This is a genomic window from Paraburkholderia sp. (assembly GCF_050742655.1).
GTDB lineage: Bacteria > Pseudomonadota > Gammaproteobacteria > Burkholderiales > Burkholderiaceae > Paraburkholderia.
Window position 1 is genome coordinate 1 of sequence record NZ_JBOIGG010000020.1, and the last position, 115,063, is coordinate 115,063.

General features: G+C 65.1%; 95 protein-coding genes, 1 pseudogene and 1 riboswitch (1 of these 97 cut by a window edge). Of the genes and pseudogenes, 32 read left to right on the forward strand and 64 right to left on the reverse strand.

The annotated features are described in order from the left end of the window. Nucleotides 1-129 precede the first annotated feature (129 nt). Both ACREXZ_RS24600 and ACREXZ_RS24605 read left to right on the forward strand, forming a co-directional pair. Entirely contained in the window at nucleotides 130-1,878 is a 1,749-nt protein-coding gene (locus tag ACREXZ_RS24600) for an AMP-binding protein (RefSeq protein WP_431766729.1), read from the forward strand. 108 nt (nucleotides 1,879-1,986) lie between these two features. Continuing rightward, the gene (locus ACREXZ_RS24605) at nucleotides 1,987-2,916 is read left to right on the forward strand and encodes a DUF1571 domain-containing protein (RefSeq protein ID WP_431766730.1); all 930 of its coding nucleotides are present in this window, start codon (nucleotides 1,987-1,989) and stop codon (nucleotides 2,914-2,916) included. Between the two features lie 3 nt (nucleotides 2,917-2,919). Here the strand turns inward: ACREXZ_RS24605 and ACREXZ_RS24610 are convergent. Beyond that, nucleotides 2,920-3,027: pseudogene (locus tag ACREXZ_RS24610) on the reverse strand (IS5/IS1182 family transposase); the annotation flags it as partial. Nucleotides 3,028-3,238: 211 nt separating this feature from the next. On the opposite strand from ACREXZ_RS24610, the gene ACREXZ_RS24615 reads away from it, so the two are divergent. Continuing rightward, a complete protein-coding gene (locus tag ACREXZ_RS24615) occupies nucleotides 3,239-4,138 on the forward strand; it encodes a hypothetical protein (RefSeq protein WP_431766731.1) in 900 nt (299 codons plus the stop codon). A gap of 108 nt (nucleotides 4,139-4,246) precedes the next feature. Here ACREXZ_RS24615 and ACREXZ_RS24620 read toward each other — a convergent pair whose 3' ends face one another. The 5 genes from ACREXZ_RS24620 to ACREXZ_RS24640 all read right to left on the reverse strand — a co-directional run bounded on the left by ACREXZ_RS24620 (nucleotide 4,247) and on the right by ACREXZ_RS24640 (nucleotide 7,971). Further along, on the reverse strand, nucleotides 4,247-4,705 hold the full coding sequence (locus ACREXZ_RS24620; protein ID WP_431766732.1) for a hypothetical protein: 459 nt from the start codon (nucleotides 4,703-4,705) through the stop codon (nucleotides 4,247-4,249). 31 nt (nucleotides 4,706-4,736) lie between these two features. Further along, nucleotides 4,737-6,347, reverse strand: a complete 1,611-nt coding sequence (locus ACREXZ_RS24625) for an FAD-binding protein (RefSeq protein ID WP_431766733.1) — start codon at nucleotides 6,345-6,347, stop codon at nucleotides 4,737-4,739. A 76-nt stretch (nucleotides 6,348-6,423) separates the two neighbouring features. After that, a complete protein-coding gene (locus ACREXZ_RS24630) occupies nucleotides 6,424-7,224 on the reverse strand; it encodes an anti-sigma factor family protein (protein ID WP_431766734.1) in 801 nt (266 codons plus the stop codon). Next, nucleotides 7,221-7,751, reverse strand: a complete 531-nt coding sequence (locus ACREXZ_RS24635; protein WP_431766735.1) for a sigma-70 family RNA polymerase sigma factor — start codon at nucleotides 7,749-7,751, stop codon at nucleotides 7,221-7,223. The genes ACREXZ_RS24630 and ACREXZ_RS24635 overlap by 4 nt, the downstream gene beginning before the upstream one ends. 85 nt (nucleotides 7,752-7,836) lie before the next feature. Beyond that, on the reverse strand, nucleotides 7,837-7,971 hold the full coding sequence (locus ACREXZ_RS24640) for a hypothetical protein (RefSeq protein ID WP_431766736.1): 135 nt from the start codon (nucleotides 7,969-7,971) through the stop codon (nucleotides 7,837-7,839). A 387-nt stretch (nucleotides 7,972-8,358) separates the two neighbouring features. Here ACREXZ_RS24640 and hfq point away from each other — a divergent pair, with 387 nt between their 5' ends. After that, on the forward strand, nucleotides 8,359-8,847 hold the full coding sequence (gene hfq / locus ACREXZ_RS24645; RefSeq protein ID WP_431766737.1) for an RNA chaperone Hfq: 489 nt from the start codon (nucleotides 8,359-8,361) through the stop codon (nucleotides 8,845-8,847). A gap of 34 nt (nucleotides 8,848-8,881) precedes the next feature. Here hfq and ACREXZ_RS24650 read toward each other — a convergent pair whose 3' ends face one another. After that, entirely contained in the window at nucleotides 8,882-9,109 is a 228-nt protein-coding gene (locus ACREXZ_RS24650) for a hypothetical protein (protein WP_431766738.1), read from the reverse strand. A gap of 256 nt (nucleotides 9,110-9,365) precedes the next feature. On the opposite strand from ACREXZ_RS24650, the gene ACREXZ_RS24655 reads away from it, so the two are divergent. Then, complete coding sequence (locus ACREXZ_RS24655) at nucleotides 9,366-9,530, forward strand: hypothetical protein (protein ID WP_431766739.1); 165 nt, start codon at nucleotides 9,366-9,368, stop codon at nucleotides 9,528-9,530. 122 nt (nucleotides 9,531-9,652) lie between these two features. Here the strand turns inward: ACREXZ_RS24655 and ACREXZ_RS24660 are convergent, their stop codons facing one another. From ACREXZ_RS24660 to ACREXZ_RS24725, 14 genes are all read right to left on the reverse strand, one after another. Continuing rightward, complete coding sequence (locus tag ACREXZ_RS24660) at nucleotides 9,653-10,372, reverse strand: DUF2968 domain-containing protein (protein WP_431766740.1); 720 nt, start codon at nucleotides 10,370-10,372, stop codon at nucleotides 9,653-9,655. Between the two features lie 54 nt (nucleotides 10,373-10,426). Beyond that, a complete protein-coding gene (locus ACREXZ_RS24665) occupies nucleotides 10,427-11,818 on the reverse strand; it encodes a sigma 54-interacting transcriptional regulator (protein WP_431766741.1) in 1,392 nt (463 codons plus the stop codon). Nucleotides 11,819-11,828: 10 nt separating this feature from the next. Next, the gene (locus ACREXZ_RS24670; protein ID WP_431766742.1) at nucleotides 11,829-13,490 is read right to left on the reverse strand and encodes a TadG family pilus assembly protein; all 1,662 of its coding nucleotides are present in this window, start codon (nucleotides 13,488-13,490) and stop codon (nucleotides 11,829-11,831) included. A gap of 79 nt (nucleotides 13,491-13,569) precedes the next feature. Continuing rightward, entirely contained in the window at nucleotides 13,570-13,905 is a 336-nt protein-coding gene (locus tag ACREXZ_RS24675; RefSeq protein WP_431766743.1) for a DUF3613 domain-containing protein, read from the reverse strand. Between the two features lie 37 nt (nucleotides 13,906-13,942). Next, the gene (locus ACREXZ_RS24680) at nucleotides 13,943-14,785 is read right to left on the reverse strand and encodes a tetratricopeptide repeat protein (protein WP_431766744.1); all 843 of its coding nucleotides are present in this window, start codon (nucleotides 14,783-14,785) and stop codon (nucleotides 13,943-13,945) included. 10 nt (nucleotides 14,786-14,795) lie between these two features. After that, nucleotides 14,796-15,806 carry a type II secretion system F family protein gene (locus tag ACREXZ_RS24685; RefSeq protein WP_431766832.1) on the reverse strand — a complete coding sequence of 337 codons (1,011 nt, stop codon included), beginning with the start codon at nucleotides 15,804-15,806 and terminating at the stop codon, nucleotides 14,796-14,798. Between the two features lie 2 nt (nucleotides 15,807-15,808). Then, nucleotides 15,809-16,837, reverse strand: a complete 1,029-nt coding sequence (locus ACREXZ_RS24690) for a type II secretion system F family protein (protein ID WP_431766745.1) — start codon at nucleotides 16,835-16,837, stop codon at nucleotides 15,809-15,811. Beyond that, nucleotides 16,830-18,179 (reverse strand): CpaF family protein, encoded by a 1,350-nt coding sequence (locus tag ACREXZ_RS24695; RefSeq protein ID WP_431766746.1) that lies wholly within the window; start codon nucleotides 18,177-18,179, stop codon nucleotides 16,830-16,832. The genes ACREXZ_RS24690 and ACREXZ_RS24695 overlap by 8 nt, the downstream gene beginning before the upstream one ends. A 3-nt stretch (nucleotides 18,180-18,182) precedes the next feature. Continuing rightward, on the reverse strand, nucleotides 18,183-19,424 hold the full coding sequence (locus ACREXZ_RS24700; protein ID WP_431766747.1) for a fimbrial protein: 1,242 nt from the start codon (nucleotides 19,422-19,424) through the stop codon (nucleotides 18,183-18,185). A 111-nt stretch (nucleotides 19,425-19,535) separates the two neighbouring features. Further along, nucleotides 19,536-21,035, reverse strand: a complete 1,500-nt coding sequence (locus ACREXZ_RS24705; protein WP_431766748.1) for a type II and III secretion system protein family protein — start codon at nucleotides 21,033-21,035, stop codon at nucleotides 19,536-19,538. Nucleotides 21,036-21,074: 39 nt separating this feature from the next. Beyond that, nucleotides 21,075-22,025: a Flp pilus assembly protein CpaB gene (gene cpaB / locus ACREXZ_RS24710; protein WP_431766833.1), complete on the reverse strand. Its 951-nt coding sequence runs from the start codon at nucleotides 22,023-22,025 to the stop codon at nucleotides 21,075-21,077. Between the two features lie 88 nt (nucleotides 22,026-22,113). Beyond that, nucleotides 22,114-22,599, reverse strand: coding sequence for a TadE/TadG family type IV pilus assembly protein (locus ACREXZ_RS24715; protein ID WP_431766749.1), 486 nt, complete (start codon nucleotides 22,597-22,599; stop codon nucleotides 22,114-22,116). After that, nucleotides 22,599-23,096: an A24 family peptidase gene (locus ACREXZ_RS24720; RefSeq protein ID WP_431766750.1), complete on the reverse strand. Its 498-nt coding sequence runs from the start codon at nucleotides 23,094-23,096 to the stop codon at nucleotides 22,599-22,601. The genes ACREXZ_RS24715 and ACREXZ_RS24720 overlap by 1 nt, the downstream gene beginning before the upstream one ends. Before the next feature lie 132 nt (nucleotides 23,097-23,228). Next, entirely contained in the window at nucleotides 23,229-23,390 is a 162-nt protein-coding gene (locus tag ACREXZ_RS24725) for a Flp family type IVb pilin (RefSeq protein ID WP_431766751.1), read from the reverse strand. A 635-nt stretch (nucleotides 23,391-24,025) separates the two neighbouring features. On the opposite strand from ACREXZ_RS24725, the gene ACREXZ_RS24730 reads away from it, so the two are divergent. From ACREXZ_RS24730 to ACREXZ_RS24745, 4 genes are all read left to right on the forward strand, one after another. Further along, a complete protein-coding gene (locus ACREXZ_RS24730) occupies nucleotides 24,026-25,696 on the forward strand; it encodes a collagen-like triple helix repeat-containing protein (protein ID WP_431766752.1) in 1,671 nt (556 codons plus the stop codon). A 140-nt stretch (nucleotides 25,697-25,836) separates the two neighbouring features. Continuing rightward, a complete protein-coding gene (locus tag ACREXZ_RS24735; RefSeq protein WP_431766753.1) occupies nucleotides 25,837-27,408 on the forward strand; it encodes a collagen-like triple helix repeat-containing protein in 1,572 nt (523 codons plus the stop codon). Between the two features lie 162 nt (nucleotides 27,409-27,570). Further along, on the forward strand, nucleotides 27,571-29,271 hold the full coding sequence (locus ACREXZ_RS24740) for a ShlB/FhaC/HecB family hemolysin secretion/activation protein (RefSeq protein WP_431766754.1): 1,701 nt from the start codon (nucleotides 27,571-27,573) through the stop codon (nucleotides 29,269-29,271). A gap of 197 nt (nucleotides 29,272-29,468) precedes the next feature. Next, nucleotides 29,469-29,954 (forward strand): DUF2147 domain-containing protein, encoded by a 486-nt coding sequence (locus ACREXZ_RS24745; protein WP_431766834.1) that lies wholly within the window; start codon nucleotides 29,469-29,471, stop codon nucleotides 29,952-29,954. Between the two features lie 55 nt (nucleotides 29,955-30,009). On the opposite strand, the gene ACREXZ_RS24750 is transcribed toward ACREXZ_RS24745, so the two are convergent. From ACREXZ_RS24750 to typA, 6 genes are all read right to left on the reverse strand, one after another. After that, the gene (locus ACREXZ_RS24750; RefSeq protein WP_431766755.1) at nucleotides 30,010-30,471 is read right to left on the reverse strand and encodes a transposase; all 462 of its coding nucleotides are present in this window, start codon (nucleotides 30,469-30,471) and stop codon (nucleotides 30,010-30,012) included. 130 nt (nucleotides 30,472-30,601) lie between these two features. Further along, nucleotides 30,602-31,699, reverse strand: coding sequence for a cell division protein ZapE (gene zapE, locus ACREXZ_RS24755; RefSeq protein WP_431766756.1), 1,098 nt, complete (start codon nucleotides 31,697-31,699; stop codon nucleotides 30,602-30,604). Nucleotides 31,700-31,800: 101 nt separating this feature from the next. Continuing rightward, nucleotides 31,801-33,231 (reverse strand): dihydrolipoyl dehydrogenase, encoded by a 1,431-nt coding sequence (gene lpdA, locus ACREXZ_RS24760; protein ID WP_431766757.1) that lies wholly within the window; start codon nucleotides 33,229-33,231, stop codon nucleotides 31,801-31,803. An 87-nt stretch (nucleotides 33,232-33,318) separates the two neighbouring features. Then, entirely contained in the window at nucleotides 33,319-34,566 is a 1,248-nt protein-coding gene (gene odhB / locus ACREXZ_RS24765; RefSeq protein ID WP_431766758.1) for a 2-oxoglutarate dehydrogenase complex dihydrolipoyllysine-residue succinyltransferase, read from the reverse strand. 143 nt (nucleotides 34,567-34,709) lie between these two features. Beyond that, complete coding sequence (locus ACREXZ_RS24770) at nucleotides 34,710-37,571, reverse strand: 2-oxoglutarate dehydrogenase E1 component (RefSeq protein ID WP_431766759.1); 2,862 nt, start codon at nucleotides 37,569-37,571, stop codon at nucleotides 34,710-34,712. Between the two features lie 309 nt (nucleotides 37,572-37,880). Next, nucleotides 37,881-39,707 carry a translational GTPase TypA gene (gene typA / locus ACREXZ_RS24775; protein WP_431766760.1) on the reverse strand — a complete coding sequence of 609 codons (1,827 nt, stop codon included), beginning with the start codon at nucleotides 39,705-39,707 and terminating at the stop codon, nucleotides 37,881-37,883. 300 nt (nucleotides 39,708-40,007) lie between these two features. Here typA and ACREXZ_RS24780 point away from each other — a divergent pair, with 300 nt between their 5' ends. Genes ACREXZ_RS24780 through ACREXZ_RS24795 form a run of 4 tightly spaced genes read left to right on the forward strand, consistent with a single transcriptional unit; the run spans nucleotide 40,008 to nucleotide 44,981 of the window. After that, nucleotides 40,008-40,523, forward strand: coding sequence for a MarR family winged helix-turn-helix transcriptional regulator (locus ACREXZ_RS24780; RefSeq protein WP_431766761.1), 516 nt, complete (start codon nucleotides 40,008-40,010; stop codon nucleotides 40,521-40,523). A 55-nt stretch (nucleotides 40,524-40,578) separates the two neighbouring features. After that, complete coding sequence (locus ACREXZ_RS24785; RefSeq protein ID WP_431766762.1) at nucleotides 40,579-42,108, forward strand: efflux transporter outer membrane subunit; 1,530 nt, start codon at nucleotides 40,579-40,581, stop codon at nucleotides 42,106-42,108. Nucleotides 42,109-42,154: 46 nt separating this feature from the next. After that, on the forward strand, nucleotides 42,155-43,384 hold the full coding sequence (locus ACREXZ_RS24790; RefSeq protein ID WP_431766763.1) for an efflux RND transporter periplasmic adaptor subunit: 1,230 nt from the start codon (nucleotides 42,155-42,157) through the stop codon (nucleotides 43,382-43,384). A 31-nt stretch (nucleotides 43,385-43,415) separates the two neighbouring features. Then, on the forward strand, nucleotides 43,416-44,981 hold the full coding sequence (locus tag ACREXZ_RS24795; RefSeq protein WP_431766764.1) for a DHA2 family efflux MFS transporter permease subunit: 1,566 nt from the start codon (nucleotides 43,416-43,418) through the stop codon (nucleotides 44,979-44,981). 88 nt (nucleotides 44,982-45,069) lie between these two features. On the opposite strand, the gene truB is transcribed toward ACREXZ_RS24795, so the two are convergent. From truB to ACREXZ_RS24840, 9 genes are all read right to left on the reverse strand, one after another. After that, nucleotides 45,070-46,023: a tRNA pseudouridine(55) synthase TruB gene (gene truB, locus ACREXZ_RS24800; RefSeq protein WP_431766765.1), complete on the reverse strand. Its 954-nt coding sequence runs from the start codon at nucleotides 46,021-46,023 to the stop codon at nucleotides 45,070-45,072. 66 nt (nucleotides 46,024-46,089) lie between these two features. After that, nucleotides 46,090-46,455: a 30S ribosome-binding factor RbfA gene (rbfA, locus tag ACREXZ_RS24805; RefSeq protein WP_431766766.1), complete on the reverse strand. Its 366-nt coding sequence runs from the start codon at nucleotides 46,453-46,455 to the stop codon at nucleotides 46,090-46,092. Between the two features lie 120 nt (nucleotides 46,456-46,575). Further along, on the reverse strand, nucleotides 46,576-49,485 hold the full coding sequence (gene infB, locus ACREXZ_RS24810; RefSeq protein WP_431766767.1) for a translation initiation factor IF-2: 2,910 nt from the start codon (nucleotides 49,483-49,485) through the stop codon (nucleotides 46,576-46,578). 94 nt (nucleotides 49,486-49,579) lie between these two features. Continuing rightward, nucleotides 49,580-51,055, reverse strand: coding sequence for a transcription termination factor NusA (nusA, locus tag ACREXZ_RS24815; RefSeq protein ID WP_431766768.1), 1,476 nt, complete (start codon nucleotides 51,053-51,055; stop codon nucleotides 49,580-49,582). After that, nucleotides 51,052-51,510: a ribosome maturation factor RimP gene (rimP, locus tag ACREXZ_RS24820; RefSeq protein WP_431766835.1), complete on the reverse strand. Its 459-nt coding sequence runs from the start codon at nucleotides 51,508-51,510 to the stop codon at nucleotides 51,052-51,054. Before rimP ends, nusA begins: the two co-directional genes overlap by 4 nt. Before the next feature lie 441 nt (nucleotides 51,511-51,951). Beyond that, nucleotides 51,952-53,751, reverse strand: coding sequence for a 23S rRNA pseudouridine(2605) synthase RluB (gene rluB / locus ACREXZ_RS24825; protein WP_431766769.1), 1,800 nt, complete (start codon nucleotides 53,749-53,751; stop codon nucleotides 51,952-51,954). 61 nt (nucleotides 53,752-53,812) lie between these two features. Further along, nucleotides 53,813-54,865, reverse strand: coding sequence for an SMC-Scp complex subunit ScpB (gene scpB / locus ACREXZ_RS24830; RefSeq protein WP_431766770.1), 1,053 nt, complete (start codon nucleotides 54,863-54,865; stop codon nucleotides 53,813-53,815). A gap of 376 nt (nucleotides 54,866-55,241) precedes the next feature. After that, complete coding sequence (locus ACREXZ_RS24835) at nucleotides 55,242-56,441, reverse strand: pyridoxal phosphate-dependent aminotransferase (protein WP_431766771.1); 1,200 nt, start codon at nucleotides 56,439-56,441, stop codon at nucleotides 55,242-55,244. An 83-nt stretch (nucleotides 56,442-56,524) separates the two neighbouring features. Then, nucleotides 56,525-57,427, reverse strand: coding sequence for a LysR substrate-binding domain-containing protein (locus ACREXZ_RS24840; RefSeq protein WP_431766772.1), 903 nt, complete (start codon nucleotides 57,425-57,427; stop codon nucleotides 56,525-56,527). Nucleotides 57,428-57,835: 408 nt separating this feature from the next. Here ACREXZ_RS24840 and ACREXZ_RS24845 point away from each other — a divergent pair, with 408 nt between their 5' ends. Next, nucleotides 57,836-58,237: a transposase gene (locus ACREXZ_RS24845; RefSeq protein WP_091016060.1), complete on the forward strand. Its 402-nt coding sequence runs from the start codon at nucleotides 57,836-57,838 to the stop codon at nucleotides 58,235-58,237. 285 nt (nucleotides 58,238-58,522) lie between these two features. Then, nucleotides 58,523-58,804 carry a hypothetical protein gene (locus tag ACREXZ_RS24850; RefSeq protein WP_431766773.1) on the forward strand — a complete coding sequence of 94 codons (282 nt, stop codon included), beginning with the start codon at nucleotides 58,523-58,525 and terminating at the stop codon, nucleotides 58,802-58,804. A 204-nt stretch (nucleotides 58,805-59,008) separates the two neighbouring features. Here the strand turns inward: ACREXZ_RS24850 and ACREXZ_RS24855 are convergent, their stop codons facing one another. Continuing rightward, complete coding sequence (locus tag ACREXZ_RS24855) at nucleotides 59,009-59,323, reverse strand: hypothetical protein (RefSeq protein ID WP_431766774.1); 315 nt, start codon at nucleotides 59,321-59,323, stop codon at nucleotides 59,009-59,011. A gap of 264 nt (nucleotides 59,324-59,587) precedes the next feature. Here ACREXZ_RS24855 and ACREXZ_RS24860 point away from each other — a divergent pair, with 264 nt between their 5' ends. The 3 genes from ACREXZ_RS24860 to ACREXZ_RS24870 all read left to right on the forward strand — a co-directional run bounded on the left by ACREXZ_RS24860 (nucleotide 59,588) and on the right by ACREXZ_RS24870 (nucleotide 61,260). Beyond that, nucleotides 59,588-60,307: a YdcF family protein gene (locus ACREXZ_RS24860; protein WP_431766775.1), complete on the forward strand. Its 720-nt coding sequence runs from the start codon at nucleotides 59,588-59,590 to the stop codon at nucleotides 60,305-60,307. A gap of 259 nt (nucleotides 60,308-60,566) precedes the next feature. After that, complete coding sequence (locus ACREXZ_RS24865; RefSeq protein ID WP_431766776.1) at nucleotides 60,567-60,836, forward strand: hypothetical protein; 270 nt, start codon at nucleotides 60,567-60,569, stop codon at nucleotides 60,834-60,836. Nucleotides 60,837-61,002: 166 nt separating this feature from the next. Further along, nucleotides 61,003-61,260 carry a DNA-binding protein gene (locus ACREXZ_RS24870; RefSeq protein WP_431766777.1) on the forward strand — a complete coding sequence of 86 codons (258 nt, stop codon included), beginning with the start codon at nucleotides 61,003-61,005 and terminating at the stop codon, nucleotides 61,258-61,260. Between the two features lie 34 nt (nucleotides 61,261-61,294). On the opposite strand, the gene ACREXZ_RS24875 is transcribed toward ACREXZ_RS24870, so the two are convergent. Beyond that, entirely contained in the window at nucleotides 61,295-61,585 is a 291-nt protein-coding gene (locus tag ACREXZ_RS24875) for a putative quinol monooxygenase (RefSeq protein WP_431766778.1), read from the reverse strand. A 294-nt stretch (nucleotides 61,586-61,879) separates the two neighbouring features. On the opposite strand from ACREXZ_RS24875, the gene ACREXZ_RS24880 reads away from it, so the two are divergent. Next, nucleotides 61,880-63,160 (forward strand): sensor domain-containing phosphodiesterase, encoded by a 1,281-nt coding sequence (locus ACREXZ_RS24880; RefSeq protein WP_431766779.1) that lies wholly within the window; start codon nucleotides 61,880-61,882, stop codon nucleotides 63,158-63,160. A 12-nt stretch (nucleotides 63,161-63,172) separates the two neighbouring features. Here ACREXZ_RS24880 and arfB read toward each other — a convergent pair whose 3' ends face one another. From arfB to recC, 4 genes are all read right to left on the reverse strand, one after another. After that, on the reverse strand, nucleotides 63,173-63,577 hold the full coding sequence (arfB, locus tag ACREXZ_RS24885) for an alternative ribosome rescue aminoacyl-tRNA hydrolase ArfB (protein ID WP_431766780.1): 405 nt from the start codon (nucleotides 63,575-63,577) through the stop codon (nucleotides 63,173-63,175). An 81-nt stretch (nucleotides 63,578-63,658) separates the two neighbouring features. Beyond that, nucleotides 63,659-65,815, reverse strand: coding sequence for an AAA family ATPase (locus ACREXZ_RS24890; protein WP_431766781.1), 2,157 nt, complete (start codon nucleotides 65,813-65,815; stop codon nucleotides 63,659-63,661). Next, the gene (gene recB / locus ACREXZ_RS24895) at nucleotides 65,812-69,537 is read right to left on the reverse strand and encodes an exodeoxyribonuclease V subunit beta (RefSeq protein ID WP_431766782.1); all 3,726 of its coding nucleotides are present in this window, start codon (nucleotides 69,535-69,537) and stop codon (nucleotides 65,812-65,814) included. The genes ACREXZ_RS24890 and recB overlap by 4 nt, the downstream gene beginning before the upstream one ends. Further along, nucleotides 69,534-72,959 carry an exodeoxyribonuclease V subunit gamma gene (gene recC / locus ACREXZ_RS24900; protein ID WP_431766836.1) on the reverse strand — a complete coding sequence of 1,142 codons (3,426 nt, stop codon included), beginning with the start codon at nucleotides 72,957-72,959 and terminating at the stop codon, nucleotides 69,534-69,536. The genes recB and recC overlap by 4 nt, the downstream gene beginning before the upstream one ends. Nucleotides 72,960-73,101: 142 nt before the next feature. Here recC and ACREXZ_RS24905 point away from each other — a divergent pair, with 142 nt between their 5' ends. Continuing rightward, complete coding sequence (locus ACREXZ_RS24905; protein WP_431766783.1) at nucleotides 73,102-75,570, forward strand: FUSC family protein; 2,469 nt, start codon at nucleotides 73,102-73,104, stop codon at nucleotides 75,568-75,570. A 35-nt stretch (nucleotides 75,571-75,605) separates the two neighbouring features. Here the strand turns inward: ACREXZ_RS24905 and ACREXZ_RS24910 are convergent, their stop codons facing one another. Both ACREXZ_RS24910 and ACREXZ_RS24915 read right to left on the reverse strand, forming a co-directional pair. Next, nucleotides 75,606-75,797, reverse strand: coding sequence for a hypothetical protein (locus ACREXZ_RS24910; protein ID WP_431766784.1), 192 nt, complete (start codon nucleotides 75,795-75,797; stop codon nucleotides 75,606-75,608). 150 nt (nucleotides 75,798-75,947) lie between these two features. Further along, on the reverse strand, nucleotides 75,948-76,430 hold the full coding sequence (locus ACREXZ_RS24915; protein WP_431766785.1) for an Lrp/AsnC family transcriptional regulator: 483 nt from the start codon (nucleotides 76,428-76,430) through the stop codon (nucleotides 75,948-75,950). A gap of 130 nt (nucleotides 76,431-76,560) precedes the next feature. On the opposite strand from ACREXZ_RS24915, the gene ACREXZ_RS24920 reads away from it, so the two are divergent. Beyond that, nucleotides 76,561-77,193, forward strand: a complete 633-nt coding sequence (locus ACREXZ_RS24920; protein WP_431766786.1) for a cysteine dioxygenase — start codon at nucleotides 76,561-76,563, stop codon at nucleotides 77,191-77,193. Nucleotides 77,194-77,655: 462 nt separating this feature from the next. On the opposite strand, the gene ACREXZ_RS24925 is transcribed toward ACREXZ_RS24920, so the two are convergent. The 3 genes from ACREXZ_RS24925 to ACREXZ_RS24935 form a co-directional block, all read right to left on the reverse strand. Then, entirely contained in the window at nucleotides 77,656-78,303 is a 648-nt protein-coding gene (locus ACREXZ_RS24925) for an NAD(P)-dependent oxidoreductase (protein WP_431766787.1), read from the reverse strand. Nucleotides 78,304-78,424: 121 nt separating this feature from the next. After that, nucleotides 78,425-78,883 (reverse strand): Rrf2 family transcriptional regulator, encoded by a 459-nt coding sequence (locus ACREXZ_RS24930; protein WP_431766788.1) that lies wholly within the window; start codon nucleotides 78,881-78,883, stop codon nucleotides 78,425-78,427. A 101-nt stretch (nucleotides 78,884-78,984) separates the two neighbouring features. After that, complete coding sequence (locus tag ACREXZ_RS24935; protein ID WP_431766789.1) at nucleotides 78,985-79,440, reverse strand: hypothetical protein; 456 nt, start codon at nucleotides 79,438-79,440, stop codon at nucleotides 78,985-78,987. Between the two features lie 146 nt (nucleotides 79,441-79,586). Between ACREXZ_RS24935 and ACREXZ_RS24940 the strand changes: the two genes are divergently transcribed. Beyond that, nucleotides 79,587-80,168 (forward strand): DJ-1/PfpI family protein, encoded by a 582-nt coding sequence (locus tag ACREXZ_RS24940; protein ID WP_431766790.1) that lies wholly within the window; start codon nucleotides 79,587-79,589, stop codon nucleotides 80,166-80,168. Between the two features lie 79 nt (nucleotides 80,169-80,247). Here ACREXZ_RS24940 and ACREXZ_RS24945 read toward each other — a convergent pair whose 3' ends face one another. Continuing rightward, a complete protein-coding gene (locus tag ACREXZ_RS24945; RefSeq protein ID WP_431766791.1) occupies nucleotides 80,248-81,900 on the reverse strand; it encodes a sensor histidine kinase in 1,653 nt (550 codons plus the stop codon). A gap of 184 nt (nucleotides 81,901-82,084) precedes the next feature. Further along, nucleotides 82,085-82,414 carry a DUF190 domain-containing protein gene (locus ACREXZ_RS24950; protein WP_431766792.1) on the reverse strand — a complete coding sequence of 110 codons (330 nt, stop codon included), beginning with the start codon at nucleotides 82,412-82,414 and terminating at the stop codon, nucleotides 82,085-82,087. A 109-nt stretch (nucleotides 82,415-82,523) separates the two neighbouring features. Next, a riboswitch (Fluoride riboswitch) is annotated at nucleotides 82,524-82,585 on the forward strand. Nucleotides 82,586-82,657: 72 nt separating this feature from the next. Here ACREXZ_RS24950 and crcB point away from each other — a divergent pair. The 5 genes from crcB (at nucleotide 82,658) to ACREXZ_RS24975 (ending at nucleotide 92,704) form a co-directional block, all read left to right on the forward strand. Continuing rightward, complete coding sequence (crcB, locus tag ACREXZ_RS24955; protein ID WP_431766793.1) at nucleotides 82,658-83,038, forward strand: fluoride efflux transporter CrcB; 381 nt, start codon at nucleotides 82,658-82,660, stop codon at nucleotides 83,036-83,038. 517 nt (nucleotides 83,039-83,555) lie between these two features. Further along, nucleotides 83,556-84,392 carry an IclR family transcriptional regulator gene (locus ACREXZ_RS24960; RefSeq protein WP_431766794.1) on the forward strand — a complete coding sequence of 279 codons (837 nt, stop codon included), beginning with the start codon at nucleotides 83,556-83,558 and terminating at the stop codon, nucleotides 84,390-84,392. Between the two features lie 423 nt (nucleotides 84,393-84,815). Continuing rightward, a complete protein-coding gene (locus tag ACREXZ_RS24965; RefSeq protein WP_431766795.1) occupies nucleotides 84,816-86,258 on the forward strand; it encodes an MdtA/MuxA family multidrug efflux RND transporter periplasmic adaptor subunit in 1,443 nt (480 codons plus the stop codon). A gap of 20 nt (nucleotides 86,259-86,278) precedes the next feature. After that, a complete protein-coding gene (locus ACREXZ_RS24970; protein ID WP_431766796.1) occupies nucleotides 86,279-89,413 on the forward strand; it encodes an MdtB/MuxB family multidrug efflux RND transporter permease subunit in 3,135 nt (1,044 codons plus the stop codon). Between the two features lie 3 nt (nucleotides 89,414-89,416). Continuing rightward, nucleotides 89,417-92,704: an efflux RND transporter permease subunit gene (locus ACREXZ_RS24975; protein ID WP_431766797.1), complete on the forward strand. Its 3,288-nt coding sequence runs from the start codon at nucleotides 89,417-89,419 to the stop codon at nucleotides 92,702-92,704. Between the two features lie 34 nt (nucleotides 92,705-92,738). Here ACREXZ_RS24975 and ACREXZ_RS24980 read toward each other — a convergent pair whose 3' ends face one another. The 3 genes from ACREXZ_RS24980 to ACREXZ_RS24990 all read right to left on the reverse strand — a co-directional run bounded on the left by ACREXZ_RS24980 (nucleotide 92,739) and on the right by ACREXZ_RS24990 (nucleotide 95,479). Further along, nucleotides 92,739-93,206, reverse strand: coding sequence for a hypothetical protein (locus tag ACREXZ_RS24980; RefSeq protein ID WP_431766798.1), 468 nt, complete (start codon nucleotides 93,204-93,206; stop codon nucleotides 92,739-92,741). Between the two features lie 80 nt (nucleotides 93,207-93,286). Then, nucleotides 93,287-93,850 carry a peroxiredoxin gene (locus tag ACREXZ_RS24985; RefSeq protein ID WP_431766799.1) on the reverse strand — a complete coding sequence of 188 codons (564 nt, stop codon included), beginning with the start codon at nucleotides 93,848-93,850 and terminating at the stop codon, nucleotides 93,287-93,289. Between the two features lie 273 nt (nucleotides 93,851-94,123). Continuing rightward, nucleotides 94,124-95,479 (reverse strand): EAL and HDOD domain-containing protein, encoded by a 1,356-nt coding sequence (locus ACREXZ_RS24990; protein WP_431766800.1) that lies wholly within the window; start codon nucleotides 95,477-95,479, stop codon nucleotides 94,124-94,126. Nucleotides 95,480-95,956: 477 nt separating this feature from the next. Between ACREXZ_RS24990 and ACREXZ_RS24995 the strand changes: the two genes are divergently transcribed. Beyond that, a complete protein-coding gene (locus ACREXZ_RS24995) occupies nucleotides 95,957-97,783 on the forward strand; it encodes a putative bifunctional diguanylate cyclase/phosphodiesterase (protein WP_431766837.1) in 1,827 nt (608 codons plus the stop codon). Between the two features lie 88 nt (nucleotides 97,784-97,871). Continuing rightward, on the forward strand, nucleotides 97,872-99,341 hold the full coding sequence (locus ACREXZ_RS25000; protein ID WP_431766801.1) for an HDOD domain-containing protein: 1,470 nt from the start codon (nucleotides 97,872-97,874) through the stop codon (nucleotides 99,339-99,341). A gap of 75 nt (nucleotides 99,342-99,416) precedes the next feature. On the opposite strand, the gene ACREXZ_RS25005 is transcribed toward ACREXZ_RS25000, so the two are convergent. After that, nucleotides 99,417-100,334, reverse strand: coding sequence for a LysR family transcriptional regulator (locus ACREXZ_RS25005; protein WP_431766802.1), 918 nt, complete (start codon nucleotides 100,332-100,334; stop codon nucleotides 99,417-99,419). Between the two features lie 122 nt (nucleotides 100,335-100,456). On the opposite strand from ACREXZ_RS25005, the gene ACREXZ_RS25010 reads away from it, so the two are divergent. Together ACREXZ_RS25010 and ACREXZ_RS25015 are read left to right on the forward strand one after the other, a co-directional pair. Further along, a complete protein-coding gene (locus ACREXZ_RS25010) occupies nucleotides 100,457-101,065 on the forward strand; it encodes a Rid family hydrolase (protein WP_431766803.1) in 609 nt (202 codons plus the stop codon). Between the two features lie 20 nt (nucleotides 101,066-101,085). Further along, on the forward strand, nucleotides 101,086-101,712 hold the full coding sequence (locus ACREXZ_RS25015; RefSeq protein ID WP_431766804.1) for a hypothetical protein: 627 nt from the start codon (nucleotides 101,086-101,088) through the stop codon (nucleotides 101,710-101,712). A gap of 122 nt (nucleotides 101,713-101,834) precedes the next feature. On the opposite strand, the gene ACREXZ_RS25020 is transcribed toward ACREXZ_RS25015, so the two are convergent. The 3 genes from ACREXZ_RS25020 to ACREXZ_RS25030 form a co-directional block, all read right to left on the reverse strand. Further along, nucleotides 101,835-103,199: an EAL and HDOD domain-containing protein gene (locus ACREXZ_RS25020; protein ID WP_431766805.1), complete on the reverse strand. Its 1,365-nt coding sequence runs from the start codon at nucleotides 103,197-103,199 to the stop codon at nucleotides 101,835-101,837. Nucleotides 103,200-103,482: 283 nt separating this feature from the next. Beyond that, on the reverse strand, nucleotides 103,483-104,280 hold the full coding sequence (locus ACREXZ_RS25025) for an ABC transporter substrate-binding protein (protein ID WP_431766838.1): 798 nt from the start codon (nucleotides 104,278-104,280) through the stop codon (nucleotides 103,483-103,485). A 267-nt stretch (nucleotides 104,281-104,547) separates the two neighbouring features. Further along, nucleotides 104,548-105,462, reverse strand: coding sequence for a LysR family transcriptional regulator (locus tag ACREXZ_RS25030; protein WP_431766806.1), 915 nt, complete (start codon nucleotides 105,460-105,462; stop codon nucleotides 104,548-104,550). A 103-nt stretch (nucleotides 105,463-105,565) separates the two neighbouring features. Between ACREXZ_RS25030 and gstA the strand changes: the two genes are divergently transcribed. Continuing rightward, a complete protein-coding gene (gene gstA, locus ACREXZ_RS25035; RefSeq protein WP_431766807.1) occupies nucleotides 105,566-106,192 on the forward strand; it encodes a glutathione transferase GstA in 627 nt (208 codons plus the stop codon). Nucleotides 106,193-106,203: 11 nt separating this feature from the next. On the opposite strand, the gene astE is transcribed toward gstA, so the two are convergent. The 8 genes from astE to ACREXZ_RS25075 form a co-directional block, all read right to left on the reverse strand. Further along, entirely contained in the window at nucleotides 106,204-107,262 is a 1,059-nt protein-coding gene (gene astE, locus ACREXZ_RS25040) for a succinylglutamate desuccinylase (protein ID WP_431766808.1), read from the reverse strand. Continuing rightward, nucleotides 107,246-108,586 carry an N-succinylarginine dihydrolase gene (gene astB, locus ACREXZ_RS25045; RefSeq protein ID WP_431766809.1) on the reverse strand — a complete coding sequence of 447 codons (1,341 nt, stop codon included), beginning with the start codon at nucleotides 108,584-108,586 and terminating at the stop codon, nucleotides 107,246-107,248. The genes astE and astB overlap by 17 nt, the downstream gene beginning before the upstream one ends. Nucleotides 108,587-108,595: 9 nt before the next feature. Further along, complete coding sequence (gene astD, locus ACREXZ_RS25050; RefSeq protein ID WP_431766810.1) at nucleotides 108,596-110,059, reverse strand: succinylglutamate-semialdehyde dehydrogenase; 1,464 nt, start codon at nucleotides 110,057-110,059, stop codon at nucleotides 108,596-108,598. Between the two features lie 2 nt (nucleotides 110,060-110,061). Beyond that, nucleotides 110,062-111,096 carry an arginine N-succinyltransferase gene (astA, locus tag ACREXZ_RS25055; protein ID WP_431766811.1) on the reverse strand — a complete coding sequence of 345 codons (1,035 nt, stop codon included), beginning with the start codon at nucleotides 111,094-111,096 and terminating at the stop codon, nucleotides 110,062-110,064. Beyond that, nucleotides 111,093-112,160: an arginine/ornithine succinyltransferase subunit alpha gene (gene aruF / locus ACREXZ_RS25060; RefSeq protein WP_431766812.1), complete on the reverse strand. Its 1,068-nt coding sequence runs from the start codon at nucleotides 112,158-112,160 to the stop codon at nucleotides 111,093-111,095. Before aruF ends, astA begins: the two co-directional genes overlap by 4 nt. A 32-nt stretch (nucleotides 112,161-112,192) precedes the next feature. Continuing rightward, nucleotides 112,193-113,428, reverse strand: coding sequence for an aspartate aminotransferase family protein (locus tag ACREXZ_RS25065; RefSeq protein ID WP_431766813.1), 1,236 nt, complete (start codon nucleotides 113,426-113,428; stop codon nucleotides 112,193-112,195). Nucleotides 113,429-113,534: 106 nt separating this feature from the next. Then, nucleotides 113,535-114,581, reverse strand: a complete 1,047-nt coding sequence (locus ACREXZ_RS25070; RefSeq protein ID WP_431766814.1) for a GlxA family transcriptional regulator — start codon at nucleotides 114,579-114,581, stop codon at nucleotides 113,535-113,537. 26 nt (nucleotides 114,582-114,607) lie between these two features. Continuing rightward, nucleotides 114,608-115,063, reverse strand: partial view of an ABC transporter ATP-binding protein gene (locus ACREXZ_RS25075; protein WP_431766815.1) — the 3' portion only. It continues 336 nt past the right edge of the window; 456 of the gene's 792 nt are visible here — the last part of the coding sequence; the start codon falls outside the window, past its right edge — the gene reads right to left on this strand; it ends in the stop codon at nucleotides 114,608-114,610.

Sequence of the window (115,063 nt, forward strand, 5' to 3'; positions counted from 1 at the left end):
TGTCGACGGAGCTCGAAACTCGCAGGAGACACAAGCTGCGCCACGGCTGCCAACCGGCTTGGTGGCAAACCATTAATGGCTTGCTACCCACTGAATTCTGAATCAAAAGCAAGATATAAGGAGACAACCATGAACCAGCCTACGCAAGCGCAGCCCGACACGAAACCCGCACCGAACACCGACAGTATCTGGTACGCGTCCTACCCGCCCGACGTCCCGCGCGACATCGACGTCAACCAGTACGAATCGCTTCCGCAATTCTTCGACGAATGCGTCGAGCAGTTCCGCGAGCGCATCGCCTACGTGAGCGTCGGCTCGAACCTCACGTACGGCGAACTCGGCCGCAAGGCGACCGCGTTCGCTGCGTGGCTGCAGAAAATCGGTGTGAAGCCCGGCGACCGCGTCGCGATCATGCTGCCCAACACGTTCCAGTACCCGGTCGCGCTGTTCGGCACGCTGAAGGCGGGCGCGATCGTCGTCAACGTGAATCCGCTATACACGGTGCGCGAGCTTGCGCATCAGTTGAAGGACAGCGGCGCGCAGACGATCATCGTGTTCGAGAACTTCGCGAAGACCGTCGAGGACGCACTGCCCGGCACGCGTGTGCAAAACATCGTCGTCACGTCGCTCGGCGATCTGCTCGCCGATGGCCTGAACCTGAAGGGCAAGATGCTGAACTTCGTGCTGAAGCACGTGAAGAAGATGGTACCCGCGTACCACCTGCCGCAGGCGGTCAGGTTGCTCGATGCGCTCGCCGAAGGCTATAAACGGCAGCTCGTGCCAGTGCGTCCCATGCACGGCGACATCGCGTTCCTGCAATACACCGGCGGCACCACTGGCGTCGCGAAGGGTGCGATGCTCACGCACCGGAACATCATCGCGAACCTGCTGCAGGCGAAGGAGTGGTCGGCCGGCCAGCTCACCGATGAAATCGAAACGGTGCTCACGCCGCTGCCGCTGTATCACATCTTCTCGCTGACGGTGAACGCGCTGATCTTTCTCGGGCTCGGCGGCAAGAACATCCTGATCGCGAATCCACGCGACACGAAGCGCGTGATGATGATCATCCGCAAGGAGAAGTTCACCGGCATCACCGCGGTCAACACGCTGTACAACGCGTTCCTCGACAACGAGGAATTCAGGAAGCGCGACTTCTCGAACCTGAAGCTCGCGATGGCCGGCGGGATGGCGACGCAGAAAGCGGTGGCCGATCGCTTCAAGCAGGTCACCGGCAAGCCGATCGTCGAGGGCTACGGGCTTACTGAATGCTCGCCGATCGTGTCGATGAACCCGGTGGACCTGAAGAATATGCGCGACTTTGAAGGCTCGATCGGACTACCCGCGCCGTCCACACATGTGCGTTTCAAGAAGGACGACGGCAGCTGGGCGAACGTCGGCGAGCCGGGCGAACTGTGCGTGCGGGGTCCGCAGGTAATGAAGGGCTACTGGAATCGTCCGGAAGAAACCGCGAAGGTGTTCGACGACGAAGGCTGGCTCGCGACCGGCGACATCGGCGTGATGGATTCGCGCGGCTTCATCCGGTTGATCGACCGCAAGAAGGACATGATCCTGGTGTCGGGCTTCAACGTCTATCCGAACGAGATCGAAGATGTGATCGCGATGCATCCGGACGTGCGCGAGGTCGCGGCAATCGGTATTCCCGATGGCGCGCAGGGCGAGCGCATCAAGGTGTTCATCGTGTCGCGCAACCCGTCGTTGACCGCCGACGCGGTGATCCAGCATTGCCGCAAGCAGCTGACAGGCTACAAGGTGCCGAAGGTCGTCGAGTTCCGTGCGGAACTGCCGCAGACCAACGTCGGCAAGATCCTGCGACGCGCGCTGCGCGACGAGGAACTCGCGAAGCACGGCGCTGCCTGAAACGTTGTCGGCCTTTCATCTCCGGAGAAACGTGCAATGACGCACCACATGCTTTCGAGGTTTCGCCCTTCTGCGCTTTTGTTGGGTCCGCTGCGCCCGCGCGCGTCGATGACGCTTTGCGCCGCGGCCTGCGTGTTCGCGATTGCCGCTGGCCTCACGGCGCACCCTGCGTTTGCGCAGACCGCCGCGCCCGCATCCGATAGTGCTCCCACAACCACGGTGCCCGCGGACAGCACCGCGCCGGTCACACCGCCCACCACACCGCCCGCGCAGGTCGGCAAGCTGTCGCTCAACCAGCAGGTACGCTGGCTGCGTCGCGCGGCGCAAAGCGGCGCGCTCGAAAAGCTCGACGATGCGACGCTCGTGTCGCTGTTCGAATCGCTCGATCCGCTCGCGTTGCCGCGCTACATCCACGAAGGTCCGAACGATTACCCGTCGTACGAGTTCACGATGTCGCGCCAGGAGCGCATTCGCGGCGTGTGGCCCGACAAGCCCGATCACATGCTCGTGCGGCTCGCGCACGACCCGCTACGCATCTATGCGAAGTGGCTGCCCGACGGCGCGCACTCGGGCCAGGAAATCATCTACGACGAATCGAAACGCACCGACGAAATGTACGGCCATCTGGGCGGCCTGCTGAACATCATGCCGCTGTGGACGTCGATCACCGGCTCGCTTGCACGCGCACAGTCGAATCACATGGTGCGCGATCTCGGCACCGCTTTCGTCGTGAACCAGTATCTGACCGAGGGCGTGAAGTACGTCGAAGCGGGCATCGCGCGGCCGGCGCAGACCGAGGTAAAAACGGTCGACGGCGTGCGCGTCGTCGCGTTCACGTGGGATACGCCGACCGGCAAGCCCGCGTTCTACGCGAAGAAGGAGATTCTCGGGCTGGATCTGCGGCATCCGTGGTTCCGCACCGTCGAGTCCTACGACAACGACGGCCGCATCTTCGAGAAGATCGTCTTCGAATCGATCACGCCGAAAACGTTTGATGACGCGACGTTCGATCCGAAGAATCCGGCGTACAAGTTCTAGCGGGCGGATGCTGCCAACGGTCTTGCCCCGGCCGGAATGCTCCTCAATGCGCTTGCGAATCCGCTGGTTAATGCGGTAGCCCGTGTGCCTGGAGGTGCGCCCGTCGATTGCGATGACGTGCGCGGTCGAAGTTTGCGCTGAAGGGACGGACGCCAACGGTCCGTGTAACGGGCAAGGGGTTTGGCTGCAATGTGATCGCGACACAACCTGTGACAATACCTCCGCTTCGGATTTGCTGATGCTTCTTCGCGTCGTTGCCGACGGCGATGAATCGACGTTCGTATGATCGGGGTGCATTGCTCTGCCGACACTGAGGAGCGTCATGAATCATCCCGCAAGAATAGGTTACGCCCATGCCGATGGGGACACCTTTAAAGAGGTCGTTCTCAGGTCCGAGCCCGAGCACGTATCGCCGCAATGGTCCATTCACAAAAAGCAGTTTGATTTACCGCAGGCACCGAGGGCGCAGCCGTTGGCACGGAGGGGGTCGCCGGGCGCGCCGCTGGTGCCGGCGAAGCCGCGAAGGGGGTCACCAGGCGCGCCGCTGGTGCCAGAGAAGCCGTGGTTGAACCAGGATGCTTCGGGCGGCGAACAGCAGCCGCCGCTGGTGCCGGCACCGCCGGCTCAGCAATCTCTGCCGTATCAAAGTGAGGCATGGCATCCTTCGACGCGGCAGCAGACGGCGCTGCAAATGCGCTATCCCAACGCGGGTCAGTATGGCGGGGCGCTTGACAGGCTGCCCTCGGGGATACTGGCAGACCGTCAGGCCACGCCACCACCTCCTCCGTATGAACTTCAAGCGGGAGTGCATCCTTCGACGTGGCAGCAGCCGACACCGCAAAGGCAGACGTCCGGCCCCGACGCGTATCGGCATGACGGAGCGTTCAATGGGGCATCCCCGGAGATGCCGGCGGGCCACCAGGGCACGTCACCCCGGCCGTATCAAGCTCAGTCGATGGCCCCCCAGCCGCGGCTATCCACTGTAGAGCAGTACCCCGTGGACATCGATTTTCTCGAGCGGCAGGAACCGGAACCGGAACGGGACCTCGGGCCCGCGTTCTTGCCAAAAGGGCTCGAGGCCTTCCGTTATAACGATCCGCGCAGTGCTCCTCGGCCGCGATCGACGCTCCGAGGCGCCATGAGTTCTTTCAGGTCGAGCCTTAAGCAGATCTTCCTTCCCTTCGCGAGGAGGAATCCAGATCGTCTGAAAAAGTACGAGTGACCGCTCTCCTCCGCTTCTGGTACTTGGTTGCATCAAGAGGTTTACTCGTCTGAACACGGCTCCGATCATCATGACGGAGCGATTTTCAACAGCCCGCCAGGCATCGGGTCAGGTTTCGAACGGCGTCGCGGTCGGCCTCTGCTTTTTCATGCGTGGGTTCGCACGTTCGCTCGCCGCTTCCATCCACACCTCGACAGACCCGCATTGTCGCCCGGCCACGCGCTGCGCGACGCGGCACGCACCGCCCGCGAGCCGCGCAAGCACGAACGCATCCGATGCACGCACGACGCCGATGAACGACGCCCTCTCGCCTGCGAGCCGCGGACCGAGCGTGGTGTGCCACAGCATGCCGATATCGTCGCCAGTTTCGACGACCGGCATCCCTGCACGCGTGGCGAGACGTGCGAGTTCGCGGCTGCGTGCGAGATGCGGATCGACCAGTGCGAATGCGGTACCGCCAGACACGCCTGTCTCTTTCAAGCCTGCGCACACGCTCGCAGGCCACGCATAGTCGACAAGCCCCGCGAGCGGCACCCCCACGGCCACGACGAACGTCCGACGCTTCATCGCGCGAACCTCCCGCCGCGATACACGGCATTCATGTCGTGCCCCGCCGGTCGCGCCATGCGCGCGGCCAGATCCCCTGCTTGCCCGGCGACAGAATGCCTGTCGGGTCGAGCGCATCCTTGATCGTCTCCGACAGCCGCAACAACGAACCGTCGTTGAAATCGTACTGTGCAGCGGCTTCGTCCATGTACGCGAGATGCGTGCGGTACTGACCATAGCCCGCTGCCTGCGTGTCGCGCATCAACGCACGCAGCAGGTCGCCCGCGCGCTGCGTCTGACCGGCATCGTCACGATCGAAGATCGCCGCGAATATGTGATGCAGATGCCGCTCGCCCGCGGTGAAGCCGCCGTAGTAATCAAAGCCGTATTCGGCGGCACGCGCCTTCGTCATCGTGTACTGACGCATCGCATCGCGACCGGTCGCCGGACACACCGGCGAAAAATCGACATGCGCGCCCGCGCCGCCGCGCCAGTCGAGCATGCGAAACGCGGTCATCGCTGGAATGCCCGCGAGGTTGCGGTCGCCGCCGTCTTTCGGCAAGGCGTCGCCTTCGGCATCACCTCGATAGCGTCGCGCCGAAAACACGGCACCTGGCACGCGCGAAAATGCGCGCCGTACGCGGGCCTCGCAAACGTCGATCAGATCGTCGTCGCCGTACAGCGCGTAGTGGAGGTTCCAGCGTCCGACGTGCAGCGCAGCGAGCATTGTGTCGATAGCGGACTCGGGCATTGCACCGTCGCCGGCGTACCACTGTGTCCGCGTCGACAGACCTGCCGCGCGACGCAACCCGCCTTCGATCACCGCCTGGTTGCGGATCGTCCCGTCGAGCCGCAAGGGCCGCAGTGTGTCGACGATCGCCTCGAGATCGCGCTCGTCGCGAAACTGGATTTCGCCGAGCAGATACGCGGGCGGCGCGGGCATCAGCCACACGCCCATCTTCGTGACGATGCCGTAGTTCGACTGCATGAACATCGCGTCAAACGATGGGCCGAAGCCGCCCTTGAATAACGCCCACGCGGATGGAGCAGAGGCAGCATCGGTGCCGAGCGCGCCCATCCCGGTCCGCACGACGCTGCCGTCGGCGAGCACGACTTCCATCCCGCATTGATGCGCGGCGTGGTCGCCGTACGGCGTGTAGCCGAAGCCGCGCTCAAGCGTGTTGCCGATCACGCTGCCCCAGCCGGCCGCCGGCGGATCGACCCACAGCCGATAGCCCTGCTTGCGCAGATGCAGGTATAGATCGAAATAGCTGACGCCCGGTTCGACGATCGCGAACGCGAGCGTCTCGTCGACTTCGACGATGCGATTCATCCTCTGCAGATCGAGCACGACCGAACCGGCGAGCCGCGGCGCGGCACCGCCGTACGCGAGATTGCGGCCCGTCGATACGGTCCACAACGGAATGCGCTGTTCGCGCGCGATGCGCAGGACCGCGCGGATTTCGTCGACCGAGGTCGGCAATAGCGCGGCCGAGGCTGCCGACGAACCCGCCGACCTCGCGCCCGGCGCGAATGGATCACGGTAAGCCTGCAACGCTGCGTCGGAAACCAGTACGTTCGATGCGCCGATGTCGGACGTCCATTGCGCGAGCGCGCGATCGAAAGTCGCAGCGGAAACGCCGGGCGGCAGTACGCGGTTCACCGCGCGCGCTCCGATCGCAGCACCGGGGGTGACTCGACCGCACGCAAGGCGCACAGCCTTGTGCCGGACCCGGCGGCTATTGCCACGACTCGGGACGGCCGCCGAGCGCGTTGCAGACGTCGATCGCCATCGAACGCAGCTTGCCTTCCGGGACCGTTCCGGACAGCGCATAGCCCATCCGGTCGCTAACCCAGTAGAACGTGCGGCGATTGCCGTCGCGAAACAGACGGAACGCGGTCTCGTCCTTCGGAATGCTGGCCACGTACAGCGTCAGGCGCGCGCCCGCCTCGTTCTCGTACATGAACTGCGCGGCCGGCCCCACCTCGCCCGGCAGCAGCCGCCCACCGACGAGCGAATAGCCGTACTCCTGCAGCGACGGCACCGACAGCGGCCGGTTCAGCCGCTTCGACAGCCAGCTGATCAAATGCTCTTCCTGGCTCGCAGCGACTTCGACCGGATGGCGCTGCTCCGGCGAATAGACCGCGAACGCGATATCCGCGCGACGCGCGAGCGCCATCGTCTCGCCACTCGGACCGCCGACAAGGCGCGGCACCACCGTGCCGCATGCGAGGCCGAGACCCGCGCCGACCGCCACCCAGCACGCGGCGAGCGCGACGCGCCGCCAGCGCGATACGCGCGGACGCAACACGACGAACGGCCGCGCGTGCTCCGCCGGCTCGCCGCACAGCGCCTGCAACGCAGCCTTCTGTGCGCGCCATGATGCGACCTGCGCGGCGGCCTGCGGGTCGGTCGCCACGCGCTCGCGGAGCGCCGCGCGGTCCGTTTCCGGCAACTCGCCGTCGACGAATGCCGACAGCGCGCGCAGCGCGGCATCGGCTGCGGGATCGGAATCGTGATCGTGGTTGTCGTGGGTCATCGCGAAGTTCTCACTACTTTTAGCGCGGGCGATTTGCCGATCGGGCCTTCGTTGCCATCCGCGAGCAGGCCGCGCATGTGCTCGCGCGCGCGGGAGAGCCGCGACATCACCGTGCCGACCGGCACGCCAAGCGCACTCGACGCTTCCTGATACGTCAGTTCCTCCACACAGACGAGCAGCAGCACTTCGCGCTGCTCGACCGGCAAACAATATAACGCGCGCTGCACGTCGCGCAGAACCAGACCGTCGACCTCGCCACGCGGCGCCTCGAGCGTACGCCATGGCGCGGTTTCGTCGTCGACGGCAATTTCGCGGCGCACGCGCAACTGGTCGATATACAGATGACGCAGGATCGTCAGCAACCACGCGCGCAGATTGCTGCCCGGCCGGAACCCCGTCCAGCGCGACAGCGCACGCTCCGCGGTGTCCTGCACCAGATCGTCCGCCCACGCGGGATCGCCCGTCAGCGCGCGCGCATAGCGGCGCAGCTGCGGGAGCCACCCGATCACTTCCGCTTCGAAGCTCACCCGGCCGGCGCGCCGGCGCGCACGCGTCCGGCCGCGCCGATTACGCAGGGCCTGCGCGGCATGTTTCGCCGCATGCTCCGCATGTTTAGTACCCGCCGGCGCTGCCGCTCGAGCTGCTGCCACCGCCCGACGACATGTCGCCGCAGGCGCTGGTTGCAAGCGTCGACAATGCGAGCGCAAGGATCGTCAGTACGGTGGAAAGAAGGCGTTTCGTCTGCATGGTTCGTCTCCTGACAAAGGTGTCGCCGCGCTGCGACGGCGCGCGCGGCGCATGGGAATTCGGGATGACACGGCTGCGCGGACGGCCGCGCCGCACTGCCATGCTGAATGAACGGCCGCGCCAGCCCTTTTATTCCTTCTGATTCCCTCTTATTCCGACACCATGCGCTTTTTTGTCGACAGCGGCGAGTGGCGCCGGATTCATCCGCGGCGCGCCCGAATTCGCCTGAATTCAGCAGATTCGTAACTCAACGTTACATCGGGAAATTTTGAGATGCTTCTGCGTCGACAAGCCGTTATAGTGGTCGAAAGTTCGCCAGCAGACGCGCGCCTTGTCGACAAGGGGTAGAATCGCGGCGAACCCATGTCTCTCCAACCAGAATCGCCCATGCCTTCCGCAGAATCGCATCCGCAAAACGACTTCATGAACGCAGCGCGCAAAGAACGAAAGCGCGTCGAAATTTACCTCGTCAACGGGATCCGTCTGACCGGGTGCATTGAGTCGTTCGACCAGTACCTGGTGATGCTGCGCACGCCCGTCGGGCTGCAGGGCATCTACAAACGCGCCATCTCGACGATCCAGCTGGACACCGGCACCCGGCCGGGCCCGCGCACCGGGCGTCCTTCGCACGGCGAGCACACGACCCGCGGACCGCACGGTTCGCGTGAGCCGCGTGAACCGCGCGGGGACTTCAGGGACTCGCGTGGCGAGCCGAGAGAACCCCGTGAGCCGCGCGAATCATACGGCTCCCACTCGCCCACCGAACGCTCCGGCTCCGATGCGCCGGTTGTCGTCACGCGACGTCGGCGCCTGTTCGGTACGGGCGGCGGCGACAACAACAACGGCGGTGGCGGGAACGGCGGCAGCCAGGAATGACCTTCCGGGCCCGGAAAGCCTCGCGGCTTCCGGGCTAGCCCACCAGTTCGCCCAGCCGTTGCAGGATCCGTTCGATCCGCACACCTTGCTGCTGCGTCAGTTCGAACCCGCATTTCACCGCCAGCACCCGCTGACGCCAGTAACCAGCGTTCAGCGCGCGGATCATCGGTTGGCGCGTCGCCCACTCCAGGTGTTCCAGTTCCGTCTCCACCATGTGCAACGCATGCATGCGGCGCGTCTGTCCCGGCTTGTTCGTCTCCATGACCGTGAGATCCCGTTTGTGTGCCGCGCCGGCTGCCGGCTGATGCCGCCGTCGCCACGACACTCGAAAGACGAGAAACCCAGAACGCATTTTTAGGATATCCGTGGCGTCCTGTGGCAGGGTGTGGTGGCGCGGCGTGCTGGCGTAGACACCAGTCTGCAGGCGCTCCCTACATAGGCGGACCTGATGGACACCGGTCACGGCCCTGCCTGCGTTGCGCTATGCTGGACGCTGACACTTCCTGACGGAGAGCGACATGTCCACAGCCCAGCCCAGTGCGCCGAAGAAGCCGGCCGAATTGGCGGAAGACCGGCTCGACGAAGCGCTGGAAGAAACCTTTCCGGCGAGCGACCCGATCGCGGTCAGTCCCAGCGAGCCGGCCGCACCAACTCCCTCGCCCGAGCCGCGCAAGCCTGCGTAGCAGGACGGGCGCTACGGTTCGGCATCGACCTCGGCACGCAAAAAAGAAAACCCCGCACGGGCATCCCGTGCGGGGTTTCGTTCTTCCTATGTCCGCCGACGCAATGAGCGACGGCGATCGAATCAGTTCGGCGGCAATCCGTTTTCCAGCTGACGCTGCAGCTCGCGCACCTGACGCTGCGCGGCGCGCAGCTGTTCCTGCGCGGCGGCCCGTTGCTGCGACAGCGCGACGGTCTGCGCCTGATTCTGCTTCTGCTGGTCCGCGACGATCGACTGCTGCTGACGCGCGACGTTCAGGTCGGCCTGCAGCCGGTTCGCGCGATCCTGCGACAGCGCGACCATCCGTTCGGTGAATGCCTTCTGCGCTTCGAGCCGCGTGCGCCGGATCTCGATGTCGGACAGCTGCAGCGTCTGACGGACGAAGTCCTTGTAGATCAATTCGGCGCGCGTCTCGTCCGAGGTCTTGATGACCCGCCAGAAATTCTTCTGCTGGAAGAGCGCAACGTAGTAGGTCATCTCCTTGCCGTAGAACAGCAAGCTCGCGCCATAACTGCCGTTGTACGTCGTGCGGAGTTCGCTCAGATCCGCACCGCGGATCATCTGCTGCAACTCGGCGACATTGCCGGCGGCGGACTGCTGGGCTTCGGCGGGCGTTAGCGCGGCAGACGACGACTGCGCGGGCGCCGTCGACGGCAACGCCGTCGTGACGGACGGCTGTGAGACAACTGCACTGGCGGCGCTTGCTGCACTATCGGGAAGGGCCTGGGCCTGTGCACCCTGCACGCCAGTCAGCGCCACGAACGCTGCCAGCGCGAAATGTCGAATTGTCGACTTATGGTCCATGTGTGTCCTGCTTGAACAGTTTTTGTTTTATTACAACCTAGAGCCGGCCCATTATTACTCACTTTCGCGCGTTTCGGGCTCTTCATCAAAAATTTGGTATTTGCGCATTTTTTCCCACAGCACTTTGCGGCTGATGCCTAGATACTGCGCCGTATCCTGACGACGCCAGCCATTCGCGTCGAGTGCGGCCAGCACGCGGTTGCGCTCCGCCATGTCCCATTTGCTGCGATCGACCAGCACTTCCGCCGCACTCTCTGCCGGCACCGGTTGGGTGCTGCGCGCAAGCGCGAGCAGCCGCTGCAACCGCGCCGCATCCCATGCGCCGATCTGCCGGACCGTCACGCCAATACGCTCCGCGAGATTGCGCAGCTCGCGCACGTTGCCGGGGAAATACGTATCGGCGACCGCGTCTGCGAGCCAGTACGGAATATCGGGAAGCTGCGCGAGCCGGTCCACGCCTACGATCGACGCAATGAACGCCTTGAAGATCGCGATCTTGTCGACAGCACCACGCTCTTCCAGCGACGGAATTTTCAGTTCGATCACGGCGAGCCGGTAGTACAGATCGGCGCGGAACGTGCCGTCCTTGACGAGCTGCGGCAGATGCCGGTTGGTCGCCGCGACGAGCCGGAAGTCGAGCTTGATGGGCACCGCCGAACCGATGCGCGTCACCGCACTGTCCTCGAGCACGCGCAGCAGCTTGACCTGCTGGTACAGCGGCAGATCGCCGATTTCGTCGAGGAACAGTGTGCCGCCGTCCGCCTGTTCGAAGTAGCCCTTGTGTGCGACCACCGCACCCGTGAACGAGCCCTTCGAGTGGCCGAAGAACAGCGACTCGAACAGACCGTCGGGAATCGCGCCGCAGTTCACCGCGACGAACGGGCCTTGCCCGTAGCGCGAATGCTTTTCGTGCAGCAGTTGTGCGATGCGTTCCTTGCCGACACCGGTCTCGCCGTGCACGAGCACGCTCGTATCGCAGTCGGCGAACGTATCGACTTCGTGCAGCAGCGCCTGCATGCATTCCGAGTTCGCGACGAGCGCGCTCGACTCGAGCGTCTGCGCGCTGTGCGCGCGCAGTTGCAGCACGAGCTTCGAGATCATTCCGCGCAGTTCGGCGCAGGTGAAATCGAGCGGCAGGACGTGCGAATACTCGGCAGGGTACATCGCGGGATCGTGATCGCGCGGCGCGGCGCCGACCCACACGACCGGCATGCCATGCGCCGCCTGCCAGTCGCGCAGGATCAGCGCGCCGCTGTCGATCACCGACACGCTGATGATCGCGAGCGACGGACGCACCGCGGTCCGCTCGGGCGAGATCGCGATGTCGTCGGCGCGGATCACCTCGACGTCGAAGCTCGCCATGCAGCGCGCGACCCGATCGACGATGTCGGCCTTGCCCTCCCAGACGTAGAGGTCGAGTTCTTCGATTTTGGTGGAGGTTCTCATCGAGTGATTGCTAGTTGACCAGTTGTGACTGCCCGCAGGCAAGCCCGAGATCGTGGACGGTGCTCACGCCGATCTGCACGCCGAGGAGTTGCAGCAGCGGGACGAGGATCGCGTCGAGGGAATTCAGAATGGGGTTAAGCAGTGCGGCTACTCCCGTTAGCAGAAATTGCAGCGTGGCGTTGATCACGGCCCCGACATTGACACCACCCACCGTCAGATAGAGCGAGGGAAGCAGATTGGTGACGACTTGCGACAAAACGCTGCCCACTACGGAACCAACCGCATTCGAGTTCGCCGACTGATAGTCATCCGAATCGCCCGATATGCCATTGAACGTCATCGAAGTCGGGTCAGGTGGCTGCACATAGAGCTGAACGCCCTTCCCCGCACTACCTGCATAAATATCGATCAACGAAAATCCGAACACCGTTGCGCTCGTAATGTGAGCAGGCTGATTACAGGTAGCGGGTACCGTCACGTTAGCCAGATTATTCGCCGCATCATCACCGATACATATCGCCGCGATCCCCGGCTGCGCAGTGATGACGCTCTGACTGGTGGCCTTCGACGCTGAACATTGCGTGCTGCTCAGATAAGCGGTGCTCTGAGCCGCTTCGATATATATCGGGAGATGTATCGCGTTCACCGAGGCTATGCCGAGATTGAGACTCAGCAGATTGACCTGGAGATACAACCGCACCTTTGCCGAATGCGCGCTGGTGCGCCACGTGCCGTCCGCATTCTGGCCTGCCTCGCCCACGGCGATCACCGGCGGCTCGATGATCTTCGCCTGGGCCGAGATGTTCGCAATGGGACCGAGATTCAGCGCTGCCCCGAGGTCGATCGCATTTTGTCCGTTGGCCACTTCCGCTGCCACCATCAATGCGTCCAGCACATTCACGGTTGCCGTCGTGGCCGCCTGAGGATCGCCGAGTCCCACCGACAGCATCGAACCGATGCTTATCTTTGTTCCAGCCGGAATGGCTGCCACGATCGTTCCGAGCGCGCTCGACACCGACGCGCTCAAGGTGTTGCCCTGATTCGCTGCGACCTGCAACGCCGCAGCCAATTGACCGACCGTCACCTGCGTTGTAAGCAGTTGCGAGATCGTACCCGCGCCGAGCGCCACCGCCAGATCCCCCAATTTGACCTGGGCCGTGGCGAGCCCCTGATATGAAAGCACACTGAGATTCAGACTGGTGTGCAGCAGCCCGTTCAGCAAACCGTTGAGTGCACCGCCGGACAACGCAGCCACCGTGGTCGTCAGCGAAAACGACCGGATGTTTGTCGCCTGCGCCGTCGCCACCGCGCTCATCGGGAGCGGCGGACCAACGAGGAAGAAATACGGCACCGTACGGTTGACCGTCACCCGGGCGGCATTGAGCGGCGTCGTGGTCGTCGAGAAGTACGGACTCACCGAGTTGGCACTCGGGTCCCACCGTCCGCACACCACCTGCACCGTGCCGGTCGACGGCAACCCGTTGGCTGTCGCGCTCCCCTTCGCGGACGCGGTTGCGGCACCGCAGCCACCCGCGCTGCCGATCGTCTGAGCAGCGGCGGTAGCGGCAAGATCCGCTGCGCGTTGCAGATCGCGGCGCACGAAATAGAAGTGGCCGACGTCGAGCACGCCGAGCGCCGCGATTGCTATGCTGAACCAGATCGCGGCCAGCACCGCGATCGCTCCCTGCTGCCGGCGACGCGCGTGGCACGCATGCAGGGATCGACGGACGGGTGGTCGGAAGATAGACATGTCAGTTCGACGGCGACAGACCGCTTCCGCTAGTGCCACTGCCACCACTGCCCTGGTTGACCGCCGAGCCGTACAGATCCGGAATCTTCGACTTGAACGACTCCATGTAGCGGTGATACGCGAGACCCGCTTCTTCGCCGAGCATTGGCTGTGCAGGTGCGGCCGACACATTCGTCCGCTGCATTTCGAGCCACCCGTTCGTCGCGTGGCCGATTTCGCTGGCGCGCACCGTTCTGCCGGTCCGCGTGCTGGTCTGTGCGTGAGCCGGCATGGCTGCGATTGCACATGCCATCGCGACCCACGCGGCGATCGCGACTCCCTTTGTTCTGTAGTCCATCTCACTCCCCCATTACTTCATCGACATCATCGATCCGTCATTGCGTGAACCATTGCAGCAGACGCGGCGCTGTCTCCGTCGCACGCGGCACGCTCGCGACCGGTCCAGTTGTACGCACGCCCTGCGGCAGCGGCACATCGAGCGACCGCGCGCGTTTTGCCGCCGCCACCTTCACCGCATCGGCGCGGACCGCCGCACGGATCTCCGGTGTCATCTTCTGTTGTGTCATCAGTGCCTGCGCCTGGTCGGCACGCCCGTCGGCGAACAGATACAGCACGACGTTGCTGATGATCCTGCGATTGTTCTGATCGAGCTGCGCCGCTTTCATCAACGGCACGCGCGCGCTGTCGACGTCGCCCGCGCGCAGTTCCGCGTAACCGAGATCGGACAGCGTCGCGGCATCGGTCGGCACCAGCCCCGCCGCGATCTGCAGTTCCTGCACGGCCTGCCGGAAGTCCCCCGACTCGCCCGCGATCAGCCCGAGCCCACGATGCCCGCGCGCGGCAAGCGGCGTCTGCAGCAGTTGCCGGTAGTTCGCGGCGCTCGCGGCCGACTGATCGGTCATACGCAGCGCGTCGGCGCGCAGCACGATCGTGTCGGGTGAAACACCGTACTGCTTTTCGTACGCGTCGATATGCGCGAGCGACGCGAAGTACAGCCCCTGCGCCTGCATCTGGTCAATCAGGCCGAGGTACATGCCGGGCGTATCCGGCGGAGGCGGCTTGTCGGCCTGCTGCATCATCGCCTGGCGTTCGGCCTGCGGCCCGACGCCATAGCCCGACTGAATCGCCGCGCACGCGCCGAGCAGCGCGAGCGCGCACATGGCGGCAGTGCGGCCCGCGAGCCGCGCGACACGATCCGGAGCGAGGTCGAGGGTCATGTTCGTTTCCTTACTTGTGCATCGAATTCAGCGAATGCGTCACAGACAGCACGCCGGGTCCCGCTGTGACGATCATCAGCGCCGGCAGCAACGTCAGGATCATCACGCCGGTCATCTTCACGGTGAGGCGACCGATGCGCTCACGCAGCATCGAGCGGCGCGCCTCGCGTAGCCGGTCGCCGAACTGCTTCAGCGGCTCCTGTACCGCGCCGCCATGCCGGTCGACCTGGATCAGCAGCCGGACAATCGCGCGCAGGTCCTCGTTGTCGTAGCTCGACGCAAGCCGGCTCAGCGACTGTTCTCGCGTGCGGCCGGTCGCCAACTGCCGCTGTGCGATCTCCAGCTCGCCCGACAGGATCGGCAGCACGCCGCGAAAATCGTTGACGATCACCTGCAGGCTCTGGTCGATCGACAGGCCTACGCCCTGCAACAGGCGCAGCAGATCGACCAGCATCGGCAACTCGTCGACGACCGCGCGGCGGCGCCCGCCCGCGCGCTGCCGGATGTATAGCTTCGGCAGCATGAAGCCAATCACCAGCGCGACGATTAGATACAGCACGTAGCGCGCACCTTGGACGTACGCATGCGCGAACAGTCCGATCAGCGCGGGCAGCACAATCCCGCACGCGATCCGTGCCATCAGGAACAGCCCGCGCATGCGCGTGTCGACGAAGCCGCATTGCTCGAGCAGACGCCGGTCTTCGTCCGCGACGATCTGACGCCCGAACGGCGTGTCGAGCCAGCGCATGCCTGCCTGCCCGAGGCGTTCGAGCGCGGCAGCAAGACGCCGTCCGCCTGCGGCGTCTGGCGCGGCCTGGTCTGTCCGCGCCGCAGCTCCCACTGCGCCGGTTTGCGCACCTGCCGCCGCGGCCGCTTGCACGACGCGCCGGTCGAGCGCATGTGCGAGCGTGCGGTCGCTGCGCCGTTCCGCCGACAGCCGCACGATCAATAATGTGCCGAAGATCAGCAGCGCGAGCGCGAGCAGCACGAGTGCAATAGCAGCGAGGTGACGAGGTTCGATCGTCATTTGCGCAACCTCGCGAGCCGGTACAACAGCCAAGCTCCGAATGCCTGAAGGCCGAAAGCCAGATAGACCAGTTCACGGCCCACCGGGTCGTACCACATCGCGCCGAAGTACGCGGGGTTCGTCAGAATCAGGAAGCCACCGATCCCGATAGGCAGTATCGACAGCACGAACGACGACAGCTTGGTCTCGGCCGTCATCGCGACCAGTTCTCGCTCGGCCTGCTCGAGGTCGCGCATGAACGACGCCATCCGCTCGAGCATCACGTCCGCCCGTCCGCCGTATTTCACCGACAGGCGCAGTACCGCGCCGACCAGCTCGAGTTCGCGCGCCCGATAGATCTGCGCGACGTGGAACAGCGCGCGGTCGATCTCGACGCCCGTGCGCAGCATCCGCGACACGTGGTCGAGACATTCGCGCAGCGGCGCTTCGGTGGTTTGCAACGAGGCCTGGAACGCCGCGGGCACGCTATTGCCAAGCACGATCAACCGCACGATGCCGTCGAGAAATAACGGCAACTGACGCACGATCTTCTGGCGCCGCTTCGTCGTACGCCAGGAGATCACGAAATAGAGAACGAAGCCGCACACGCCGAGCATCATGCACGCCGCGAGCACGCCGCCCGTCTGTCCGGCCCACACGCACAACGCCAGCGTGACGAGTAGTGCCAGCAGCGCCGGTATGCGCGCGTTCGAAATGCCCGCGCGGCTCATCGTGGTGTCGAACGCGAACATCGCGCGCGCGACGAAGTGGCGCCACTTTGCTTGCCACGGTGAATCCGCGGCAAGTGCCTGCGGCGGCACAAGCGTTGCAGCGCCGGTATTCGCGGTGCGAGCGGCGGTCGATGCAGCGGCTGCGGGCCGTGCGAACCCAGGCGCCGTCTGCTGCGCGGTTGCCATCCGGCTGTCGATGAAACGCTGGGTAGTCACCTGCCCTTTGCGTTGCTCGCCGCGCCGCAGAACCAGCAGCGCACCCGCCGCGCACAACAGCGCGAGCGCGGCAAACAGCAACGCGGCAGCGCTAGACATTGAAGCCTCCGCCGAAACCACCGCCAAAGCCGCCCGATCCCGACCCCTGCCCGCCACCGAGCACCTGACGGAAGCGCGCGAGCTTCGGCGAATGCGGATGGATGCCGAGCGATTCCCACTGGTCGAGTTCTTCGCCTTCCGGCGTCGTCACCGGCTCGTAGCGATACAGCTCCTGCGTCGCGATGATGTTGTCCGAGAGGCCCGTCACTTCGGTGATCGACAGGATGCGGCGCCGGCCGTTCGACAGCCTACCGATCTGCACGATGAAGTCGATCGCGTTCGCGATCTGCCGGCGCAGACTCGACTCGGTGCCCTGGAAGCCCGCGAAGCCCGCCAGCATCTCGAGCCGGTACAGACATTCGCGCGGCGAACTCGCGTGCACCGTGCCCATCGATCCGTCGTGGCCCGTGTTCATCGCCTGCAGCATTTCGAGCACTTCGCCACCGCGCACTTCGCCGACGATGATCCGGTCAGGCCGCATCCGCAGCGTATTGCGCAACAGGTCGCGGATCGTCACGACGCCGGTGCCGTCGAAGCCACCTGGGCGGCTCTCGAGCCGCACCACGTGCGGATGATTCAGCGACAGCTCGGCGGTGTCCTCGATCGTCACGACACGCTCGACTTCGGGGATGTGAAACGCGAGTGCATTGAGCAGCGACGTCTTGCCCGAACTCGTGCCGCCCGACACCAGCACGTTGCAGCGCGCCTGCACGGCGGCTTCGAGCAACGCGCCGATCTCGGGGTTGTAAGTGCCGTTGCCGAGCAGATCGTCAGGCCGCAGCGGATCTTTGCGGAATTTGCGGATCGATACGATCGGGCCTTCAATCGACAGCGGCTCGATCACGACATTAACGCGCCCGCCGTCCGGCAGACGCGCGTCGACCATCGGGTTCGATTCGTCGAGCCGCCGGCCGATCGGCGCGAGAATGCGGCGCACGATCCGCAGTAGATGCGCGTTGTCGGCGAAGCGCACTGGAATCTTCGCGAGGATGCCGTGGCGCGACACGTACACGTCGTTATAGCCGTTGATGAGAATGTCTTCGACCGCCGGATCGTTCAGCAGGTCCTCGATCGGACCGAAGCCCGCGAGTTCCTTCGTCAGCGCCTCGGCGATCAGCCGCACCTCGCTCTCGTTGATCGGAATCCGGCGCAGCCGCACGAAGCTGTCCATTTCCATATCGACGAACTGGTTGATCGCATTACGCGACCAGCGGCCGAACTCCGCGCCGAGTTCCTCGATACGCGTGAGCAGATGTTCGTGCGCCGCGTTCTTGATGTCCTGGAACTGCTGGCTATGCGCGAACGCAGGCGCGTCGTCGGCAAATTCGATATCTTTTGCCATCGTCTATGACCGCTTGTGTGAGGTTGGAATGAAACGCCTGAGCGCGTCGAGCGCGGACCGGCGACGCGAGGACGCCGCGGCCTGCGCCGTGCCGCCCAGCCGTTCGACGAGCGGATCGAGCGCGCGAATGTACGGATCGCGCGCGGCCGCGTCGGCCAGCAATTGCCCCTGGTTCGCCGCCTGCCCGAGTGCGACGCGCCGCTCGGGCAGCATCGCGAGCAGCGGCACATCGAGCCGCTGCACGATCTGCGCGGCCGTCAGGCTGAATTCCGGTTCGTACTTGTTGACGATGAGCCGGACGTTGTCCATCTCGACCGATTCTTCGCGCAACCCGTCGAGCACCGCCGCCGCCGACACGATCGATGCGACGCCCTGATCGCAGACGAGCCACGTTTCGTCGGCGGCCTTCACGACCTGCGCGATGAACTCGCTGTTGGTGAAGCCGCCGAGGTCGATGATCTGCTGGTCGAAGAACGCGCGTAGCCGGTTCAGCAGGCTCACCGACGCGGAGTACGACACCTCGCGCATGTCCGCGAGATTCGGCGGCAGCGTGGTCAGCGCGAGACCGCTCGTGTGCCGCGACAGCGCGGTGTGCACGAAGGTCTGATCGAAGCGGCGCAGGTTGCGCACGGCTTCGACGAAGCTGAACTCGCTGCGGGTATTCAGCAGCAACGTGCCGTCACCTTGTGGCAACCCGAGGTCGAGCAGCGCGGCCTGCCGGCCTTGCGGCGCGTCGCGCCGCTGCAACAGCACCGCGAGATTCGCGGCGAGCGTGCTTACGCCCATGCCGACGCGCGCACCGAGCAGCACGACGACGCGGCCGTGGCGGCTAACCGGCTCGACGAGATTGTTGATCGCCTGACGCGTGATGCGCAGCGCGTCCTCCGCCGGCGCGGACAGATCGATGAAATCGAGCACGCCGGCACGCAGCGCGGCAAGCGCGCTCTCCGGTTCCGTCAGCGCACCGACGGCGACGATTTGCAAACCCGGATACGCGGTGCGTGCCGCGCTCGCGGCGACGCTCGCCGCGGCCGCACGGCCGCCCGAAAAATCGATGAACACCAGCGACGGATTCAGTGCGGCGATCCGCTGCGTGAGCTGCGCGGGATCGAGCGTCGCCGCCTCGACGGCGCCGACCGCGACAAGGGTTCCCGCGAGCCAACGCACGTGCTCGTCCGCGAGCGAGGCGAACACGAAATAGTCGGTGATCGCGCGGTCAGTCAACGAATACGTTCTCGCGTTCATGTTGAACTTCCTCCGACGGCAAGGGTTGCGTCGCCGTCACATCGCCGAACGGGCTGCACGCCGATATGGCAGCACAGCTCGTGCGATCCTGGTCCTGCTTCTCTTTCTGCTTCATTTCGAAAATCCCGGTGCGGCATCGCGCGAGAACACGCCGCCGATGAACGATCTCCACACGGGTCCGTCGCGCTGTTCGCTCTGTTCGCCGGGCGTCGTCGGCAGCGCGGCGCCCTTGGCGATCGGCGACACCAGATGCGGCGTCACGATAATTACGAGTTCCTTGTCGTTCTGCGAATAGCTCAGCTGCTTGAAGAATGCGCCGATGATCGGCAGGTCGCCGAGCAGCGGCACCTTGTTGACGCTCGAGATCGTCTCGCGATCGATCAAACCGCCAATCATGAAACTCTCGCCGTCGCCGAGTTCGACCGTGGTGTCGGCGCGGCGTGTCGTCAGTGCCGGTACTGTCACCCCGTTGATCGTCAGCGCGTTCGTGAAGTCGAGCTGGCTCGCTTCGGGTGCGACCTTCAGCGCGATGCGCTGCGGGCTCAGTACGGTCGGCGTCAACGTCAGGCCGATGCCATACGGTTTGAACTGAATCGACGTCGTGCCAAGCCCCTGCGGCACCGGTATCGGAATCTCACCACCCGCGAGGAAGCTCGCGCTCTGCCCGGACAGCGCGACGAGCGTCGGCTCCGCGAGAACCCGCGCAAGGTTGGTCCCTTCCATCAGGCTCAGGTCCGCCGCGATCGAGCCTGAATTGAACACGAGGTTGAATGCAGACGAGAGTGGCGACACAGACGTAATCGCCGAGGTCCCCGGTCCCGTCAGCGTTGACGTCGTAATCGACGACGGCGGCAATGTCCCCGACTGCGCCGTGCCGAACGTCGCCGAAGTCAGCGACGCCGGTCCAAACGAGCCGAACGTGAATCCACCGGCCTTCTTCAGGATGTTAAGGCCGGCCTGCTTCAACACCTGGCGACTGAATTCGACGACCCGCACGTCGACCTGCACGACTGAGCGCGTGGCGATCGTTGAAGTGTCGTAGACCGTGTCGCCTCCGCCACTCGCGCTGCCCCCACCAACGAGACTGCCGAGAGCGCCGAGACCACCGCCACCGGCCTTACCGCCACTCGAACCCGCATCGCCGCCCGACTTCGCACGCTGCGCCGCCTCGATCTTCGCGACAGCGACCGCGCGCTGATGCTGTTCCATCGACGATGCGGAGCCGGAAATCAACGCGGAGTCGCCGATCACCTTGACGTTCGGCGCATCCGGGCCGAGCAGCGCGCGCGAGCCGGCGGTCGTCACGTTCACGGTGTACGACAGCGGCGTGTCGGTGCCGCGCTCCCACAGCATCAGGTTCGTCGTGCCTGGAGACTTGCCGGTCACCAGCACGCCGTGCGTTTTGTCGCCGTTCAAGATCCGCACGTCGGCCACCGTCGGATCGCCGATCGCCACGCGACGCAACGTGAGACCTTTCGCGATCACCTGCTGCGAACCGACGACGATGTCGAGCGCCTGCGGCATGCCCGCGGCCTCGGCCGTCGCGCAGACGACGAGCGATGCTGCCCACACTGCCACCAGCGCGACGTACGCGGAAATCCGTTTTCTCATGTTCTTATCATGGCGTTCGACCGCCACTCCCTGAAGCTGCTATTGAGCGACCGTCTCGGAACGCCCACCCCGTATCACTTCGATCCCTCCTCCCGAACGCGCGGCCCGCGCGACCGGTGCGCCGACGTGCGTCGGCGCGGTGGGCACACGCACGTTGCCCGGTCCGCCCGAGAGCGCGTCCAGCGCGATGCCCGCAGCCGCGCGAGTCGAGTCGTTCGCTGCGTTGCTTGCCGCAGCACCCGCCTTGCCGCCCGGTACGTGTGCCGCGGTCTTCACCACTTCCGGCAGCGGCGGGAACGCGTTCGCGTCGATCACGTCGTCATCGCGCGGATTACGCAGCGCCAGCACGAGGCGCCCGGACGCTTCGGCTAGCGTCAGGCGGTCGATGTCCTCGACCGGCACCGCGAGCACTGCGGTACGCACGAGGCCGTTCGGATCGCCTGCGCTATCGTTGCCGGCAGTCGCGTTGCCGAATGCGAGCACGCGCACCTTCGAGATCAGCAGGCGTGCCTGGGTCTGCCCGATCTCGCCGGTGCCCGCCATCGCGTTATCGCGCTTCAACGTGAAGAACACATCGACGACATTCCCGGGCCGCAGCCGGTTGCCGACCGCGTTACCGTCGTCGACTCGCACGGCGAGCGCACGTTCGCCAGGCTGAATCTGCTCAGCCATCCCCGACGATAGTTGCACTTCGAGCACCGGTGAATCGGCACCAATGTCACCGGAAGGAATCCGCCCGACGAGCAGCGTCGGGTCCGTGAATGAGCCACCAGGATTGATCGGCAGCGATTGCACGCGCAAGTCTTCCGCGGTGATCGGTTTGCCCGCGGTCAGCGGATGCGCAGCGACCACGACAGGGAAGCTTGCCTGCGCGACAGTTCCAGCGGGCGCGGGTGCTGGCTTGCGCGACAGCATCCACGCGAAGATGCCGAGCAGCAACGCGAGCAGGATCAACACGCCTGCGAGGATCCGGGTCAATTTCGGCATGATGGCCCGCACGATGAAAAGGCTCGCGCCGACCGGCCGGCTGGCCGACGCGAACGAAGCAATAGCGGACAGTGGAAGGCGCGCGCGTCGGTCACAGTAGGGTCACAGGGTTGAGTTGAACGGTCGCGGTGCTGGTCAGTGTGGCTGGAAGCACCAGCCCGAAAAACGGTAAGGTCGGCACGAGCGGATTGGCCGCGTAGTTGTAGGTCAGCTTGACCGCGATGCATTGCATCGTCGCGTCGAACGAACAAGTGGTTGGCGTCGGCGTGCAGGTCGCAGTGCTGATCAGCCCCGTGATCATATTGGTCGCGGTCGTGCATGCCGCCGCCGCACGCAGACCGACCGCTGCGGCTACAGTGGTTGCCTTCTGGTAGTTCAGCGCGGCACGCGCGCCCTCCTCGCTCGCAAGCGTCAGGTTTTGCTGTGCGACGAAAATCACGCTGTACGTGATGATCGCGTACATCACCGTAAAGAACACTGGAAACACGATCGCGAACTCGACGGCCGTCGCGCCGTGCTGCCTGCGCCGCGATACGTGACGAGAGTGGCGCATCGGGATGCGGGCGGAGTCGTTCATCACAGACCTCCTCCGGTCGCATGGGTCACGAGCAGCATGATCGCCGGTACCGACAGACATGCTGCGTATGGCGTTGAGCGACGGCCCGCCACTTCGAACGTGCGTGCGCCCTGCTGCACCAGCGACGACACGCGCGTACGCGTCATCACGAGCAATACGATCGCATGCACTGCCGCGATCAGACTCGCGACGACCCACAGTGTGAGCAATGCGTGAACGCCGCACCACGCGCCGAGTACCGCGAAGACCTTGACGTCCGCGGCGCCCATCATGCCGAGCATATAGAACGGCAGCAGCGCGACGAAACCGACGACCGTACCGGTTATGGCCTGCATCGGCGTGAGGCCGAATGGACCATGAAATAGGAGTACGCCCGCGAGCGCGGCAACGAGGCCGGCAACGACAAGCGTGTTCGATACGCGCCGGTTGCGACAGTCGCTAACCGCGACCGCCACTATCCACGCGACGAACAAAAAATTGCTGATTGGCGCGTTCATGTCGAACTCGACGGGCAGGACAAAGCGTGCGAAGCGCCGTGGCGACTCGCACATTCCAGTAGTACCGGTTGTCTAAAACCCGGAGCACCGATGGATATCGTGCTCCGGGCCGTTCTGCCCAGTCAGCTGTGGCTAGATCGCTGCAGCAACAGTGGTGAACACGCCGATGAGTGCGGTCTGCACAGCCTGGACCGACAGCACGATAGCGGCGGCAATCAACCCCGCGATAAGGCCGTACTCGATGGCCGTAACCCCGTTGTTGTCTCTCAGGAACGTAGTGATGAACTTTTTCATTTTAGCCCTCGGAACTTCATATATTCATTGTGGTTTGCTGACTGCTTCCAGCGCCAGTGATAGCTCGGTGGTTCTCTCATCCACCGACCCGGTCCTCGCCTGACACGCCGTAGTTAGCGCAGTCTGCCGCTGCTATGCAAAAGAATTTTGGCCGTCTGTTCGATATCGCACCCCCCTCGTAACTTTTGATGCTCTCAGGTTTTATAGCGTATCAATCATTTTTAAGCAATTATCCGACGCCCTGAGGCGCGTCATTGTTAGCTGAATACGCATAACAAGGTTAACGCTTCGCCGTGCCGCACTGCACATAGGACTAACCATACGTTAGATTCGGCGCACTAATTAACCGTTTGAACCCGCCGTTTCAAGCATCGCGTCACCCTCGTTACGCAGCACGCCGTAACGCCGCATGCGGCCCGTTACGTTACGCCCCCTCCTCACACGTGTTCCCGAAGCGTTTTTCGACGCTTCGATTGCTTTAGCACGCACTCCACTCATCGACCGCAAACGCACGCCCCAATTCGTTTAGCGGGTTGCGTAATGCAATTGAATGTCGACGCCCGAATGAAATGGCATGGCTGTTGCAGAGAGAGGTGGGCGGTACCACCCAATTACACATGCGATGCGAGGGCGACATGAACATTCAAACGACTTATAACGGGTTACGGATAACGATCATTGCAGCAGCTGCTGCGGCCATGCTTTCTCTCAGCGCCTGCGGCGGCTCGGGGACGATCAGCCAGGGCACAGGCGGCAACGGCAGTGGCAGCGGTTCCGATGGCGGCACGCTCTCGACAGGTGGCGGCAGCGGCACGGGTTCCGGCGCGACCGCGGGCAACGGCAGCGGCTCGGGTACCGGAACGGGAACCGGCACTGGCACGGGAACGGGTACAGGTACCGGCACGGGAACAGGCACCACACCGGTTGCGAATGCACTCGGCACGGTGGTAGCGAACACAGGCAACGTCGTCACCGACGTCGGCTCGACGGTGTCGGGCCTCGGCAGCGTGATCGCTTCGCAGAACCTTCCGATCGTCAGCTCGCAAACCACGCAGGCTCTCGGCGGCGTCGTGCAGAACGCAGGGGCCGCTGTGTCGACGCTCGGCAACGGCGTCGCGCAAGGTCTCGGACAACTCGGCACAGGCGGCAACGCAGTGGGCACGACGGTGTCGAGCCTGGGCGGTGTCGTCAGCAATCTCGGCGGTGCGGTGAACAGCGCGGGCAACCTCGTCACGAGTCTCGGCACTGGCCCGCTCGCCCCGCTCTCCGCGCTGACCACGCCGCTCGGCGGCGTCGTCAACACGCTCGGCGGTGCAGTGACGAATGTCGGCGGCACGCTCACCAACGTCCTGTCGACTGGCCCTGTGCAACAGGTCACGCAGACGCTCACCACAGCCATCGTACCGATCACGTCGCTGGTCACCTCCACGACGCAGACGGTCGGCAACGTAACGGGCCTCGGCGCACCGCTCAACGGTCTGCTCGGTACGATCGGCGGCGGGCTCGGCACGGCCGGCAAGCTGCTGGCTTCGACGGGCGGCAATCCGGTCACGACGGGCCTCGGCAATGTCGTCACCGATACCGGCAAGATCGTTTCGTCGGCCGGCGGCCTGCTCACTGGCGGCAGCGGCACGAATCCGCTTGCGCCGATCACGGGCATCCTCGGCGGACTCGGCGGTCTGGCCGGCGGCTCCAGCAGCAGCAACCCGCTCGCACCGATCACGGGTCTGCTCGGCGGCCTCACCGGCGGCACTAGCAGCGGCAGCAATCCGCTCTCTCCGATCACGGGCCTCCTCGGTGGACTCACCGGTGGCACCAGCGGCAGCAACCCGCTCTCTCCGATCACCGGCCTCCTTGGCGGACTCACCGGTGGCTCCGGCGGCAGCAATCCGCTTGCTCCGGTTACCGGCCTCCTTGGCGGACTCACCGGCGGCTCCGGCGGCAGCAGCCCGCTTGCTCCGGTTACTGGCCTCCTTGGTGGACTCGCCGGCGGCACCAGTGGCGGCAGCAATCCGCTCGCTCCGGTCACGGGTCTGCTCTCGGGTGTGACCAGTGCACTGACGGGCGCCACGGGCGGCAGCAGTGGCCCGCTCGCTCCGGTGACCGGTCTGCTGTCGACCGTAACGAGCGCGCTCGGCGGCATCGCGGCAACGCCTGCGCCGGCCGCCACCGCATCGACGAACACCACGGCATCGACGGGATCGCTGTCGGCGACGAGCGGCAGCAGCAGCGGTGTATCCAGCCTGCTTTCGCCCGTGACCTCGCTGCTCGGCGGTGTGGTCAGCGCGCTCGGAGGCAAGAAGTAACGCAAGTCATCAGAGGCACAGCCGGGATGTAGCGCGCCACCCCCCGGCTGTTCCGTGTAACGCATCCCTTATCGGGTGCACCACGCAACGGCGCGCGGAGACCACCTCTTAACACACTCGAACAGACAGCGAGGAGCACCATGTCCAACCAACGGCACTCTATCTCTCACGCGGCCCGCGCGACGCTTGCGTCGTTGCGTCTGCCGCTCAGCGCCATCGCGGTGGCATGCGTGCTCGCCGCGTGCGGCGGCAGCAGCGTGAACGCACCGCCCAGCGCATCGTCCGGCGGCGGCAGCACGCCAGGCGGCAACACCAACCCGCCCCCCACGACCACCACCACCGGCACCGCCGGCGTCGTCACGACGGCGGCGAAGACGGTCAACGATCTCGGCAGCACGATCGGCTCGATCACCATCCCGGGTCTCAGCCCGCAAGTCACGCAAGGTCTCGGCAACAGCGTGTCGGCAACGAGCAACACGTTGACGTCGGTCGCCAACGACGTCGCCGGCGGGCTCGGTCAGATCGGCACGACGTCGAATCCGGTCGGCACGACGGTCGCTGGACTCGGCTCGGTCGTCAGTTCGACGAGCGGTGTCGTGCAAGGTCTGAGCACGGCAGTGGGCGGTCTCGGTCAGGGCAATCTCGCGCCGCTGTCGCCAGTGACGACGCCGCTTGCGGGCCTGCTCGGCACCGTGGCGAACGGCGTCAATGCGGGCGGCACGACGCTCGGCAACGTGCTCGGATCGGCCCCGATCCAGCAGATCACGCAGCCGATCAGCACCGCGATCACACCGATCGTGCAGACGGCCGGACTGATCACGCAGACGGTCGGCACGCAGACTGGCCTCGGCGCACCGGTAGGCGGTCTGCTTGCGCAGGTCGGTGGCGCGCTGAAATCGGCGGGTACCACGATCGGCGGCACGACGAGCAATCCGCTCGGCGCGGACGTCGGCAATCTCGTCGGCTCGCTCGGCAACACGGTCACCAACGCGGGCGGCCTCGTCAATCCGAACGGTCCGAACGGCGCGGCGCCGATCCCCGGTCTGATCACGAGTCTGGTCGGCAGCACGAGCGTAGTGGTCGCAAACGGGCCGCCGTCGAACAGCAATCCGTTGAGCCCGCTGCAAGGCGCGCTGACGAGTCTCGGACTGGGCAGCAACCCGCTCACTTCGATCACGTCTCTACTGGGCGGCACCTCGAGCAGCAATCCGCTGAGCCCGGTCACGTCGTTGCTCGGCGGGCTGACGGGCGGTCTGACATCGAGCTCCGGCGGCAGCCCGCTGAGCCCGTTGACCTCGCTGCTCGGCGGTGCCACGTCGGGTTCCGGCGGCAACCTGCTGAGCCCGTTGACGTCGCTGCTCGGTGGTGCCACGTCGGGTTCCGGCGGCAGCCCGCTGAGCCCGTTGACGTCGCTGCTCGGTGGCGTAACGTCGGGTTCGGGCGGCAATCTGCTGAGCCCGGTGACGTCGTTGCTCGGTGGCGTGACGTCGGGTACGGGTAGCAGCAGCGGTTCGAACCCGCTCGGCGCTGTGACCGGCCTGCTGGGTGGCGTCACGGGAGGCTCGTCGGGCAGTTCGTCGGCAAGCGGTCTGCTGGCGCCCGTCACGTCGCTCGTCAGCTCGCTGACCGGCGCGCTCGGTACAACGACGGGCTCGACCTCGACCGGCGGCTCGGGCTTGCTGGGCGGTCTGCTTCCCGTAGCACACAAGTAACTTGAGAGAACCTGAGAGGTCGCCGCGTGCTCCATCGCTCTACGGAGTACGCGGCGGATTTGCATTGCCATGCAGTACGAATCGATCAACAGATAAACGTTCGCGATCCAGCCGCAGAGACGGCATACTCGCATCACAAGAACGGCCAACGAGGAAAATCCGATGAAACTCGGGTACAAAAAATGGACGCTATTGCTGGCAGCCGTCGCCGCGGGGGCGGTGCATGCGCAAAGCAGGCCGGCATTGACCGGCGCCCCGGCAGGCGGCAATCCGATGGATTCGCTGCCGCAGATCAAGGCGCCTGACAAAGGACCCAGCGTGACTGTGCAGGTGCAGCCGCAGGCACCGCAATTGCAGGAGTTGCTCGCCCGTCATCTGACGCCCACGAAGGTTCAGATCGAGGGCGTGAAATCGATTTCGTTCGACGATGTCGCGAAGCGCTTCACGCCGCTGGTCGGCAAGGACATCACGATCGGCGATCTGATCGAAGTCGCCAACGGCGTGACGAAGATGTACCAGGACCGCGGCTACGCGCTGTCGTTCGCCTTCATTCCGGCACAGACCTTCGACGACGGCGTCGTACGCGTGACGATCGTCGAAGGCTACGTGGCCCTCGTGAAGATCACCGGCAAGCCGGGCGCGACCGAAGACCGCATCCGCTCATTCGCCGCGCACATCCAGGATGACCGGCCGCTGCGGCGCGCAACGTTCGAACGCTACATCCAGGCGCTCGGGCTGCTGCCCGGCGTGAAGGTCGCGGCGAACGTGCCGCCTCCGACGACCACCGACGGCGCAGCGACGCTCGAGCTGAACGTCACGCGCAAGCCGTTCGATGTCGGCATGGGCATCGACTTCAATCACCCCGGTGTGCAAGGTCTGCTGACCGCGACCGAGAACGGCCTCACGTCGCTCGGCGAACAGCTGAGCGTGTCCGCGCTGCTGCCGAAGGGTCGCGACAACCAGACCTACCTCGCCGTGCACGGCGCGGTGCCGATCGGCAGCAACGGTCTGATCGCGAAGGTCGACGCGACGCACTATCGCGGCAACCCCGTCGACAACCCCGGCCTGCCGTCGTACGTGCAACGCACGGTGGTCAACGACAAGGTTAGCGGTTCGCTCGCGTACCCGCTGATCCTCAGCAATTCGCGGTCGCTGCTGGGTACGGCGACGGCCTATGCGTCGCGCGATCAGGACGGCTACAACAACCCGACCAACGGCCTGAACTTCGGTTTGCGCTCGCAGGTTCGCGTGCTGCAGCTGCAGGCCGACTACGCAGAAGTACAGACGGGTCAGGTCCGCAAGGCGAGCCTCAACGTCGCGAAGGCGTTCGATGTACTCGGCGCGTCGAAATCGTTCGACAGCAACATCCCCGGTCTGGCCGGCCAGAACCCGGTCTCGCTGAATTTCGTGCGCACCGGCGCGAGCTTCTCGCAAAGCAACGAATGGCCGGTCAAGATCGGCACGGTCGTCTCGCTGATCGGCCAGTACAGCCCCAACTCGCTGCCGACTTCCGAACAGATTGCGTTCGGCGCTCAACGCTTCGCGAATGGCTACGAGCCCGGCGAAGCCTCGGGCGATTCGGGCTGGGGCGCATCGTTCGAAGTCAACCGGCCGATCCCGCTCAGCTTCACGTATCTGCACACGTTCACGCCCTACGTGTCGTTCGATATGGCGCGCATCTATCTGCACTCGGGTACGCCGTCGCCGTCGCGGCTGTCGTCGGTGTCGATCGGCTTTCGCGTGACCGATGCGAAGTACTACAGCCTCGATCTGTCGGTGGCCAAACCGATTGGCGACGCGCCAGTGGAAAGCGCATCGCGCAGCCCACGGATCAACGCGGCGTTCTCCTACCAGTTGAACTGAATCTGCGTGGCTGCGGCACGGCGCTGCATGGCGATCCGTGCCTGCTGACTAGAGGTTTTACTATCAAACTGCCGGCGCAGTTTCACGCGAGTTTCACGTATTCTGCCCGGACAGCTTGAAGACAAGGCATGGCGTCGCCCGAGACGACACGACGCCGCGCGATCCCGGTCGCGACGATTTTCTACAAGGAGGAAGACATGATGCATTTCACCCAGCGCGCCCGTTCGATGGTGCTCGGCACGGCAAGACATGCGGCCGTCGCGGGCGCCCTGCTCGTCTGTGCGGTCGCAGCGATGGCGCAGACCGATACGCCCATCGGCACGTGGCAGACCATCGACGATCACACCGGCCAGCCGAAGGCCCTCGTGCAGATCACCCAGGACGCGGACGGGTCGCTCGCCGGCAAGGTCATCAAGGGTCTCGGCCCGAGCGATCAGCCCGACCGCCGCTGCACCGCCTGCACCGACGCGCGCAAGGACCAGCTGATTCTCGGCATGACGATCATCGACGGGATGAAGAAGGACGGCGACGGCTGGGACGGCGGCCAGATCCTCGACCCGGAGAACGGCAAGGTCTACAAGTGCAAGATGCACCTCGACGAGAACGGCCAGAAGCTGGTCGTGCGCGGGTACATCGGCATATCGCTGCTTGGCCGTTCGCAGACGTGGAATCGCCAGCCGTAGCCGCCCTGAACGTTCGGCGTGCGGCGCGTGCGCGGCACGCGTGACGTGCGCGACGTCACATCGCCGGAAACACGCTCGTCCCGGGCAGCGTAACGGGTGACGACGCGGACACCACGGCCGGTACCGGCAGCGAAAGAGCGGGCATACCGCGAGCCACCCCGGCACCGGCTGGCCGCTCGCTCCTTGCGCCTTGCCGTACCGTGCGCCGGCGCGTACGCGCGACGACCGTGTGCAGCAACGTATGGCTCGCCACGCCGAACAGCGCCTCCAGCACCCGCTGCAGCGCGCCCGACTGCAGCCACAGCTTGAAGCGCCGGTGACATGTCTGGTACGGCGGATAGCGGCGCGGCATCGACGACCACGTCGCGCTGCTGTAGATCACCCACAGCACGCCATTGAGCACCGCGCGCGTATTCGCGAGCGGTCTGCCGCGCATGTCGCGTCGCGGCTCCAACTCGGGAATCAGCGGCGCCACGCGTTGCCATTCTTCGTCGGTCACATCTCGATGCGGACTCATGCTGCTCTCCTTTGTCGGAACGATGACAACGAAGATAGCGAGACATCCGCACGTGGGACATCAGAACAATCCGAATCTCGAAATGGATTTGTGAGTATTACGTGCGTCGCGTGCGTCGCGATACAGCGCTCTACGTCAGCGACGTATCGACGAGACGCCGTGGCGCATCCAGATATTCCTTGGACTGCATCTCGACGATGCGCGAAACGGTCCGGGTGAATTCGTTCGCCATCGGACCTTCGACGTAGAGTTGCTCGGGCGGCACCGCCGCCGACATCAGCAGCTTGACCTTGTGGTCGTAGAACACGTCGACGAGCCACGTGAAGCGGCGCGCTTCCGACTGCAGCCGCGGCGTCATCTGCGGCACGCCCGACAGGATCACCGCGTGGAAGCGGCTCGCCAGTTCGAGATAGTCGTTCTGCGAGCGCGGTCCGCCGCACAGCGTCGCGAAGTCGAACCAGACCACGCCGTCGGCACGCCGCAGCGCCTTCAGTTCGCGCTTCTCGATACGCAGCAGCGGACTCTCGTCGGGTACCGCAGCGAGCCGCGCGAACGCGTCGCGCAGCGCCTTGTCCGCGACCGCGCCGAGCGGTGTGTGATAGATCTCGACCTGCGCGAGCGTGAGCTGCCGGTAGTCGACGCCCGCATCGACGTTGATCACGTCGAGCTTCGCCTTGATCAGCTCGATCGCCGGCAGCAGGCGGTCGCGATGCAGGCCGTCCGGATACAGCGTGTCGGGATCGTAGTTGGACGTCATGATGAACTGCACGCCGTTCAGGAAGAGCCTGTCGAGCAATCGGTACAGGATCATCGCGTCCGCGATGTCGGACACGTGGAATTCGTCGAAGCAGATCAGCCGGTAGCGCTTCGCGACCCGGCGCGCGAGTTCGTCGAGCGGATCGGCCTGCCCTTTCAGCTCTTCGAGTTCGCGGTGTACCTCGCGCATGAACTCGTGAAAGTGCAGGCGCGTCTTGCGCTGGATCGGCACGACCGTGAAGAAGCTGTCCATCAGGAAGCTTTTGCCGCGTCCGACACCGCCCCACATGTAGACGCCGCGCGGCAGGTCCGGATGAATGATCAGCTTCTTGAACGCATTCGAGCGGCGCGCCTTGTACTCGCTCCATTCGTCGTAGCACCGCTGCAGACGGTCGACCGCCGCGCGCTGCGCCGGATCCGACTGGTAACCCCGTGTCTGCAGTTCGTTTTCGTAGTATTCGGTGACGTTCATCGTGCGACCGGAAAAAAAGCAGGCGGGTGGGATCGAACCCACCCGCCTGCGTCGTGATGCCGGACGTGACCGGATGCAGTTAGATGCAACCGGCCGCCGGATTACATGTTCAGCGCGCGCTTGTCGACGGCCAGTGCGGCTTCGCGCATCACTTCGGACAGCGACGGGTGCGGGTGGCAGATCCGGCCAATGTCTTCAGACGCCGCCTTGAACTCCATCGCGACCACTGCTTCGGCGATCAGATCCGACGCGTTCGCCGAGATGATGTGCACGCCGAGCAGTTCGTCGGTCTTCGCGTCCGCGATCATCTTGACGAAGCCGTCCGCCTTGTTGATGCCGAGTGCACGGCCGTTCGCCATGAACGGGAACTGGCCCGTCTTCACTTCGCGGCCTTCGGCCTTCAGCTGCTGTTCGGTCTTGCCGACCCACGCGATTTCCGGTTCGGTGTAGATCACCCACGGAATGCAGTTGTAGTCGATGTGCGGCTTCTGACCGTCGATGATCTCAGCGACCAGCACGCCTTCGTCTTCCGCCTTGTGCGCGAGCATCGGGCCGCGCACCACGTCGCCGATCGCGTACACGTTCGGCACGCTCGTCGCGCAGTGGTCGTCGACGTCGATGAAGCCGCGCTCATTGGCCTTCAGGCCGATTGCTTCGAGGCCGAGGTTATCGGTGTTCGGCACGCGGCCGATCGACACGATCAGGCGGTCGGCGTCGAGCGTCTGCGCGTTGCCGTCCTTGTCCGTGTAGGCGATCGACACGCTGCTATCGGTCGTCTTCACTTCGCCGACCTTCACGCCGACGTGGATGTCGAGGCCCTGCTTCTTGAACTGCTTCGCGGCTTCCTTCGCGAGCGACTGGTCGGCAGCACCGAGAAATTCCGGCAACGCTTCGAGTACGGTCACGTCGGCGCCGAGACGGCGCCACACCGAGCCAAGCTCGAGGCCGATCACGCCCGCGCCGATCACGGCGAGCTTCTTCGGCGTCGACTCGAAGCTCAACGCGCCTTCGTTGTCGGCGACGATCTTGTTGTCGACCGGGACGTTCGGCAGATGGCGCGCCTTCGAGCCTGTCGCGATGATCACGTTCTTCGCGGTGACGACTTCGGTTTCGCCCTCGCCGCTCACCTCGATCTGCACACCGGCGTCGGTGCGGCCGGTAAACTTGCCGTGACCCTTCAGCCACGTGATCTTGTTCTTGCGGAACAGGAACTCGATGCCCTTCGTCATCTTCTCGACGATGCCTTCCTTGCGGGCCTGCATCTTCGCGATGTCGACCTGCACGTTCTCCACGCTGATGCCGTGGTCGATCAGGTGGTGCGATGCGTTCTCGAACTCTTCCGACGAAGCGAGCAGTGCCTTCGACGGAATGCAGCCGACGTTCAGGCAGGTGCCGCCGAGCTTCAGCGTACCGGCCGGGTTCTTCCATTTTTCGATACACGCGACGCTCTTGCCGAGCTGAGCCGCGCGAATCGCCGCGATGTAGCCGCCGGGGCCGGCGCCGATCACGACGACGTCAAATTCTTTGGACATGACAATCCTTTCGATGACGGAGCCGCGCGCGGCCGTGCTACGTGGCGCGCGCCGCTCCGGTTCAAGCCGATGCGGGAAACAGGAACGTTACAGATCGAGCAGCAGACGCGCCGGATCTTCGAGCGCATCCTTCATCGCGACGAGCGACAGCACCGCTTCGCGGCCGTCGATGATCCGGTGGTCGTACGACAGCGCCAGATAGTTCATCGGACGGATCACGATCTGGCCGTTCTCGACCACCGCACGTTCCTTCGTCGCATGCACGCCGAGGATCGCGGATTGCGGCGGGTTGATGATCGGCGTCGACAGCATCGAGCCAAACACACCGCCGTTCGAGATCGAGAACGTACCGCCGGTCATTTCGTCGATCGACAGCTTGCCGTCCTTCGCCTTCTGGCCGAATTCGGCGATCTTCTTTTCGATGTCGGCGAGGCTCATCTGATCGGCGTTGCGCAGGATCGGCACGACGAGGCCACGCGGCGAACCGACGGCGATGCCGATGTCGAAGTAGCCGTGATAGACGATGTCGTTACCATCGATCGACGCGTTGACCAGCGGGAATTTCTTCAACGCGTGCACGGCAGCCTTCACGAAGAACGACATGAAGCCGAGCTTCACGCCGTGTTCCTTCTCGAAGCGATCCTTGTACTTGTTGCGCAGATCCATCACCGGCGCCATGTTCACTTCGTTGAACGTGGTGAGGATGGCATTGGTCTGCTGCGACTCGAGCAGACGCTCGGCGATCCGTGCGCGCAGACGCGACATCGGCACGCGTTGCTCGGGGCGGTTGTTCAGCCACGTGTCGGCCGAAGCGGGTGCCTTGACGTCCGGCAGCGCCGGCTTCGCGGCCTTCGGTGCGGCCTTAGCGGCCGGTGCCTGACCTGCGCTGAGCACGTCGCCCTTCGTGATGCGGCCGTCGCGGCCGGTGCCTGCCACGTCGCCTGCCGACAGGTTCTGCTCGGCCATCAGCTTCGTCGCTGCCGGCGAAGCCGCCGTGCTCGCGCCCGCAGCGGCAGCGGCTTGCGCTGCCGGATGCTGAGTCGCGGCCGGGGCGGGCTTCACTTCGGCCTCGACAGCCGCTGCGCCTGCCTTGCCTTCCGTGTCGATCTTCGCGATCACTTCTTCGGCGACGACCGTATCGCCGTCGTTCCGGACGATCTGCGCGAGCACGCCCGCCGACGGTGCTGGCACTTCGAGCACGACCTTGTCGGTTTCGAGTTCGATGAGGATTTCGTCCTGGGCAACCGCTTCGCCCGGCTTCTTCTTCCACGTCAGCATCGTGGCTTCCGAAACCGATTCGGAAAGCTGCGGGACTTTGACTTCAACAATAGCCATGTGATTTTCCTGAATACGTATCTGGTGACAACGAACCGTGAGCGGGCCGCCGGCCGTTCAATGCGCTCGCGACGAAAGGTCGGCGCGCATCCCGGATGCGGCGCGGGAAAGCGCGCTGCGCTTTCCCGCTTCGGTTGTCGTGTTTATTTCGCGATTGCCGCGCTCTTCATACGTCCGAATGCCCCTTCGATCAGCGCCTTCTGCTGCTCGTAGTGCTTCGCGTAGTAGCCGACCGCCGGCGAGGCCGATGCCGGACGGCCGCTGTACGCCAGCTTCTGCCCGTCCTTCATGCCTTCCTTCAGGTGGTGCTCGACGTAGAACCACGGGCCCTGATTCTGCGGCTCGTCCTGCACCCAGACCACTTCGGTCGCGTTGTCGTACTTCTTCATTTCCGCTTCGAACTGCTTGTGCGCGAACGGATAGAGCTGCTCGATACGCACGATCGCGACGTCGGTCGCCTTCGCTTCGCGGCGATGCGCGACGAGGTCGTAGTACACGCGGCCCGAACACGCGACCACGCGCTTCACCTTCTTCGCGTCGATCGCTTCGTCGACCTCACCGAGCACCGGCTGGAACGACCCCTTCGCGAGTTCCGACAGGTCCGATACCGCTTCCTTGTGACGCAGCAGCGATTTCGGCGTGAAGACGATCAGCGGCTTGCGGAACAGGCGGATCATCTGGCGACGCAGCAGGTGGAAGATCTGCGCCGGAGTCGTGGGTTGCACGACCTGCATGTTGTGATCGGCACACAGCTGCAGGAAGCGCTCGATACGTGCTGACGAGTGCTCCGGACCCTGACCTTCATAGCCGTGCGGCAGCAGCATCGTAAGGCCCGACACGCGGCCCCACTTCACTTCGCCCGACGAGATGAACTGGTCGATCACGACCTGCGCGCCGTTCACGAAGTCGCCGAACTGCGCTTCCCATGCGACAAACGTATTCGGTTCGGCGGTCGAGTAACCATACTCGAAACCGAGCACCGCTTCTTCGGACAGCACCGAGTCGATCACCGTGAACTTCGCCTGGCCTTCCGCGATGTTCTGCAGCGGCACGTACGTGCCGTCGTTCCAGCGCTCGCGGTTCTGGTCGTGCAGCACCGAGTGACGGTGCGTGAACGTGCCGCGGCCCGAGTCCTGGCCGGTCAGCCGTACCGCGTAGCCGGATGCGACCAGCGATCCGAGCGCGAGATGCTCGCCCATGCCCCAGTCGAGCTTCGCTTCGCCGCGACCCATCGCGCGACGGTCGTTGATCACGCGCTCGACGAGCGGGTGCACCTTGAAGTTCTCGGGGATTGTCGTGATGCGTTCGGCGATGCGCTTCAGTTCCGCGAGCGGCACGGCCGTATCGGCGGCGTCGGTCCACTTGCGGTTCAGGAACGGTACCCAGTCGACTGCGTACTTGCTCTTGTAGTTCGACAGGACCGGATCGACCGTGTGGTGACCTTCGTCCATCGCGCGGCGATACGCTTTCACGTATTCGTCAGCGTCTTCCGCGGTGATCACGCCTTGCTGCACGAGCTTTTCTGCGTACAGCCCGCGGGTACCCGGGTGCTTCGCGATGGTCTTGTACATCAGCGGCTGCGTGACCGCCGGCGTGTCCTGCTCGTTGTGGCCGAGCTTGCGGAAGCAGATGATGTCGACGACGACATCCTTGTGGAACTGCATCCGGTAGTCGATGGCCAGCTGCGTCGCCAGCACCACGGCTTCGGGATCGTCGCCGTTCACGTGCAGCACCGGCGCTTCGATCATCTTGACCACGTCGGTGCAGTACAGCGTGGAGCGCGCATCGCGCGGGTCCGACGTCGTGAAACCGATCTGGTTGTTGATGACGATGTGCAGCGTGCCGTGCGTGCCGTAGCCGCGCGTCTGCGCGAGGTTCAGCGTTTCCATCACGACGCCCTGGCCCGCGAAGGCTGCGTCGCCGTGGATCTGCACCGGCAGCACCTGCAGGCCGTTCTCGTCGCCGCGACGGTCCATCCGCGCCTTCGCCGAACCTTCGACCACCGGGTTCACGATTTCGAGATGCGACGGGTTGAACGCGAGCGACAGGTGAACCGGGCCGCCTTCGGTCGCGATGTCGGACGAGAAACCCTTGTGGTACTTCACGTCGCCGGCCGGTAGATCGTCGACGTGCTTGCCTTCGAATTCGGCGAACAAATCAGCCGGCATCTTGCCGAGCGTGTTCACGAGCACGTTCAGACGACCGCGGTGGGCCATGCCGATGACGATTTCCTGCACGCCGTTTGCACCCGCGTGGCGGACGACTTCGTCCATCGACGCGATGAAGCTCTCGCCGCCTTCGAGCGAGAAGCGCTTCTGGCCGACGTACCTGGTATGCAGGAAGCGTTCGAGACCTTCGGACGCGGTCAGACGGTTCAGGATGTGCTTTTTCTTGTCGGCGGAGAAATTCGGCGTCGAGCGGATCGACTCGAGCTTTTCCTTCCACCAGCGCTTCTGCTCAGGATCGCTCAGGTACATGTACTCGGCACCGATCGTGCCGCAGTACGTGTCGCGCAACGCCTTGACGATATCCCGCAGCGACGCCTGTTCGAAACCAAAGTACAGGTTCGTCGTGTTGAACGTCTGGTCCATGTCGGCTTCGGTGAAGTCGTAGAACGCAGGTTCGAGCTCGGGGATATTCGGACGTTCGCGGCGCTTCAGGGGATCGAGATTGGCCCATTGCGAGCCGAGGAAGCGATAGGCGCCGATGAGGGACTGCACGTACACCTGCTTGCGGGCGGTGGTGAGGTCTTCACCGCCGGCTCCGGCACGGGGCAGGAACGCATTGGCTTTTGCGCGCTGGGCAAACGATTCGACGATCGGGCCATGGGCCACGTCGTTGGCATTGCTGCCATCCGATGCAGGAACGTTCTGCAACGCGTCGAAATAGCTACGCCAGTTCTCGGGCACTGACGCCGGATTGTCGAGATATGCTTCGTACAGTTCTTCTACGTACGGAGCATTGCCGCCGAACAGATAAGAGTTCAGCTGGAATTGCTTCATCATTTTTACGCTCACCTTTCTTCGAGTTTCTCGAGAAATAGCGGGTTACTCAACCTTCCGCGACACGGCCTGACCGTTTAGCGGATTGCGCGAATCAAGTCTTGCTTGGAAGGACCTAAAACTGGCATCCGGGGAGCATAGCACAGAACCGATGGCGCAGAGTAGCCGAACGCCGCCCTGAAAGCCCGCCACAGCGGGCTTCGGACGGATTCGCGCTACGCGGACCAGAATGCAAAAAAGCCGCCCGAAGGCGGCTTTTCCGAACTTTTCAAACCTTTTAAACCGATAGACCGCGCCGGCTTCCCGTCGCGATCAGTCGATCGTGGTTTCACGGCTCGCACGACGGCGTTCGTGTTCCTTCAGGTGACGCTTGCGCAGACGGATCGATTGCGGCGTGACCTCGACGAGTTCGTCTTCGTCGATGAATTCGACCGCGTATTCGAGCGACATCTGGATCTGCGGCACAAGACGCACCGCTTCGTCGGTACCCGACGAGCGCACGTTGGTCAGCTGCTTGCCCTTGATCGGGTTCACGACGAGATCGTTGTCGCGGCTGTGAATGCCGATGATCATCCCTTCGTACAGCGCGTCGCCCGGCTTCACGAACATGCGGCCGCGGTCCTGCAGCTTCCACAGCGCGTAAGCAACGGCGGCGCCGTCGTCCTGCGAGATCAGCACGCCGTTGCGGCGCTCGCCGAGCGAGCCTTCCCTGACCGGCGCGTACTCGTCGAACACGTGGCTCATCAGGCCGGTGCCACGCGTGAGCGTGAGGAATTCGCCCTGGAAACCGATCAGGCCACGCGCCGGAATGCGGTACTCGAGACGCGTACGGCCACGGGCGTCCGACGCCATGTCGAGCATTTCACCCTTGCGACGACCGAGCTCTTCCATCACGCCACCCTGATGGGTGTCTTCGACGTCGACCGTCAGCAGTTCGTACGGCTCGTGCTTCACGCCGTCGACTTCATGCAGCACCACGCGCGGCCGCGACACGGCCATTTCGTAGCCCTCGCGGCGCATGTTTTCGATCAGGATGGTCAGATGCAGTTCGCCGCGGCCCGACACTTCGAACACGGTTTCGTCGCCCGTTTCCTTCACGCGCAGCGCGACGTTGTGGTTCAGCTCTTTCATCAGACGATCGCGGATCTGGCGGCTCGTCACGAACTTGCCTTCCTTGCCCGCGAGCGGCGACGAGTTGACGAGGAAGTTCATCGTCAACGTGGGTTCGTCGACGGTGATCATCGGCAGCGCTTCCGGCGCTTCCGGCGCGCAGATCGTCACACCGATGCCGATTTCGTCGATCCCGTTGATCAGCACGATGTCGCCGGCTTCGGCCGACTCCACCTGCACGCGCTCCAGGCCCTCGAACGACAGCACCTGGTTGATCTTGCGGCTGACGATGTCGCCTTCCGGGCCGAAGCGGACCACGACCGGCTGGCCCGGCTTGATGCGGCCGCGCGTGATCCGGCCAATGCCGATCCGGCCGACGTACGTCGAGAAATCGAGCGACGTGATCTGCAGTTGCAGCGGACCTTCCGGGTCGGCCGGACGGACCGGCACGTGTTCGAGAATCGCTTCGAACAGCGGACGCATCGTGCCTTCGCGCACGCTCGGATCGAGACCGGCATAGCCATTCAGGCCCGACGCGTAGACGATCGGGAAGTCGAGCTGCTCTTCGGTCGCGCCGAGCTTGTCGAACAGGTCGAACGTCTGGTTGATCACCCAGTCGATGCGCGCGCCCGGCCGGTCGATCTTGTTCACGACGACGATCGGCTTCAGGCCGAGCGCCAGCGCCTTCTTCGTGACGAAGCGGGTCTGCGGCATCGGGCCCTCGACCGCGTCGATGAGCAGCAGCACCGAGTCGACCATCGACAGTACGCGCTCCACCTCGCCGCCGAAGTCCGCATGGCCCGGGGTATCGACGATGTTGATGTGCGTACCTTCGTACGTGACCGCGCAGTTCTTCGCGAGGATGGTGATGCCGCGCTCTTTTTCGATGTCGTTCGAATCCATCACGCGCTCGACCACCTGCTGGTTCTCGCGGAAGGTGCCGGATTGGCGAAGAAGCTGGTCGACGAGCGTAGTCTTGCCGTGGTCGACGTGAGCAATGATGGCGATGTTGCGAAGGGCGCGGGTCATGGGAACCTGGAGACAGTTGAGCGTGCGCCCTCTGCTTTTACTGCTGAATGCCTGAGTTCGCTATCGCGAAGCAGAGGCCAACAAGCCCAAAGCGCACTTTTGGTAACCCAAAATTATAGCACGCGGGCATGAACGATTCAGTATTTTCCCTAACCAGACCGCCGGCGAGGGCACGCTCTCGCCCGCTCGTTTTCTCTTGTGGCGTGAAAAGTCGTTGCCTAAGCTGTAATAACACTTGCCGCGTCAACTAACTGACCCGTACAATACTGCTTAGTCAACCATTGCATTTGCACGAGCATCATGACGGATCCGTCCCCTACGCTTCCAAGGGAAATCAGCGAGTACCAGTTGGGCGAAAGCGTCGGCTATCTGATTTCCCGCGTCCGCTCGACAATGTCGAACATGGTCACGCAGCGCACGATGGCCGAGTTGGGCATTACCAGCACGCAAGGCAGCATCCTGTTTATGGTGGCAAGCGGCAAATGCCTGCTGGCAGCCGAACTGGCGCGTGAATATGGCATTGACGCGAGCGCGGTGACCCGGCTCGTCGACCGGCTGGAAAAACGCGGTCTGCTCACCCGGGTGCGCAGCTCCGAAGACCGGCGAATCGTGCACCTCGCGCTCACAGCCGAAGGCCAGGACATCGCGACGCGCATGCCGGCTCTCTTTCAGGGCGTGCTAGACAATCTGCTCGGCGGTTTTACCGCTGAAGAAACCGGATTTCTCAAGAGCATGCTGCGCCGGATTCTTGTCAACAGTGGCGAATATCCGGGCTTGACCCGTGATACGGCAAGCAGTTCGGACGGCAAGTCGTAACAAAATAATTGCAGTGTCCATTATCAATTCCACTCACACGCAAAGAGTCCGAGCGATGAAATCCCTTTCCCTGTCCGCGCCCGCGCTGTCGCGCCGCGGCGCGATCGCCGCAGCGGTGGCCGCGCTCGCCCTCACGGGGTGCGCGAACTACTTCGGTATCAAGAGCGACAAGCAGATCTCGTCGCCGGCGCAGTACGAGGCCTCTCAAAGTCTCGCAGGCACCGGCGGCCAGTGGCCGTCGCTCGACTGGGCCAACCAGTTCGGCGACCCGCAGTTGCCGAAGCTGATCGCGGAGGCGCTCGACGGTAGCCCGTCGATCGCGCAGGCGCAGGCCCGTCTCGCGAAGGCGTCGTCGTACATCGAGAGTTCGCGCGCCGCGCTGCTGCCGAGCGTCAACGGCAGCTACTCGTGGAATCGCGAGCTGTTTTCGGGGAACGCGCTGTATCCGCCGCCGTACGGCGGCACCTGGTATAGCGAGAACAACGCGCTCGCGAGCGCGTCGTGGGACCTCGACCTGTGGGGCAAGAATCGCCAGCGCCTCGGCCAGGCGGTCTCGCAGGAAAAAGCCGCCGAAGCGGACATGCAGCAGGCCCGTGTGACGCTCGCCGCATCGGTTGCGCGCACCTATAACCAGCTTGCACAGCTCTACGCGCTGCGCGACATCGCGCAACGCGAAATCGCGAACCGCCAGAATATAAGCCGGATCACGAACGGCCGCGTCTCAGCCGGTCTCGACACGAACGTCGAGCGGGAAACCGCGAACGGCAACATCGCGACGACCCAGACCAACCTGTCTGACCTGGAAGGCCAGATCACAACCACCCGCTATCAACTCGGCGCGCTGCTCGGCAAAGGTCCGGACCGCGGCCTGCAGATCGCGCAGCCGGTGCTGACGACGGGCAACATCGTCGCGCTGCCCGACAACCTGCCCGCCGATCTGGTGTCACGCCGGCCGGATATCGTGGCGGCACGCTGGCAGGTCGAAGCGGCCATGCACGACGTGAAGGAAGCAAAGGCGGAGTTCTTCCCGGATGTGAATCTGTCGGCGGGCATCGGCTTCGACGCCTTCGGTTGGGGCCGTTTTCTGACTTCGGCCAGCCGGCAGACCCAGATCGGCCCGGCCGTCCATCTGCCGATCTTCGACGGCGGCGCACTGCGCTCGCAGTTGAAGGGCCGCTATGCCGACTTCGACCTCGACGTCGCGAACTACAACCAGACGCTGATCACCGCACTGTCGGACGTATCGACGCAGGTGGCCACGATCCGCTCGATCGACAGGCAGTCAGGCGACGCGCAGCGCGCGCTCGACGCATCGACGAAGGCGTACCAGCTGGCTGTCATCCGCTACAAGGCGGGGCTGTCGGAGCAATTGCAGGTGCTGACCGCCGACCAGAACCGACTCACCGCCGAACAGACCGTAACCAATCTGAAGATGCGCCGCCGCGACCAGCAGATCGGCTTGATCCAGGCACTCGGCGGCGGCTTCGACGCGACGCAGACGAGCCTCGTGGTGCCGGCGGACAGGAAGTCCGCTGCATCGGCCAGTACAACGGCAAACGCTGCAGCCACGCAGGCCGCGAACTGATTCCACACGCTTGAACGACAAGATCGAAAGAACCCGGAGCACATCCATGAGCACCCCCCAGCAACCTGCCGCAAGCGCACAACCGGCGAACAACGGCAAACGCAAACGGATGATGACGCTGATCGTCATCGTGATCCTGATCGCCGCGATCGCGTACGGCCTGTACTACTTCCTCGTCGCGCGCTTCCATGAAGACACCGACGACGCGTACGTGAACGGCAACGTCGTGCAGATCACGCCGCAGGTCACCGGCACGGTGATCGCCGTGAACGCGGATGACACGCAGACCGTGAAGATCGGCGACCCGATCGTCGTGCTCGATCCGGCCGACTCGCGCGTCGCGCTGCAGCAGGCTGAAGCGCAGCTCGCGCAGACCGTGCGCCAGGTGCGCGGCCTGTTCGCCGACGACAATCAATACCAGGCGCAGGTCGCAGTTCGCCAGTCCGACCTGTCCCGGGCACAGGACGACCTGCGCCGCCGGATGACAATCGCGCAGACCGGTGCCGTGTCGGTGGAAGAAATCTCGCACGCGCGCGACGCGGTGAAGAGCGCGCAGGCCGCACTCGACGCCGCTCAGCAGCAACTCGCGTCGAATCGCGCGCTGACCGCGAACACGACCATCGCCGATCACCCGAACGTCCTCGCCGCCGCGGCGAAGGTCCGCGATGCGTACCTCGCGAACGCGCGCAATACGCTGCCCGCGCCGGTCACCGGCTACGTCGCGAAGCGCTCGGTGCAGGTTGGCCAGCGCGTGTCGCCGGGCTCGCCGCTGATGGCGGTCGTGCCGCTGAACGCCGTGTGGGTCGATGCGAACTTCAAGGAAGTGCAGCTGAAGCACATGCGTATCGGCCAGCCGGTCGAACTGACCGCCGATGTGTACGGTTCGTCGGTCAAGTACGACGGCAAGGTGGTCGGCTTCTCGGCGGGCACGGGCTCGGCGTTCTCGCTGCTGCCGGCGCAGAACGCGACCGGTAACTGGATCAAGGTCGTTCAGCGCCTGCCGGTGCGTATCGCAATCGATCCGAAGCAGCTGGAGCAACATCCGCTGCGTATCGGCCTGTCGATGCAGGTCGACGTGACCATCAAGGACGACTCGGGTGGCGAACTCGGCAATGTGCCGAACACCGTCTACCAGACCGACGTGTTCGCGAAGTATGGCGACGAAGCCGACGCGGAGATCGCGCGCATCATCGCGGCCAACGCGGGACCGAACTCCGGCTTGCCGCAGAAGGCGGCGAGCGGCGACGCGAAGCCCGCCGCCGCGAAACTGATGTGAGCGCCACGGCTCCGTAACGCAAGGTTTTCGCATGGCTCAAGCTCAGGCGCAAGTCCCTCATCCGCCGCTCGAGGGCGCGCAACTGGTGATCGGCACCATCGCGGTGTCGCTCGCCGTTTTCATGAACGTGCTCGATACGTCGATCGCGAACGTGTCGATCCCGTCGATCTCCGGCGACCTCGGCGTGTCGTCCGACCAGGGCACGTGGGTCATCACGTCGTTCGCGGTCGCCAACGCAATCTCGGTGCCGCTCACCGGCTGGCTTACCGACCGCGTCGGCCAGGTGCGGCTCTTCATGGCGTCGATCGTGCTGTTCGTGATCTCGTCGTGGATGTGCGGCCTCGCGCCGACGCTGCCGTTCCTGCTCGCGTCGCGCGTGCTGCAGGGCGCGGTGGCTGGGCCGATGATCCCGCTATCGCAGACGCTGCTGCTCGCCAGCTATCCGCGCGCGAAGGCGCCAATGGCGCTGTCGATGTGGGCGATGACGACGCTGACCGCGCCAGTCGCCGGGCCGATTCTCGGCGGATGGATTTCGGACAACATCTCGTGGCCGTGGATCTTCTACGTGAACATCCCGGTCGGCATCGTTGCCGCGCTCGCCACGTGGATGATCTTCCGTAACCGCGATTCGGTCGTGAAGAAAGCGCCGATCGACGGCGTCGGCCTCGCGCTGCTGATCACATGGGTCGGCTCGCTGCAGGTCATGCTCGACAAGGGCAAGGATCTCGACTGGTTCTCGTCCACCACCGTCGTCGTGCTCGCGCTGGTCGCGGTGATCGCGCTCGCGTTCTTCATCGTGTGGGAGCTGACCGCCGAGCATCCGGTCGTCGACCTGTCGCTGTTCAAGCTTCGCAACTTCACCGGCGGCACGGTCTCGCTGGCGATCGGCTACGGGCTCTACTTTGGCAATCTCGTGCTGCTGCCGCTGTGGCTGCAGACCGACATCGGCTACACCGCGACCGACGCCGGTCTTGTGATGGCGCCGGTCGGCGTGTTCGCGATCATCCTGTCGCCGCTCACCGGCAAAATCCTGCCGCGCACCGATCCGCGCTACATCGCCACCGCTTCGTTCCTGATCTTCGCGCTGATCTTCTGGATGCGCTCGCGCTACACAACGAGCGTCGACGAGTTTTCGCTGATGCTGCCCACCTTGATCCAGGGCATCGGGATGGCGGGCTTCTTTATTCCGCTCGTGTCGATCACGTTGTCGGGCCTGCCGGGCAATCGCATTCCGGCCGCGTCGGGGCTGTCGAACTTCGTGCGGATCATGTGCGGCGGCATCGGCACGTCGATCTTCCAGACCGCGTGGGATCAACGCACGATCCTGCATCACGCGCAGCTGACCGAGCAGGCGAACGCGTACAACCCGGTGTTCACGCAATCGATGCAGCAGATGCAGGACTCCGGCTTGAGCCAGCCGCAGGCGCACGGCCTCTTCAACTCGATGGTCTCGCAGCAGGCGGCGCAGCTCGGCGTAAACGATCTGTTCTTTATTTCGGCGGGTATCTTCGTCGCGCTGATCGCGTTGATCTGGATCACGAAGCCCGAACGCTCCGGCGGCGGCGATGCCGGTGCGGCGGCGTCCGCGGCGCACTGATAAATACTCGACGATAAAAAAGGCGGTGCCGCTCTTGGGCGGCACCGCCTTTTTCTTTAGCCTGACCGGAATCCGGCACGAGCAAAAATCAACCGGCGGTCACCACCAGTCGCTCCGGTGCGAGTACGCCGCTGGCTATTCTCGCGACACCCAACAGTCGGTTCCCTGAGTCATAGACCCGTACCCGCGGCACTTCCTGCGCGACGTCCACCGGCGGCACGCTGCCCGTTTCCTCCAGCCGCAGCCGTTGTCCTTGCAGGAAGCGTCGCGTGGCGGTTTCGTCCAGATGAATAGCGGGAAACGTCGACAGCAATGCATCGACGGGTTGCAGCCATGCATCGCGTTCGACCGCCGTCGCATCGGACAGCGCATCGAGCGTCACTGCGTGCTCGAGCGTCAGCGCGCCGACCCCGGTGCGGCGCAACGCGACCAGATGCGCGCCACAACCGAGCACCTCGCCGATGTCCTCGGCAAGCGTGCGCACATACGTGCCCTTGCTGCACGTGACGCGAAACGTCACGTCAGGCAGCGCGCACGCGAGCAGCTCGAGCGCGTGAATCGTCACAGTCCGGCCTTCACGCTCGACCACTTGCCCTGCGCGCGCGTACTCGTACAGCGGCTTGCCGTCGCGTTTCAACGCCGAGTACATCGGCGGTATCTGGACGATGTCGCCGCGAAAGCGTGCGAGCGCTTCCAGCACGTCGCGTTCCCTGCAACCGACATCGCGCGTCTCAACCGTGTCGCCCTCTGCGTCGCCGGTCGTCGTGCGGATGCCGAGACGCATCGTCGCTTCGTATGTCTTGTCCGCGTCGAGCAGATCCTGCGAAAACTTTGTCGCTTCGCCGAAACAGAGCGGCAGCAGACCCGACGCGAGCGGATCGAGCGTCCCCGTGTGCCCCGCTTTCTTCGCCTGATACAGGCGCTTGGCGCGAATCAGCGCGTCGTTGCTCGACAGTCCGATCGGCTTGTCGAGCAGCAGCACGCCGTCGAGCAACCGGCGCGGTATGCGGGGACGCTCAGGTGCGCGTTGAGGTTCGTTCATGTGGGAGAGGATGGAAGAAGCCGGCGCGGTTGCCTGCGGCAACCGCTGTCCGGGAAAACCGTGCGCTCAGTCGTCTTTCGCGCGACTGGCGTTCGCTTCGTCGATCAGGCGGGACATCTCGACCGCTTGCTCGATCGTCTTGTCGTAGTGGAAATGCAGCGTCGGCACCGTGTGGATGTGCAGGCGTTTGAACAGCTGGTTGTGCAGATGGCCGGCCGCGTGATTCAACGCTTCCAGCGTCTGCTGCGGATCGCCGGTCAGCGTCGTGAAGTAGATCTTCGCGTGCGCATAGTCGGGCGTGAGCTCGACGCTCTGGATTGTGACGAGGCCGATGCGCGGGTCCTTGACCTCGCGCATGAGCTCGGACAGATCGCGCTGGATCTGGTCCGCGATCTGCACGTTGCGATTGGGGGAGCTACGTTTCTTGGGCATGGTGAATTCGTGTTCCGTTCGACCGGACAGCAAAGACGGCGGGTACGCGCCGCCGGCACAAAAACAAAACGGGCGGAGCCGGGCAAGCGCCCGCTCCGCCCCGCGTGTCTCGCGCCGTACTTACAGCGTACGCGCGACTTCGGTAACTTCGAAGACCTCGAACTGGTCGCCTTCCTGGATGTCGTTGAAGTTCTTGATCGACATCCCGCATTCGAAGCCCTGACGCACTTCCTTCGCGTCATCCTTGAAGCGCTTCAGCGAATCGAGTTCGCCCGTGTGGATCACCACGTTTTCGCGCAGCACACGCACCGACGACGTACGCTTGACCACACCGTCCGTGACCATACAGCCCGCAACCGCGCCGATCTTCGGTACCTTGAAGACTTGACGGACTTCGACCATACCGGTGACCACTTCGCGCTTCTCCGGCGCCAGCATGCCGGACATCGCCGCCTTCACTTCATCCACCGCGTCGTAGATGATGTTGTAGTAACGGATGTCGATGCCGTTCGCTTCCGCCAGCTTGCGCGCCTGCGCATCCGCGCGGGTGTTGAAGCCGATGATCACGGCCTTCGAAGCGGTCGCGAGGTTGACGTCGTTTTCGCTGATGCCGCCCACCGCACCGTGCACGATCTGCACGCGCACTTCGTCGGTCGACAGTTTCTGCAGCGACTGCACGAGCGCTTCCTGCGAACCCTGCACGTCGGCCTTGACGATAAGCGGCAGGTACTGCACTTCGCCTTCGCCCATCTGTTCCAGCATGTTCTCGAGCTTCGCGGCCTGCTGCTTCGCCAGCTTGACGTCGCGGAACTTGCCCTGACGGAACAGTGCAACTTCACGTGCCTTGCGGTCGTCCGGCATGACGATGACTTCTTCGCCAGCCTGCGGCACTTCCGACAGACCCTGGATTTCGACCGGGATCGACGGACCCGCCGACTTCGTCGGCTTGCCGGTTTCGTCGAGCATTGCCCGCACGCGACCGTAGGCGCTACCTGCCAGCACCACGTCGCCGCGGTTCAGCGTACCGGACTGCACGAGGATCGTCGCGACCGGGCCCTTGCCCTTGTCGAGCTTCGCTTCGATGACGAGACCCTTGGCCGGCGCATCGATCGGTGCCTTCAGTTCCAGCACTTCGGCCTGCAGCAGCACGTTCTCGAGCAGATCGTCGATGCCCTCGCCGGTCTTTGCCGACACCGGCACGAACGGCGATTCGCCACCGTACTCTTCCGGCACGACGCCTTCCGCGACGAGTTCCTGCTTCACGCGTTCCAGATTCGCATCCGGCTTGTCGATCTTGTTGATCGCGACGACGAGCGGCACGCCGCCCGCCTTCGCGTGCGCGATCGCTTCCTTGGTCTGCGGCATCACGCCGTCATCGGCAGCGACCACCAGAATCACGATATCGGTCGCCTTCGCGCCGCGTGCCCGCATCGCGGTGAACGCTTCGTGGCCCGGCGTATCGAGGAACGTGATCACACCGCGCGGCGTTTCGACGTGATAAGCACCGATGTGCTGCGTGATCCCGCCCGCTTCGCCCGCCGCAACCTTCGCGCGCCGGATGTAGTCGAGCAGCGACGTCTTGCCGTGATCGACGTGACCCATCACCGTGACGACCGGCGGACGCGGCAACGCTTCCGCATCCGAGACTTCTTCGCCTTCGACCAGCAGCGCTTCCGGATCGTCCAGCTTCGCGGCAACCGCGTGGTGACCCAGTTCCTCGACGATGATCATCGCCGTTTCCTGATCCAGCATCTGGTTGATCGTCACCATCTGGCCGAGCTTCATCATCGACTTGATGACTTCCGAGGCCTTCACCGCCATCTTGTGCGCGAGGTCGGCAACGGTAATCGTTTCCGGCACGTGCACTTCACGGACGATCGGTTCAGTCGGCGCCTGGAACGTCGTGTTGACGTCCTGGTGCTTGCCGCGACCCTTCGGACCGCCGCGCCAGCCGCGATCGACGCCGCCGCTCGTATCGCCGCGCGTCTTGATGCCGCGGCGCTTCGCTGCGTCGTCCTGCCAGCCGGCCTTGCCACCTGGCTTCTTCTTGTCGCCCGCACCCGCCGACGGCGCAGCCGTCGTCGTCGTGGTCGTCGTAACCGGCTTCTTCGGCGCCGGACGCGTACCCGCTTCACCCGGCGGACGCGCCGGCTTGTGCAGCGTGCCCTTCGCTTCGGCCGCCTTTGCAGCAGCAGGTTGCTCGACCGGCTTCGCGGGTTCGGGCGCCTTCACCTGCGCCTTGCGCGGCGTGCTCATCATTTCGCGAATCGCACGGGCTTCGGCTTCGGCCGCGGCGCGGCGACGCGAAACTTCCTGCTGCTCGGCACGCGTTTTCTCGGACGCTTCGCGCGCGGCGTCTTCCGCCTTCTTCGCGGCTTCGCGCTGCGCGGCGCGTTCGGCAGCGGCGCGCTGTTCGTCTTCCTGTTCGGGCTCGCGAGTCTCCGCTTCGACGGCTTCCGCGGCGAGTGCGCGCGCAGCCGCTTCGGCAGTCAGCCGCTTCTTCGTTGCCGCTTCGTCTTCCGCGCGGCGACGTTCGGCCTCAGCCGCTTCCTCGCGCGCACGGCGCTCGGCTTCTTCGCGCTCGAGGCGTTCCTGGCGCTCCTTCAGCTCCAGAGCCTGCTTCTCGAGCAGCTCCGCTTCATGGCGCGCTTCTTCCTCGCGACGTTGCAATTCGGCCTCGTCGACCTCTGCCACCTGAGCCGATGCTTCCGCTCCTTGCTCGACCGCTTCATCGCGGCGGACGAACGTGCGCTTCTTGCGCACCTCGACCTGAATGGTACGAGCCTTACCCGTCGAGTCGGACTGCTTGATCTCCGACGTATGCCGTTTCGTCAGCGTGATCTTGCGCTTGTCCGCATCAGTCGAGCCGTGAGACTTGCGCAAGTGGTCGAGCAGACGCGCCTTGTCCGTCTCGGACAGGGTGTCGTCTTCGTTCGCTTTGGTGACGCCTGCTGCCTGCAGCTGCTCGAGCAGCACGCCTGCAGGCATTTTAAGTTCCGCGGCAAATTGGGCTACGTTGTTACTCGCCATTCATTCCTCTTAGTGCAAGGACCGATTCCTTGCGGTTAGCATCGGTTCGTGCGGCCTCGCGGCCGCGTTCAATTTAGTGGGCCATGGTCATTTCTCACTGGAACCAGTGTTCACGTGCTTTCATGATCAGTGCCTTCGCGGCTTCCTCGTCGATGCTGGTCATCTCCACCAGCTCGTCCACCGCCAGTTCCGCCAGATCGTCGCGCGTCTGGATCTGATGTTCGGCCAGCTTTGCGAGCAGGTCGGCATCCATACCGTCAAGGCTCTTCAGATCGAGTGCGACGTTCTCGACCTTTTCTTCGTTTGCGATCGCCATCGTCAACAATGCATCGCGCGAGCGGTTGCGCAGCTCGTGCACGGTGTCTTCGTCGAAGGCCTCGATTTCGAGCATCTCGTTGAGCGGCACATAGGCAATCTCTTCGAGGCTCGTAAAGCCCTCGTCGATCAGGATGTCGGCGACTTCCTCGTCGACATCGAGACGCGCCATGAACAGGTCGCGCAGGATACTGCGTTCCTGATTCTGCTTTTGCGCAGATTCGTCCGGCGTCATGATGTTGATCTGCCAGCCGGTGAGCTCGCTGGCAAGACGCACGTTCTGGCCGCTGCGGCCGATTGCGACCGCCAGTTCGGTTTCGTCCACGACGACGTCCATCGAATGCTTCTCTTCATCGACGACGATCGACTGTACGGCTGCCGGCGCGAGGGCGCCGATCACGAACTGGGCGGGATCTTCCGACCATAGCACGATGTCGACGTTTTCGCCACCGAGCTCATTGCGCACCGCCTGCACGCGCGAACCGCGAATGCCGACGCAGGTACCGATCGGGTCGATACGCTTGTCATACGCGACCACGCCGATCTTCGCGCGCACGCCAGGATCGCGCGCGGCCGCCTTGATCTCCAGCAGGCCCTGCTCGATTTCCGGCACTTCCATCTCGAACAGCTTCATCAGGAATTCGGGCGCGGTGCGCGACAATTCGATCTGCGGACCGCGCGCGGTGCGATCGACCTTTGCGATGTACGCGCGCACACGGTCGCCGACGCGCAGGTTCTCTTTCGGAATCAGCTGGTCGCGGCGCAGCAGCGCTTCGACGCGGCCCGATTCGACGATGAAGTTGCCCTTGTCGAGACGCTTGACGGCACCGGTCATGATGTTTTCGCCGCGCTCGAGGAAATCGTTCAGGATCTGCTCGCGTTCCGCGTCGCGCACCTTCTGCAGGATCACCTGCTTCGCGGCCTGTGCACCGATACGGCCGAACTCGATCGACGGCACTGGCTCTTCGATGTAGTCGTCGATCTGCGCATCGGGCTTCTGCTCGCGCGCTTCGAACTGCAGGATTTCCTGATCCGGCTCCTGCAGCCCGGCTTCGTCGGGAACGACGCGCCAGCGGCGATAGGTTTCGTGCTCGCCGCTTTCACGGTCGATATGGACGCGGATGTCCGCGTCTTCGTCGAAGAGTTTCTTGGAGGCCGATGCGAGGGCCGCCTCGAGGGCGGCAAATACGACGTCCTTGTCGACGTTCTTCTCGCGTGCCAGCGCATCCACCAGCATCAACACTTCGCGACTCATTGTTTGCGGCTCCTAAAGTCAACTTTGGGGATCAGGCGGGCTTTATCGATATCCGCGAGCGTGAAATCGAGCATCGCGGCCCCTGCCTTCCCCTCAAATTCCAGACCGATCGTTTCGCCATCCGGCGCATGCAGGATGCCCCGGTACGACTTCCGTCCGTCCAATGGCTTTTTCAATGTGATCACCACTTCGCTGCCTGCGAAGCGTTCGAAATCCGCCAGTTTTTTCAGCGGGCGGTCGAGACCCGGCGACGATACTTCGAGTCGCTCGTATTCGATGTTTTCGACCGTCAGAACGTGCTGGAGCTGACGCGTGACCTTTTCGCAATCTTCAATCGCAATGCCGGCGGGTTGATCGATATAAATGGTCAACATGCCGCGCCCGGTGCGCTCGAGATCGACGAGCTCGTAGCCGAGACCCGAGACCGTGGTTTCTATCAGTTCCGTCAATTGCACAATGCGCCCTTTAAGATGTTCGCGCGGCAAGCCTCTGCGACCATCTCACCTCGCGGGCTGCGCGCCGAGCCGGCGCACGTTGGTGCTACCCGAGATGCCGAACCACGATGAACCGAGCGGCAAAAAAAAATGGGCGAAACGCCCATCATCTTATTGCCGGTGGTCGCATCTGAGCCGCACATAAAAGCCGCACGCCCAGCGACTTTGCGATTGTAGCCTTTTTCCGCTGCGAACGCAAACCGGAGAAAGCCCGGCGACGCCCGTCGCCACTCGATTTCGGGGGTTTCCCAGCGGTTTTGCAGGGCTTTTTCGCATCGCCCGCGACTCGCGGGCGACCATCCCGGTAGAGCGAAGCGCGCCGGCGTTGCATCGGCCGGTCGGGACACTGCTCGACGGCCGCAGTTGCCTGCCGTACGCGCACGTGACCCGATGATCCAAAGGCTAGCGGCCGCGCGACCGGTTACGCGGTGCGCCGCGCGGCGCACCGCCACCACGATTGCCCGTTGCATTCGAGGCATTCGGATTGCCACCCGTGCGATTACCGTTGCCGCCGCGATTCGCGCCGGGTGTCCGGTTGCCGGCACCGGCGGCATTGCTTCCACTACCAGCGCCGGCCCGTCCGCCTGCGCGATTGCCGTTGCCCGAAGGCGCCCGGTTGCCGTCGACGTCCCCGCCTCGGCTGCGATTGCCACCACGGCTGCCGCCGGGTCCGCCGCCCAGGCCGGAACCTCCGCTGCCGAGCGCACTGAAACCGCTCCCGCCCGCTGCACCGCCGCGGCGACCACCGGGACCGGGACGCCCGCCGCCGCGCGGCGCCTGCTGATCGAAGCGGCCGTGCGACATCAGCACCGGCTCGCGGTTAATGAAGCCCATCGACGTCTGCATCGGATCAGGCTGCTTGCGCTCGGGCGCGGCACTGCGGCCGCCCTTTTCCTCAGCCGGCGCCTTCAGGCCGACCGATGCGAGCAGGCTGCGCACCTGATTGTCTTCGAGTTCTTCCCAGCGGCCGCGCTTCAGGCCGCGCGGCAGCGTGATCGGGCCGTGCCGCGTACGGATCAGGCGGCTCACCATCAGGCCGACCGCCTCGAACATCCGGCGCACTTCGCGGTTGCGGCCTTCAGCCAGCGCGACGTGATACCAGTGGTTCGTCCCTTCGCCGCCGCCGTCGCGAATTCGCAGGAAATTCGCCGGGCCGTCGTCGAGCTCGACGCCGTGCAGCAGCTTTTGCCGCGCACCTTCGGCGAGCTCGCCGACCACGCGTACCGCGTACTCGCGCTCGACGCTATAGCGCGGGTGCATGAAGCGGTTCGCCAGATCGCCCGACGTGGTCAGCATCAGCAGACCTTCGGTATTGAAATCCAGACGGCCGACCGCGAGCCATTTCGCGGTTTTCATCGGCGGGAGCTTGTCGAACACGGACGCACGGCCTTCGGGATCCGCGTGGCTGACGATTTCGCCGGTCGGTTTGTGATAAAGCAGCACGCGCGGCGGCTTGTTCTGCAGCTTGCGCTTTACTGGCTTGCCGTTAATCCGGACCTGATCGGTCGGCATGATGCGCTGGCCGATATGTGCCGGTTCGCCATTGACGGATACCCGCCCCGCGACGATCAACTCTTCCATTTCGCGGCGCGAACCCATACCGGCTTCGGCGAGCACCTTGTGAAGCTTCGGTGCGTCGTCGTCCGGCGCGAGCACGCGTTTCGGCGCCTGTTCGCGGCCCCGGCGCAGCATCGGCGCACGGACGCCACCAGTCGCGCTGTTGTCGGCGTCGAACGCCGGCGATGTCACGTAGGCAAACAGATCGTCAGGCGTGGCCTCGGCTGCGGGCGCTTCACCGCCCCGGCGATTCTGCCGCGGCTGACCGCCTTCTCGCGGTGCGTCGTTGCCGCGCTTGCCGCCGGCGTTACGCCGCGGGCCCTTCGCGCCCGCATCCTTGCGCGGCATGCGGACCTGCGCGACGACCACACCATCCGGCGGCGCCTCCGTCACGACCGGCGCCGGCTGCTGGGCCGGTGCGCCATCGGTGTTTTTCGCTTTCGCGCCGGCACGGCGGCGTGCGATCAGGCTGCGCGGCCCACGACGCAGGCCGCGGCGCGGACGGTCTTCGCCGTCTGCGTCCGGGGTCTGCGCCGCAGCTTCGGCTCCATTGGAGGAGGCCTGCGGGGTATGCGTTTCGTCGGGGCGCGCAGGCGCTGCCGCATGCTCGGATTCAGACGAATCGGTATCGTGGGTATGTGTCAAAACAACCTCGAATGTCAGGTCGCGCGCCCGTTGCGGGCGCGGCAAAAAAAGTTCGGTTACGTCAGGCGCTGCGCGAGGCAGCCTCGTCGTCGGTCATCACGCCGTCGTCGTGGGCGGCATCGCGGCGATGATCGGCATCGCCGTGCGCCGCATGGGTCGGATCCGTTTGATCTTGATCCGCTTGATTCGGGTGCTCCGTATCGGGCATCCCGGACTGCGTGCTCGATTCGGGTGCGGGCGTAGCCGGATCGGCAGTCGCCTCGCCTGCATCGGATGTTTCGCCGGTGCTTTCCGCTGCGACATCGCCAGCCGCCTCAGGTTCTACGGGTGTTGCTGCTTCGACGCCGGGCTCATTACCCGCGGGTGCGTCATGCGGTGCGGCCTCGCCGTCGAACGCGGATGCGACGTTCTTTGCCGCATCGTCTTCGCCGGCTTGCGCTTCAGGCGCCTCATGCACGTCGTGCGTTTCTTCAGATGCGCTTTCGGATGCCTCGACGTCGGCGGCAATCTCGCCCACCGGTTCCGAAGCCTCGACCGCATCGGCTGCGCCATCCGCGAATTCGATCGAATGCTGGGCCAGCAGATCAATATTCAACTGTGCCGATGGGTCGTCGAGCGGCGGCAGTTCGTCCAGCGCCTTCAGCCCCAGGTCGTCGAGAAACTGTCGCGTCGTCGCATACAGCGCCGGACGCCCAGGCACGTCGCGATGGCCGATTACCTCGATCCAGTTGCGATCCTCGAGTTGCTTGACCACCTGCGTGTTCACGGTAACGCCGCGAATTTCTTCGATATCGCCGCGGGTGACCGGCTGCCGGTAAGCCACGATCGCAAGCGTCTCGAGCACCGCGCGCGAATATTTCGGCGGTTTCTCGGGATGCAGACGATCCAGATACGTGCGCATCGCGGGCTTGCTCTGGAAACGCCAGCCGGAAGCCAGTCCGATCAGTTCAACGCCACGCCCCGACCAATCATGTTTCAGGTCTTCGAGCAACGTCCGAACCGTATCGGCCGACACGCCGTCGGCAAAGAGCTTGCGCAGGTCAGCGAGCTTCAGCGGCTCCTGAGCGCAGATCAAGGCAGTCTCGAGGACGATCTTCGCCTCTTGGGTATTCATGCAGCCAGATCAGACCTTATGGTTAGGGCCAAAGAACCGGATCAACCAGACGAAACAGACGATATGGAACTGAAGACGCGCTCGCCCGATTCTGATCGGTCATATTGATGGGAGCACGCACCGGGGGGACGGCGAATCGGATCTTCGAAACGGATCCGAGCCATGCCCAGCCGGACGGAGCAGCGATGTCCCGGGAGGGAATCACGTGACTGAGCGCCATATTACGCAAAAACATCCGGTGCGTAAAGACGAAAACCCACCGAAAGCCTGTCTCGATAAAACGTCGCGGGCACTCAGGTCATTCGCACGAAACCCGTACGTATGCCCGATACGGACCACCCGCGGAGCCCTGCGGACCCGAGACCCGGCCCGTCGATCAGCGACCCTGCCCCGCCAGAAAGCGCTGCAAACGCTCGACCCCGGCGTCCAGCCGATGCGGATCGCATGCGTAGCACCAGCGCACGAAGCCCTCGCCTTCGGCCCCGAACGCGCTGCCCGGCGCCAGTCCGAGGCCCGCGTCGCGCACCAGCGCCTTGCACAGTTCGAGGCTGCGGCCCGCGCCCGGCAGCGAAAAGAACACGTACATCGCGCCGGGCGGCGCCTTCACGTCGACGCCGTCGATGGCGCCGAGCGCCTTTACCAGGTGATCGCGCGCGTCGCGCAGCTCGCGCACGAGCGTGCGGGTGAAGTCCCCACCCTGCTGGACCGCGGCGATGCCCGCCTGCTGCACGAATGCCGGCGCGCACGACGTGTTGTATTCGACGAGCTTGCCCAGATCGTCCATCAACGCGGCCGGCGCGACGATCCAGCCGAGTCGCCAGCCGGTCATCAGCCACGCCTTCGAGAACGAATTCACGCAGATCACACGTTCGTCGCGTGTCGCGAGATCGAGAAAGGACGGCGCACTGCGCGCGTCCGGTTCGGCGTAGTAGAGCCGCTCGTAGACCTCGTCGGCGACGATCCAGATGCCGTGCCGGCGACAGTGGTCAAGTACCGTGCGCTGCTGCTCGCGCGTCATCACCCAGCCGGTCGGATTGTTCGGCGAGTTCAGCATCAGCAGCTTCGTCTGCGGCGTCAGCGCCGCGAGCAGGCGGTCCAGATCAAGCTGCCAGCCGACATCGCCGTAGCCTAGCGCGACCGTTTCGACATGCGCACCGAGAATCTTCGGAATCTCGACGAGATTCGGCCACAGCGGCGTCACCGCGACAACCCGATCCCCCGCGCCGACGACGAGCTGCGCCGCGAGCATCAGCGCGTTGACCCCGGCGCTCGTTACCGCAATGTGATCGGCGGACGTCGGACCGTGCAGCGACGTGACGTATTCGGCCAGCGCCGCGCGCAGCGGCGCGACGCCCAGGTTGTGCGTGTAGAAGGTCGCACCGGCGGCCAGTGCATCGCTCGCGGCGTCGCGGATGAACTGCGGCGTCACGCGATCCGATTCGCCGAACCAGAACGGCAGCACGTCGGGAACGCCAAAGCCGGCATTCGCGACTTCGCGGATCTGCGACGGGCGCAATGCGCGCACGGCGTCGCGCGCATTCGGGACGGAAGGTTTCAGCAGATCTGATTCGCTCATCGACGGGTTCAGGGATGGATTCGAAGGCAGCAGTTTAACGTGATGCACGTCGTCAGACTGCCGCGACGGACAGGCGCGCGTCGTCAGCGCAGATCCTCGGCGCGCGCCGGCAACTGCCGGATCAGCCCCCACACCGCTTCCGCGGCCGGCGACAGCGACCGGTCCCGCCGACGCACCAGATCGACGGTCCGCTCGACGCGCGGCACCAGCGGTCGCGCCGCGAGCGAAGCGTCCGCGGGCAGCGGCAACGCGAGCCACGGCAGCACGCTCACACCGACGCCCGCCTCGACGAGCCCGAACACCGTCGCCGAATGCCCGAGCTCCTGGACCACTGTCGCAGTCACGCCGTGCGCATCGAGCGCGGCGTCGATGATCGGGCGGCTGCCCGACGTATGGTCGAGCATCACGAGGCGCTCGCCCGCGAGATCGCTCCACGCGACCTGCGGCTGGGTCGCCAGCCGATGATCCTCGCGGCAGACGATGCAAAAGGTGTCGGTCATCAGCGGTTCGCGGTGCAGATCGTCGGCGGAAAACGGACCGACCACCACGCCGAAATCGACCTCGCCGGACTTCACCTTGCGGATCACGTCGCTCTGCACGTCGTCACGCAACCCGAGCGTGATGAACGGAAATTGCTGTCCGCAGCCGGCCACGACCTGCGGCATCAGCCGGCACGCAATCGTCGGACTCGCCGCGACCACCACGCGGCCGCGACGCTGCTCACCGATTTCGCGGATTTCCCTCAGCGTGTCGTCGAGGTCGGTCAGCAGGCGCGACACGCTCGCGACCAGATTCGCGCCGACGTCGGTGAGCTGGACGTCGCGCGTCGTCCGGTCGATCAGCTTCAGGCCAATTTCCGCCTCGAGCTCGCGCACGCAGCGGCTCACCGCCGACTGCGTCAGACCGATCTCGTCGCCGGCCCGGCTGAAGCTCTGCAACCGCGAAACCTCGATAAATACGCGCAACTGGCGCAACGTCACGTTCATCCCCGCACCTCATCAATCCCGTCATTTGATGAGATTGTATGGCCAATATTTCGGGGCGGAATCGAGTCGATTATTTCGCCGCAGCGCAGCAATAAGGCGCAAACGCACGCCTGGCGGGACTGATTGCACAAGATTGGTGATTGTCCTGATTTGCGGCATGGGTTTTTTGGATTCTCATACGCCCCTGGCTAGCACCCGCGCTGGCCCGGCTCCAAGGGGCTTCAAGGAAGTTGACAGCGCGATGGCACACTTCCTGCATTGGGGTGTGCACTGGGTCGGCGCCGCTTTCGGTTCGATTGCATACCAACCGCCGTGGCAAGCCCGACCCCGCCTGGCACCCAATTTCGGGTGCATGAAGAGTGCGCGGCGCGGGGCAGCGCACCGGAGTTAGCTTCGCTGAGGTGAAACATGATGCTGTTCGACGATTTGAGAGACAACGAGTGGGCGCTGGTCGAAGCGCTGTTCTGTGCGGAGCCCGCACGGAGCGAACGGCGTGGACGTCCTCGCGTGGAGGCGCGGGCAGTGGTCAACGCGGTGCTGTGGGTACTGTCGACGGGGGAAGGCTGGTCCAAGCTGCCCGGTCGGTATCCGTCGCCGCCGACCTGCCGACGCCGCTTCGATGAGTGGCAGGCCGACGGCACGCTCACCGAAATAGTCAAGCGCCTTGGCACGAGCGGCCGCGAAGTTTCGCTGCGTGGACGCATCGGCGCCACGGCGGCGAAACCGCCGGCACCGCCGAGCCGCGATCGTCTGCGCGGTGCATTCTGGACCAATCCGGAATCGTGGCGCGCGCCGGTCAAGATGGCCTGACTGTCATCGCATCGCTATCGGGCGCCTTCGGGCGCCCGATGTGTATCTGCGGTGTATCTGTATCTGCGTCACCCGCATGAGGCAGCGTGTCGGCATTACGGCCGAGGGCTGGGCGTCCGCGACGATGCGGCGTACCGGAGCGTGGTCGTTCGACCTCGCATCGACCGGCGTATTCAGCCGCTGACGAAACATCCATTTACCATTATTTACAGCGTGCTTTCGCTCCCGGGCATACGGTAGACGTATGCCAATACACGCAAGTCGATCGACTTGACGGGAGCTCACATGAAACCAGTGTCCCTGCTTCTGCGCGGCATTGTGGTTTCATCGGTTGCCATTGCCGTTGTTGTCGCCGCGCAGGAAAGTCCGCAAAAACACTGGGCGCAGAGCGGCCGCGCGGCAACCGTCGAGGCTGCGCAACGCGCGAACGGGCAACGCAAGGAATTTACGCCGCCGGCACCGCGAGGCGATCTGCGTGGCGACATCGCAAGCAATGTCCGGGTACGTCCGGAGCCACAGGCGCGCGAGAACCGCGATAACCGCAATAACGATCCGCGGCGCCGGTAACGCGTCTACTTCACTCAGGAACGGGAACCACCGGTGCGCGCATCAGTCTCACTGAACGCCATAAGCACAGCGTGGCAGCAGTAATCCGGTACGCCCGTATCCTTGCGATACGGGCTTTTTTTCGCCGACTGAAGGCGCAGCTGATATGTTCCGCCGCGTTGCCACGCGCGCGGAGCCGTGCCGGACCTGGCTATAGGTTGATCGCTAAAGCCGCGCTTCGAGATCCACCGGACTTGCTTCGGTCGCGACGTAGTGGTGCGCACGCTGCGCATCCCAGGTCAGCGATCGTTCGTCGCGTGCAAGCCGCGCGAATTCGGCCCGCCCTCGCTCCGTCAGCACCGCGATATCCACGGGAGCGTGGAAACCGGGAGCCGGTGCGACGGTGCGCTGCCGGACCGTCTCCATCAAGCCGAGCGATCGTAGATATTCGAAGACACCCGGACGTCTGGCCCACGGGACCTGGCGGTATTGCGCCCGCCTCAGCGCTTCTAGTACCGTTTCATTGGAATACGTGGTCATCTCACTTCTTTCTTAAAGTGCAGCCATGACTCAGTTTCTGCGCGATGTCGACCGCGCCGCCTTTTGGACGCCAGCGCGGAGCCATTGCGAACGGTCGTCGTGCGACGTTCGACGGCGCCGTCTCGCGCCAGATGCTGCCGATGCTTCAGGACCCCCGTTCGAACGTCATGTTAGCGTTCTCTTCCCGTGCCGACGATGCCGCCGTTTTGGCGCGATGACGAGCCCGGGAATTTGCCCTGAAAGCCATACGTTACCCCATTTAAATTGATTCTATTCATTTTATCGGTGCTTTTTTTTGCTGCAATCGTGCTATTGCGGCGCCTGCGCATGGCCCTCCTGATCGCCGGCCTCGTGCTCTTCTGGCTGATCGCCGCAGGCTGGATCACGGCCCCGCTGCTCGCGTGGGCACAGCGCAGCCCGGTGCTGCCGACACCGCCGGTTTTCGCTTCGCGAAACGCGATCGTCATGCTCGGCAGCGGCACCGAATACGCCGATGACGGCACGCTGATGCCGAAGCACGACGCCTTCGCGCGAATCACAACGAGCGCTGCGCTCTACGCGCAGTGCAAACAGATTGCGCGAACCTGCGACGTGATTATCAGCGGCGGCAATCCACAGCGGCACACCGCATCGGAAGCCGACACCTACTTGCCGTGGCTGCTGCGCAAACAGGTGCCGCGCGCCGACATCGTCCTCGAGAACCGCAGCCGCACGACCTACGAGAACGCGCGCTTCGTGTCGGACATCGTGCAGCACGCACATTACGACACGCTGATTCTTGTCACGTCGGCTTATCAGATGCCGCGCGCACTGCTCGATTTCCATCGCTTCGGCATGCAGCCCTACCCCGTGATATCGAACACCCGCCACACGGAACCCGGTGTGCTGCCGCGCTACGACAACCTGATGAATGCGGAGACCGCGTTGCATGAACTGATCGGCGTCGCGCAGTTTCATGTCTATCGCGCGATCGGCTGGTTCTGACATCGCCATTTAGTTAGGCATCCGATTTGTTTTTCGAAGCGAGCGATTCGCAACGCATCGGCATGCGTTTGTCGCACAGGAAGACGCCCCTCACGCACTCGACTCATGCCAGATGGTTGTAACAAGATGTAACTCTGTGTGAATTCCGTCACGAACCGTCTGCTGGAGCAGATATTGCTGGCTAGAATGCAGTGTCCTTCCGACTGGACAGGCCACCCTCGGGTCCTCGGGTCCATTAACCACCTTTGTGGAGTTAACGATGAAGAAAGCGTCCCTGGCTATCCTGGTTTCTCTGGCTGCACTGTCAGGTGCGGCCTATGCGCAAACAGACAGTGGCATCACGGAGAGCACCGATCCCGCGAAGGCCGCGGACGTCGAGCAACGTGCGCAGGATCTGCAGGCCAAGCAGGAAAGCATGCACAGCATGGAAAACATGCCGATGGAAAAGCACCACAAGCCGATGCACCATCACAAGAAGGCGATGAAGGAAAAAATGAAAGCTGCACCGGCCGCCGGCGCAAGCCAGTAACCGACCGCACGCGGCACGCATCGTCGGTTGCCGCCATGACGAAAAAAGCCGAAACCGGTCACGCCGGTTTCGGCTTTTTTTCTTTACGGAACCTGATGCGCCGGTATGCTAAAGTCGCGCACCACGCAATCCCCCAAACCCGTGCGCACCTTGTGCGGAGGACCGAATGAGCAACATCCAGCTGGACATCGAATGGACCGAAGCGGCATCGAAAAAAATCGAAAAGCTGATGCCGCGCGGCGGCCAGGAAGCCTTCCTTGCGCTACCGCCGGTCGAGTGTCTGCCGATGGAAGGCGATGTGCTGTTTCTCGGACCGGACGGCAAGCAGCAGCCCTTCATCGTCGCCGAGCGGCAATATCATCATGACGGCGACGCCGACTGGACCATCATCCTGATCCTCGACGTCCCGCAGTCCACGCACTGATGGGCGCAGCCAAGAAAATCGGCCGGCGCCCCCCTCACTTGATCCTGGTCAGGACACGGATTTCCGCGTGTTCGATCCAGTCGGCGACGGCCTTTTTGTACGCTTCGATGTGCGCCGACTTCGCATGCGCCGCGAGCGCTTCCTCGCTCTCCCAGCGCTCGAAGAAAACGAACCGCCGCGGTTCGCGCACGTCGCGATGCAGGTCGTACTGAAGCGCACCGTGTTCCTTGAGCGTCGGCTCGACGATGCCTTCGACTGCTTCGCGCAGCTTTTCCTCGTCACCGGGTTTCGCCACCGAGATCGCCACCACTGCCACTTCCGCCATGCTCTTGCTCCTGGGTAAAAAGCAGCAGAATACCTCCGCCCGCGCGGACCCGCTCGCCGGTACGCATGACATACGCAGTGCACGCGGCCTGGCGCCTGTACCGGTCTGTGATAACCCGTACATTCGTCGCGCATACGAACTGCTAGACTGAATCACACTATCCGCCGGAGTCAGAGCTTGGCTGGCATCGCTTCCCGATTCGTCGGGTCATTCGTTGGATCATGTCCTTCCGCGATCGCTCGAGCCCGCTGCCGGTCAGCCGGGCGCCGGATGCGCGCGCCTGCCTGACACACCATGCCGACCGTCGACGACCACACGCTCACCGGCCTGCTGCCCCACCTGGTGCGTGGCGACGGCGGCTGGAGCGCCAACTGGCGCACGGTCACGCTGCACAGCGTATTTCAGCCGGTGCTGTCGATCACGCATCGACGCGTCGTCGGCTATGAAGCGCTGCTGCGCGCGTACGATCCGATCGGCACGCCGATCTCGCCCGAAACGCTTTTCGCCGCGACCCCTTTGCCCGCCGACGCGCGCGCGCTCGACCGGCTCGCGCGCTGCATGCACGTCGCCAATTTCGTCGAGCAGGACGTCGACGACAACTCGTGGCTCTTCCTCAACACGCGCCCGCAGGTATTCGAAACCAGCTGGCCGCAACGCGCGTTCATCGACGAGCTGTCCTCGTACTTCGGCGTGCCGCAGGAGCGCATCGTCATCGAGGTGCTCGAGCAGCCCGCCGACGACGAAGCCGCCGTCGCGAGCATGCTGGCCGCGTCGCAGCCACGCGATTTCCTGATCGCAATCGACGACTTCGGCACCGGCTTCTCGAATTTCGATCGCGTATGGCGTTTCCGGCCCGACATCGTCAAGCTCGATCGCTCGCTGATCGCGCGCGCGGGCAAGCGCGACGGCGACAACTCGATGATCAGCCATCTGATCTCGATGCTTCATCAGTTGGGGACGATGGTGCTCGCCGAGGGCATCGAGACCGACGACGAACTGATGATCCTGATGCAGGCGGACGTCGACTTCGTACAGGGTTTCTGGTTCGGCCAGCCGAAACCATCGGTGCGCTCGGCGAGCGCGCAGGCGCCCGAACTGATCGAATCGATGTGGAATAAATTCACCGAATACGAGCGCACGCACGCACGCCATCAGCGGATCGGCTTCGAGGGACTCGCGGAGACCGTGCTGGCCGGCGCGGAAACGTTCGCCGCAACCGGCGATCTCCAACTGGCGGCGCAAACGGTATTCACTTTTCCGGAGGCGCGCCGCGTGTTCGTGACGAACTCGCTTGGACATCAACTGAAGCCTTCGGTAATGTCGCCCACCGCACCGTCGCCGCCCACGCGCCTCGCTCCGCTCTTGCCCGGCACGTACAGCAACTGGTCGCGCCGCACGTACTTCAAGCATGCGCTCGCGGCTCCTGGCCGCGTCGCCGTCATGGGCCCACACCGATCGCTGACCGACGGAGAAGACTGCTATACCGCGGCGATCGCAATGGAACGCGACGGCGAACTGAACGTGTTCTGCGTCGATTTCACACCGGCAGTGGCCATCGTGCTGCCGCCTCACTGACTCATCCACGCGTCAGTCGTTCACTCTCGAGCGCCCCACCTTCACCTCGCCACGCTTCGTCTTCGTATCGAGGCGACGCCGGTTCGATGCGCGCGTCGGCCGCGTCGCGACGCGCGACTTGCGGGTCACGCTCACGCTGTCGATCAGTTGATCGAGTCGCGCGAGCGCCGCAGCCCGATTCATCTCCTGGGTCCGATGCTCCTGCGCCTTGATCACGACGACGCCGTCGCGCGTCAGCCGATGATCGTTCAACGCGAGTAGACGCATCTTCAGCACGTCGGGCAGCGACGATGCATGGACGTCGAAGCGCAGGTGTATCGCACTCGACACCTTGTTGACGTTCTGGCCGCCCGCGCCTTGCGCGCGCACGGCGGTCAGCTCGATTTCGTTCGGTGGGATCGGATAGCGGGAAGTCATGCCCGAATGATAAACGCGCGGCGCCGGTACGGGCTTGCTGCGTCGTTACGAATGCGTGTTTTCACACTGCCGCATCGCGTTTCACGGCAGTTCGCCGGCGTCCTCAGCGCCGATCCCACGCGACGCCGCGGCGATCCGCTCAGCGAGTCCCGAGTCGCGCCGCGTCGGTGTGGCGATCGCCTCGGCGAGCACTGCACGTGAGCCGATCACGTCGACCCGTTCCCGCGCGCGCGTGATCGCGGTATAGACCAGTTCGCGCGACAGCACGCGGCTGAACACGGCAGGCAGCACCAGTACCGCGTGCTCGAACTCGGAGCCCTGCGACTTGTGCACGGTCAGTGCGAACGCCGTATCGTGCGGCGGCAGCGCAGCCGGCGACACCGCACGCACGCCGCCGTCGCCGGTCCGGAAAAAGACCCGCAGCGTACCGCCCGGTCCAGGCAACGCGATCCCGATGTCACCGTTGAACAGGCCGAGCGCATAGTCGTTGCGCGTCACCATCACCGGCCGCCCTGCAAACCACGATCCGCCGACTGCCTGCGGCACGCGCGCGACCCGGCGCACCTCGGCGGCCATCGCGGTATTCAACTGCTCGACGCCGCGCGGACCGCCGCGCGTCGCGCACAGAATGCGATAACGGTTCAGCGCGTCGAAGAGCGGCAGAGGATCAGGTTCGTCGGTGGCCAATGCCGCCGTGAGCGCGACTGCGTACGGCGTAAATCCGGCCGCGAGCCGCAGCACCGTGCGTTCGCCGAGTGTCGGGTTCGCGTCCTCGTGGAGCGCCGCGCGTTGTTCCGCCTGCGCACCGTCGGTCAGCACGTCGAGCGCGGCATCGCTCGCGCCGCGCCGGATCGCGAGCGAAAGACGCCCGATCGGCGACGTCAGTCCAAACCGGTAGTTACGCTCGAGCCAAACGACGCAATCGGCGAGCGGTGCAGCCGATGCATCTGGCGGCTGAGCGTCATGTACGTCGTCCGCGGCATCCGGGTCAGACCTTGTGGTCGCCGCTTCCGCTGCCACCTCCAGCGACCACGACGGTGCTTCCTGGTCGCCGAGCCACGGCGGCGTCCCATCGTCAGGCGCCCACGTATCCCAGCCGTCGTCGAATAGCGTTCGCGTCTCGCTCAGGCCATCGTCCGCATGCGGCAACGCGGCGGCAAACGTCGCCGCATCGATCGAGAGCGCCGCCGCGATCGCCTCGATACCGGCCGCGCTGAACGCGGGCCGCGCGCCCAGTTCCGCGAACACCGCGCCCGCCTCCACCGCGGCGAGCTGATCCTTGTCGCCGAGCATCACGAGCCGCGTCTGCGGCGCGATCGCATCGAGCAGATGCGCGGCCATCGCGACGTCGATCATCGACGCCTCGTCGACGACGACGACGTCGTACGGCAGCGGATTGTCCCGATGATGGCGGAAGCGTCCGGACGGCCCCGCGCCGAGCAGCCGATGCAGCGTGTACGAGGTCTGCGGCAGCCGTGCGGCGAGTTCGGGCGGCAGACTGCCGGCCCGTGCGAGCAGCGCCTCCTGCATCCGCTGCGCCGCCTTGCCGGTCGGCGCGGCGAGCGCGATCCGCAGATCGGTGCGCAGATCGAGCAGACACGCAAGCACGCCGACGACCGTCGTCGTCTTGCCGGTACCCGGTCCGCCGCTGACGATCGTCAGTCCACTTGTCAACGCGGTCGCCGCTGCAACGCGTTGCCAGTCGATGCCGTCATCCGGAGGCGGACCAAAGTAGCGCAGCAGCCGTGCATGAATTTCACCAGACGATGAATCGTCCGCGCCGTCGCGCATCAGCGCACGCGCGGCCCGCTCATGCGCGACGAGCGAACGCGCGAGGCGACGCTCGTAGTCGTAATAGCGTGCGAGGTACAGGCGGCCCTGCGCGTCGAGCACCAGAGGGCGCAGCGCCGCTGCTTCCTGCGTGCCGTCGCTGACCACGCCGCTCGCGAACAGCGCCGTCCGGATCTCGCGCGGCGCCGTCTCGTAGCGACGCGCGAGTGCCCACAGCGGCACGCACACGTGACCATCGGCGGTCGCCCGGCTCGCTGCGAACGCGGCACGCGCAGCCCAACGAACAATCTCGGCCGTCGCACCCGAACGACGCGTCAGCGCTGCGATGCGTCGCGCGAAACCGTCGGCCAGTGCGGTGCTGAAATCGGTTGGGGCCGGCAGCCTGATGTCGGCTTCCGGAAACAGTACCTCGCCAGGGCCGGCGACGGCGCGCGTCTTTGTGTTCATCCCGCGCCTCCGTCCATCAGTACATCGAGTTCCTTCACCAGCCCGTAGAGCGGCCGGCGTGCATGCACGCCCGTGGGCTCGCCGCCATCGCGCCAGCCCGGGCGCACGCCGCGCACGAACAGATAGAGATAGCCGCCGATGTGCCGGTCATAGTCGTACGCATCGCGCAGACGCGACTTCAGATAGCGATGCAGCGCCACCGTGTACAGCAACGCCTGCAGGTGATACGCGTGCTCCGCCATCGCGACGTCGAGCGAGGCCGCGCCGTAGTCCGAGGGTGTATCGCCGAGATGATTCGATTTCCAGTCGACGATCCAGAACCGCCCGTCGTGCTCGACGATCATGTCGATGAAGCCTTTGACGAAGCCGCGCAGCGCGCCCGGCTCGAGCGCGACGTCGGGATAGTCCCACGCGACAAGGCACGCGCGCAGCACCGCAAAATCGAGTGACGCCGCGGGAAACAGGAACGCAAGTTCGTTGAGCCGCCGCACCGGGTTCAGCCGCTCGAGCGTCATGCCCGGGACGAGTTCGGTCGCGACGATGTCTTCGAGCAGCCGAACCATCATGCGCGGCAACCGCGCGGCGAGATCGGGTGCGGCCGGCGCGGGACGCTCGCGCAACGCGCGGAGGATTGCGTCGGGCCATGTATCGCGCGCGGAAAAATCGGCCAGCTCGAACATCCGGTGCAGACATTCGCCGGCCGCCGCACCGCGCGGAAACGCGAGGATGTCATCGGCTGCGAGCGGCTCCGCGTGCGGTTCGAGCCATGCAGGTTGTACGAGCGCATCGGCGATGCCATCGTGATCGGGACGTGCTTCCTCCGGCGGCGCGAACGCTTCGCCACTACGTGCGCCGGCCGCGATCATCCCGCTGAAGCTCGCCATTCGCCACTGGTCGCGCAACATCCGATGACTCGTGCGTGCGCGTATCTGCCGGCCGCTGTCTTCGCGGCTTTCGAGCGGCACGCGGCGCAGGCTTACCGGTAACGGATCGAGTGAGATCGCCCCGCTGTCGAGTGCATGCCAGCGCTCCGCGAGTTCGCTCTCGTCGGGCGGCGCGGCGAGCCAGTCGTCGAACGTTCGGCTAGCACCCGCAACCAGCCAGTTCAACACGCTGCGCCGCGATTCCTTCGTCGAGCGTGACGAGAGATAGGTACCCGCGACGAGATAGCAGCGATACACCGCCCGCGTCAATGCAACGTAGACGAGCCGCGCGCGTTCGGCCGCCTGTTCGCGCGACGCGTAACGCGCCGCCTGCTCGGCCCGCTCGTCGTCGTAACCGTAGTGCAGCACCGCGACACCCGTGTCGTCGTGATACTCCCGTGCATCGGGCAGCCCTGAAGAAGGCGGGTCGCGCAGCGCGCCGTCGTTCAGAAACGGGCAGAACACGACGGCATATTCGAGCCCCTTCGACTTGTGCACCGTGACGATCTGCACGAGATTGCGATCCGACTCGAGACGCAGTTGCGCATCTTCGCCGCCACCCTGCTCGCGCTGCGCCGCAAGCCAGCGCAGCGTCGGCGCAATGCCGGGCTGCGTCGACGCACGCGCCTGCAGCAGTTCGGCGAGATGATTCACATCGGTAAGCCGGCGCTCGCCATCGGCTCCCGCGACGAGCCGCTGCGCGACGCCCAGCTCGCGCATCAGCGTGCGCCACATCGCGGCGAAACCACGTTCGTGCCAGAGTGTCCGGTAGCGCGAGAAGCGTTCGACCCAGCTCATCGCATCGGCAGCGTGAGCGGGATCGTCCGCAGGTGGCAGCGCATCGGCCAGTTGTTCGAGGCGCCACAGCGCGGACGCGTCGAGACCGAGCCAGTCGGTGGCGAGCGCAGCGCGCAGCCGTCGCAGGTCGCCCGGCGTATCGACGGCGGCGAGCACGCGCTCGATCTGCTCCGCGTCGAGCGTCGAAAACACCGACGCCTGCGCGAGTTCCACGCTGCCGACACCCCACGCGGCCAGCACGCGTTTGATCAGGCTTCCCTGACGGTGCGTCTGCACGAGCACCGCGATGGTGTCCGGCGCGAGCGGTGCGTCGCCGACCTTGACCGTGCCTGCGCGCGCGCCGCGCAACAGCCGCGCGATCTCGGCCGCGGAGGCTTCGCTCGCCGCACGCTGCGCGTCGCGCTTCGTCAATGCTCCATCGCCACCCGGCAACGTCCAGATGCGGAAGTCGCGCGTGCGATGCGCGTTGTCACCTTCGACTTGCAAATCGACAAATGGTGGGCGCTGTCGCTCACCCGCGCGCACCGGCTGATAGTCGAGCCCATCGAGCACGAACGCACGCGGGTTCGCCTCGAAAACACGATTGCATGCATCGACGATCGACGCCGTCGAGCGCTGGTTGACCGCGAGCGTATAGCGCGCCGACGCGTCCGCACGGGCGGCGAGATACGTGTGCAGATCGGCCGCGCGAAAACTGTAGATCGCCTGCTTCGGATCGCCGACCAGAAACAGCGGACCAGCCGGCGCGAAGATGCGATTGAAGATCGCGAACTGCAGCGGGTCGGTGTCCTGAAACTCGTCGATCAGTGCAGCCGGATAGCGCGCGCGCAACGTCTCGGCGAGCCACGGATGCGCGGCGAGCGCTCGGTACAGGTTCGACAGCAGATCGTCGAACGATACGACGCGGCGCGTGCGCTTGCGGGCCGCGAGTTCGTCCGGCGCATACGCGAGCCACGTCTGCACGAGCACGAGCCAGCGTGCGCGCTGCGCGGCTTCGGCAGCGACGACGGCCGCCGCGAGCTCGTCGGCGAGCACGAAGAACGGATGCTCCGGCGGCTCGAACTTGACCTTGGTCGCCTTCGCAAGCGCCGATGCGGTCAGCTTGAGCGCCGCGCGCGGCGGCGGCGCATGGCAGTCGTCCTGCGCGAAGTAATCGGTCCACGCGTCGATGGCCGCGGCGATCGCGTCCGGCTTGTGCGAGGTCTTGCTGAGCCGCTCGCCGGCTTGCGCGAGCAACACGACGACCGCGTCGCGTTCCGCTTCCCACACTGCACGTGCAGCGTCGAAGCGTGCCTGCGGATCGTCCTGCACAACCGGGACATCGTCTTCGGAGACTGCACCGCTGCCCCAGCGCAATTGCGCGAGCGGCTTCTTCAGGCGCCGCGCGAGCTGTTCGTCGAGTGCGTCGGGTCCCGCGCGCTTGCCGACGAGCCACGCGGCGAACGCCGGATGCGCGGCCGCCACCGGTTCGACACGTTCGCGCCAGAAGTCCGCCGCCAGTTCGAAACGCAGCGGCGCATCGTCGGCTTCCATCTCGAACGCGAACGGCATCGCCGCCGCGAACGGCGCCTCCTGCAACGCGCGCTGACAGAACGCGTGGATCGTGTGGATCGCCGCCTGATCGAACGCACGCAGCGCGCGCCGCACGATGCCGGCCGCACTCTCGCGATCGATTCCATTGCCCGCGGCGAGCGTCGTGTCGAACAGCCCCGCGATGAGCGGGTCACCGCCGTCGTCGCCGATTTCGAGCGCGCGCTGCAATTCGGCGAGACGTCCGCGGATCCGCTCGTGCAATTCCGCGGTGGCCGCCTTCGTGAACGTGACGACGAGAATCTGGTCGGCACCGAGATTCTTTTCGAGCAGCAACCGCACGTACAACGCGCAGATGTTCCAGGTCTTGCCGGTACCGGCCGATGCCTCGATCTGGTTCACGCCGTCGAGCGCGCAGCCGAATACGTCGAGCTCGCTTGCGTCAGCTGCCGGTTGCGTCGTGCCGATCATGGCGCGCTCCGCAGATGCTCGATGAGCGGCTTGAACACGACCGCCGCGAGCGTGCCGAACGGTTCGTCGAGCGTGAGCGGCGTGCCGCGCAGCGCGATCCGCAGCGCCGGGTCGTCGGATTCGCTGCGCACACGCTCGTTGATCCACGCGCCCTGCGCCGCTGAATCGCTGTCGCTGATCTTCGCCCACGCGCTTTTCGGGAAGAACCGCAACGGTAGCGAACGGCCCGCGCGAAACAGCGCGGCGAGCGGCGCGAGCGCCTCGAGCGGCGCGGCGACCGGCATGAACTCGAAGGTCTCGCCGCTGCCGTGCCATACCGTACGACGCGCGCCGTCGGGCCGCGCCGCGCAGTAGACCAGATGCGCAATCCACGCGGACAGGTAGTCGCGCGCGGTCGGCCGTGCGTAGCGGAACACGACCTGTCCTGCATCGGTCAGCAGATTCAGCGTGCCGTGCAGTTGCAGCGGCCCCTGCGCCGCCTCGCGCAGCAGCGCATCGTATTGACCGAAGAGCGGCACGTCGCCGGTATCGGGCCAGCGCGGCGCGACATCGAGCGTGAATGGCAAACGCTGCACGCCGCCCGACAGCGCTTGCCGCACGCTGTCCGCGAGTTGTCGCAGCGCGCCCAGTTCGCGCGCACGCCACACGGCGCCCGTCGCGCCGCCCGGCAACTCGGGGCTTGCCTCTGCGACGCGGCGCACGCGCTCGAATGCACCCGGCTGTTCGTTCGGGTCGAGCAGCGCGGGCAGCAGACGATCGGCGAGCGCATCGCGACCTGCGTAGTCGAGTTCGAACGGTTCGGTATCGAGCAGTTCTCCCTGCGTGTCGGAGAGCACGATGCCAAGCCGGTCACGCAGCAGCGCGCGCGCAGGGTGGCGCCAGAAGCGCTGGAAGTCGTCGAAGGCCACCGGCGCCGCGACCTCGACGGGCAACGGCTCGGTAAAGAACGGCGCGGTCGCTGCATGGCCCGGTGCGGCCAGCAGCGCCGCAAGCTCCGCGCGATCGGGGTCGTACGTGAAAAGCGGCGCGTCTTGCCGCGGCCCGAAGTAATCGGCGGAGAAAGCCTGCAGCGGATGCTCGACGACGAACGCGCGGCGTGCGTCGTCGAGTTCCTTCTGCGATGCGTCCGGCCCCGCCGACACACGCGCCAGATGATCGAGCAGTTCGTCGACGAGTGCGGCCGGCGGCAGCGGCGCGTTGTCACGAATACTGCGGCCCGTGTACGCGATCAGCAGACGGTCGCGCGCGGCGAGCAGCAGGTCGAGAAACAGATTGCGTTCGTCGTCGCGGCGCTGACGGTCGCCGGGCTTGCCGAACGTCGCCATCAGATCGAACTCGTCCGCGCGCGCGAGGCTCGGCAGCACGCCGTCGTCCATGCCAAGCAGACAGACGACGCGATAAGGCAGCCCGCGCAGGCTGGTCAGCGACGAGAACGTGACACCGCCCCATGGCACACCGCCACGCGCCGGGTCGTCGAGCGCGGCGGCGAGCGCCGTGCGCACGACGGCGGCCGGCAGCGGTTCGTCGTGCGCGCCGCTGTGCATCGCGTCGCCCATCGCGTCGATCGCGTCGCGCACGTCTGCGACTGCATCCGCGAATTCGATGCCCGCATCGAAGCACTGTGCGAGCGTATCGAGCAGCAGCCGGGTCCACGCGGCAGGCGTCTGTTCCACCGACGCGCGGCGCACGAACGCATCCAGGTGATCGACGAAACGCGCGAGCCGGCCGAGCAGTTCGGCATCGGGACCGCCCGCGCCTCCGACGGGCAGCCACGCGTCGACCGGCTCGCCTCGATCCGGCATCGCGTAGCCGAGGAACAGACGCGTCAACGCATCGGCGAATGTATGCCGCGCGACCGGCACCGCTTCGTCTTCAGGTTCGACCGGCGCGAGGCCGCGCCGTGCGCCCGCGGCCGCGAGCCATTCCTGCGCGGTTTCGAGCGCGGCCGCGTCGATGCCGTAGCGGACCGCGACCGCATCGACACGCAGCCATTCGATCAGCTCGGGCGCGGCCGCGCTGCGCTCGGGCAGCGCGAGCCAGTCGAGCAGTACGCGCGCGACCGGGTTCGCCTGGGTCGGCGGCAAGCCGGTGATCCGGTATGGAATGCGGCGTAGCGACGCTTCGTTTCGACCCGCCGGCGCCGTGCCGAACACCGCATCGATCAGCGGACCGGCGGCGGCAAGATCGGGACACGCCACCAGCACGTCGGACGGCTGCAGGTCGTCGAATTCGTCGAACCAGCCGAGTAGCCGGTCGTGCAGCACTTCGAGCTGACGCGACAGGCTGTGGCAGACGTGCACTTCGATTCCGTGCCCGTTGGCACCCAGCGCCTCAGGCGGCTCTTCGGGTTCGAGCGTGAGCATCGCGTTCTGCACGGCGGCGAGCCACGTCGGCGCCGGATTGCCGACATACACCGACGACTCGCTCGACGCCGCGCTCTCGGTCAGTTCGTGCAGCATGTGCAGTTGCGCCTGGGTCTGTCGCCCCCACTCCGCGAGCAGTGGATGCCCGACCTCCTGATAGTCGAGCTGACCCCCGGCATCGAGCGCTTCGATACGCCGCTCGCTGACGATGTCGAACCAGAACTCGCGACACGGGTTCATCGCGTACAGCCGCACGTCGACCCAGCGCGACAGCGTGCGCAGCAGCTCGACGTGCAACGGCGGCATGGTCGGCAGCGCGAACACGTACACGGTCGAGGGCCAGTCCGCGCGCGCGATCGCATCGAGGTCGAGCGTATGAGCCTCATCGAGAAAACGATAGGCGGGTGGGGTTACCGCGGCCGTGGACCTGGGCCGCGTACCTTTCGGTTTGTCGGTCGGCGTTTCTTGCGCCACTTCAGCGAGCACCGCGCGCCACAGCGCCGCCTGCCACGCTTCGTCCTCGCGCGCGGCCGCGCTCGCACCGACAAGGCGCGGCCCACTCTCGCCCGGCGCGCCGCTCGCGAAAATCGACCCGCCCTTCTGCCACTGCAGCAGCCATTCGGGACGATAGGTCAGATAGTGATCGAGCACCGTCGCGACCCGCTGCGCGAGTTCGTAACGCATCGGCGGATCGGCGGCATCGAGATACGCGCGCAGTCGCGGCGACGCGTTCCACGGTGCGTGCGCGCTGTCTTCGCCGGTCCTGCCGAGTTGCCGGTAGCAGCGCCATACGAGCCGGTCCGGCGCGTACGGCGAATGCGCGGACACCGGAATCACGCCGCCAATCTGCTCCCAGAGCCACTGCGCGAGATAACGGAAGTCGACGTTCGCGCACACGCCGTGCTGCGCGGCGATGTCGAGTTCGAGCCGGCGCCGCAGAGCCGCGCTCGGCACGATCAGCGGCTGCGCGATCCACGGTTCCGACGGCGCATCGGCCATGTCGGCGAGCAGTGCCGCGACAAGCGTTTCGTACCGGTTCGAATAGAAGAGCTGGAGCATGAGGCGCAGCATAGCAAACGCACCCTCGCCGTAGAACCTGGCCGGATGACGGAGGTCAGATGCCGGACAAAATACGTTAGACTCGACGGCGTTGAATCTCCCCGTCAGCGCTTTCCACATTCGCAGGAACATCCGGCAGTCGATGCGCTATTCGATCGAAATCAAGAAGTTTCTTTACAGCCAGTATTTTTACGGTGGCTTACGCATCGCAGTCGGCGTGTCGTTGCCGGCCGTCCTCTGCCTGATCGTTTTTCATAACCGCGACCTCGGCTTCACGATCGCGACCGGTGCGCTCGGCGCGTGCGTCGTCGACATGCCCGGCCCACTGAAGTACAAGCACAACGAGATGCTCGCGTGCAGCGTGATCGGCTTCCTGTCCGCGCTCGCCACGGGGCTCGCCACCGTGAATTCGGTTGCGCTGTGGTGCACCGTGGTGCCGCTGACCTTCGTGCTGTCGCTGATCGTCGTGTACGGCAACCGCTGGCCGCAGATCAGCTTCGCGACGCTGTTCATGATGGTGATGACGCTCGAGGACAGCTTCACGCCGATGCAGGCGCTCGTCAACGCCGCCTGGATTCTGGTGGGCGGGCTCTGGTACACGTACTGGTCGACCTTCGTCACGCGCTGGATGGCGCACCGCATCGAGCAGCAGGCATTAGCGGAGAGCGTGTTCGCGTGCGCGGACTACCTGCTCGCGCGCGCGGACTTCTACGATCTCGATAACGATCTCGACGAGTGCTATCGCAATCTCGTCGCGAAACAGATCGCCGCGGTCGAGCGCCAGGACGCAGCCCGCGACATCGTGCTGCGCGGCCTGCCGAAACTGAAAAGCCGCCAGCTCGATCCGCGCCGCGCGATGCTCTTCAATCTGTTCATCAACACGGTCGACCTGCACGAGCTGTTCGTCGGCGCGCAGACCGACTACCCGCTCGTGCGCAATACGTTCGGCGGCTCCGATCTGCTGGTGTTCTATCGCGACCTCGTCCGCAAGGCCGCGGCCGATCTCGAGGACATGGGCCTCGCGGTACTGCAGAACCAGCCGCCCCGTGCGCGCGTCAACGTGAAGGCCGAGCTGCGCGCGATCGAGTTCGAGATCGAGGTACTGCGCAAGCAGGATCTGCCGGCGAAGAACCCGGAGGCGTACCAGGCGGTGTCGGCGACGTTCCGCCGGATCTGGAGCGCGACACGGCTGATCGACCGGATGCGCAAGAGTCTGTCCACCGACGCCGCCACGACCGAAACCGAACTGCGGCTCGACCAGGCGCTGTCGCGTTTCGTGTCGAGCCGGCGCGTGCCGTTCCGGCAGATCTTCTCGAACCTGACGATGGCGTCGCCGAGCTTCCGGCATGCACTGCGCGTGACGATCGCGGTCGCGGTCGGCTTCTGGCTCGGACGGCTGCTGCCGCTCACTAACGCGTACTGGATCGTGATGACCACCGTCATCATCCTGAAGCCGGGCTACTCGCTGACCAGGCAGCGCAACAGCCAGCGGATCGTCGGTACGCTGATCGGCTGTAGCGCGAGCATCGTGCTGATGCTGTTCGTCAAGGAACCGCACGTGCTGCTGGTGGTGATGTTCGCGTCGATGGTGATGAGCTACAGCCTGCTGCTGTTCAATTACACGGCGAGCGTCGTGTTCACGTCGTCGTACGTGCTGCTGATGTTCCATCTGCTCGCGCCGGGCGGCATGCGCATCATCGGCGAACGGGCGATCGACACCGTCGTCGGTTGCGCGATCGCGATCGCCGCGAGCCACCTGTTCCCGTACTGGGAATACCGGCTGATGGGCAAGCTGGTCAACGACATGATCGCGGCGATGCGGCAGTTTCTCGAAGCCACCTGGTGGTGGAGCAGCAAGCCGGCGACGGTCGCCGCGGCCGCCGTCACCGAGGGCGGTGCACGTGCGCCGGCAGCGGCCGTTGCGGATGCCGATGCGTTCGTGAAGCCGGCTGCTGCATTGGTAGCACACGGCAATGCCGCAGCCGACGATCCGGCAGATGCCGTCGCGACTATCGTTGCGCCGGTCGTTTCGACGGCAACCCCGGCCGCCCCCGCGACCCCCTCTCCCGCATCGAAACCGGCAACCACACCGGCCGCCGCGGCCGCAGCCAGCGCGCTAGACCGCGACTATCGTTACCGGCTCGCGCGCAAGAACGTGCACGTCGCGTTCGCGAACCTGGGGCAGGCGTTTCAGCGGATGATGCTCGAACCGAAGGCCGCGCAGAAGTTCGTCCCCGAACTCAACGATCTGCTGGTACGCAGCCACGTGCTCGCATCGCAAATCACCGCGGCGGCACCGCTGCTACGCACGTCGGCGCAACACCAGGACGACGTATCGCTGCAATCGCTGCAACGTGCGCTCACACTGGTGCGCGACCATCTGAGCGCCGCGGAAGCGGGCACCGCGCTACCCGCGGAGCAAAGCGACGCGGCTCGGCTGATGGCCCGCGATCTCGATACGATGGTGGTGGAAGCGGAGAAGTCGTCGACCTGGTCCGCCGACGCGGTGCACGAACTGAAACTGCTCGCGCATCAGTGCAAGCAAATGCTTGCCGCGTCGTCGCAGATCCGCAAGGACGCGAGCTTGATCCGGCTGCCGGCCGCGGGATAACGCCGCACGTCTGCGCATCCCCGGACAGATCGGCGTTATTGCGACGCGCCGCCAGCCGAGGCAGTTGTGGCAGCAGCGGTCGATGCCGCCGGCGGCGGATTCTCGCGATCGAATTCACGCTTCCCGGTAATCGCGTTGTAGAACAGCGTCGCGATCACCAGCAGCACCGCGACCACGATGAGAATGGCGATGTTGGTGGTGGGATTCTTCTTGCGCGGTTCGTTCATGAGAGAGGCTCGGCTCGCGTGGGACGCGGGGCAATGACGGAGCCGGCATTCTACGCCGCCGCACCTTGCGCCCGCCTTGCAGTGCGCAGGGGTGCGCCACCACGTCGCAGGCACGTGGATGGCGCGCGCAAGTAGCGCTGAATCTCTACATCAACGTGCGCCGGCAACCGCGAGCGGCCGCACCGGCAGCGCGGTCGAATATTTGATCTGTTCCATCGCGAAGCTGGAGCTCACGTCGTAAAGCGGCACTGCGCGGATCAGCAGCTTGTACACGCGATCGTAGTCATCGATATCGGACACCACGACCCGCAGCAGATAGTCCGTTTCGCCGCTCATCCGGTACACCTCGACCACCTCGGGAATGTCCTGCACCGCCTGCGTGAACGTGCGCGCCCACTCCTCCGTATGCTGGTTCGTCCGCACCGCGACGAACACCGTCGTCCCGACACCGAGTTTGCGCGGATCGCACAATGCGACCTGCGCCCGGATCACCCCCATTTCCTTCAAACGCTGCACCCGTTTCCAGCATGGCGTCTGCGACAGATTCACGCGTTGGGCCAGTTCGGCGACCGGCGTCGTTGCGTCTTCCTGAAGCATTTCCAGCAGCTTGCGGTCGATGATATCCATTCCCATGATTGCACCAATATAGAAAATTATTCTACTTATCGAGTTATTTTCGGAATTATATGAAAACTCTTTCTCTGGGCAAGCCGGTATAAATGTCAGTGTCCGAGGCCTGAACAAATATATCGCGGAAGTCTCCATGAATCACATTACGCCCCCCTCTACGTCTGCTCCCGCGCCTGCCGTCGCGCGCCTGTGCCGCGCGCTCGACGCTGCTTTCGACGACTGCGACGCAGCCGCCGACCCGGCGTCCCGCGCAGCCTTCGCAAGCATCGTCCGCGCGGCGCTCGCGGAAGCAGCCGCCGACCCGGCATTGCTGTCGCCCGCGCATCGCGAAGGCCATGCGGACAGCTACTGCCGCCATTTGCTCGCCGCCGATCCGCACGGGCGCTATGCGCTCGCGGCGCTCGTCTGGCAGCCAGGACAGGCGAGCCCCGTCCACACGCATCACACGTGGTGCGGCTATGCGGTCGTCGCAGGCACGCTGGCCGAAACGGTCTACGCATGGGATGCCGACGCGCACCGCGCAATCGAGACGCGCACCCGGTTGCGGTCCGCAGGCGCCGTGTCGTTCACCCGCGCCGGTCATACCGGTATTCATCGACTCGGCAATCCGGCCAACGTCGATACCGACGTCAACGCAGCGCCCGCCGTGTCGCTGCATCTGTACGGCGTGTGCGGCACGCGGATCGCGACGCACGTCAACGACATCGTGCGCATCGCGGGTGCGTCCGTTGCCATGCGCGGCACGACGCAAACCGAATCGGCCTGACGGCCGTCCGACGAGCCGCTCACTGACCACCAAGATACGTACGACGCGCGACATTTTTTAACGCCTGCCTGCGAGCATTGCCGGCCGGACGACAAACGATGCGCCACGCGTACGCCAGGCAGCCGGAATAACCGGAGCGAGCAGAACGCCAGGGATGCGGAAAGTGCCGCGAACGCGGCTGCACAGAAAGGGAAACGCGAAACGAAGAGCGGCGTGCGCGACCGGTGCCGCGTCGATGGGACGCGTAGCATCCGATTCGCGCCGCTGCGAAAGTGACTTCATGGCGGCACAAGGCAAAACTGGATACACCAGTGTAGCCGCTGCCGACTGCGGGACACGTGTCGATGCGTAACCGAATGTTAGGACACTTGTCTGCCGCGCGAATGCTGTAAACGCGGCCGGCGAGGCTGAGCGCCCCGCCGGCCGTGGACTGCCTGGGTCGCCTCGATTCTCTCGCCAGCGTCAGTAAGCGACTGTCGCGAGCTGGTGAATGAAACGTCCCTGCTCCAGTTCATCGACGAACGCGATCGCATAATCCTGCGTCGAAATCCGGCTGTTGCCGTTCGCATCGACGATCAGCGAGCCGGCGCCCGTGCGGAACTTGCCAGTGCGTTCGCCCGGCGCGATTTCCGCGGCCGGCGAAAAGAACGTCCAGTCGAGATCGTTTGCGGCGCGATAAGACGTGAGCGTATCGCGATGGGCAAGCGCCACCGGCTTGTAGGCGTCGGGGAACCCTTCGGTATCGACCAGTTGCTTGCCCGGCGCAACTTCCAGCGAACCCGCGCCGCCTACCACCGCCAGCCGTTTGATGCCCGCGGCACGCGCGCCTTCGATGAGCGAACGGGTCGCTGCCGGGAGCGGCGTGACATCGCCACGCGGCGTCGAATAGGCACTCGCGACCGCATCGAAACCATGCAGCGCAGCGGCCACGGCCGGCGCGTCGAGCAGATCGAGCTTCACGGCGCGCAGGTTCGCGACATCCGTCGGCACGCGTGCCGGATCGCGCACGAACGCGGTGACCTGGTGGCCGCGGCGCGCGGCTTCGGCGGCGATCTGCGAACCGATCATGCCGGTGGCACCGAACAGTGCGATTTTCAGGGATTGGCTCATCGTCAAGACTCCTTTGAAGTCGGTTAAATGTAACTACATCGATTACATATTCAGTGAAAAAAATCGGGGCGTCGATTTGACTACCCCGTTACGGTGGCTGGTATCGATCCACGCAGCGCGGCTATCCGCCCGCCCGTCGCTTCCTGCGTTCGCGCAAGCGTTCCGCACGCACCACGTCAGCGGTTGCGTCCGCGAGCGTGCGGGAGGCAAGCGACGCTTCCATCGCCCGCTGTGCATCGTCGACGATGCCGGTCAGCACGCTCTGGATATGCCGTCCCACCATGCAAGCAGGATTCGGCGTCTCACGATGCAACGCGAACAGCTGCGCATCGTCCACCGCCCGGTACACGTCGAGCAGCGAAATGTCTTCCGGCGCGCGCACCAGCAATGCACCGCCGCCGGCACCCAGTTGCGACGTGGTGAGCCCCGCGCCGGCGAGCATCGCCAGCAGACGGCGAATCAGCACCGGGTTCGTATTCACGCTACCCGCGATCATCTCGGAAGACAGCGGCACACCGTCCTGCAGCGACAGCAGTGCCAGCACGTGAACCGCAAACGCAAGGCGGCTACTCGTATTCACAGCGAACCCGTCCAACCACAATGTGTAACCATAGTAATTACACTTATCCGGGCTGTCAAACCCTGTTGCCCGACGAGCTTATTTTCCATCTCCTCGCCCATCTATTTGTCCATCTGCTTCTGCGCGTCGCTCGCATCCGATGGTGCAGCCGATGAAGCCGCATTCTGGCTCGACCACTCCTGCAGCTTGCGCCCCGCGCTTTCGAGCCCTGTGCCGGTCATCGCGGCCGCGTGGCCAAGCGCGGCCTGCGTCGCGCTGGCTGCGCCCTGCAGATTGGCGTGCGCGCTCGACGCGAGCGCCGACGGATCGATGTTGATCGACGGCTTCGATGCCGAGTCGAGACTTTGTTGCGTCGCCGTGCTCGCGTTGTCGACCTGCTGGCCGACATAGCTCGCCGCCTGATCGAGTTTCTGGCCGGCCTGCTGCGCGACGTCGTTGAGCTTCGCCTGGCCGGCCGATGCATCGTTTTTCTCGCAGGCGGTCAGCAGCACGAGCAGCGTCGCGGTGGCGACGGCAATACGGAACGGGGAACGGCGGTAGGTGGAGTTCGGGATCATGGCGTGAGAGCGCTGCGCGAAGCAGCGTGCGTCATTGGGAAAATCGCGGAAAACGTGGCCATGATACGCCGTCGCTGTACTGTCAAACTCGCTGGAGTAGACTGCCCGGACGTTCCGCGTCTTTTCTCTCCGACAGGAGGCATGCAATGGCAGCGAAGAAGATTCTGTTCCTCACTGGCGATTTCGCCGAGGATTACGAAACGATGGTGCCCTTCCAGGCACTGCAGGCGGTAGGCCACGTGGTCGACGCGGTCTGTCCGGGCAAGCACGCGGGCGAACGCATCAAGACCGCGATCCACGACTTCGAGGGCGATCAGACCTACACCGAGAAGCCGGGCCATCAATTCGCGCTCAATGCATCGTTCGACGAGATCGACCCGACCCAGTACGACGCGCTCGCGATCGCCGGCGGTCGCGCGCCGGAGTATCTGCGGCTCAACCAGAAAGTGCTCGACATCGTGAAGCTGTTCAACGAACAGCGCAAACCGATCGCGGCGATCTGCCACGCGGCTCAACTGCTCGCCGCCGCCGACGTGATCCGCGGGCGACGCATCTCCGCGTATCCCGCGTGCGCGCCGGAAGTGAAGCTCGCGGGCGGCGACTATGCGGACATTCCGGTCGACGCGGCGATCACCGATGCGCACTTCATTACCGCGCCCGCGTGGCCCGCGCATCCGGAATGGCTGCGACAGTTCCTCGTCGCGCTGGGCACGCGTATCGAGTTATAAACGAGATGATTGAGGCGGTTGCGGGCGACCCACGCCGGGCGTGATGCCCGTACCGCTTAATGAGCAGGCAACGGAGCAATCAGCGGACGCTGAAGCGCAGTTCCGGTTCGTCCGCATAGGTGAGTGCGGCGGCCTCGCGGGCCTGTCGCACCGCCGCTTCCGGCAACGACAGATAGAACGTCGTGCCGAAACCCTCGGACGATTCCGCCCACACGCGTCCGCCGTGCCGCTCGACCACGCGACGCACCAGCGCAAGCCCGATGCCCTCGCCGGTCGCTACATTCGAATGTAGCCGCTGGAACGCATTGAAGAGCCGCGGCAACGCGATCTCCGGAATGCCGAGCCCGTTGTCCTTCACATAGAAAATACGCAGCGACTGCACGCCGGGCGGCGCGGGCGTCGTGCCGATCTCGACGAGCCCTTCGCGTGCCGGATCCAGATAGTTGATCGCGTTTCCGATCAGATTCGCGAACACCTGCTCGAGCGCGGTTGGATCGCCCCAGACCGGCGGCAAATCGTGCACCACCACGTTCGCGCGGCGCGCCTTGATCGACGCCTGCATCGCGTCGACCACACGCTGCACGAGATCGCCCAGTTGCACCTGCTGCTGCCGGTACTCGACGCGGCCGACGCGCGACAACCGCAGCAGCGCATCGATGATGTGCGACGCGCGCAGCACTGCGGTCTGCAGATAATGCAGCGCCTCGCCGATATCGTCGTCGATCAGCCGTTCGAGGCGTTGCCGGTCGGACGAAGTCAACGACGATTGCCGGATCGCGTCGCGCAGATCGTCGCACGCGTGAATCAGCTCTTTCGAGAAACCCTGCAGATTGACGAGCGGCGCACGCAGATCGTGCGACACGCTGTAGATGAACATCTCGTTTTCCTGCGTCTGCTGGCGCAGCGTTTCGTTGATCCGCGCGAGTTCGTCGGCGCGGCGCGCGAGGTCGGACTGGAAGCGCGCCTGCAACCGCTCCGCCTCGAGCAGACGGCGGCTCGTGTCGTGCAGTGTGAGGTCGAGATTGGAGATTTCGTCGCTGCCTGGCGATGCCGGCGCGAGTGGTTCGCTGCCTGCGAGACGCCCCGCATTCGCCGACAGCAACGTGAGTCGTCCGCTCACGCCGCGCGTGAACAGCCAGATCGCGAGTGCGACGAACAGGATCGAGCCGATCACCGCGATCACGATCAACGTCTGCTGCTGGGCATGCGCGGCTTCAGCCTCGACCGCGCGCACCGAGTCGAGACGCCGCTCCTCCGCCTGGAACGCGGCGACCTGCGCACGGAAACGGTCGAGCACGTCGGTGGTCGCCTGCTCGCCAAAACGCGCGAGGACGTCGTGGCGCCGGCCCGAGTGCATCAGATCCTGGACGCGGTCCGACCATTGACGGTATGCCTGCACGGCCTGGCGAATCTGCCCCGCCCGCTCGACCTGCGACGGATTGTCGGCGACGAGTTCGGCGAGCCGGTCGATGCGGCGATCGATGTCCATCCACAGCACGATCGGCGTCGACACGTTTGCATCGCCGCCGATCACGGCGCCGCGCAGCCGCAGCGATTCGAGCAGCACCGGCTCGAGAATCGACGTGGTCTGCCGCAGCACTTCCTGGCTGTGCGCCGCCCAGCGCTCGGCCTCTTCCGCGTCGGCCTGCGCCTTTACGAGCCCGGACAGCAACGCCAGTTCGAACACGGCGGGAATCGCGATCAGCAACAGCCCTTTGGTCGTCAGTCTCATGCGCGGGAAAGAGGTGGGTCCCGACGTGCGGCGCACGGGGACGGCACATTATGTCGACGTTTACGCCGGATGACAAAGGCGTCGGGGCGGGCCGCGACGATACGAGGTGCGGCGCGTGCGCGCTGCATAATCCGCGCGCCACCCCACAGGCTACCGGTGCGACACGACGGGCTGTACGCCACGGTCACGCGGAAGCGGACGGCTCGCCGAGCGTGCCGAATTCGACCGGGCAACGGGTATAGAAGAGCCGGATGCCGGCACGCTGGATCGCGTCGAAAAGCCGTTCGGACTCGGCCTCGGTGACCGCGAAAATGACTTGCACCGGCTGGTCCGCCAGATCGAAGAAACGCGCTGCGTGGCGTGCGCCCGCATGCCCGACACCTTCCGCGGCCGCGACGACCGTCGCGCCGTGAATGTCCGCACTGCTCGCCTCGGCGAGCAGCCATTCGACCACGGTATGGTGGCCGTGACGCCGGTTCTGCTCTGTATAGAACGTGAGCTGGTAGCCGTTCATCTTGCCTCCGCAGCAACCCTTCCGATTTCATTTTAGGTCACCGCTTTACGCCCGCGCCGTCATGCTCCCGTCGCCGGCCTGTGTTCGCCGGTATTCGGCGATGATAGACTTGCGCGCCGGAGATGGCATTCTCCGCTCACCGCCCCTGTGGCTGATGATGCCTGCCTGGCCCGGATCACTGCGGACGCGGCAGCGTGTCTTTTGCAGCCCGGCCTGTCGACCCCCCGGCTTTCAGGCCCTGTCATGTATCTATCTATTTTTGCCGTCGGCATTGGCGGCGCGCTCGGTTCGCTGTTGCGCTGGTCTCTCGGTATTCGCCTCAACGGATTGTTTCCCACGCTACCGCTCGGCACGCTCGCGTCGAACGTCGCCGCCGGCTACATCATCGGCGTCGCGATTGCATTCTTCGCGCGCCACCCCGATATCTCGCCCGAATGGCGGCTCTTCGTGATCACCGGCTTGATGGGCGGTCTCTCGACGTTCTCGACCTTCTCCGCCGAAATCGTGCAGCACCTGCAGGAAGGCCGGCTCGGATGGGCCGCGGGCGAAATCGGGATTCACGTGGGCGCGTCGGTCGCGATGACACTGCTCGGCTTCGCGACGGTCACTTTCGCGACACGCTGACGCATCGACGACGCAAGCCGGATCGCGCCGACGGCATCGACCGCACCCCGGTGCAAATACACCGCTTTCAGCGGCAACAGCATTCAACGTCAAGAAAAGTCGGGAAACGACGCGCAAAAAAAAGGCGCCACGTGACCGTGACGCCTTAAAAAGTTCTAGCCATTCCGAGGGCCGTGCTAGAACCTGAGAGAGGGGATCCGAAAGCGTTGGAACTGCCGGCAGACGTACTTGCCAGAAGTGACAGCTGGCCTCGAAACCGCGCGACGGCTCCGATCCAGCAAAAGATACGGCTTCCGAGCGCCGCTTTCGAAATAGGGTTCCATTTTTTATGGTTAAGCTGACTAAGTCAAGAAAAATCTGATGTGACTCCCAGAGTACTTCTTTGAATCGCCAGGACAATAAACCGTCATAAATAAAGGCTCTCTCGTCACGACGTCCGGGGACCGCCCGCGGCTGCTTCGTAGAACGGCAAACGCGTCCCGAGTGGTTAAATTGAAATAAAGTTCCATAAAACGACATGAACCAGCCTCCGACGCCCTCCCGCCGCGCCGACCCCGTCAAAGACAAGGACGGTTCCGGTGACGAGGTTACGGCGCTCGCTCGCGGCCTGACAGTTTTGCGGCGTATTGCCGCCGCCGACGCGCCGCTCAGCAACCGCGAACTCACCGAGCAGACCGGTATTCCTAAACCGACCGTCTCCCGCATCACCGCCACGCTCGTCAGCGCGGGCTTTCTGTTCCGCCTGCCGGACAGCGAGCGCTTCGTGCTGACTTCGTCGGTGCTCGAACTCAGTAACGGCTTTCTGCGGAATTTCGATATCCGTGCCCGCTCTCGTCCCTTCCTGATCGAACTCGCCGAACTGACCTCGCTGTCGGTGCACCTCGCGGTGCGCGACCGGCTCGACATGGTCGTGATCGATGCGATCCGGCCGCGTTCGGCTGTCCTCGTGTCGCGTCTCGAAATTGGCTCGCGGATGGATCTGTGCCGTACGGCGGTCGGACGCGCGTATCTCGCTGCGCTCAGCGAGATGGAACGCGAGAAGTTGTTGACCGGTGTGCAGGCCGCGTCGGGCGACGACTGGGGTTATCTCAGTAATCGTCTGCAAAGCGCGCTGCAGGAGACCTTCACCCAGGGCTTCGCGATCGCGACCGGCGAGTGGTACGACGGGCTGAATGCAATCGCTGCCGGCTTCATCGGTCCGTCGGGCGAACGCTACGCGGTGAATTGCGGTGGCTCGGCGCATCAGTGCCCGCGCGACTGGTTGATCTCCCGTGCGGCGCCCGCGCTGCTCGACTGCATCGAACGGATCGTGCAGGAGATCGGCGGCAGTCCAGGTCACCGGCTCGACGACTGACGACACCTCGCCCGGCTTTTACGCCGCGCGGGTGAGACGCGCAAAACGACACCGTACCGCCGCGCGATGCGGCGGCACGGTGTCGTCATAACGAATCGTGACCGGGCAACCTCGGGCAACCCCAGGCAATCTCAGTAACCAACCGAAAAATACGCGGCTGGACTGTAACAAAGCGCTCGACGTAGCATCGTGGTTTTCAGCAAGCTGTCAGCGGCGCGAGCCCCATCCGACGGCGCATCGCCGGTATGGCACGGTGTCGTGGCGACGGAAGGTCGTCGTTTGTCCGGCCTTACCATTTGTCTCATGCCTCGCGTAGGATCGCGCTGAACCGGCTCGCGGCGCCAGCAGTCGAGCATGCCTGCCCGCCGCCCTACGTCCCGCCGACGCAGCGCTTTCGGCTCCACTTCACGTCACCGAAAACCGATGGACGAACAACAAAAGCATCCAGAAAGTACGCCACCTCAGTCCGATCCGGGTCGTCCGGCTTCCGGTCCTTCGGGCACGCCCCCGGCATCAGGTAAGCCAGGCACCCCCGGCACGCCGAATGGCAAGCAACCCGGCAGCAAGCGCGGCCGCACGATCGCGCTGATCGTCGCCGTCGTCGTGATCGCGGGCATCGTGCTCTTTCGCTGGCATCCGTGGGGCGGTTCGTCGGGTGCAGCGGCGCCGGGCGGCGCAAGCAACGCCCGTGGTGGCCGACACGGCGGCGGTGGCGGCCGCGGCGGCTCGCTCGCGAACCTGCCGCAGCCGGTTCACGTCGCGACCGCGTCGCAAGGCGAGATGCCAGTCGTGCTGACTGCGCTCGGCACGGTCACGCCGCTCGCGAACGTCACGGTGCGCACGCAGCTGACCGGCACGCTGCAGACCGTCGCGTTCCAGGAAGGCCAGATGGTCAAACAGGGCGACGTGCTCGCGCAGATCGATCCGCGGCCGTACCAGATCTCGCTCGCCAACGCACAGGGCACGCTCGCGCGCGACCAGGCACTGCTGCAGACTGCCCGCCTCGATCTGAAGCGCTATCAGACGCTGCTCGCGCAGGACTCGATCGCGAGCCAGCAGGTCGACACGCAGGCGTCGCTCGTCAAGCAATATGAAGGCACGGTCAAATCGGACCAGGCGAACATCGATACCTTCAAGCTCGACCTGACCTACGCGCGCATCACCGCGCCGGTGTCGGGCCGCGTCGGGCTGCGCCAGGTCGATCCGGGCAACTACGTGACGCCGGGCGACACCAACGGCATCGTCGTCATCACGCAGTTGCAGCCGATTAGCGTGATCTTCACGACGTCCGAAGACAATCTGCCCGCGATCATGAAGCAGCTCAACGCGGGCGCGAAGATGTCGGTGACCGCGTACGACCGCAGCAACACGCAGTCGCTCGAAGGCGGTTATCTGGAGACGATCGACAACCAGATCGACACGACCACCGGCACACTGAAACTACGCGCCAGTTTCAAAAACGACGGCAACGTGCTGTTCCCGAACCAGTTCGTCAACACTCGCCTGCTCGTCGACGTCGTGCGCAACGCGGTGATCGTGCCGACGTCGTCGGTGCTGAACGGCTCGATGGGTCAGTTCGTCTACGTCGTGAAACCGGACAACACAGTGACGGTGCGTCAGGTGAAGATCGGTCCCGTCGATGGCGAGCGCACCAGCATCCAGTCCGGCCTGCAGGTCGGCGAGCGCGTCGTGATCGACGGTTCGGACCGGCTGAAGGAAGGCGCGAAGATCACGATCCCGGCCGACCGCCCTACGGGTGCATCGGGCGCCCACGGCGCCCATGGCGCATCAGGGGCATCTGCGGCAGCGGGTGCCTCCGCCGCCCATGGCCACCATCGCCGCCCCGCGGCGCAAGCTTCCGAATGAAAGGGCACGGCTAATACCGCATGAACCCATCCCGCGCCTTTATCCTGCGCCCCGTCGGCACCGCGCTGCTGATGGCGGCGATCATGCTGGTCGGGCTCGTCGCGCTGCGCTTTCTGCCGCTGTCGGCGCTGCCCGAAGTCGACTACCCGACCATCCAGGTGCAGACCTTCTATCCGGGCGCGAGCCCGGACGTGATGACGTCGTCGGTCACCGCGCCGCTCGAGCGGCAGTTCGGCCAGATGCCGTCGCTGAACCAGATGTCGTCGCAAAGCTCGGCGGGTTCGTCGATCATCACGCTGCAGTTCAGTCTCGATCTGCCGCTCGACATCGCCGAGCAGGAAGTGCAGGCCGCGATCAACGCGGCCGGCAACCTGCTGCCGTCCGACCTGCCCGCGCCGCCGATCTACGCGAAGGTCAATCCCGCCGACGCGCCGATCATCACGCTCGCGATCACGTCGAAGACGATGCCGCTCACGCAGGTGCAGGATCTCGCGGACACGCGGCTCGCGCAGAAGATCTCGCAGGTGGCGGGCGTCGGGCTCGTCAGTCTGTCGGGCGGCCAGCGGCCGGCTGTGCGCATCCAGGCGAATCCGCGCGCGCTCGCCGCATACGGTCTGAATCTCGACGACCTGCGCACGACCATCTCGAACCTCAACGTCAACACGCCGAAGGGCAACTTCGACGGCCCGACGCGCGCGTACACGATCAACGCGAACGACCAGCTGACCGATGCCGACGCGTACAAATCGGCCGTGATCGCGTACAAGAACGGCCGCGCGGTGATGCTGACCGACGTCGCGACGATCGTCGCCGGCGCCGAGAACACGAAGCTCGGCGCGTGGGTCGACAGCACGCCGGCGATCATCCTGAACGTGCAGCGCCAGCCGGGCGCGAACGTGATCCAGGTGGTCGACAACATCAAGGCGCTGCTGCCGCAGCTGCAGCAGTCGCTGCCGGCCGCGCTCGACGTGCGCATCGTCACCGACCGCACGACGACGATCCGCGCGTCGGTGCGCGACGTGCAGTTCGAGCTGCTGATGTCGGTCGTGCTCGTCGTGCTGGTGATGTACCTGTTCCTCGCGAACGTCTACGCGACGATCATTCCGAGTCTGTCGGTGCCGCTGTCGCTGATCGGCACACTCGCGGTGATGTATCTGTGCGGCTTCTCGCTCGACAACCTGTCGCTGATGGCGTTGACGATCGCGACCGGCTTCGTCGTCGACGATGCGATCGTGATGATCGAGAACATCGCGCGCTACGTCGAGGAAGGCGAGGCGCCGCTTGAAGCCGCGCTGAAGGGTTCGAAGCAGATCGGCTTCACGATCATCTCGCTGACGGTATCGCTGATCGCCGTGCTGATTCCGCTGCTGTTCATGGGCGACGTCGTCGGGCGGCTGTTCCATGAATTCGCGATCACGCTCGCCGTGACGATCGTGATCTCGGCGATCGTGTCGCTGACGCTCGTCCCGATGATGTGCGCGAAGCTGCTTCGCCACACGCCGCCGAAAGAAAGCCACCGCTTCGAGGCAAAGGCGCACGCGTTCATCGACTACGTGATCGGCCGCTACGCGGTCGCGCTCACATGGGTGCTCGACCGGCAGCGCTCGACGCTCGTCGTCGCGCTGTTCACGCTCGTGCTGACCGCCGTGCTGTACATCTTCATTCCGAAGGGCTTCTTCCCGGTGCAGGACACCGGCGTGATCCAGGCGATCACGCAGGCGCCGCAGTCGGTGTCGTATGCGTCGATGGCGCAGCGCCAGCAGGATCTTGCCGCCGAGATCCTGAAGAATCCGGACGTGGAGAGCCTGACGTCGTTCATCGGCGTCGACGGCAGCAACATCACGCTGAACAGCGGCCGCATGCTGATCAACCTGAAGCCGCGCGACGACCGTAGCAACACCGCGAGCGATGTGATCCGCAACCTGCAGCGCGACGTCGCGCACATTCCGGGCGCGTCGCTGTACATGCAGCCGGTGCAGGATCTGACGATCGACTCCACTGTCAGCCCAACGCAATACCAGTTCATGCTGACGTCGCCGAACATCGACGAGTTCTCGACGTGGGTGCCGAAGCTGATGACGCGTCTGGAGGCGTCGCCCGAACTCGCTGACGTCGCAACCGATCTGCAGAGCAACGGCCAGTCGGTCTACATCGAGATCGACCGCGCGACCGCGTCGCGCTACGGCATCACGCCCGCCACCGTCGACAACGCGCTGTACGACGCGTTCGGCCAGCGCATCATCTCGACGATCTTCACGCAGTCGAACCAGTACCGCGTGATCCTCGAAGCGCAGCCGGACATCCAGCACTACACCGATTCGCTGAACGCGATCTATCTGCCGTCGTCGACGTCGAGCGGCGGACAGGTGCCGCTGTCGTCGATCGCGAGCTTCCACGAACGGCCGGCGCCGCTGCTCGTCACGCACCTGAGCCAGTTTCCCGCCACCACGGTGTCGTTCAACCTCGCGCCGGGTGCGTCGCTCGGCGCGGCGGTGAAGGCGATCCAGCAGGCTGAAAAGGACGTCGGCCTGCCCGCGTCGTTCCAGACGCGCTTCCAGGGCGCGGCGCTCGCGTTCCAGGCGTCGCTGTCGAACGAACTGTTCCTGATCCTCGCGGCGATCGTCACGATGTACATCGTGCTCGGCGTGCTGTACGAGAGCTTCATCCATCCGATCACGATCCTGTCTACCTTGCCGTCCGCGGGCGTCGGCGCGCTGCTCGCGCTGCTCGTGTCCGGGCACGACCTCGACATCATCGGCATCATCGGCATCGTGCTGCTGATCGGCATCGTGAAGAAGAACGCGATCATGATGATCGACTTCGCGCTCGAGGCGGAACGCGAACAGGGCAAACCGCCGCGCGAGGCGATCTACCAGGCGTGCCTGCTGCGCTTCCGGCCGATCCTGATGACGACGATGGCCGCCCTGCTCGGCGCGCTGCCGCTGATGCTCGGCACCGGCGCGGGCTCCGAGCTGCGTCATCCGCTCGGTATCGCGATTGCCGGCGGTCTGATCGTGAGTCAGTTGCTGACGCTGTTCACGACGCCCGTGATCTATCTCGGCTTCGATTCGCTCGCACGCCGCGTCCGCGAGCGCTTTCATCGCGACGAGCCCGAAGGTGGCCCAACCCCGCCCGCCGCCGGCGCGGAGAACTGATCGATGAACCTGTCGCGTCCGTTCATCCAGCGGCCGGTCGCCACGACGCTGCTCGCGGTCGGCGTTGCGCTCGCCGGCATGTTCGCGTTCGTCAAGCTGCCGGTCGCGCCGCTGCCGCAGGTCGACTTCCCGACCATCTCCGTGCAGGCGAGCCTGCCGGGCGCGAGCCCGGAAACCGTCGCGACCAGCGTCGCGAGTCCGCTCGAGCGGCATCTCGGGTCGATCGCGGACGTCACCGAAATGACGTCGTCGAGTTCGGTCGGCAGCGCGCGCATCACGTTGCAGTTCGGGCTGAACCGCGACATCGACGGCGCCGCGCGCGACGTGCAGGCGGCCATCAATGCGGCGCGCGCCGATCTGCCCGCGAGCCTGCGCAGCAATCCGACGTACCACAAGGTGAATCCCGCCGATGCGCCGATCCTGATTCTCGCGCTGACGTCGAACACATTGCCGGCGGGTCAGCTGTACGACTCGGCGGCCACGGTGCTGCAGCAGGCGCTGTCGCAGGTGGATGGCGTCGGCGAGGTGGACGTCGCCGGCTCGTCGAGCCCGGCGGTGCGCGTCGAGCTGGAACCGCAGGCGCTGTTCCACTACGGCATCGGGCTCGAGGACGTGCGCGCCGCGCTCGCGGCCGCGAACGCGAACAGCCCGAAGGGGTCGATCGAGTTCGGACCGAACCGCGTGCAGATCTACACCAACGACCAGGCGAGCAAGGCGATCCAGTACAAGGATCTCGTGATCGCGTACCGCAACGGCTCGGCGGTGAAGCTGTCGGATGTCTCCGAAGTGATCGATTCGGTCGAGGATCTGCGCAACCTGGGCCTGACGAACGGCAAGCGTTCGGTACTCGTGATCCTGTACCGCCAGCCCGGCGCGAACATCATCGAGACGATCGACCGCGTGATCGCGATGCTGCCGCAGTTGCAGGCATCGCTGCCCGCGGACGTCGAGGTGCGGCCCACCGCCGACCGCTCCACGACGATCCGCGCGTCGCTGAAAGACACCGAGCGCACGCTGATCATCGCGGTCGCGCTGGTCGTGATGGTCGTGTTCCTGTTCCTGCGTAACTGGCGCGCGACGCTGATCCCGAGCGTCGCGGTGCCGATCTCGATCATCGGCACGTTCGCCGCGATGTACCTGCTCGGCTTCTCGATCGACAACCTGTCGCTGATGGCGCTGACGATCGCGACCGGCTTCGTCGTCGACGATGCGATCGTCGTGCTCGAAAACATCTCGCGGCACATCGAGAATGGCGTGCCGCGCATGAAGGCCGCCTTCCTCGGCGCGCGCGAAGTCGGCTTCACGGTGCTGTCGATCAGCCTGTCGCTGGTCGCGGTGTTCCTGCCGATCCTGCTGATGGGCGGCATCGTCGGGCGGCTGTTTCGCGAATTCGCGCTGACGCTGTCGCTCGCGATCGGCGTGTCGCTCATGGTGTCGCTGACGCTCACGCCGATGATGTGCTCGCGCCTGCTGCGCGAACCCCGCGAAGCGCAGCAAGAAGGCCGCTTCGGTCAGTGGCTCGAACGCGGTTTCGAGAAGATGCAACGCGGCTACGAGCGCACGCTCGGCTGGTCGCTGCGCCATCCGCTGCTGATTCTCTTTGTGCTGATCGCGACGATCGTGCTGAACGTCGTGCTGTACGTGATCGTGCCGAAGGGCTTCTTCCCGCAGCAGGACACGGGCCGGCTCATCGGCGGCATCCAGGCGGACCAGAGCACGTCGTTCCAGGCGATGAAGATCAAGTTCTCCGAGATGATGGCGATCGTGCAGAAGAATCCGGCGGTCGACAGCGTGGTCGGTTTCACCGGCGGCCGGCAGACCAACTCGGGCTTCATGTTCGTCGTGCTGAAGCCGAAGAGCCAGCGCAAGCTGTCCGCCGACGAGATAATCGCGCAACTGCGCGCGCCGCTGTCGAACGTCGCTGGCGCGCGCACGTTCCTGCAGGCGGTGCAGGACATTCGCGTCGGCGGCCGGCAGTCGAATGCGCAGTACCAGTTCACGCTGCTGTCCGACACCACCGCCGATCTGTACAAGTGGGGGCCGCTTCTCACCGAGGCACTGCAGAGCCGCCCCGAACTCGCCGACGTGAATTCCGACCAGCAGCAAGGCGGCCTCGAAGCGATGGTGACGATCGATCGCGCGACCGCGGCGCGGCTCAACATCAAGCCCGCGCAGATCGACAACACCCTGTACGACGCGTTCGGCCAGCGCCAGGTATCGACGATCTACAACCCGCTGAACCAGTACCACGTCGTGATGGAAGTCGCGCCGAAATACTGGCAGAGCCCGGACATACTGAATCAGGTGTGGGTCAGCACGTCGGGCGGCAGCGCGAGCGGCGCGCAGACCACCAATGCCGCGGCCGGCACCGTGACGAACGCGGCCGCTGCCACGGGCGGTACCGGCGGCACGACCGCGTCGAGCGTCGCGAGCATCGCCGCCGACTCCGCGCGCAACCAGGCGATCAACTCGATCGCGGCGAGCGGCAAGTCGAGCGCGTCGTCGGGCTCGGCGGTGTCGACATCGAAGGAAACGATGATTCCGTTGTCGGCGATCGCGAGCTTCGGGCCGGGCAACACGCCGCTGTCGGTGAATCACCAGAGCCAGTTCGTCGCGTCGACGATCTCGTTCAACCTGCCGCCCGGCAAATCATTGTCCGATGCGACCCAGGCGATCTACGACACGATGGCGCAGATCGGCATGCCCCCGACAATCCACGGCAGCTTCCAGGGCACCGCGCAGGCGTTCCAGCAGTCGATGTCCGACCAGCCGATCCTGATTCTCGCGGCGCTCGCGGCCGTGTACATCGTGCTCGGCGTGCTGTACGAGAGCTACATTCACCCGCTGACCATCCTGTCGACTTTGCCGTCGGCCGGCGTCGGTGCGCTGCTTGCGCTACTCGCATTCAAGACCGAGTTCAGCATCATCGCGCTGATCGGCGTGATCCTGCTGATCGGTATCGTGAAGAAGAACGCGATCATGATGGTCGACTTCGCGATCGAGGCGTCGCGGCACGGACTGTCGTCGTACGATGCGATCCATCAGGCGTGCCTGCTGCGCTTCCGGCCGATCATGATGACGACCTGCGCGGCACTGCTCGGTGCACTGCCGCTTGCATTCGGCAGCGGCGAAGGTGCCGAGCTGCGCGCGCCGCTGGGCATCTCGATCGTCGGCGGGCTGATCGTCAGCCAGGTACTGACGCTGTACACGACACCGGTCGTCTATCTGTACATGGACCGGATTCGCGTGCGGTGGGAAAACCGCGGCGCGCGACGCGCGCAGTCGGCTTGAACGCGCTGGCCAGGACCGGAGCGTCAGGCGCGCGTCAAAGCGACTGACGGATCGCCAGCGCAAAGATCCGCGCCCACTGCCGCGCGCGCCGCCCGTCCCCGGCCGGCACGTTCCATACGGGTCGCTTCGGGTCCTTCACGCGCACCTCGACCTGCCAGCCGCGCTGAGGATCGCGTCGTGCATCAGCAGCTTCGAGGTCGGCGAAGATGTACTCGCCCTCGACGCCGTCCACTTTCAGCCGGCACAACCGCTTGTCGGCGGCGAGGCGCACGTCGCCCCAGTCGCCCTTCAACTCGTGAGTCCAGTCGCCGTCGCGGATGTTCGCCGCGACCTCGCGACGCCGGCGCCACCAGAACGCGAGCGCAGCGATGACCAGCGCCGCGACGACGACTGCCACCGCCACCGCGACGCCGGTGCCGAACAGCGTGGCCAGCCGCTCGAACGACCACACCGCGCCATAGGCGAGCGCGACCACGACGATCAATAAAATCAGAATCGGCATTCAACGCACCATCGGGGGAAATCGGAAAAATACGCAAGCTGGCGCGCGGCCCGGTTGCGGACCTGCGCGCCTCAAAACGACTACTGCTGCTTATGCGTGGCAGCCCACGCCTTGACCGCGTTCAGCGTGTTCTCGACGTGCTTGTCGGGCGACAGGCTCGTGTACTCGTAGAGAATCTTGCCGTCCGGCGCGATCACATACGACACGCGATTGGCCATCGGCGCGTGCATCGGCAGGCCGGCGTCGTACGCATCGATCACTTTCGAATCGGCATCGGCTGCGACGGGGAATTTGCTGCGGCATTCGCTGACGGAGAACTTCGTCAGCGTATCGATGTTGTCGTGCGACACGCCGATCACCGTCGCGCCATACTGCTTGTACTCGTCGACGGCCTCGGCGAAGTCGTGCGCCTCGATCGTGCAGCCCTTCGTGAACGCGGCCGGATAGAAGTACAGCACGACCGGCCCCTTCTTCAGTGCATCGGCAAGCGCATACGTGAACGTCTTGCCGCCCAGCGACGCCTGCGCCGTGAAGTCGGGCGCCTGCTCGCCCGGCTTGAGCGTCGCCGACGCGAGCACCGAATACACGCACAGTGCCGCGCCGCCCAGAATCGCGGCCGCTGCCGGCCACCCTTTTCGCTTCATGTCGTCACCTCGCCAGTTCACGTCGAATTCATGTCGATCACGCGCGCACGCACGGTGCGCCGCAGCGGGCCGCTCACGTTCCGTCAACGGTCCGTGGCGATATTGGAGCACGTTACGGCGGAGTGCGCAGGGTGGAATGCATCGGGGATGGCGTCGCCGGGTCGGGGCGCCAGGGGTTGTGCCAGGCTGAGCCGCGTCAGGTCGGACTGCATACGGCGAATCGCATGACGCGCGGCTCGCGTGACGGCTAACCGCCTTTACCCGCCCGCTCGCCTATTCCGCCGCATGCGCATCGAACCACGCGGCTGCCGCGAGATTCAGCTCCGCGAGCGCATCGGACGTCAGCGGTGCAAAACCCGCCAGCGCGTCGTCATGTGCGAGCGCCATCGCATCGTCGCCGTGATCGGCGGCTTCGGCGATGCGCAGCACCGCGCCGAGCGGTCCGCGATACCCGACGATCGCGTCGCGGATCGGCTGCGCGAGCCCGAACCGGCCGAGCGCCTGCTCGATCGTCCCACCGAGCACCACGTGCACGAGCGAGAAGATGGCGGTCATGATCGCCGCATCGACGAAGGCCTCGTCGTTCGGACGCAGTTCGCGCGCGACCAGTTCCATGAAGCGCGAGCGTGTACCGGCCAGTTGCACCAGCGGATCGCAATGCCACGGCAGCTCACTGCCGCCCGCGTACAGCAGCAGTTGCGCCCAGCGCGCGATCTGCCGCGTGCCGGCGACCAGCACCGCCTCGCGGAGCGAACCGATGTCGCGTGCGAGGCCAAACGCGCTCGAGTTCACGAGCCGCAGCAACTGCACGACGATCGGCGGACTCAGCTTCAGTTCGGCCTCGAGTTCCGCGATATCGGCATCGCGAGCCAGCAGCGCGAGCAACCGCAGCAGCGCGGGCCGCGATATCCGCGCGCGCGGCGCGGCGAGCATCTGCGGCCGTGCGAAGAAATAACCCTGGAACAGATCGAAGCCGAGCGCGTGACCGAGCGCAAAGTCTTCGCGCGTCTCGACCTTTTCCGCGATCAGCGTCCGCCCAGCCCCGCGCATCCGCTCGACGAGCTCGGGCAAGGCGTCGCGCGGCGTCTGCAGGAAATCGATCTTGACGATGTCCGCATGCGGCAGCGCAACGGCGATGTTGTCGGTCCAGGCGCAGACATCGTCGAGCGCGATGCCGAAGCCGGCGCGACGCAGATCCGCGATGCGTGCGAGCAGCCGCGCATCGAAGGTCACGGTTTCGAGGATCTCGAGCACGAAGCGCTCGGGCGACATCAGATGCACGATGTCGTCGAACAGCAGTTCCCGACCGATGTTCACGTAGCCGCGCCGCGTGCCAAGCACGGCCGCGACGCCGATCCCGCCGATCGTGCGCACGACCACCTGCGCGGTAGCCTGCGCGTCGTCGCTGACGTCCGCGCGATTCTGCGGCCCCGCGCGAAACAGGAGTTCGTATGCGCTCACCGCGCCATGCCGGTCGACGATCGGCTGCCGGCCGAGATAAACGCACTGCTGCACGCCGGCCGCGAGCGCGGCGGGCGTCGGTGGCCGCGCGTCGTCGACAGGCGTACGCGATGCCACCGGCCGACGGGCACGGTCACTGCTGACGCCGGTTTTCGAAGAGTCGGACATGGCTCGCCGCAGCAAATGTTTGGGAACAGCGTCGGGATAACGTGGTGCCGCGGTGCGGCGGATCCGCGATGCATACGGATCCGTTGGGCATACGAAGCGCAGTGCAGGCGTGGCGCGTCGCGTAATGCATCGGAGGCAGCCAGCCGGTCGCGCCACTTTAACCGAATCCCGTGCGACGGCGTACCGGGAGAATCGCGGGTATGCGCCGTTCGGCATACGCACCGCACAGCGCGCCAAGGTGCTTTCCAATCCTTCCCTGCGCGAGCCGCAATCGCCGCAAACGATCACCCCGCGTCCACCTCCGGCCCGTCGCCCATCACCCACCCTATCAAACCGTCAGAAAATTGTTAAAGATTTTTCCACACTGGTCGATATCAAGTTCTGATGGGCGGCTCTACCGTTCCTGTCGCGGATCGTGCGCGGCTGGGCGAGCGAGCCGCACCAATGCAGAACGACGAGGGGTTGCCCGCCACACACATGGAAGCGAACAGCATCATCGTGCCCCGCCGGGGCTCCTTGCGCACGGTCTTCGACCGGTTCCGTGCGTTCGGCCGGCGTACGGGCGGCCAGCCCGGTTCCGCGTTCGCGCCGCTGCGCATCGAGCAGACGGTCGGCGCGGTCGATTTCCTCGCGCAGGTCGATCACGAGCTGCACTTTCTCTACGTGTCGGACGCGAGCCTGCGCTTCATCGGCTATCACCGCGAGTATCTTCAGACCGTTACGCTGCACGATCTCGTCGCGCCCGCCGACGCCGCCCGGCTCGCCGCGCTGCTCGCCCGCGCGAAGTCGAGTGGCACCGTCGAGAAAGCGACCATCGAGCTCGTCAAGTCGCTCACGTACCCGATCGCGGTCGAGCTGCGCGTCGTCAGCAACCAGCATGACGGTGTAGAGGGCTATGCGATCGCCGGCTTCGATGTGTCGACGTGGCGCGCGACCGAAGCGCGCCTCACACACGCGCTGAATCACGATCCGCTCACCGGCATCTCGAACCTGTCCGCGCTGATTCCCGCGCTGCTCGACGCGCAGCAGCGCGCCGACACGCTCGGCACGCCGGCCGCGCTGCTGCTGCTCGATCTCGACGACTACCAGCGGGTGAACCGCGCGCTCGGCTACGACGCAGGCGACGAAATGCTGCGCGACACCGCGCGCCGCCTCGCGACCACGGCGAACCAGGGCGAGACGATCGCGCGCGTTGCGAGCGACGAATTCGCGATCCTGCTGCCTGCCGGCGGCGGCCGCACGTCGATGGCCGCCGCAGCCGAAGCGCTGTCGCGGCGCCTGCTGACCGCCGTGCAGCAGCCGTATTCGTTTCGCGGCCAGCAGGTGCATCTGTCGGCGAGCATCGGCATTGCGCTGTACCCGGACGTGTCCGGCACCCACGACCTCGCGACGCACGACAGCCATCTGCTGCGCTGGGCCGATCACGCGCTGCTGCAGGCGAAGGCCGCGGGCGGTAACACGCTCGCGTTCTACGTCGCGGACGACAGCCCCGCCGACGCCGAGCGCCTGAAGCTCGAATCGGATCTTTACGACGGCGTGCGCAACGGCGAATTCTCGCTGCACTTCCAGCCGATCACGAGTAGCCAGACGCACGGCGTGGTCGGCGTCGAGGCGCTGATCCGCTGGCATCATCCGCTGCACGGGCTGGTGCCGCCGTCGATGTTCATTCCGCTCGCCGAATCGGTCGGTCTCATCAACTATCTCGGCCACTGGGTGCTGAAAGCGGCGTGCATGCAGTTGATCCAGTGGGACGCACAGGGCATCGCGCTGCAGTACGTCGCCGTCAACGTGTCACCGCAGCAGTTCCGCGATCCGCGCTTCAAGGAGAACGTGCGCGAAGCAATCGAGCTGACCGGGCTCGATCCGCGCCGCCTCGTGTTCGAAATCACCGAAAGCCTGCTGATGCACGATCCGCTGCACGCGAAGGCGCTGCTCGAAGAGCTGACCGCGATCGGCATCCGTTTCGCCGTCGACGACTTCGGCACCGGCTATTCGAGCCTCGCGTACCTGCAGCGCTTCCCGCTCGCGAAGCTGAAGATCGACCGGAGTTTTGTCGAGAATCTGCTAACCTCGCGCAACGATCAGGCGATCGTCAGCGCGGTGGTTGGCCTCGCACAGACGCTCGATCTCGAACTGGTGGCCGAAGGCGTCGAGACCGAAGCGCAGCGCGCACTGCTGACCGAGATGGGCTGCGATCATATTCAGGGCTGGCTGGTCTGCAGGGCATTGCCGTCGGAAGAACTGGCGCAGCGCTTCGAAGCGCGCACGCTGCATCTGCACGGCACGTCCCGTCTCGCGACGTGACGCGACCGGTGCTCGTGCGATCCGGCGGTCAACGTCATGGCGACGTAACACTCATTGCAACACGTATGGTTTTGCTGGCGGGATTCACATGGTAAAAGCGGCGGTGCTCGACAGACTCTGGACTCGAATGAGCGAGCGCGGCGACTTTCCGATGCTGTCGCAGTCGCTGCGCACGACGATGGCCGCGATGAACAACGACGAGCTCGACTTCAGCTCGCTCGTGCGCATCGTGCTGTCCGATTTTGCGCTCACGCAGAAGGTGTTGCGGCTCGCGAACTCCGCGATGTACATGGCGTTCGGCGGCAACATCACGACCGTCACGCGCGCGCTGATGGTGCTCGGCATGGACGCGGTCGGTCATCTGGTGGTTGGGCTGAAGATCGTCGATCACTTTCATCACAGCGTGCCGCGCCGCATCGACGCGAAACTCGAACTGAACCGTACGATGCTGTCGGGTTGCGTCGCGCGCAAGCTCACCGAGCGCGGCGATCTGCGTGTTGGCGAAGAGGCGGTCGTCTGCACGCTGATGCGGCAGATCGGCAAGCTGCTGGTCGTGTTCTATCTCGATGCCGAGTGGGATCAGATCCGCCACCGCATCGAAGGCGACGCCGACCCCGACGACGCGTGCAACCTGGTGCTCGGTGTGACGTTCGAGGAAATCGGCCTCGAGGCCGCGAAGCGCTGGCGTCTGCCCGACACGATCCGCACCGGCATGGGCGACTACGACCCGCACGCCGACGAGCCGCGCCAGGTGCAATGGTTGCGCGCGCTCACCAGCTATTCGACCCAAGTCGCATCGTTGCTGACCGCGCCGAACCTGCCGGAATGGCAGCGCGAGGCGCGCATCGCGGAGCTCGCTGGCCGCTACAGCCGCGTGCTCGGCTCGGACGCGGACACGCTCGTCGAGATGAGCGTCGCGCTTGCGCACGAAGAAGCGGGCGACAGCGTCATACGCGAGATCGTCGAACTGCGCGCGAGCGCGGACGCAATCGCGCGCGAGTCGCTCGATCCGGAAGCGCGCATCGGCGCGGGCGTCGAGGATCTGCGCGCGCTACCGTCCGACAACGCGCTCGGCCCGGCACTCGCACTCGCGTCGGAAACCGTGCTGGCCGGCCTCGGCTTCACGCGCACGATCGTGTTCGTGCGCCAGGGCAGCGGCACGTTCACCGCGCGCCTCGGCTTCGGGCCCGATGTCGAGACCGCCTTGCCGATGCTGTCGTTCGATGCGGCGTTCGAACCCGACGTGTTCCATCTGGCGATCGCGAATTCGGTCGGCATCTTCATCGAGAACGCACGCGACCCGAAGATGCTCGCGCGACTGCCGCAATGGTTCCGCCGCACGATCGACGACGCGCGCTCGTTCGTGCTGCTGCCGATCGCACGCGAAAGCGATCAGTCTACCGTCGCGCTGCTATACGGCGACTGGTCGCTCACGCACGAACCGCGCCGTATCTCGCAGCGCGAGATGGCCGCGCTAAACGGGCTCGGGCGCGAGCTGAGCCGGTTCTTTGCGCATACGATCGAGACGGATACGGATACCGAAGCGGAGACGCGCTGAGGAGCAGGTCGTTTCAGGTAACTGATAACGCAACCCATCGCGCAAATCAAACTAACGCAAAGTGTCCAACACGGTCTAAGCGTGCCCCCAGCTCGCAGCCGAATCGGTGATCTGGTCTCTAAGCCAGCGCTGTGCCGGGTGATTCGAATTGCGCTTGTGCCAATGCAAAAAAAATGGAATAGAAGGAAGGTCTAACGGCGGAGGCTTGACGGCAAGCAAGTCCCCATAGCGGGACGCCTTAATCGTGCCCTCGAGTACCGTAGCAATCATGTCCGACCCTGCGATCAACCGCGGCACGGCATGGAGCTGCGGCACGGTTAATCCAACGCGGCGCGTCTCGCCGATTTTGCCCAGTTCCACATCGACAAAACCCCTGTGTTCTGCTTCCGGTGACACAAGCAAATGTGTCAGCGTCAGGAAAGTGCTCAAGCTTAGACGTCCGGCTGCCGCCGGGTGTTTCTTCCGGAGTACGCATACAAAACGCTCCTCGTAGAGCGGCTCGCTAAGAAGCCGGGCGACCTCGTGGAACGAAACACAAACAGCGGCATCGATCTCTCCTGCATCGAGCAATTCCACGGCTTCTTCGCGGGCGCCTATCAATCTGACATGCAGCGTTGCCGACGGGGCCAGCGTTGCCATTCGCCCGATAAGTTGCGGCAACACCGCCTCTGTCGGCAAATCCGACATGCCAATGGTGAATGAACCGGAGAACGTTTCCGGTTGAAAAGCTTGCGTGAAGTCGAGGGTTTTCTGGATCTGACCCAGAGCCTGCGAGATGGGAACCAGGATATCCAGTGCACGCGGCGTGGGTTGCAACCCATCCGGTCCACGCACAAAGAGTTCGTCCCGTAGCAGCGTTCGTAGCCTCGACAGCGCGGCACTCATGGCTGGCTGTGTCCGGCCAATACGTACGCCCGCACGCGTCACATTCCGCTCGGCCATGAGCGCATCAAAAGCGACGAGGAGATTTAAATCGATCCCGTGAAGATTCATGGCATGGATTACTCCGTATATCAATAATCGATTATGCATGAAGGTCCGCAAATCCTAGACTCCTCACCTGGCATGCGTATTCGATAGTCGACGGCGCCTTCCGGCACAAAGGAGAGCATTCCATGAGTACAGCAAACGGCCAGCGTTTGCGCATCCATGCGGAGAAGCGCGGGGTTGTGGCGTTGTGTTTCCTCATCGGCCTCGGGTCGATCGTTCCGTCTGCTACGGCTCGAGCGCAGGCTATCGAACGCTTCCTGTCCTCCGGGTCGGCCCCGCCCAACATACTCGAGGGCGTAGCGATCCCGTCCAGTTCGGACCTTCTGCTACTGAGCGGCCAGACGGCATCTCTGTCCGACAGCCCGGATCGTCCCGTGACGCGCGACGTCACCAGGGCACAACTCGGAGACACCCAGGCACAGACGCTCAACATCCTGGGCAAGATCGAAGCGACGCTCGCCAGGCGCGGCTATCGCATGTCCGATGTCGTGAAGCTTACCGTCTATCTCGTCGGCGACCCTGCTCTCGGCGGCGCGATGGACTATGCCGGCATGAACGACGCGTACCGGCAGTACTTCGGGCAGTACTTCGGTGCCCGCACGAACCCGAACCTTGCAACGCGGGCGACCGTTCAGGTCGTCGCGCTCGCCGAGCCTGCCTTTCTCGTCGAAATAGAAGCGGTGGCCGCGCGGGAGCACGCAGGCCGGCTACCGCGACACCGATCGCCCTCATGACACAGTATTGGAGATCTGCAATGCGCGTTCCCGTCATATCCATCTTGTTTGTCGTCTGCTCTGTCATTCTTCACGTCCCCGCCCACGCGCAGGCTGCCCCTACCCCACCGGTCCGCGACACCGCCGCTATCCGGATGAACGCCCTGGGTCGCGAGGGCACGGCGCTCGCAGCGCGTACCGGGCGATGGGATGTCGTCGAAACCTTATGGTCGCGACCCGGCGCTGCTCCGGAAATCGTCCGCGGACAGGTCGCCGAGCGACGGATGGTCGGGTTGTATCTGCAGGAGGTCCTGCATTCACCTGGAGACGCATCGGACTCGAACGTCAATCGCATCGATTACCTCGGGTTCAACCGCGTAACGGGGCGGTGGGAATATCTGTCGATGGATACCCGCGCGCCCGTAGGCCTGATGCCTGCGTGGAGCTTCGACCATGATCCGGTTGACCGCATCCGCGTGCAGTTCGAACCGTTTGCCATCCCGGGTGGTGGCACCTCGGTCAGTGGGCAGATGCTTCGGATGGAGGAGGTTATCGTGCAATCCGGCCCGGACGCGGAGACCAAGGACCAGTATTTCATCCTTGCAGACGGAAGCGCGACGAAATGGCTCGCGCATCGCTACGCTTATGTTCGTCGCCAGCCTGGATGACGGTGCCTGTCTGGCGACGACCAGGGTCTGCTGATCGTTTTCACGAACGTCGCATCGGCCGACGAAACGTCGCGGCTATGCACGCGACCGCGCGATGCACTCGCCCTCGCTCGCACGTCAAATCACTCGTCCAGACGTTCGAGCCCCGCCGCTTCGGCATGACGATCCGCGACGCCTGCCCACGCCGCGGCCTCGAGCGCGAGCGCGGCGATCTGCGCGGCAGTCAGCGGCGCGAGCTGCGTACACGCTGCGTCGACGTCGTCCCATGCGCCGCGTTCCAGCGCATCGATCGCCGCCAGCAGCACACCGAGCACGCCATCACGCGACAGGATCGCCGCACGGATCGGTCGCGATAGCGTCAGCACGTCGAGCGTGCTTTCGAGCGAACCGCCGAACACCGCATCGACGAACGAGAACACGCCAGTGAGAAACGCAGCGTCGGCCTCGTCGCGGCCGGCACTCGGTAACTGCGCGATCGCGAGTTCCATGAAGCGTGCGCGCGTCGCCGCGAGCTGCAGCAGCGGATCGCTTTCGAGCGCGACCTTGCGGCCGTCCGCGTACAGCAGCAGTTGCGTCCAGCGTGCGATGCGGTCGGTGCCGGTCGCGTTGATCGCCTCGCGCAGCGTCTCGACCTTGCGGCCCATCGTGAGACCGCTCGTGTTCGCGAGCCGCATCAGATGCATCACGAGCACGGGGTTCAGTTTCAGTTCGGTTTCGAGCTGCGTGACGGTCGGCTCCGAACCGAGCAGTTGCAGCAGATTGAGCAGCGCGTGACGCGGCGCGCTCACACGACGCGCGGTCGACGATTGCGGCCGCGCGAAAAAGTACCCCTCGAAGCGGTCGAAGCCCAGTTGCCGGGCGGCTTCGAAATCGGCCTGTGACTCGATGCCCAGCGCGATCAGCGTCTTGCCCGCCGACCTCAATACGCCCGCGAGCTTCTCGAGCATCGCGGGTTCGATGCGCGCGAACTCGATCTTCACCGCGCCCGCATACGGCAGCAGTTGCGCGAACGTATGATCCGCTTCGACCACATGATCGAGCACGAAACGGTAGCGCCGCGCATGCAGCGTGACGATGCGCGAGATCAGCGTGCTGTCGACTTCGATGTCCGGTGGAATGTCGAGCAGAAAACGGTCGGGAGGCAGCATCTGCAACGACTCGTCGAGCAGCATCGCGCGCGTGACGTCGAGATAGCCGATGTGGCCGACGAGCGCCTCACGCACCGCCGGCTGGATCGCCGCGCGCACGACAGGATCGACGCCCGCGAGCGGATCGGAGCGGCGCGGTTCTGCGGCATCGGCCGACGAGTCCGTCAACGAAGCCGCCACTTCCCCGGCAGCGATTTCGCGAGCTTTCATTTCGTAACCGCACAGCATGCCGTCGCGGTCGAGCAAAGGCTGCCGCGCGAACACCACCTGCGCGGTCGTCGTCTTCGCCACGCCCGGCACGGCATGGCGACGCGGGCCATCGGCCGCGATCGTGTTCATTCCAGTCCCCCGCGAAGCGCGTACGCTTCAGCCTGCTTTATCTGATCTGTGCTTTGTGTGTGGGCGCCCGCTGAAAACGCCCTGACGAGCGTAGGCGGAACGCACGCAGAGTTTAGCGCAGAGCGCCCCCTGCCACGGCCCGATCGTGTGGGGTGCTTCGGAAAATCCGCGAAAACTTCGCAGAGCTCCGCCGGGACTCTGACGAAAGCCCACGAAAAAAAGCCACGGGCCGCATCGCGGCGGCCCGTGGCATCGACAGCGTGGCGTAGAACGCCGCGGCTGTTTATTTCAGCACGACCTTCACGTCGAAGTATTTCGCGGCGAAGCGGTCGATCGTGCCGTCCGCCTTCAGCGATTTCAGCGCCTCGTTCAACGCGTCCTTCAGCGCCTTGTCGCCCTTGCGTACGCCGAAGCCGACGCCCGCGCCAAGCAGCTTCTCGTCGCTGACCGGCGGGCCCGCGAATTCGAAGCCCGCGCCCTGCGGACGCTTCAGGAAACCCTTCGACGCCGCCTCCGCATCCTGGAACGCCGCGTCGAGCCGGCCCGACGCGAGGTCCGCGTAAATCTGGTCCTGCGTCTGGTACGGCACGACGTCGACGCCGGCCGGCGCCCAGCGCGCTTTCGCATACGCTTCCTGGATCGTGCCTTGCAGCACACCGACGTGCTTGCCCTTCAGCGAAGCGGGTGTCGGCTGCAGGCCGCTGCCCTTCTTCGCGATCATCTGGTTAGGGATCACATAGATAGGATCGGTGAAGTCGATCGCCTGACGACGCTGGTCGGTGATCGTCATGTCCGAGTTGATCGCGTTGAACTTGCGGGCCTGCAATGCGGGAATCAGTCCGTCGAACGAATTCTCGACCCACACGCATTTCGCCTTCAGCTTCGCGCACACCGCGTTGCCGATGTCGATGTCGAAGCCCTGCAGGTCGCCCGCGGGCGTCTTCGATTCGAACGGCGCATACGACGCCTCGACGCCGAAGCGGATTTCCTTGATATCTGCTGCCGACGCGGCACCTGCTGCCATCGTCGTGGCCGCCGCGACAATCGCGAGCACGGCCGTTTTTCGCCAGTTCATGTTCATCATCGGTATTCCAGGAAGAGCTTGGTCGAACCAACCACTACACCACTGCGCGGATCGAAGCGGGGCGCCCATCATCGCAGTGCCGCCGTGCCGCTCCAAACGCAGGGCGTCGGCGTGATGCGCCGCAGCAGCGGCGAACGCGGGATTGTACAGGGGGCGCACACGCGAACCTGCGGGGCCGCACTGTGCGCAGGGGGATTCGTCACGCAGCGCACGCGCGGCGAATCCGCAACTTCGTGTCGCTCGGGGGCAAGAGGTAAGCGCAAATCAGACGCCAGGTGAGTCGGCGAGTTCCTGTGCGAGACGCTCGGCGATATACGCATAGACGGCCGCGACGTGCGGCAGATGACGCGACTCCGGATGCGCGAGCACCCAGATCTGCGCTTCGGCTTCGTCGAGCGGCGGGGTCAGCTGCACGAGGTCGTCGCGACCGCGCGCGAGGAACACCGGCACGATGCCGACGCCGAAGCCGCCCGCGACGAGTTCCAGCACCGCCATCACGCTGTTGGTCCAGTAGCGCGGCTGCACGTCCGGGCAATGGCGCTTGCGCCACTGCACCGAAGGATGATTGCCGAGCGAGCCGTCCGGCGCGACCCAGTCGCAGTGCGCAAGCGCGTCGGGGTCGCCGCTGCGGATGCCGGTCGATTTCGCAGCGAACACCGCAACGTGCACCGGCCCGACCTGCTTGCCGATCAGATGCCCGGGCGCGCGCCGCGTCGCACGGATCGCGATGTCCGCGTCGCGCTTCGTCAGACTCGCGAGCGTGTTGTCCGCGGTCAGCTCGAACGACAGCGCCGGATGCAGGTCCGCGAGATCGCGCAGCATCGGCAGCAGGAGGCCGTACAGCACGGTGTCGGTGGTCGTCACGTGGACCGGGCCGGCCACGCGGTGACCGGCCGCCTGCACGCTCGAACGCGCGGCGGCGAGTTCGGTCTCGATGCGCTCCGCGTGGCGCGCGAGCTGCAGACCGAGCGGCGTCGCCCGGTAGCCCGTGCGCGAACGCTCGAACAGGCGCTGCCCGAGACCGCGCTCGATCCGCTGCACCGAGCGGAATACCGTCGACGCATCGAGGCCAAGCCGCAGCGCCGCTTCGGCAAGCGTGCCCGCGCGCACGAGTGCGAGCACGGTTTGCGTGTCGGCCGGCGTCAGTTCGTACTGCGTGTATTGCGTTTTTGCACGCATCGTTTGGTCGTCCGCCTGTTTATCGAATGATCGGAGCGGTGCTACTTTTACCACAGCGGCTCTTCGGCCGACTCAACCGTATCACTCATAGAACGGATTACTCATGAAACTCTACTACTCGCCTGGCGCCTGCTCGCTCGCCGTCCATATCGCGCTGCGCGAAGCGGGCCTCGACTTCGAGGCCGTCAAGGTCAATCTCCCGACGCACACGCTCGAAAACGGCGACGACTACTACGCGATCTCGCCGCGCGGCTACCTGCCGCTGCTCGAATTCGACGACGGCTCGCGGCACACCGAAGGCGCGGCGCTGCTGCAATACGTTGCCGACCGCGACCCGCGGCACGCGCTGATCCCGGCTGCGGGCACGCCCGAACGTCTTGCGGTACTCGAATGGCTGACCCATATCGGCACCGAGATGCACAAGGCGTTCAGCCCGTGGCTGTGGCATGCGGACACAGCCGAATCGACGAAAGCCGGATGCCGCACGAGGCTCGCGGCGCGTTTCGCGGAACTCGACAAGCTGCTCGCCACGCGCGATTACCTCACCGGCACGTTCACGGTCGCCGACGCGTATGCGTTCACGATCGTCAACTGGGCGCCGATGCTGAAGATGGGTCTTTCGGACTACCCGCATCTGCTGGCGTATCAGGCGCGGGTCGCCGCGCGGCCGAAGGTGCGTGAAGCGTTGATCGCCGAGGGGCTGGCGAAGGCGCACCAGGCGTCTGCGTGAGACGACGCGGCTCAGGCAGTCGCGTCGAGCGTCGCGTGCGTGTCGCGGGTCGTGTCGATCACGAGCAGTCCCGCGCGCAAGCCGGGCTTCACGGTCGGGTTCGGGAACACAATGCGCTCCTCGTCGTGACGTACCGCGTAGCGGTAATCGCCATCGCGTGCGAGCAGCGTGTCCTTCGCGAACGGCGTGAAGTTCGGCACGTCGGCGGCGACCAGCAGTTCGAATGCGTTGCTCTGCTTCGTGATCTGGTCGATCACGGTGAACACGCGCGGCAACACAGGCTGCGTAGCCGGCTCGCCTGCGAGCAACCGGCGCAGCGCATCGTCCGCTCCGGCGAAGCGGGTCAGGTCGTTCTGACCGAACGGCCGCACCTTGCCGAGTTCTAGCGTGCACGCGAGCGCGCCACAATGCTCGGCGGTGAAGTGCGAGTACGTGTTGGCCTTCGTCGTATGCAGCAGCACTGCATCGATGTGCGCGTCGCCGAGCCATTCGAACATCGCGCGCGACAGCGGTGCGCCGGTGTACGGCAACAGCGCGAAGCGCTCGAACACCGAGCCGCGGATCGCGGTATGCATGTCGATATGCCAGCGCGCGCCGGGTTCATTTCCAGCGGTGTCGAAGAAGCGTGAAGCCGCGCGTTCGAGGGCGGCTGCACGCGGCGCCTCGCGACTCTCCGGCAACTGCGTATAACGACCGCCGAACAGCCGGTTCAGATCGTCGTCGAGATAGCGGCACGCGCCGCGCATCGCATCCACGTTGCCGAGCAGCACCAGCAGCCGGCACGTGAGGGCCGCGCGGCCGTCCGCGATATCGCGCACGAGGCGCGACAGCAATTCGATCGGCGCGGTCTCGTCGCCATGCACGCCCGCCGATGCGAGCACACTGAGCACTTCTGTCGACTGCGTTTTTACAGGCTCGAACTGCAGCACGCCGTCGTCGAGCCACGTCCAGCGCACGCCGTCCGCACAAACGCCCTGCGCTTCGCCTTCACGCGGACGTTCACCTGCGAGCGTCCACGCCAGAAAATCGGCGAGCATCGCGCCCGCATTCGACTCAGCGCTGGAAGTCATAGAGCGAGCCCACGCGAAGGATCTGTGTCAGTTCATCGAGCGCGGTGCGCGATTCGCGCAGCAGCAGCGGGTCGCTCAAATCGGACGGCGCGAGCCGGTCGCGATAGTGCTTCTCGATCCATCCGTCGAGCTTCCCGAACAGCGCATCGTCGATCCACACGCCCGGCGCGACCGCCGCGCGCTCCGCGTCGTTCAGCACGACGCGCAGCCGGAGGCACGCGGGCCCACCGCCGTTCTTCATGCTTTCGCGCAGATCGAACACGAGCACGTCGTCGATCGGACCGCTCTTCGACGTCAGTTCGTCGAGCCATTCCGACACGCGCGCGTTCTCGCGGCATTCCTGCGGCACGACCAGCACCTGGCGACCATCCGGGCACGTCAGCAACTGGCTGTTGAACAGATACGAGCTGACCGCGTCGGCGACGCTCACCTGCGCGTCGGGAACTTCGATCACGTCGAACGGCGCGCCCGCTTTCGTGAGCTTCGTGCGCAATTCGTCGTACACCGCGGACTGATCGACGAACGCCAGCTGATGACAGAACAGCGTATGCCGGTTGCCGACCGCGATCACGTCGTTATGGAACACGCCCGCGTCGATCACGTCGGGATTCTGCTGCGCATAGACGGTCATCTCTTCGGCGAGCCCATGGCGTTGCGCAACCGCGCGACTCGCCTCGAACGTCTGCCGCGCCGGATAGCGCTTGGGCTCCGGCCCGCGACGATACTCGCTGCGACCGTACACGAAGAATTCGACACCACGTGTGCCGTATTCGGCGGCGAAACGCGTGTGGTTCGCCGCGCCTTCGTCGCCGAGCGCCGGCGTGCCGGGCAGCGCATCGTGCACGACGAAGCGCGCCGGGTCCGCGAAAATGGCGCGCAGCGTACGGCGCGTCGATTCGTGTTCGATCGCGCGATGCAGTTTGCTGCAAAGGTTCGCCGGCGTGAAGTGCACGCGGCCGTCCCCGGTGTCCGCCGACGGGCTCACGGTCGCCGCGTTGGCGGTCCACATCGCCGACGCGGAACTCGCCGCGGCGAGCAGTTCGGGCGCGTCCCGCGCGACCTTCGCGATCACATTCGCGTCGTCGCCGGAGAAACCGAGCTCGCGTAACAGGCGGATCGATGGCCGCTCCTGCGGCGGCAGCACGCCCTGATGAAAGCCGAGGTCCGCCAGCCGCTTCATCTTGCGCAGCCCCTGCTTCGCGGCGGCCCGCGGGTTCGCGACGGACTTCTCGTTGTTCTGCGACGCGACGTTGCCGAACGACAGCCCCGCGTAGTTGTGCGTCGGGCCGACGAGCCCGTCGAAGTTCGCTTCAGTGGCTTGCATCGTCGATCCTCAGAAATGAAGGCCCGGCGAGACGCTCGCGGGCATCTGCAGCTGCGCGCTTTCGACCGACGCCATCGGCCATGCGCAATAGTCGGCTGCGTAGTACGCGCTCGGCCGATGGTTGCCCGAGCGGCCCGTGCCGCCGAACGGCGCCGCGGACGACGCACCGTTGGTCGGCCGGTTCCAGTTCACGACACCCGCGCGCACGGTACGCTGGAACTGCGTCCACAACGCTTCGTCGTCGGCGAGTAGTCCCGCCGACAACCCGAACGCTGTGTCGTTCGCGCGCTCGATCGCTTCGTCGAACGTGCGGTAGCGCGCGATCTGCACGAGCGGGCCGAAGTGCTCTTCGTCGGGCAGATCGTTCAGACCGGTCACGTCGAGAATCGCCGGGCTCACGAAGCCAAGCCGCGGATCGCGCTGATGCATCTCGAGCAGCGGCTTCGCGCCGGCAGCGACGAGTTGCGTCTGTGCATCGACGAGCTTCGCGGCGGCACGCGCGGAAATCACCGCGCCCATGAACGGCTGCGGATCGGCGTCGTACAGGCCCACTGCGATACGCGCGCTGACCTCGGTCAGCCGTTCGACGAAGCGTGAACCGAACGCATCGTCCGGCACGAACACGCGACGCGCGCACGTGCAGCGCTGCCCCGCCGACAGAAACGCCGACTGGATCGTGTGATGGACGGCCGCATCGAGATCGGCGAGCGGCGCGACGACGAGCGGATTGTTGCCGCCCATCTCCAGCGCGAGCACGATCTCCGGCCGGCCGCCGAACTGACGATGCAGCAGCGTGCCGGTGTCCGAGCTGCCGGTGAAGAACAGCCCGTCGATCTGCCGGTGATTCGCGAGCGCGACGCCTGTGTCCTTTTCGCCCTGCACGAGATTCAGCACGCCCGCCGGCAAGCCGGCGTCGCGCCACGTTTCGACGGTCGCGCGCGCGACGCCCGGCGCGAGTTCCGACGGCTTGAACACGACCGCGTTGCCCGCGATCAGCGCAGGCACGATGTGCCCGTTCGGCAGGTGACCCGGAAAGTTGTACGGACCGAACACGGCAACCACGCCGTGCGGACGGTGCCGCAATACCGCGACGCCGTCGGCCATCGGTGCACGCCGCTCGCCGGTACGTTCGGTGTACGACTGGATCGAGATCGCGACTTTCGCGGCCATCGTGGCGACCTCGGTGCGCGCTTCCCATAGCGGCTTGCCGGTCTCGCGACCGATCGCGACAGCGAGCGCTTCCTTGCGTTCGCCCAGCAGTTCGGCGAAGCGGCGCGCGATCGCGCAGCGCTCGTCGAACGGCCGCGCCGACCACGGCACGAACGCGCGTCGCGCGCTGCGTACTGCGCGATCGACGTCGTCCGCCGACGCACTCGCGCCTTCCCACACCGTCTCGCCCGTGCCCGGGCTGTGCGATGCGAATACCGGTCCGGTTCCGGCGGCCCATTCGCCGTCGATGAAAAGCTCGTTCATGGTCATCCCTGTCTGTGTTTCAGCGGCAACACCCGCACCGGATCGCCGGCCTTCACGTCCAGTGCCGCGGCTTCGTCCGCGGTGATGCGGAACGCGCCGTCGTGCGGCACACCCGTCGCGATGCCGCAGCGGAAATCGTCGAGTGACGTGTTCGACACGAGCGAACGCGCGTCGCTTGCATCGGCCTGTCCCGCTTCACTAATGGCGACCCGCACGACGACGCTTTCACACACCGTACGCAAATCGGCGACGTGGCATTCGAGCACCGGACCCGCATCGAAGATATCGACGTGATTCTCGTAGCGCAGCCCTTCCGCTTCGAGCATCCGCCGCGCGGGAATCGTGTCGCTGTGCGTGAGACCGACGCATGCCTGCGCCTCTTCGGGCAACAGATCGACGTACACCGGATAGCGCGGCATCAACTCCGCGAGAAACGACTTGCGGCCGTGCGAACTAAGGTAATCCGCTGCGTTGAAATCGATCTGGTAGAAGTGCGAGCCGACCGCGCGCCAGAACGGCGACGTGCCTTCCGTATCGAAATGGCCGCGCAGTTCCGCGCAAATGCGCTGCGGAAAACGCTCGCGAAACTGCGCGATGAACATGAAGCGCGAGCGCGACAGCAAGCCGCCGACGCCGCCCGTCCGGTAGCGCGGGCTCAGGAACAGCGAGCACACTTCCGCGTAGCCGGTCAGGTCGTGCGAGATGTTCAGCGCGTGCATCCGTGTCCAGATGCCGAGGTCCTGGCTCGCGTGCACAACCGTGCTCACACGATAGTTGTAGAACGGCTGCTCGAGGCCGACCGCGGTTTCGATGCCGCAGACGCCGGCGACGTCGCCGGTCGCGGTATCTTCCATCACGAAGAAATAGCCTTCCTCGTGCGGCTCGGCATGGCCTTCGAGCGTGCGGCGTGAACGCTCGACGCGCGCGGCGAGCGCGTCGCGGTCCGGCTTGAACGTGGTGAGGCCGGGACCGGTCTCCTGAGCGAGCGCGACGAGCGCGTCCACATCGCCCGTCTGCACGACGCGAACGACGATCATGATGCTTCCCCCGAAGAATCGCTGTGCGGCAGACCATGGAGCGGGACGCAGCGCACTATGTCGCCTTCCTGCACGCCGAGCGCCGCACGCGTCGTTGCCACAAGCGGCGCACCGGCTTCACGCGCATCCGGCAGATCGCCGAGCACGCAGCGGAACTCGCCGGCACGATTGCTCGCGATCAGATAAGTCGCGTTGCGTTCGGCCCCGGGTTGCGGCTGACCCGCGTCATGCACCGCGCGCGTCTCGTTGCGCGCGACACATGCGCTGCGATCGATCTGCGCAGTGAGCACCGGCCCCGCATCGAAGATGTCGACGTAGCGATCGGTCTCGAAGCCCTCTTCGAGATGGATCTCATATGCGAGCAGCGCGTGTTCGTCGGGTTCGCCGAGCACGCGTTGCGCCGCTTCCGGCAGCAGCGGCACGTACAGCGGATAACTCGGCATCACCTCCGCGATGAAGGTGCGGCTGCGGCCGCCCGACTCCACTTCGATATCGGCGAAGTCGCGACCGAAGAACTTGCGACCCACCGCTTCCCAGAACGGCGACACGCCATCATCGCCGGTCACGCCGAGCAGCAGCGAGAACACCTCCGGCGTGAAGCGTCGGCGGTTCGCCGCGATGTACATCATCCGCGCACGCGACATCAGATGCGCGGCGGCGTCGCCGCGCAGCGCCGGGTCGATGTAGAAACCCGCGAGCCGGCTCCTGCCGGTCAGCTCGTGCGACATCGTCAGCGCGTGGATCTTGCGGTTCACGTGCAGCTCGCGCGACGCGTGGATCAGCGCGTCGTTGCGAAACGCGTAGAACGGCTCGGAATAACCGGCCGCCGCGACGATGCTCGCGGTGCCGTGCAGCGTGCCGGTCGCGCTGTCTTCCAGGACGAACAGGTAGAACTCCTCGCCCGGAAAATCGACTTCCGCGCGAAACGAGTCCTCCGACAGCGCGACGCGCGCTTCGAGCGCGCGACGGTCGTGCGGCAGCGAATGCAGCACGGGTTGCGCCGTGCGCGCCATATGCTCGAGTGCGTCGAGATCGGCGAGACGGCCGGGGCGTACGAAGAGCATCGTCGTTCCTGGTTGAATGAAGCGCCGCGAACTCAGCGGGCCGGCACCGCAGCGGTCGCGCCGACCACTTCTTCGACCGCCCGGCCGATGCGCGCGAAGCCTTCTTCGAGATCGGCCAGCGGCATCACCAGCGAAGGCGCAAAGCGCAGCACGTCGGGACCGGCGATCAGCAGCATCGCGCCGTGTGCTGCGCATGCCGTGAGGAAATCTTTCGCGCGACCCTGGTACGCATCGGTCAACTCGGCGCCGATCAGCAGGCCCTTGCCGCGCACTTCGCGGAAGATGCCGAAGCGTTCGTTCAGTTGCGCGAGCTTCGCCTTGATCAGGTCGCTGCGTTGACGCACGCCTTCGAGCAGCTTCGGATCGCTGATCAGCTCGACGACCTTCTCCGCGATCGCCGCGCCAAGCGGATTGCCGCCGTAGGTCGAACCATGCACGCCGACCTTGAAGTGCGCGGCAAGCGCGTTCGTGGTCAGCATCGCGCCGATCGGGAAGCCGTTGCCGAGCGCCTTCGCGGTCGTGAGGATGTCGGGCGTGACGCCGGTGTCCTCGTACGCGTAGAAGCGGCCCGTGCGGCCCACGCCCGTTTGCACTTCATCGAAAATCAGCAGTGCGCCGTGGCGGTCGCACAGTTCGCGCAGGCCGTGCAGGAACGCCGGATCGGCGGGAATCACGCCGCCTTCGCCCTGCACCGGCTCGACGATCACCGCGCAGGTCCGTGCGCCGATCGCGTTGCGCGCGGCCTCGAGATCGTTGTACGGCAGATGGACGATACCGGCAGGCACCGGGCCGAAGCCTTCCGAATACTTCGGCTGGCCGCCGACGCTCACGGTAAAGAACGTGCGGCCGTGGAACGACTGCGTGAACGACACGATCTCGACCTTGTCGGCACCGTGGCGTTCGAACGCGACGCGACGCGCGAGCTTCAGCGCCGCTTCGTTCGCTTCGGCGCCCGAGTTCGCGAAGAACGCGCGGTCGGCGAAGGTCAGGTCTGCGAGGCGCTTTGCGAGGCGCAGCACCGGTTCGTTCGTGTAGCCGTTGCCGATGTGCCAGAGCTTGCTGCCCTGTTCGTGCAGCACTTTCAGCAGTTCCGGGTGCGCGTGGCCGAGCGCGGTGACGGCGATGCCGCCCGCGAAATCGATGTACTCGCGGCCCTGGGTGTCCCACACGCGCGAACCTTCGCCGCGGTCGGGCACGAAGGCGGCGGGCGAAAACACCGGCACCATTACTTCGTCGAACGTCTGGCGGGTCACAGTCAGGTCGGTCATGGCGAATCCTCGTTGCGGTAATGACGATAGTGTAGGTAACCGGGCGCGAAACGTCTTGCGCATACGCGACGCGTTCTGTCGGGCTTGCCTTCCGGCAGGCGGCGCGTCAGGAGCCGGCGGTGTCGGGCGGTTCGATCAGCGCGGCTGGCCGCGGTTCGCTTGCCGCCGCGCCGCCGTGCTGCCGGTGGAGCCAGTTGCGGCGATCCTCGCGCGGCGTCACGCCGAAGCGCTCGCGATACGCGTTCGAAAAATGCGCCGCCGACGAAAACCCGCACGCCAGACTGATCTGCACGACCGATTTGCTCGTGCGCTGCAGCTGCGTGCGCGCTTTCGTGAGCCGCAGCCCCAGGTAGTACTTCGACGGCATCGCGCCGAGATACTGGCGGAACAGCCGTTCGAGCTGACGCCGCGATACGCCGACGAGACCCGCGATCTCGTCGGTGGTGAGCGGGTCTTCGATGTTCGCTTCCATCAGCTGCAGCGCGTCGTTCAGACGCGGATGTCGCTCGCCGGGCGCGGTGACGAACGGAATCCGCTGACGCTCCTCGCCTGCGCGCAACACGCCGACGCCGAGCGTGTCGGCGATGCGTTCCGCGAGTTCGGGGCCGTGATCGCGACCGATCATCGCGAGCATGAAATCGACGGTGGCCTGGCCGCCCGCGCAGGTCGCGCGATCGCGGTCGATCTCGAAGATCTGCTGCGTGACGATCGAACGCTCGAACTGCTCGGCGAACTGCTGGTACGTCTCCCAGTTCACGCTCACGCGATAGCCCGACAGCTGCCCCGCCATCGCGAGCCACCACACGCCGTGGTGAATACCGGTGACGAGCGGGGTGCGTTGCCCGACGCGCGACAGGCTCGCGAGAAACAGACGGTAGTCGGCAAACTGCTGGAAGCGCTCGCTGACGACGATCAGCCAGTCGCATGCCACTGCATCGCCGAACGCGGTATCGGCGGGCCATTGCGCGCCGCCTGACAGTGCGACCGGCCGGCCATCCCACGAACACACCTGCCAGCGATACAGCGCGCGACCGTCGATCTCGTTCGCGAGCGTCAGTGCGTCGACGATCGGGCCAATGCCCGACATCGACACCGGTGGCAACGCGACGATCGCGACCTGGGTCGTGCGGGCAGGACTGGACGGACGGGCCATCGGCTAGGAGCAGCGCTTGAGATGCTTTACTTAAGGCTACCCGACAGAAACTGCTTCAACCGGTCGCTGCGCGGCGTGGCGAGCACCTCGGCGGGCGCGCCCTCTTCTTCGGTGCGCCCCTGATGCAGGAACATCACATGGTTCGACACGTTGCGCGCAAAGCTCATTTCGTGCGTGACGACGATCATCGTGCGGCCTTCCTCGGCAAGCTTCTGCATCACCTTCAGCACTTCGCCGACGAGTTCGGGGTCGAGCGCGGACGTCGGTTCGTCGAACAGCATCACGTCGGGGTTCATCGCAAGCGCGCGCGCAATCGCGACGCGCTGCTGCTGGCCGCCCGACAGATGCGCCGGATACTGCTTCTCGACGCGCGGCGCGAGGCCCACTTTCTCGAGATATTCGCGTGCGCGGTCTTCAGCTTCGCGGCGCGACAGACCGAGCACATGCAACGGCGCCTCGATGACGTTCTCGAGCACGTTCAT

What these genes read in the sequence shown, in the direction of transcription:
- ACREXZ_RS24960 (WP_431766794.1), top strand. Translation starts at nt 83,556, where the DNA reads ATGAACCAGCCTCCGACGCCCTCCCGCCGCGCCGACCCCGTCAAAGAC.
- ACREXZ_RS24910 (WP_431766784.1), bottom strand. Translation starts at nt 75,797, where the DNA reads ATGAACGAACCGCGCAAGAAGAATCCCACCACCAACATCGCCATTCTC.
- ACREXZ_RS24855 (WP_431766774.1), bottom strand. Translation starts at nt 59,323, where the DNA reads ATGACCACGTATTCCAATGAAACGGTACTAGAAGCGCTGAGGCGGGCG.
- aruF (WP_431766812.1), bottom strand. Translation starts at nt 112,160, where the DNA reads ATGCTCTTCGTACGCCCCGGCCGTCTCGCCGATCTCGACGCACTCGAG.
- ACREXZ_RS24935 (WP_431766789.1), bottom strand. Translation starts at nt 79,440, where the DNA reads ATGATCCCGAACTCCACCTACCGCCGTTCCCCGTTCCGTATTGCCGTC.
- ACREXZ_RS24675 (WP_431766743.1), bottom strand. Translation starts at nt 13,905, where the DNA reads ATGGACTACAGAACAAAGGGAGTCGCGATCGCCGCGTGGGTCGCGATG.
- ACREXZ_RS24965 (WP_431766795.1), top strand. Translation starts at nt 84,816, where the DNA reads ATGGACGAACAACAAAAGCATCCAGAAAGTACGCCACCTCAGTCCGAT.
- typA (WP_431766760.1), bottom strand. Translation starts at nt 39,707, where the DNA reads ATGACCCGCGCCCTTCGCAACATCGCCATCATTGCTCACGTCGACCAC.
- ACREXZ_RS24680 (WP_431766744.1), bottom strand. Translation starts at nt 14,785, where the DNA reads ATGACCCTCGACCTCGCTCCGGATCGTGTCGCGCGGCTCGCGGGCCGC.
- ACREXZ_RS24850 (WP_431766773.1), top strand. Translation starts at nt 58,523, where the DNA reads ATGAAACCAGTGTCCCTGCTTCTGCGCGGCATTGTGGTTTCATCGGTT.
- ACREXZ_RS25025 (WP_431766838.1), bottom strand. Translation starts at nt 104,280, where the DNA reads ATGAACATGAACTGGCGAAAAACGGCCGTGCTCGCGATTGTCGCGGCG.
- ACREXZ_RS25010 (WP_431766803.1), top strand. Translation starts at nt 100,457, where the DNA reads ATGAGTACAGCAAACGGCCAGCGTTTGCGCATCCATGCGGAGAAGCGC.
- ACREXZ_RS24920 (WP_431766786.1), top strand. Translation starts at nt 76,561, where the DNA reads ATGAATCACATTACGCCCCCCTCTACGTCTGCTCCCGCGCCTGCCGTC.
- rbfA (WP_431766766.1), bottom strand. Translation starts at nt 46,455, where the DNA reads ATGCCCAAGAAACGTAGCTCCCCCAATCGCAACGTGCAGATCGCGGAC.
- ACREXZ_RS25070 (WP_431766814.1), bottom strand. Translation starts at nt 114,581, where the DNA reads ATGGCCCGTCCGTCCAGTCCTGCCCGCACGACCCAGGTCGCGATCGTC.
- crcB (WP_431766793.1), top strand. Translation starts at nt 82,658, where the DNA reads ATGTATCTATCTATTTTTGCCGTCGGCATTGGCGGCGCGCTCGGTTCG.
- ACREXZ_RS24780 (WP_431766761.1), top strand. Translation starts at nt 40,008, where the DNA reads ATGACGGATCCGTCCCCTACGCTTCCAAGGGAAATCAGCGAGTACCAG.
- ACREXZ_RS25065 (WP_431766813.1), bottom strand. Translation starts at nt 113,428, where the DNA reads ATGACCGACCTGACTGTGACCCGCCAGACGTTCGACGAAGTAATGGTG.
- gstA (WP_431766807.1), top strand. Translation starts at nt 105,566, where the DNA reads ATGAAACTCTACTACTCGCCTGGCGCCTGCTCGCTCGCCGTCCATATC.
- ACREXZ_RS24975 (WP_431766797.1), top strand. Translation starts at nt 89,417, where the DNA reads ATGAACCTGTCGCGTCCGTTCATCCAGCGGCCGGTCGCCACGACGCTG.
- ACREXZ_RS24890 (WP_431766781.1), bottom strand. Translation starts at nt 65,815, where the DNA reads ATGAACACAAAGACGCGCGCCGTCGCCGGCCCTGGCGAGGTACTGTTT.
- ACREXZ_RS24970 (WP_431766796.1), top strand. Translation starts at nt 86,279, where the DNA reads ATGAACCCATCCCGCGCCTTTATCCTGCGCCCCGTCGGCACCGCGCTG.
- nusA (WP_431766768.1), bottom strand. Translation starts at nt 51,055, where the DNA reads ATGAGTCGCGAAGTGTTGATGCTGGTGGATGCGCTGGCACGCGAGAAG.
- ACREXZ_RS24690 (WP_431766745.1), bottom strand. Translation starts at nt 16,837, where the DNA reads ATGTCTAGCGCTGCCGCGTTGCTGTTTGCCGCGCTCGCGCTGTTGTGC.
- ACREXZ_RS24835 (WP_431766771.1), bottom strand. Translation starts at nt 56,441, where the DNA reads ATGAGCGAATCAGATCTGCTGAAACCTTCCGTCCCGAATGCGCGCGAC.
- recB (WP_431766782.1), bottom strand. Translation starts at nt 69,537, where the DNA reads ATGATCGGCACGACGCAACCGGCAGCTGACGCAAGCGAGCTCGACGTA.
- ACREXZ_RS24945 (WP_431766791.1), bottom strand. Translation starts at nt 81,900, where the DNA reads ATGAGACTGACGACCAAAGGGCTGTTGCTGATCGCGATTCCCGCCGTG.
- ACREXZ_RS24750 (WP_431766755.1), bottom strand. Translation starts at nt 30,471, where the DNA reads ATGAGTCCGCATCGAGATGTGACCGACGAAGAATGGCAACGCGTGGCG.
- truB (WP_431766765.1), bottom strand. Translation starts at nt 46,023, where the DNA reads ATGAACGAACCTCAACGCGCACCTGAGCGTCCCCGCATACCGCGCCGG.
- arfB (WP_431766780.1), bottom strand. Translation starts at nt 63,577, where the DNA reads ATGACTTCCCGCTATCCGATCCCACCGAACGAAATCGAGCTGACCGCC.
- ACREXZ_RS24640 (WP_431766736.1), bottom strand. Translation starts at nt 7,971, where the DNA reads ATGCAGACGAAACGCCTTCTTTCCACCGTACTGACGATCCTTGCGCTC.
- ACREXZ_RS25000 (WP_431766801.1), top strand. Translation starts at nt 97,872, where the DNA reads ATGGTAAAAGCGGCGGTGCTCGACAGACTCTGGACTCGAATGAGCGAG.
- ACREXZ_RS24905 (WP_431766783.1), top strand. Translation starts at nt 73,102, where the DNA reads ATGCGCTATTCGATCGAAATCAAGAAGTTTCTTTACAGCCAGTATTTT.
- ACREXZ_RS24660 (WP_431766740.1), bottom strand. Translation starts at nt 10,372, where the DNA reads ATGGACCATAAGTCGACAATTCGACATTTCGCGCTGGCAGCGTTCGTG.
- ACREXZ_RS24845 (WP_091016060.1), top strand. Translation starts at nt 57,836, where the DNA reads ATGATGCTGTTCGACGATTTGAGAGACAACGAGTGGGCGCTGGTCGAA.
- ACREXZ_RS24605 (WP_431766730.1), top strand. Translation starts at nt 1,987, where the DNA reads ATGACGCTTTGCGCCGCGGCCTGCGTGTTCGCGATTGCCGCTGGCCTC.
- ACREXZ_RS24615 (WP_431766731.1), top strand. Translation starts at nt 3,239, where the DNA reads ATGAATCATCCCGCAAGAATAGGTTACGCCCATGCCGATGGGGACACC.
- ACREXZ_RS24770 (WP_431766759.1), bottom strand. Translation starts at nt 37,571, where the DNA reads ATGATGAAGCAATTCCAGCTGAACTCTTATCTGTTCGGCGGCAATGCT.
- ACREXZ_RS24840 (WP_431766772.1), bottom strand. Translation starts at nt 57,427, where the DNA reads ATGAACGTGACGTTGCGCCAGTTGCGCGTATTTATCGAGGTTTCGCGG.
- ACREXZ_RS24875 (WP_431766778.1), bottom strand. Translation starts at nt 61,585, where the DNA reads ATGGCGGAAGTGGCAGTGGTGGCGATCTCGGTGGCGAAACCCGGTGAC.
- odhB (WP_431766758.1), bottom strand. Translation starts at nt 34,566, where the DNA reads ATGGCTATTGTTGAAGTCAAAGTCCCGCAGCTTTCCGAATCGGTTTCG.
- ACREXZ_RS24985 (WP_431766799.1), bottom strand. Translation starts at nt 93,850, where the DNA reads ATGAAGCGAAAAGGGTGGCCGGCAGCGGCCGCGATTCTGGGCGGCGCG.
- ACREXZ_RS24880 (WP_431766779.1), top strand. Translation starts at nt 61,880, where the DNA reads ATGCCGACCGTCGACGACCACACGCTCACCGGCCTGCTGCCCCACCTG.
- ACREXZ_RS24925 (WP_431766787.1), bottom strand. Translation starts at nt 78,303, where the DNA reads ATGAGCCAATCCCTGAAAATCGCACTGTTCGGTGCCACCGGCATGATC.
- ACREXZ_RS24785 (WP_431766762.1), top strand. Translation starts at nt 40,579, where the DNA reads ATGAAATCCCTTTCCCTGTCCGCGCCCGCGCTGTCGCGCCGCGGCGCG.
- ACREXZ_RS25030 (WP_431766806.1), bottom strand. Translation starts at nt 105,462, where the DNA reads ATGCGTGCAAAAACGCAATACACGCAGTACGAACTGACGCCGGCCGAC.
- ACREXZ_RS24980 (WP_431766798.1), bottom strand. Translation starts at nt 93,206, where the DNA reads ATGCCGATTCTGATTTTATTGATCGTCGTGGTCGCGCTCGCCTATGGC.
- ACREXZ_RS24995 (WP_431766837.1), top strand. Translation starts at nt 95,957, where the DNA reads ATGGAAGCGAACAGCATCATCGTGCCCCGCCGGGGCTCCTTGCGCACG.
- ACREXZ_RS25015 (WP_431766804.1), top strand. Translation starts at nt 101,086, where the DNA reads ATGCGCGTTCCCGTCATATCCATCTTGTTTGTCGTCTGCTCTGTCATT.
- hfq (WP_431766737.1), top strand. Translation starts at nt 8,359, where the DNA reads ATGCCTTCCGCAGAATCGCATCCGCAAAACGACTTCATGAACGCAGCG.
- ACREXZ_RS24630 (WP_431766734.1), bottom strand. Translation starts at nt 7,224, where the DNA reads ATGACCCACGACAACCACGATCACGATTCCGATCCCGCAGCCGATGCC.
- ACREXZ_RS24650 (WP_431766738.1), bottom strand. Translation starts at nt 9,109, where the DNA reads ATGGAGACGAACAAGCCGGGACAGACGCGCCGCATGCATGCGTTGCAC.
- ACREXZ_RS24740 (WP_431766754.1), top strand. Translation starts at nt 27,571, where the DNA reads ATGAAACTCGGGTACAAAAAATGGACGCTATTGCTGGCAGCCGTCGCC.
- ACREXZ_RS25020 (WP_431766805.1), bottom strand. Translation starts at nt 103,199, where the DNA reads ATGAACACGATCGCGGCCGATGGCCCGCGTCGCCATGCCGTGCCGGGC.
- lpdA (WP_431766757.1), bottom strand. Translation starts at nt 33,231, where the DNA reads ATGTCCAAAGAATTTGACGTCGTCGTGATCGGCGCCGGCCCCGGCGGC.
- astE (WP_431766808.1), bottom strand. Translation starts at nt 107,262, where the DNA reads ATGACTTCCAGCGCTGAGTCGAATGCGGGCGCGATGCTCGCCGATTTT.
- ACREXZ_RS24950 (WP_431766792.1), bottom strand. Translation starts at nt 82,414, where the DNA reads ATGAACGGCTACCAGCTCACGTTCTATACAGAGCAGAACCGGCGTCAC.
- ACREXZ_RS24795 (WP_431766764.1), top strand. Translation starts at nt 43,416, where the DNA reads ATGGCTCAAGCTCAGGCGCAAGTCCCTCATCCGCCGCTCGAGGGCGCG.
- ACREXZ_RS24600 (WP_431766729.1), top strand. Translation starts at nt 130, where the DNA reads ATGAACCAGCCTACGCAAGCGCAGCCCGACACGAAACCCGCACCGAAC.
- ACREXZ_RS24725 (WP_431766751.1), bottom strand. Translation starts at nt 23,390, where the DNA reads ATGAAAAAGTTCATCACTACGTTCCTGAGAGACAACAACGGGGTTACG.
- ACREXZ_RS24735 (WP_431766753.1), top strand. Translation starts at nt 25,837, where the DNA reads ATGTCCAACCAACGGCACTCTATCTCTCACGCGGCCCGCGCGACGCTT.
- ACREXZ_RS24700 (WP_431766747.1), bottom strand. Translation starts at nt 19,424, where the DNA reads ATGAACGCGAGAACGTATTCGTTGACTGACCGCGCGATCACCGACTAT.
- ACREXZ_RS24720 (WP_431766750.1), bottom strand. Translation starts at nt 23,096, where the DNA reads ATGAACGCGCCAATCAGCAATTTTTTGTTCGTCGCGTGGATAGTGGCG.
- ACREXZ_RS24695 (WP_431766746.1), bottom strand. Translation starts at nt 18,179, where the DNA reads ATGGCAAAAGATATCGAATTTGCCGACGACGCGCCTGCGTTCGCGCAT.
- ACREXZ_RS24705 (WP_431766748.1), bottom strand. Translation starts at nt 21,035, where the DNA reads ATGAGAAAACGGATTTCCGCGTACGTCGCGCTGGTGGCAGTGTGGGCA.
- ACREXZ_RS24715 (WP_431766749.1), bottom strand. Translation starts at nt 22,599, where the DNA reads ATGAACGACTCCGCCCGCATCCCGATGCGCCACTCTCGTCACGTATCG.
- astB (WP_431766809.1), bottom strand. Translation starts at nt 108,586, where the DNA reads ATGCAAGCCACTGAAGCGAACTTCGACGGGCTCGTCGGCCCGACGCAC.
- ACREXZ_RS24745 (WP_431766834.1), top strand. Translation starts at nt 29,469, where the DNA reads ATGATGCATTTCACCCAGCGCGCCCGTTCGATGGTGCTCGGCACGGCA.
- ACREXZ_RS24620 (WP_431766732.1), bottom strand. Translation starts at nt 4,705, where the DNA reads ATGAAGCGTCGGACGTTCGTCGTGGCCGTGGGGGTGCCGCTCGCGGGG.
- astD (WP_431766810.1), bottom strand. Translation starts at nt 110,059, where the DNA reads ATGAACGAGCTTTTCATCGACGGCGAATGGGCCGCCGGAACCGGACCG.
- scpB (WP_431766770.1), bottom strand. Translation starts at nt 54,865, where the DNA reads ATGAATACCCAAGAGGCGAAGATCGTCCTCGAGACTGCCTTGATCTGC.
- ACREXZ_RS24990 (WP_431766800.1), bottom strand. Translation starts at nt 95,479, where the DNA reads ATGTCCGACTCTTCGAAAACCGGCGTCAGCAGTGACCGTGCCCGTCGG.
- ACREXZ_RS24915 (WP_431766785.1), bottom strand. Translation starts at nt 76,430, where the DNA reads ATGGGAATGGATATCATCGACCGCAAGCTGCTGGAAATGCTTCAGGAA.
- zapE (WP_431766756.1), bottom strand. Translation starts at nt 31,699, where the DNA reads ATGAACGTCACCGAATACTACGAAAACGAACTGCAGACACGGGGTTAC.
- ACREXZ_RS24865 (WP_431766776.1), top strand. Translation starts at nt 60,567, where the DNA reads ATGAAGAAAGCGTCCCTGGCTATCCTGGTTTCTCTGGCTGCACTGTCA.
- infB (WP_431766767.1), bottom strand. Translation starts at nt 49,485, where the DNA reads ATGGCGAGTAACAACGTAGCCCAATTTGCCGCGGAACTTAAAATGCCT.
- ACREXZ_RS24940 (WP_431766790.1), top strand. Translation starts at nt 79,587, where the DNA reads ATGGCAGCGAAGAAGATTCTGTTCCTCACTGGCGATTTCGCCGAGGAT.
- ACREXZ_RS25005 (WP_431766802.1), bottom strand. Translation starts at nt 100,334, where the DNA reads ATGAATCTTCACGGGATCGATTTAAATCTCCTCGTCGCTTTTGATGCG.
- ACREXZ_RS24870 (WP_431766777.1), top strand. Translation starts at nt 61,003, where the DNA reads ATGAGCAACATCCAGCTGGACATCGAATGGACCGAAGCGGCATCGAAA.
- ACREXZ_RS24730 (WP_431766752.1), top strand. Translation starts at nt 24,026, where the DNA reads ATGAACATTCAAACGACTTATAACGGGTTACGGATAACGATCATTGCA.
- astA (WP_431766811.1), bottom strand. Translation starts at nt 111,096, where the DNA reads ATGATCGTCGTTCGCGTCGTGCAGACGGGCGATGTGGACGCGCTCGTC.
- ACREXZ_RS24790 (WP_431766763.1), top strand. Translation starts at nt 42,155, where the DNA reads ATGAGCACCCCCCAGCAACCTGCCGCAAGCGCACAACCGGCGAACAAC.
- ACREXZ_RS24655 (WP_431766739.1), top strand. Translation starts at nt 9,366, where the DNA reads ATGTCCACAGCCCAGCCCAGTGCGCCGAAGAAGCCGGCCGAATTGGCG.
- ACREXZ_RS24665 (WP_431766741.1), bottom strand. Translation starts at nt 11,818, where the DNA reads ATGAGAACCTCCACCAAAATCGAAGAACTCGACCTCTACGTCTGGGAG.
- recC (WP_431766836.1), bottom strand. Translation starts at nt 72,959, where the DNA reads ATGCTCCAGCTCTTCTATTCGAACCGGTACGAAACGCTTGTCGCGGCA.